Genomic DNA, 99,033 nt, shown 5'->3' with positions numbered 1-99,033 from the left:
CCTATCTTTGCAGTCCCTTAAACAAAGGGATTTACTTAAAAAAGTAAGTGGCCGACTCGGTAGCTCAGCTGGTAGAGCAATACACTTTTAATGTATGGGTCCTGGGTTCGAATCCCAGCCGGGTCACAATCCAAAAGATGTGAAAATGAAAATTTTCGAAAACATCAGAAAACAATAAAAAACCTGCAAATTATTTTTGCAGGTTTTTTATTTATAGGATAACTATAATGTTTCAAAATGGCTGATAATAACAAATTTTCATTACAGACCAGTTTGATTGTACTTGTTCTATTGCAGTTGAAATTTAGCAATATCTTTACTCTTCATTTTTCGGTTTAAAGTTTCTTCCGACTCCCTGACGGAGAAATGTAATTTTTCCCTGTACTTTTTTCGCTTTTTCAAGGACCTCCAATGCTTTTGTTCGCTCGTTAATTTTGCCAGCATGTGTTATATTATCCTGACGCTCATTTTTTTTCATATGTTAATATAGTAAATTTATTTGAAAAAAACAAATTATTGATTTTAAGATTGTTTTAAATTTAAGAAAATAAGATTGTTGTAGTAATAGATCAGGAGAAACAAGAGCTTCGTGAACTGCTCATTTTTTCATTGGAAGCTTTTTTGTTCATTGTTGAAGTTTAATTAAAAGACCTGCTCCGGAGCACGAAATTTTTGTCTCTGATTTTGTAAATGTTAGCAGAATTCAGTACGTAAAATGTTGCGGAAGTATTGTAAATAAAGAAAAAGTTTCTATCTTTGCAGTCCCTTAAACAAAGGGATTTACTTAAAAAAGTAAGTGGCCGACTCGGTAGCTCAGCTGGTAGAGCAATACACTTTTAATGTATGGGTCCTGGGTTCGAATCCCAGCCGGGTCACTAGTAGCAAATTATAATGCTGTCTGTACAAATTCATACAATTTAGCCACATCATATTTCCATATCTCTTGCACTGGAAGTTCGGATGGTGTTTTTAATCTTCCTTCAGTAATAGGTGGGATTAAAATAATACAAACTTTAACATTACCATAAATTCCACAGCTCCTGAAAATTTATACAAGAGGTTCTAAAAAATGATAGTAAATATCTTTATGATGGATACCTTATGAAAATATAAATAACGAAAACAACCTTAGCTGTATTCCAAATCTTTTATCTTCTTTTTCCATATAGTAAAAAGATTCATGCTCTTGATAATTTTGAAAGCTAATATAAATGTACAAAATGAAATAAGTGAAGAATAAATAGGATAACTTTTAAAAAAAATATATTGAATAACAAATGTTAGAATATTAATTAAAATAAAAGTGACACTTATTTTTTTATGGGAAAAGCCCAATAAAAGCAGATGGTGATGAATATGTGTCTTATCCGCTTTAAATGGTGATTTCCCTCTTGATACTCTATCAATGTATACTCGTATAGAATCAATTACAGGAATAGCAAATACAAAAAGTATAAAAAATACACCATAAGGAAATGTTGTTGTATTGTTATCAAACTTTGTGATATAAATTCCCAGACATATCAGCAGATATCCTAAAAATAAAGAACCTGAATTCCCTAAGAAAATTTTATTTTTCTGAGAAAGATTATATTTCAGGAAAGCTATAATACTTCCGACAAAAAGTATGGCTATTCTTGCCAGTCCTAAGTTGCCTTCTATTAACATGATAATAAAAAACAGAAAGAATCCTACTCCTGCTACACTGCCTGCCAGTCCATCCACACCGTCTATAAGATTAAAAGCATTAACTGCTGTTACAATAACCAGAATGGTAAGCAGATATTGGAAGTATGTGCTGATTTCGTAGATCCCAAAGAGTCCGTACAAAGATGAAATTCTTATTCCGGAAATTGCTATAATAATGCTTACACAAATTTGAATGATTAGTTTGTGAACTGCTTTAATATCAGTTTTGTCATCTAAGACTCCCACAATAAGTAATATATAAGATGTTACAATAATGGGAAGTATTGTTTTCCATCCATTGTCTCCGGAAATTTCAATTAATGGTAAAATAATCATTCCAATAGCCAAACCTCCAATTAATGGAATAGGAGTATAATGTACTTTTCTTGTATTGGGAACATCTACCAATCTGAATTTTTGGGCCATGATTCTCATTATGGGAATTATACAAATTGATAAAACGAATGCAAGAACTCCCGATATTAATAATTCAATAAAATTTTTCATAGTATTTTGTTTTAAGCTGTTTCACTGGAATTATTGAATAACTGTATGTTTTTCAGATGTTCTAAGTTGTACTTCTCAAGGATTTTTTTCTCCAGGTTACCAATTGCGGGATATACTTTTGTCTTGTTTTTTGCAGCAAAGGCTTCTTCAATAAGATTGTGGTATTTCCTTGCGATCTTTTTCCAGGTATATCTCCGTTCTGCTATTCTTTTCATCCTGATGGCACAGTTTTGAAGGTCTTCTTTCTTCAGTTGTGCTACAATTTTTTTCAGCTCTTCTGCATTTGAAAAATAGTAAGCCTGATTTTCTGTAGTGGTTCTGTTATAGGAAACACCGTTGCTGATAATAGGCAGTCCTAAAAACATGGCTTCTACTAAAGAAGGATTGGTACCACCAGCAGAATGGCCGTGAACATAAAGGGAAGCATTTCCTCGAATAAGATCTATGATTTCCTGTTCATAAATTGGGTCTAAGAGATAAATATTCTCAAAATCTGAATATTGCCGTTTCAATTCTACCCCATACTGACTGTTGTTCCAGTTACCCACCATTACCAGTTTACGTTCAGGAAATTCGCTGAACACCTCTAGAATAGTATGAACGTGATTCTCAGGCTCTATCCTGCAAACTTTTACGGCATATTCATCCTGTAAAAAGGGATATTCTTCAATATTTTCGGGGGTAGGCATCAGGTTTATTTTTGTGTGGTCTGCACCGTATTCTATGACCCGGCTTATGGTATTGTATCTTAAAGAAGTGTAATCCTGGATAGATTCGTTATCAGAAATATCAATATCAGAAAATTTTACAGCAAGTTTTTCTGCCCACCATAAATATAATTTTGCAGGTAAGGACCATTTATCTCTTTTCCATTCAATTCCATCTATAGAAATAATGACTTTTTTATTGGTAAACAGCTTTACAAAGGGCAGCAGCCATGCTCCTGCTACTCCCAAAATCAATAAAACATCACTAAAAAATAAAGAATGAATAATAGACCATGTATCATAAAGAATACTTTGAATTCCATTGGCATCTAAAGGGATATATTTCAGATGTGCTCCTTTCCAGCTTTTACACCTTTCTTTTCCAGAATATTTTTTTGACGAACAGTATACTGTAAAATCATACGTATTCGAAAGTTCTTCAACAAGATGAGCCGCCAAAGTTTCAAAGCCTCCATACTTTGCGGGTAAACCCACAGTTCCGATTATTGCTACTTTTGTTTTCATAATTATTTATATTTAAAAATAGTATAACTATTCATGTTCCAAAAGTAAATCGGTATTTAATTGTCTGATAATTAAATTTTTATAATTTTAAATAGGTTATGCGTAATTCCAGAAAATGGAAAATTTATTATAAACTGGAAATAATATTGATTGACTCTTTCTCAAAATATTCCTCTGAGAACATTAGACTTTTAGCATAAGATGCATTACTGAAAGATTGATAGACCATTTTATTTTCCAATATATAGTTTATTTTTTCAGATAGTTCATCTATATTTTTAGAATTAATCCAAAAACCATTTTCACCATTGGTCACAAGCTCTGTAACTCCCCCAATGGGCGGAACAATAGCAGGAAGTCTATATCGCATTCCTTCCAGAATAGTCAGCCCAAAAGTTTCAACCCACAGATCAGTATGAGACAGATTAACAATGAGACTGGCTTCACGGTAAAAAGGGTGTGTATTGGTTTGGGTAGAGTAGATTTTTAAATTTTCCGGTATTTTTCTCATTCCGAAATAATCCTTAATTTCCTTGTCAGAAGCATTGACAACCAGTTTGAAAATATAATGGGCATTTTTCTGAGCCAGCTGCAAAAATTCATTTACTCCTTTATAAATTTTCAAAGAACATATCATTAAAACTATAGGAACTGTCTTCTCCTGGTTTTGAAATTGATTTGCTTTTTCAACAAAATCTTTTTCCAATACATTGTAAAGAAGAACCTGATTTTTGATAAGGGATTCCTGTTTCATAAGAAATTCTGAAACATAAACAACTTTATGAGCGGTAAATTTTGCTATTCCAAAAAGTAAATTCTTAAAGATAGCAGGCTTGATTGAAGTTTCGTGGATATGATAGATTACTTTGCAGCCTTTTATTTTTCCGGCAACAGCCGCTCCAAAAGGCAGAACAGTATTGATATAGAGAATATCCTTTCTATTCAGAAAAAACAATAGCTTTATCATTAATAGGAACTGACAGACAAAGAAATTATATATTCTTATGATAGGATTGGACGAAAAACGATACCAAAAAGAATGATTTTTCACTTGAGAAATATCAGAAAGAAAGCCTTTTCTTCCGCCTGAAGTAAACAGGTGGGTTTCAATACCGTGTTGGGTCCAGGTTTTTAATAACTGCATCAATACCTTTGGACTTCCGCTGTAGTCATTTAATAAATGGATGGCAACAATTCTCTTCATTTCAGATCTGATTATAAATTGTATTAAGATGTTCACCTCTTTTTTCCCAGGAAAATTTTTCCAGATAATGATTTCTGGCTCCAATACTCATTTCTTTCTGCAGCTTTTCGTCCAGAAACAATCTGAGTAATGCGTTACTTAATCCGTCTATAGTTTGGTTATATTCCTGCTGGGGAATGGTAAAACCACAGGTATGATGAATAAACTCTCCCGGACCTTCATTTTCGAGGCATATCACAGGTAACCCGAAAGAAAGTGCTTCCGGAACTACCATCCCTGCTCCTTCATGTGATGGAAATAAAAATACGGATGACTGTTCATAGATTTTCATAAGTTCTTTTCTGTCAATCCATTCCCTGATTTCAATGAATTTATTCATTTCAAGACTGCTGATAAGGGTCTGGTAAAATTTTTTCTGTTCACCTGTTCCAATAAGAGTAAGCTTGCATAATGCTTTATCCTTTTCGGAAATCTGATCAATGAATTGGGCAAAAGATCTTATTGTTAAGTCAAATCCTTTTAACGGAACAAACCTTCCTGCACTGATCACCTTAAATTCTGATTTTGGAAGTAGTTCTTTTTTTGGGAAAAAGTCTTCTGATGCAACTGAAGGATAGATTGAATATTTCTTTTTATTAATCTTTAGTTTTTCGGGAACTTTACTATTCATACACCATATATGATCTGAATGCTCAACTGTATTTTTCAACGATACTGAAAACTTCCAGAAACAATTTTTAATCAGCCAGATAAGACGGTCTTTACTAAAGTATTTTATTGAATAGTCTTTGAGATATTGTTTTGGAATCAGGGGATGATGTCCTACCGGTCCCCAAACCATAGGTTTATGAAGTTTCCATAAAAAACTCGGAGTCCAGTCATTATGAAAATTGACATTATGAGCAATATCAAAATCCAGTTTTTGTTTTTTGATGAAAGAAACAACGTTCTTCTGCCACAGATAATAATAAAGCATAGCTCCGAAGTTTCCTTTTTTCCAGAAGCGCATCCAGTAGGGAAGATCAAAATATAGGAATTGGATATTCATATATACAGGATCAGGATTTTCTGCCATATATTTTTCAATATGGATTTTATTATTTTCCCTTGTAATGGCGATCACTTTTCGGAATCTGGCAATCTGATATACAAAATTCCAGCCCATGGCATCTTCCGAACCTTTAAATGGATTTACGGCATAGCAGGTCGCCAGTATAGTCTGATTGATAGTCATCATAAGTTCTCATTTTTATTAGTTTTGCAGGTACACCTCCTATAATACTGTTGTCTGGAAATGATTTTGTAATAACACTTCCTGCGGCTAAAATACAGCCGGAGCCAATTTCTACGCTGTCCAAAATTGTAACTTTACTTCCAATCCAACAGTTTTTGCCTATTTTAATGCCTTTTCGGTTTACTCCCTGATGGCGTATGGAAATATCAGGATCTTGATAATTGTGATTTTCCGGATGGCAGCTGAGGTATTGTCCTATAATACAGTCATCACCAATTTCAAGACCTCCGGAACCGCCCAGATAAGCAAATTCTCCAATACCCACATTATTTCCTATCTTTATTTTTTCTCCGATATTATTCAATGAGGTAGAAACTATAATTCTGCTGAAAGCCCCTATAGAAACATTATTTCCGAATTCTATTCCTTGTTTGGCCAGTGCAGAAATGTAAACATCATTTCCCAGCCTCAGAAATTTTCCCCATTGTATTTTTGAAATATTGAAGAGTCCTACACGTTTTCCCAAAAGCATTCCTTTCGGATTTCTTAAAAAGAATATCATCTTTAGTCCTCTGAACAGGCTCCAGAACTGAACCCAAATCAGCTGGAATACAGCTCCGGAGTTTAATGCTTTATCTAAAGTAAAATCCGGATTTCTGAGTTTAATGATTTTTTCAACAATTGTTTTCATTTTGCAGCAGTTATAGTGTTCATTATAGTGCTTAAAGTGGTGTCCAAATCATTATTTTCAATGGAAAGATATTTGATCTTAGGATCTTTTTTTTCCAGTTTTGAAAATAATCTGCCATATGATGCCGTCAGATCACATATTGAGTGATAGGAGAGTTCTTTTTTTCTGTCAAGAATTTTTTCCGGGTCAGCATAAAGGAAAAAATTGAATTTGGGCTTTAACAGCAGGTGGTATCCGTTTTCTGTGATACCTTCCGGAAGTTTGATATTGCTTCTTTTGCTATCTGCAATAAAATCAAAATAATATCTATCATACAATACAATTTTTCCTCTTAATACATATTTCAGATAAATAATAAATTGCCCGATGATATAATCTGTATAGTAATATGTAAATCTTAGCAATGAGGAGAAAAAATGATCATTTTTGCCCTGTCTTGGCAGAGAATTTACAATGTCCTGATGCGCTTTTTCTTTTCCTTTCGTAAATACACTCAATATCGGAAGGAGAGAAGGTCTGTGTCTGAGAACTTTTACAGGTCTTCGGTAACGTTTTTCAATAAGCTCTGAAACTTCAGAAATAACTGTTGATTTTCCAACACCATCTACACCGCTGAAAGTAATAATGAATCCTTTTTCTGAAAAAAAATCTTTAAAGTAGCAGCAGAGATTCTTAAGGAATAAAAATCCTCTGTTAGATCTTTTCCTTTTCATCATTGTAATACATTCTGTTTTACTTTTTCTCATTTTTTCTGAGGTATTCTCATATACGAAATTTTTATATGCATCAGGAATTTCACTATTATTAAGAGTATAAAAATAATAGATGTATTTTGCAGTATCCTGGGGGGATGATATTTTAACTCCATACCTGTTCATTTCTGCATGGTTTATCATTCCATTTGTTTCCATATACTCAAGACTTTTCCATTTTAGCTGGTAAATAAGGTCCAGATTAAGAATCTGAAGATCATGAGTTATAAGTCTTATCTTGTACATGAATGATTTTTTTACTATTTTCATTCTGTTGACCAGGCTGTTCTGTTTTAGAAATAAAGCCATTTTTGAAGCATCATTGCAGGAGATAACGATATCAATATCAGAGTTCAGAGGGAGATTTTCAGGTTCTTTATCATGAAATTTCAGGGTTGCATATTTCTCATGATACAGATAATCAAAAATATCCATAATAAGAAGCTCTCTTTCAGTTTTGATTTCAGTAAGATACATATTCAAAGCTTCTGACCATACTTTTAAAAGCCAATGAACCTGAAGATGCCATTGCTCTTGTTCAGAATACAGTTTCAGGTAATAAAGTACATTGGTAAGCAGATAGAATTTAAGATACTTTTTAAGATCATTGTCATCAAAATTAAATGCAATTTTATTATGTTTCCTGATCTGGACCAAGATTTCTTTCCAGGGAATATGCTGTACCAGTATACCGTTCTGTATAATAAAGTGAAAGAAATCAAACCCTTTGGGCTTTTCAAATGAAGCTAGTTCCCAATCATATATTCCAAGTATATCGTCTTTTACAAAGCAGTTCCAGGGAGTAAAATCGCCATGAGAAAAGGATAAGTGTATCATTTCATCTTTATCAATATTTTCCAGAATTATTTTCAATTTTCGTGTCAGATTGGGAGGAATCCGGTTATCATCAATGGTGCTAAAGTTTTCTATCAATGTGTCAAAATGCTTCCAATTGGAAATTTTAATCATAGTCTGATGTTTTTCTTTGATTCCATGAAGAGCTTTAGCATGAACTTCACTGAATTTTTTTTGCCTCTTTCCATTATTTGAAATATCAGAAAGTTTTAGTACACAATCATTAATTAAAGATGCAGAAGGTGCTGAATACAATGTGTTGATTCCGGAGTAGGTAATGATTTTATATTCTTTGTTGATGAGATTTTTTGCATTTTTTGTTGAAGCAATTTTGAAGAAGCAATTGTCTGCAAATAAAACGGCTTTGTTGTTAGGCCCTTGAGTTCCGGTAAATATGGCCCAGTCATTCATGATGTCAAATAAAGGGTTTTCTTCTGAAGTATAATATAAAATCTCTTTTTTGAATAATAGTCTCTGCAGACGCAGAAAGAATATCATACGTACAACGAAAGCAAATAATTTTCCTTTAATTGTTGTTATATTATAAAACTTTAGGAATAGAGGCTTTTTTGATCCGGAATTCCAAAACCATCGTACACTTCCATCCTGGTTGGGAATATAAGAAAACGAGATTCTTTTACTTCCTGACTGCTGTTTTAAATACAGCTTGTATCCTGTGTTTTTAAATAAGTTTCTCATGATGTACCATTTTATATTAACAAAGGATATAAACATCTTGCCATTTATGCAAATGATTGATAATAAGTAATTTATTGTGTTTGAAATAAATTGGGCTTTCCAGAAAATGGAAAAAAAACTAGAGAATGGAATTTTCTTCTATGAGATCCGGCCTTTTTCTCTTAAGAACAATTTTTTGCAGCCGGGTAAGATAGTTACTGTTTTTGAGGGTCACTGAAAAGATAATAATTTGGTAAAATAAAATTCCGTAGTTGCTTTCTCCAAATATTCCAAACTCAGTAAAAGAGTTGATTATGATGGGAATTAGAATTCCAATGAGCATAAGCTTCGTTTCTTTTGGTTGCGACAGTATTGATCTCAGGGTAAAAAATACCTGAAAAAGAACAATGGTGAGCCCGATAAAACCAAGGTTCATAAGAACCTGCATAAATGTGTTATGGGTCATTTTTCCCGGATAGGTGTGGGCACTCTGAAAAAACTCTTTATAGTCTATTCTCATAAATCCAAAGCCTAAAAGAGGTTCTCTTGGCAATCCTTCATTAATCAGAGCTTTCCAGAAAGGAAGTCTCCCTGTAAGGCTCATCACTTCCTCCAGACGAGATTGGTCTCCGCCTTTTAAGATTATGCTGTAAACAGCAAAAGGTGTAATTGCAGCCACCACCCCAATGATAGCAAATTTTAATGTCTTTTTTTTAGTCTGATTAATATGAAAAAAGATAATGAGTAGGATTCCGATCAGAGAAGATCTTGAACCGGTCATATAAAGGGCATACATAATGACCAGTATTTTTATAATCGTCCAGGCTTTATTTTTGAAGCGGTAAAGGTCAAAAATAAGACATGCACAGCCAACACCGGCGAGCATTCCTAGTTCATTGGGGTTCATTAATGTACCGCCAAGTCTGGCTTCTTCACCTCCGTCGGTGAGACGGAAAAAAACATCTGGTGCAATCCACATTCCGATAACAAAGACAAGTTGCAGCACAAAAACCGTGTTTCCTAAAAGATGATAAAGACGAATACTATGACCTTCAAAATACACATCCAGTATTTTTAAACTTTTTACAAAGAAGTAGGCAAAGACAAAACTCTGAAACGTCATAAACCACTGCAGGGCACTGAATCCCGGATTGGTACTCCATGAAAATGATATAAAGCCTAATGTAAGATAGGCCATGTATAGAATAGGAGAGAAGATATTTTTATAGGCTAAAGAATTGACACTTCCATAATTAATAATTTTCTGGTAGACGAGAATAGAAGAGATCATTACGCCCATTCTTCCCACTACTTTTATTCCCCGGGTGATGGCAACATTTTCACTCCAGGTAAAAAAACACGCTACCATCAGCAGCAGGATAATAAAAAGCTGATTATTCGTTTTTTTGAGAAAGTGCTGATGTTTATGCGCTAAGGATTCCATATCATCTGTTGTAGAGTTGGGTATTCATGTCTTCAAGAATTCTGTTCCAGTCAAAAGCTTCTTCCACCATTTTTATGGCATTTTCAGACATCTTCTTATATTCATCCTGATTTTCCCATATTTCAGACATCATAATAAAAGAATTGGTAAGCAGAGCAGAATCCGGGGCAGCGATACTGATGCCGGCATTGTATTTTTCTACCAGATGTCCGATATTCGTATTTTTGGTGACAATACAGGGTTTTCCAAAATCAGCTGCTTCAATGACTGACACAGGAAGGCCTTCATTTCTGGAAGGATGTACGAAGACATGCATTTTTTTGATCAGATCATTTTTTTCTTCTCCAAACTTACTTCCTAGCAATTCTACTTTATCACTTATATGATATGATTTCAGTAGATGGATGAGCTCATTTTTCTCAGCTCCGTCTCCTACAATCCAGAGTTTGGAATGAGGTTTTTTGCTGGAAAAAGAAGCGAAACTCTCAATGAGAATATCCAGACCTTTTGTATGAATATCCAATCTGCCAACAAATCCGAAAATGATAGGTTCTTTGAGATTGCCGGAATAAAAGCCTGTATTTATTCTATCATAGCCATAGGTAATCAGAACGCTTTTTGAGGTTGGAAAAACAGAATGGAGACCTTCTATTTCACTTTCTCCTATACAATGGATTTTACAAGCATTTTCAATGACTTTTTTCTCAAATATTTCAAAGTAGATCTTCTTTGTATATTTGCTTTTCTCCATGGCAATACTATTATATGCACCATGAGGAGTTATTACGTATCGGTAGTTATTTTTCTTCAATAATTTACTTAAAGAAGAAAATAAGGGAATCCATCCTCCATGAAAATGAAAAATTGTTGCCTGATCAGCGGCCAGAATTTCTTTTTTAAGATCATCAGGAATAGAAAAAGGATTTCTTTTTTTCTTAAAAATCCTGGTTACAAATATTCTTTCGGGATAGTTGATTTCTGTATTTTCAGAAATACCCCATACTTCTACGTTCTCTTTGTTTTGTGCCTGTTTTGTAGCGATATTATACACGACTTTATTAACGCCGTTCATTTTTTCGGGATTCGCTTTTCCTAATATTAAATGTACTATGCCCATACCGAAATTTGTTTTTTGTTGAGAATTATTTTCCAATACACAATCATGATAATCTGGTTCATAGCTAAGCCAGTTACAGCACCATATAGCTGCCCGTATTTTAACAAAAAATGGAAACTCAGAACCGAGAAAACAAAGGATATACAATATCCGATAAAGAATGCCTTATTTTGTTCTAAAACTCTGATGGAAATCCGGGTTGGATAACTGTATAGGATTACAATATATAATGCTGAAACCAGCTTAATGACAAATCCATATTGATGATATTTCTCTCCTCCGAGCATAATAATCAACGATTCTGAAAAAGTGAAAAAACCAATGATTATAATGGCTAATACGGCTATTGCTTTCATCATCTTGAGAAGAAGCTCCTTTTTCTCCTGGTTTTTATTTTGATAATAAAGCTGAGCTGTTTTAGGAAGGTAATAGTTTTCAATGGTTTGTAAGATAACATTGATAATTCCGAAGAAGGACTGAACAAGCCTTAATGCTCCCAAGGCATTGATCCCTAGGTATACCCCTGCAGCAAGAGTAAAAAAATTACCCGAAAGCCATTGAAGAACAGATGCACTTAAAAGCCATTTGCCTTCGGCAAAATAATAGTGTAAAAGTGAAGTGTTTTTAAGACCGAAGTCTGCATTTTTTATAAGGTATCCTATGCCGGGAATAGATGCTGCAATGTTTACAATACCGATAATATATAAACTTTTCCATAAGGTAAGGGATGTCTCAAATCCAAGTAAAGGAAAAATAATAATAAAGACAGTATCGATAAAAAGGACAATTTTAATATGATCTATGGTCAGTAATATTTTTCTGAGAAAGTCCTGTAAAATATAGGCTGAAATAAAAACTATTAGTGCAGAAAGATTGTTTTTTAAAAATGCTATGGCAGGAATAGGGAGAAGGGTAATAAAGAAAATAATGAGGCTGAATATGGAGATCAAAACCAATGAAGCCAGAAATGCAAAGCCCAGCGATTTTTTACTGAAATTCTTTGCTGATAAAATCTGAAAAGGCTGAACAATAAAAGAGTTAGAAATACCTACCAGAAAATAGGTTATTAAAAGGATAGATGAAAATATTCCAAATTCAGAAATACTTAATTTTCTCACCAGTAAAAAGGTCAGAAGAAAATTGCTCCCGCTGAATATAAGCTGATCTGTAAAAACCAAAACAGAGGCGCTTTTAAATATTTCATGGAATCTTTTCACGATTTGTATTTGTTTATAATTCCTTTAATGGTAGTTATCAGACTAGGGTTGTATCCTTCTTTATTCAGAACAAACCAAAGATTGGACAGTTTATATTCATCTTTTAAGAGTTCAATGTTTATTATATTTTTAACGGCAGTTTTCCGGCTGTCAAGTATGAACAGGTTCTGGTCTGAAATATTCATGAAAAGTAAAGGAAGCTTGCCCTGCTTTATTGCTTGATTATTGATGACACAGATATCACATTCTTTCATTTTTTCATCGATAAGATCTCTCACTTCCCTAGCTGTCAGCCGTAGATTTTCTTCGGCAGATAAATTGATATAATGATCACCCTCTGAATTGCTTAATACACCGGCGGCATCTACCAACAAAACCTTTCTGGATTGCAGTTGTAGTGCTCTGATGATATTTTTTGCATGAAATGCATGCTGTTGTGCCTTATCATATGAAGTAATACAAATCTGCTTTTTATCCTTTATTATCTCTTTAAGCTCCATCTCCAAGACATTTTCCAGAAAATGGTGCATTATTTTTTCTTTCTTTTTGATAAATGGGGTAGTGAATGCTATCGGTATGGAACTGTTTTTTTCTATGATGGAAATATCATTTACTTTGGCTTTGGCAAAATGTACTGCGTAAATCAGAAAAATAGAAGCAACCATACTCATAATGGCAGTAACAATAATAATGATAGAACGCATTGGTGATACAGGTTCCTGTGGCAGTTCCCCTCGGGAAATAATTTTATGGAATGAGATCTTGGCAGCTTTTGCAATCTCGGCATCTATTCTTTTTTCATTCAGAAAATTATAGTTTTTTTCATAGAGATTAAATTCCCTATTCATAATGTTCAATAGCTTTTCTTTTTCAGGAAGACCAATGAAAGCACTTTCTGCAGTCTGAATATCGCGCTCTATATCATTGTATTTTATCTGTAAATTTTTCTGAGTGTTTTTTATGCTTTCGGTTTGATAATCGGTAAGGTCTTTAATTTTTGTGTCAATGATTTTTACTTTTTCATGCTCAGGAGTGTAGGTAAGTAATAATTCTTTTTTTTCTGCCTGTAGCTGTTTCATGTTTTTTACAATTTCGGTAGAAAGAAGATCGTTGAATGCTTCAAAGTTTGTAGCCAGATCAAGATAATTATCTTTTCCTTCTGTAATATAGCTGTTAAGATTTTTGATGGCATCAAGATTCATTTTGAGATTACTTTGCTGGATTTTAAGCTGGGCTATCTTTCTCAGGTCCGTTTCTGTCTCTTGTGGAATATTGATAATATTTTCTTTATTTCTGTAATTTTCAATACGGTTTTCTGTTTCGGATAATTTATTGTTAGCCTGTCCTATTTCTCCTTTTAGAAAATCAACAGTAGTATTGGCTGCCCGGTATTTATTTTCAATATAATCTTCAATATATGTTTCAGCCAGAGTATTGACCAGGAGACTTGCCTTGGCAGGTACATTGCTTTTAAAATTGATTCTGATAACCGGTACATCTTTGTCTACGGCTACAATATCAAGATTTTTATTAACTTTTTCGAGAAGCTTTTCTCTGCTTAAAAATACCAGTTCGTAATGATCAATGATTTTTGCATTAGGTTTGGAAAGCAGATATTCTTCATTTTTTGTAATCAGGATTTTACCTCCTTCAATATTGGTGGGAATACCAAATACCCCTTTTAATTCTTTTGGGGAGTCTGAAGTAGTGAGGATATAGTTTGCAGAGGATAGGATATTTAAGGAGAATTTTTTATCAAAGTTTTTTTTGTCAGCAATTGTTGCTTCAGCTTTTATTGGAGAGTCGTTAAAAAGCTCTACTGACTGCATTTTTCCTTTGCGGTATATTTCTGTGGAAAAGGATAATTTTTTTAAAGTTTTTTCGATGAGAGAAGAGGATTTGAGAACTTCAATTTCTGTACTGATTTTGTTGGCTGATGCAAATACATCAAAGTCTTTGAAAAGATTTGCACTGGGAACTCCTTCTTGTGTATCCGCAAGTTTTAGTTTGGCCGTACTTTCATACATTGGTGTAACGTAATTAAGATATTTTTTTATGGCCAAAACAGAAATTATCATTGCAAGAACTATTATAGGCAGTCCTCTTAAAAGAGGTTTCAGGAATCGTACATTTTCGTTGTTCATGGTATAAGTTTTATAACAGACCTATTAAAATGGCAGCTGCAGAGGTAACGGTTGCAAAAGGAATAATGGTTGATATTCTTTTATCAAAATCTTTACTTTTCTTAGAGGGCACAATCACGTAATCTCCAGGATGAAGAACAATATTCTGATTGGGAACATCTTTCATTTTACTAAGGTCAATATTAGTAACCCTCACATTTTCTCCCTCCTGTCTTAAAATTTTTATTAACCTGAGGTTGGCGTACATTTCAAAACCTCCTGCTTTTGAAACCAGCTCAAGTAATGTATTCTGATCTTTATCTACCTGTATAACAGCCGGGTTTCTTACTTCACCCATTACCGTTATTTCTTTATTAAGGACTTTGACATCGATGACTGGATTTACAAGCCACTTTTTTAATCTGGTTTTAATTTCCTCTTTCAGTTCAGGAACCGATTTTCCAACGACAAAAGTGGTTCCCAGCCTGGGAATTTCAATATTGCCATTTTTATCAACCAGAAGCCATTTGCCATATACTTCGTTAGAATTATAAATTCCGTAGACTGAGCCTACGCTTAAATCATCCTGGCCCCACACAGACAGAGTAATTTTATCATCTTTCCGTATTTTGTATTCGTACTCCGGATTAAATTTGAAATCCTGCATATCTCTGGATGCCTGCTCTTCTTCCAGTACATTATATGTCTTACAAGAACTAAGCAGTAAGAGAAAGATAAATGATATGATGAGTTTTTTTGTCATAGATTATTAAAATATCATTGAAAAAAATTTGCGAAAGCCTTTTAATTTGCTTTGAGAGATTTCTTCTTTTATTTTTAAAATTTTTTCTATGGTTTTTACCATTTTTTCGCAGACGTTTGTATTTTTAGTTAAATAATCAAATGCCCCGTATTTAAGTGCATTTACTGCTGTATCTATATTTTCCTGCCCGGAAACCATGATAACGTAAATATTGGGATCAAAACGTTTTATTTTTTTTAAAACTTCAAACCCGTTCAGATCTTCCATATTATAGTCTAGAAAAATAATGTCCGGCTTCTGATAAAGTTCATCAAGACAATCTTCTCCACAGCTAAAGGAGGTAATGTCTTCATAATGATGGTTTTTCAGATACTGCTGATAAACATTTGAACAAAACCTGTCATCATCTACAATAAAAAGTTTTAAATTTTGATTATTTACTTCCATTTTATTTATTTTGAAAACAATATCTCTATTTCTATACCTTTTTTGTAATTTATTGTTTGTCAGTTGTTTATGTTTATGGTTTTTTCCAGAATATGGAATAGCTTCTTGATTTTGGATTAAATAGATTGGCTTATTTCATCTTTCAATTGAGTGACCACTGTTTCAAGGGTTTCCTTTATTTTTTCAAACAAGGAAGATAATTCCGGGAATTCTTTATTTTCCTCTATGGTAAGTAATTCAAGTTGCTTTACTTCATTTTCAATAGAATTTATTCCCATGGCTTGTATACTAGGTCTTATTTTATGCATCAGTCTTCCAATTTCAACATAGTTTTTTTCATCAAATGCCTTTTTCATTATTGGAAGTGTTGTTTCAGTCTGTCCAATAAATATTAATAGCATTTTCCGCATAAAATCTTTATCACCTCTGCTGAGAACCTGTATATTTTTGAGGCTGTAGAAAGTTTCACCTGCGTCCGACATTGTCTCTATTGTTTTTTCAGGGATTTTAACGTACTTGTAAATTATTTTGAGTAAATTTTCTTCATTAAAGGGTTTGGTGATATAATCATTCATTCCCGCATTAATACAGTTATCTATTTCTGTTTTAAAAGCGTTAGCGGTAAGTGCGATCACAGGGGCTTTAATTCCAAGTTCATTCCGTAATATTTTAGTTGCTTCAATACCATCCATTTCTGGCATTTGCAAATCCATCAGAATAATGTCAAATTGTTCTCTGCTTAATATTTCCAGGGCTATTTTACCATTTTCAGCTTTAACGACATTACATTCAAAATGTTTAAGAGATCTTTCTGCCACCAGCTGATTAAGTGCATTATCTTCTACCAGCAGAACTTTTGTACCTGCAATGGAAATATGTTGATTTTTCCAGGTGCTTTCTTTTAAGGCTTTTTCATCACCCCTGTCTAAAATCAGAATTATTGTAATACATGTTCCTGAGTTTTTTTCACTTTTTACATTAATTTCTCCTTTCATAAGGTGAACAAGTTCTTTGGTAATAGACATTCCAAGACCTGTACCTCCATACTTTCTTGAAATTGAACTGTCTTCCTGATTAAATTTATTGAATATATTACGTACATATTCTTCGCTCATTCCAATACCGGTATCAGTAATACTGATCGAAATGGTTTGCTGGTTTGAAAAACTTTTCAGCACATTAGATTCAACTTTGATATGCCCTTCGTTGGTGAATTTCAAAGAATTACCAATGATATTGTATAACACCTGTTCAAGTCTTAGAGAATCTCCTTTTAAAACCGGGAAAATATCCGCAGAGAAATCTGTAATAATTTTAAGGTTTTTTTCTTCTGCTTTTGGCTTAAGAACGGAAATGACTTTTTGAATGCTGTCTTTTAAAGAAAAACTCTTGTGCTCTAAAGACATTTCTCCAGATTCAATTTTAGAAATATCGAGTATGTTATTAATAATTGATAATAAGTGCTGTGAAGCGTTATAGCTGTTTTCTACAAATTGTTTCTGTTCATCAGGGAGGTCACTTCTTTTTAGCTCTCGCAGAAAACCAATGATACCGTTAAGAGGGGTTCGTATTTCATGGCTCATATTGGCAAGAAAAACCTCTTTAGCCTTGGACGCTTCCAATGCTTTTGCTTTTTCAAGTTTTAATTCTTCTTCCAATTTTTTTTGATCAGTGATATCAAGATGGATTCCTATGGAACCTAACAAATTTCCCAGGTCATCATAATTGGGAGCTCCGCTTACTGCCCACCATCTTATTTCTCCTCTCTTGTTTCTTACAGGAAGCTGATATACACTGGAAATTCCTTTTTTTCTCAGTTCTATCTGTTCTTGCAAAAACCGGAGGTGGTTTTCTCCGTACAAAAAGAGTGTACTTGGGTTTTTACCAATTACTTCATCCAGTTCAAACCCTGATACATTACAAAAGCTTTGGTTTGCATAGCGAATAATTTCATCATTATCTACTTCAATGAGTCCCAGGTTCATGTTAGCAATAATATTCCGATATTTTTCCTCTTGCTGCTTTATATAATCTTCTGCTCTTTTTCTTTTCCTTAGCTGTTCAGAAAGATACAGTGACAGTTCTTTAAGATCTTCCGATTTTTTTATTTCAATATCAGAATCAATAATTTTTAATGATTCATAGAGGTTGCTGATAGATTCATGTTTAAGTGTATTTTCATTTTTAAGATTTTGATACAGCTCCTGATATTCTTCTTCACTTTGTTTGAAAGCGTAGTCCATAAGTTCTTTATCCCTTTCAAATGATTTGTAAGATTCATTAACTGCATGAATAAAACGTTTAAATTGCGGATGATTTTTGCAGTCTTCCGTAAGATATTTATTGATCTGTCTCTCGAGTAAATTGTGAAATTTGATTTCCATAGTTATTCAATTTCATTAACTGTGGTGATGGTAATAGTCTGATTGTGCAGAGCACAGTCGCCAAACGGGCTTAAAGGAGATAGCTCTCCGTATGAGTAAAATCCCGTTAGCGCTGTATTTGATTTGAAAACATCCCGCACTATATCCACTTCTTCATAAACTCTGTCTCCCAATACCATTTTTCTTCCTACACAGCTTATAATGATTCCCAGTTTAGGGCTATGTGTATTCATTTTAAGACATTGATGGGCTGCATCATTAGCTGCATCAATTAGTCTGTCCATGTTGGCTTTCATAAATCTTACTTTACTTCCTTCCGGCAGGTCTCCTGCAAAAATCATCGTGTTATCTTTAATGGAGAGAATTGTTCTCACTACAGATAAAGAGTCCTGGTATAAGGTGAGAGATAATGGAAAAAGAAGGGCAGAGCCGGGAAGTTCTTCAGCGTATCTTCCCAAATATTTTTTATAAAGATCCAATGCATTTTTATTATCAATTTCATAAAGAATATTATCATGTGACTTGGTGACCACTCTTTCAAGCCCAAAGCTTTCCCAGCCGCCAATTGAAGAATGAGATAATTCCAGGTTCGCTCCATAAAATCCAATGGCCAGAATCTTATTAGGTTTCGGAACCTGGTTGAGTCCTACTACAGTTTTTTCAAATTTATCCCCATCCCCGGCCAGACCGCCTGAAATTAAAACTTCTTGGGGCCTACTGGCATTAAGCCCGCGAACTAATTGACTGCCGTTAACCTTACTGCCGTCAGATAAAATAAAAACCCATTTAAGATCTTCAGAAGGAAGGTTTTCAATTAATTTTTTTCCTGCATCATAGCTGCAGGAAAAATCTTCAATATCAATCTGTGAAGTCTTTATGTAAGATGTTGAAAAACTGATTATAGTTAAAGCTACCGTATCATCATACACTTCATTACAGAAAATTTCTCCCGAAGAAGAAGACAGGGCTATCTCTGCATTAGGAAACGTTTCCTTTAAAAGAAGATAAAAGCTATCCTCTTCAATAATACTTCTGGCTCCATATCCTATAATGATTTGAGCTTCCTCGTAGTTAAGCTTTTCATCATTTCTTTCTGATTTGAATGCTCCGTCTGTAAAAAGTAATTTAGCAACTTTCATCTAACTATTTTCAATTTCAAGGTTATTAATAAGATTATATATAGTTGATTTGCCTATATCTAATAGTTTTGCGGTTTTAATGACATCATTATTATTATTTTTCAGAAAATGTAAAATGATATCGGTAGTATATTGTTTTAGTGTTTTTTGTTCATTGAGAAAAGATTCTGATTTTTTTTCCAGATTAAAGAAATTAATATCTTCTGCTGTTATTTCGTGATTATCAGACATAACACAAGCCAGATCAACAACAGACTTTAATTCTCTTACATTTCCCGGAAAATGATAAGCTAAAAGTTTTTTCCTTGCATCCGAAGATAAAGACAAAGGTTTAACCTTGTTTTCTTTTGCGAAAAGCTCTATAAAATGTTTGGCCAGAATCAAAATATCCTGATCCCTTTCCCGTAAAGGAGGAAGTTCAATAGGAAGACCAATAATCCGGTAATAGAGATCTTCCCGGAAGTTGCCTTTTTTGACTTCCTGTACAAGATTTTTGTGCGTAGCTGTAATAATCCTGACATTGAGTTCAATTTTTTGCTTTCCGCCTACTCTTGTGATTTCTCTTTCCTGTAGGGCACGTAGTAATTTACTTTGAATATTAAGATCCAGTTCTGCAATTTCATCTAAAAAAATAGTTCCTCCATTAGCCTGCTCAAACTTTCCGATGGCTCTTTCTGTAGCCCCTGTAAAAGCACCTTTTTCATGGCCAAAAAACTCACTTTCCACTAATTCTTTAGGAATAGCAGCCATGTTTACCGCAATAAAAGGTTTGTTTTTTCTTGATGAATTATAATGGATTGCCTTAGCAACAACTTCTTTACCAGTACCTGTTTCACCGGTAATGGAAACATTGATGTTGGACGTAAGTGCTTTATTAATTTTAGAAAATATTTTTTTTATGGAATCGCTTTGCCCAATAATTGTTTTTTCAAACGTATATTTTTTTTCGAGCTCATCTTTAAGGTCTTCAACCTCCTGCTTTAGGTTGATGTTTTCTTTCAATCTCATGATAGAATTCCACAAAAGTTCTTTGGTATGCTCGTTTTTTACAATATAATCTTTTGCTCCCTGCTTTAGAAAATTGATGGCAACTTCAATATTTTCCTGTCCGCTTATAACAATAATCGGAAGTTCAGGATATAGGTTTTTAATCTGTTTAAAAAGTTCATCCCCCTGAATGTCTGGTAATCCAAAATCAATACATATGATATCAGGATTATGGTAAAGATTGGAAAGACAGTCTTTTGCATTGCTGAATAGCAGAACTTCATAATCAGGATTTAGTTGGAGATGATACTTTAACATTTCTCCTATGAAAATATCATCGTCAACTATAAATATTTTACACATTTGCGCAGGTTTTAGTTTTTATGTTTACTACTAAAATAATGAATTTTAATCATGTGATGAACTATTTTGTCATAAAGATTAATAATTTGAAATAATAATTTATTATTGTTGAATATTTTGTGTGGAGTTATTTAATCAAAATCTTCCTGATGAAACTCTTCCCGCACTGCAGTTGCTACCTTTGTAGGACACGGTTCTTATACTCTTTAACTTTAATGCTATGAAAGGAGTTAGAAAAAATTACCGTTTAGAATTTAAGATCCAAGCAGTTTCATTAAGTGAGCAAAGAGGTAATGTTTCTTCAGTAGCCAAGGAGCTTGGAATCTGTAAAGAAAGTTCGGTCACTTGGAGAAAACTTCACAGAGAGGCTAAACTTACAAAAGAAAAGCAAATTTTCTCTGACCCGATAAGGGAAAGGTTATTGAGGCTTCGCAATGAATTGGAAGAAACAAAGCTAGAGTGTGAAATTGCTTATTTAAAATCATTCTTAATGAAAAAAGCTATAATTTTGATAGAGTGAAAAAGCTGATTTCTATATTGTTATTAACATTGTATTTGGTTTCTACAACCGAACTGTATCAGCTTTTGAAAATGCCGCTGCTCATTGAGCATTATATTCAGCATAAAGACCTGAATCCTGAAATGTCACTTACCACATTTCTGAAAATCCATTATGATCATCCTGTGAAAGACAGTGACTATGATCAGGACCAGAGATTGCCTTTTGTATCACATGCAAGCCTGCTGTCTGTGGTTTTTACTGTTAATCCTTCATTAGATTTTCATTGTATAGAGAAGGTATTTACTCCTATTGAAATCAAGAAGACCTTCTACAAAAGTGCGCTTTACAATAAGGAAATTCTTAATTCTATCTGGCAGCCGCCAAGATTTCGTCAATCTTAATCTATTTTTCTCAGTCATTTTTTGATTGGGAAGGTATTCTGTATCTGTATATAATGCGGATGCATGGATCTATGCATCAGAATACCGGAAATTTTATCACGATAATTAAGATTAATTAATCATAATATGCTTACAAAAATCATTGAGTTTTCTGTAAAGAATAAACTCATAATTGCATTGTTGGTATTGGGACTCATTGGTGTGGGATCTTATCAGGTAACCCAGCTGCCAATAGATGCAGTACCCGATATTACCAACAATCAGGTACAGGTTATTACCACTGCACCATCTTTTGGTGCAACAGATATAGAACGGCTTGTTACTTTTCCTATAGAGCAGGCCAACAATAATATTTCAGGATTAAAAGAGATCAGAAGTTTCTCCAGGTTTGGGCTTTCCCTGGTTACCATTGTCTTTGAAGATGATGTAGATATCTATTGGGCAAGACAGCAGGTTGCCGAAAGACTTCAGCAGATACAGGCGGTTATTCCGCAGGGAATAGGAAATCCACAGCTTGGACCTATTTCCACGGGGCTCGGCGAAATTTTCCAGTATGTAGTGAGGCCTGAAAAAGGATATGAAAAAAAATACAATATCACAGAACTCCGCACCATTCAGGACTGGATTGTAAGAAGACAGCTTTTGGGAGTAAAGGGAGTGGCAGAGGTGAGCAGCTTCGGAGGCAAGCTGAAACAATATGAAATTGCTGTAAATCCAGACAGGCTTAATGCCTATGGAATAACAATCAATGACGTATTTGATGCATTGCAGGCCAACAATCAGAATACCGGAGGTGCTTATATTGAGAAAGGGCCTACTGTTCTATACATCAGGAGTGAAGGGTTAGTAGGAAGTATTGAAGAAATCAATAATATTTCTATTGCGACAAAAACAAACGATGTACCGCTGTTTATACGGGATATTGCTGAGGTAAAGCCGGGGTTTGCAACCCGTTATGGAGCGATGACCTTTAATGACCAGGGAGAAGTGTCAGGAGCTGTAGTAATGATGCTCAAAGGCGAGAACAGTAATCAGGTCATAAAAAATGTAAAGGAAAAAATTGCCCAGATTCAGAAATCGCTGCCGAAAGGAGTGGTGATAGAGCCTTTTCTGGACAGAACCAAAATGGTGAACAACGCCATCGGAACAGTAGAAAAAAACCTTACGGAAGGAGCTTTGATTGTAGTCTTTGTACTGGTTTTATTTCTGGGGAATATAAGAGCAGGTTTGCTGGTTGCCTCTGTTATTCCTTTGGCGATGCTTTTTGCAATATGTATGATGAACCTATTTGGAGTCAGTGGAAATCTGATGAGTCTTGGAGCCCTGGATTTCGGACTGATTATCGATGGAGCTGTGATTATTGTGGAATCTGTCTTACATCAGTTCAGTCATAATCCGAAGTTTAAAAAGATTTTCTCTGTTGGGAAATCAGAAATGGATACTGTGGTTATAGAATCTGCAGGAAAAATGATGAACAGCGCCGTTTTCGGACAGATTATCATTCTGATTGTCTATCTCCCGATCCTTACCCTGCAGGGAATCGAAGGGAAAATGTTCAAGCCTATGGCTCAGACTGTAGCTTTTGCACTGCTGGGAGCCTTTTTGCTTTCATTAACCTATATTCCGATGATGAGTGCCGTATTGCTGAGAAAAAGAAGTGATCAGCCTACTTTATCAGACAGAATGATGAAAAAGGTAGAGAAGATCTATCTTATAGTTTTGCTCAAACTACTCAGAATCCCCAAAATAGTTTTTGGTGCAGTGGCAGTCTTATTTATAACAGCTGTTTTCATTTTATCCAAAATGGGTGGTGAATTTATTCCTTCCCTTGAAGAAGGTGATTTTGCCGTAGATACCAGAGTTTTACCTGGAAGTAACCTGACAACAACTATCGAAAGTACCCAGAAAGCAGCACACATCCTCAAATCCAGATTTCCCGAAGTGGAAAAAGTGGTCACAAAAATTGGTAGCGGGGAAGTCCCTACCGATCCGATGCCGATGGATGCTTCTGATATGATGGTTATTTTAAAGGATAAAAAAGACTGGATCTCTGCATCCACTTTCCCGGAGCTTGCTGATAAGATGGGTAAACAGCTGCAGGATGTACCGGGTATTACTGCCAGTTTTCAATATCCTGTACAGATGCGTTTTAATGAATTAATGACCGGAGCAAGACAGGATGTCGTGATCAAAATTTTTGGAGAAGACCTTGATGTACTTTCCCAAAATGCCCAGAAGCTCGGGAAAATTATAGAAACAGTAGAAGGAACCCAGAACCTTTACATAGAACCTGTTTCTGGAATGCCACAGGTTATTATAGAATACAACCGTCCTCTGATTGCTCAGTATCATTTATCCGTTTCAGATATCAACCGGGTGGTGAATACTGCATTTGCGGGGCAAAGTACCGGACTGGTTTTTGAAGGTGAAAAACGCTTCGATATGGTCGTACGTCTGGACACCAAAGACCGGAAAAATGTGACCGATATTAAAAACCTTTTGGTTCCTACACCGTTTGGAAATCAGATTCCGCTGTCTCAGCTTGCCAGAGTGGAAGTGAAGAATGGTCCCAATCAGATTCAGAGGGAAAATGCCCAGCGAAGAATTGTTGTAGGTTTTAATATCAAAGAAAGGGATGTTCAGAGTATTGTAGAAGAACTTCAGCATAAGGTAGATCAGAAGATGAAACTTCCTACGGGATATTACATGACGTATGGAGGCTCGTTTGAAAATCTCAATAACGCCAAACAGCGCCTCATGATAGCAGTTCCCATTGCTCTGGCTCTTATTTTCGTCATGCTTTTCCTGGCCTTTAATTCTGTTAAAGAAAGTTTGCTTATTTACACTGCGATTCCTCTTTCTATTATTGGCGGTGTATTTCTGATGGCGCTTAGAGGAATGCCTTTCAGCATCAGTGCGGGAGTGGGGTTTATTGCGCTCTTCGGAGTAGCAGTGCTAAACGGCATTGTATTAATCTCAGAGTTTAACCGTCTTCACAAGAAAGGAATTAAAAATATTGTAAGAATCATTATTGATGGTGGAGAATCGAGGCTTCGGCCAGTGCTGATGACGGCCTTTGTCGCTTCGTTAGGCTTTATTCCGATGGCTGTCAGCAACGGAGCGGGAGCAGAAGTACAGCGGCCTCTTGCAACGGTGGTTATTGGAGGGCTGATGGTGGCAACTTTTCTTACCTTATTTGTTTTACCATTATTGTATGTAACTATTGAAAAAGGATTTAAAAATGAAAGAAATAAAAAATAAAAAACAGATTTCCGCTCTGGCTCTTTTTGTATTCTTCGGTTTTGCGGAGCTGGTCAACTCCCAGACTCCCGTTACATTGCAGGATGCTGTTGATATTGCTTTGAAAAATAACAGAAATCTTAAAAATGAAAAATTAAAATCAGAATATACAAAAGCGCTTATCAGATCATCATCTGATATTCCTCAGACGGGAGTCACAGTAGATTATGGGCAGATCAACAGTGCTCTGACGGATATGAAATTCGGAATATCCCAGAATATAGCATTTCCGACCGTATATAAAAAGCAGAAGAACGTATACACCGAAGAATGGAAAAAATCTCTGCTGAATGTTTCTCTTAAAGAATATGAACTGAAGAAAGCCGTGAGCCTTACCTTTTATAATATTCTGTATGGGAAACAAAAAGAAAAGCTTCTTCTGGAAACATTAAAGCTGTACACTGATTTTCTGGATAAGGCAAACATCCGTCTGAAAGCAGGAGAAAGTAATATTCTGGAAAAAACTACAGCTTCCAATCAGAAATCTTCCATTGAAATTCAGCTAAAGCAATTACGCCAGGAGCTTTCTGTGCTGGGATATCAGCTTCAGTGGCTTTTAAATGCAGAAACAGATTTTCTTCCTGAAGATCAGAAAATTTATCATGGAGGTCTTAAAGAGGAGCTTAGCTTACATCCGGCTATTAAAGTATTACAGCAACAGAAAAACATTTCAGAACAGCAGATTGCTCTTGAAAAGGCAAAAATGCTTCCCGGATTTCAGCTGGCCTACAACCTCAACAGTTTCAGAGGGATGGGTGCTGATGATAAAGTGTACAACGGGGCACCACAGTTTCATTCTGTACAGCTTGGGGTTTCGGTTCCTGTTTTTTCAGGCGGGCAGAAAGCCAGAATTCAGGCCGCAAAAATTGCTGAATCTGTTGTGGAAAGTGATATTGCCAACATGGAATTCAATCTGCAGAATCAGTACAGAAAGGCATCCGGGATTTATCAGGCTAACCTTGACATTGTTTCCCAATATGAGAGTTCGGAATTGAAAAACGCCGATATCATCACTGAAACAGCTAAAAAACAGTTTCTTGCAGGTGAGATCAATTATCTGGAATTTGTTATCCTGATCAATCAGGCAGTTACTTTAAAAAACAGCTACACCGATGCAGTCTGGAAACTGAATCAGAGTGCTATAGAGCTGGAATATCTTACTTTAAATCCATAACAATGAAACGTACATTTAAAATTATATCATATTCCCTGTCAATAATAGGATTGCTCATGTTTTATGAGTGTAAAGATCATGTAAAACAGGAACCGCCAGCTGCCAGTCCGAAAGATGAAAACGTTGTAACGCTTACCGATGCTCAACTGAAAAATGCACCTGTAGTAACAACAGTACTTTCTATACAGAAGATTTCCTCTGTTTTAAAACTTAACGGAATGATAGATGTACCGCCACAAAATCTGGTTTCTGTCAGTATTCCTTTAGGCGGATACCTGAAATCGAGCAGCCTGCTTCCGGGAAAGCCGGTGTCAAAAGGGCTGGTGATTGCTGTGATAGAAAATCCGCAGTTTATTCAGCTGCAGCAGGATTATTTAATGGCAAAGTCTAAAAATCATTTTGCCCAGTTGGATTATAACCGCCAGAAAACCCTCAACCAAAGTCAGGCTACCAGTGATAAGGTGATGCAGCAGGCTCAGTCTGAAATGAACAGCCAGAAAATCCTGATGAACTCCCTGGCTCAGCAGCTCCGTCTTATCAATATCAATCCTGGATCTCTGAATTCGGGAAATATTCAGAAAAGCGTACCTGTTTATAGTAGCATCAATGGTTTTGTAAGCAAGGTCAACGTGAATATCGGTAAATATGTGAATCCTTCTGATGTCCTTTTTGAACTCATTAATCCGGATGATATACATCTTAACCTGAAAGTATATGAAAAAGATCTGGCAAATCTGAAGAAAGGGCAGAGGTTTGCCGCCTATACCAATGCCGAACCTGATAAAAAATACTATGGTGAAATTCTCCTGATCAGCAAAGATGTAAACCCCGGCGGATGGGCTGAAGTACACTGTCATTTTGAAAAATATGATCAGAGCCTTGTACCGGGAATGTATATGAATGCCGAGATCGAGACCAGTACTTCTTTTTCCAATGCTGTTCCTGAAGAGAGTATTGTCAATTTTGAAGGAAAAGACTTTGTTTTTGTTGAAGAAAAAAAGCAGGTCTATCGGTTAACACCTGTAATAGTAGGTGAAACAGAAAACGGATTTGTACAGATCATGAATGCTAATGATTTTAAGAATAAAAAAGTTGTCATCAGGAATGCATATACACTTCTTATGAAACTTAAGAACACTGCAGATGAATAAAAATTATAGTAAAATAAAAGAATTTATAAATAAATACAAATTATGAAAACATCATCTTTAATAAAAACAGGAGCAGGTTTTATAGTCCTGCTTCTGATTGTGATTCAGTTTTTTGATACTGATAAAAATATAGCGGCGGTTCCTTCAGAAAATGCTATTGAAAAACATTACCAGGTTCCGGATCATGTACAGGGATTATTAAAAACAAGCTGTTATGACTGTCATTCTAACACTACAGCTTATCCGTGGTACAATAACATACAGCCTGTAAAATGGTGGCTGGCAGATCATGTGAACTCAGGAAAAAGGCATCTCAATTTTGATGAATTTAACTGCTATTCAAAAGAAAAAAAATTAAAGAAACTTGATGAAGTTGCAGAAACCATAAGAGAAGGTGAAATGCCTCTTACCTCTTATACCTTTGTTCATCAGAATGCAAAGTTATCTGATACCCAAAAGTCCGAAATAGAACAATGGGTGAAAGAGGTGAAAAATCAGATTGAATAGCAGGCTGTTAAAAAAACAGGAATAGTACCCTGATATAACAAAACAATCAGTAAATTTAATATTATATCCATTTCGTATGAATTACAATATACCGGAAGATTTGAAAGGGCTTACAGAAACTGAAGTAGCCACTTCCAGAAAAAAATACGGATATAACCGCCTTGAAGCGGTTAAGAAAGAATCATGGACAGACCTTCTTCTCAACATCCTTAAAGAGCCGATGCTGATTCTTCTTATATGTGTTTCCTTCATTTATGTGCTTACAGGAGATTATGGCGAGGCTTTATTTATGTTTGCTGCTATTGTTGGAGTTACCGCCATTTCTTTTTATCAGGATAACCGAAGCAAAAAGGCACTGGAAGAACTTGAAAAATTGAATGAACCCCTAAGCAAGGTGATCAGGGATTCAAAGATTGTAGATATTCCTACTTTTGAAATAGCTGTCGGAGATCTGTGCATTACCGAGGAGGGCAATCTTATTAATGCTGACGGAAGAATTGTTCACAGCAACGATTTTTCTGTCAACGAATCTTCCCTTACCGGAGAGAGCTTTTCTGTTTTCAAGGACAGCAAATCTGAAGATAATAAAGTCTATGGCGGAACAATTACGGTTTCCGGACTTGCGGTTTTTGAGGTTGAAAATATTGGAAAGGAAACTAAAGTAGGAAGAATTGGACAGTCTATTCTGGGTATAAAAACAGAAGCATCTCCGTTACAGATTCAGATCAGAAACTTTGTAAAGGGGATGGCTGTTATCGGGGTCATTATCTTTCTTGCGGTGTGCATTTTCAGTTTTGTTAAAACAGGAGATTTTGTGACCAGTTTACTCAGCGGACTTACATTGGCAATGTCTGTACTTCCCGAAGAAATTCCTGTAGCTTTTACCACTTTTATGGCTTTGGGGGCATGGAAGCTGATGAGGGAAGGAATCATCATTAAAAGAAGCAGTATTGTAGAAACCCTGGGAAGCGTTTCTGTGATCTGTACAGATAAAACCGGTACGATTACAGAAAACTCAATGCAGTTGAAGCATCTTTATGATTACCGTTCCGAGAGGATTTATGAAGAAGCAGAGTTTGGAGCAACAGCATTACATGAGCTTATTGATTATTCGATGTGGAGCAGTGAGCCTGTACCTTTTGATCCCATGGAAATAACGCTGCATAAGATCTATGAACAGACCCGGAAGCCAGATCAGAGAAAAGACTATCAATTGTTTCATGAATATCCGCTGGAAGGCAAACCACCTATGATGACCCATCTTTTTGAAAACGAACAGAAAAACCGGATTATTGCAGCTAAAGGAGCTCCGGAAGCTATCATCAGTGTTTCCAGTCTTTCAGAAGAAGAGAAAAACAAAATAAGAAAGTTAATTAAAGACTTTGGAGAGCAGGGATACAGGGTTCTTGGTGTTGCCAGATCTCAATTTGAAGGAAATGATTTTCCTGATAAGCAGCAGGATTTTAAATTTGACTTTTTAGGATTGACCGTATTTTATGACCCTCCTAAAAAAGGAATAAAAGAAGTATTTAAACATATCTACGATGCCGGTATTCAGGTAAAAGTCATTACAGGAGATAATGCAGATACTACAAAGGCTATTGCATTGCAGGCGGGAATTGAAAACAATGCTCCGGCTATTAACGGAAGTGAAATTACTACAAGTTCTGAAGAAGATTTATTAAAACTTTCTGAAAAAGCAACCCTGTTTACAAGAATGTTTCCGGAAGCGAAGCTTGAAGTTGTTAAAGCATTAAAAAAACAAGGTCATGTAGTGGCGATGCTTGGGGATGGCGTAAATGACGGACCTGCATTGAAAGCTGCTCATATCGGAGTGGCAATGGGAAATAAAGGAACTGAAATTGCCAAATCAGCCGCAGCTTTGGTCATTACCAATGATGATCTGGATAAACTTGTTACCGGTATAGCTGCCGGACGCAGAATCTATGCTAATATAAAGAAGGCCGTTCAGTATATCATTTCCATTCACATCCCAATTATACTTACTGTTTCCTTACCATTATTTCTGGGTTGGGTATTTCCACATATATTTACTCCGGTGCATGTAATCTTTCTTGAGCTGGTTATGGGACCTACATGTTCTATTGTATATGAGAATGAGCCTATGGAAAAAAATGCGATGCAAAGACCTCCGAGGGCATTAACAGATACATTTCTGAGCTGGAGAGAGCTTATGGTAAGTATTATCCAGGGATTGGTGATCACCGCAGGAATACTTTGGATATATCAATATTCTGCTGATCTCGGCAATGATGAGTTTAAAACAAGATCTTTGGTGTTCAGTACTTTGATATTTGCTAATATATTACTGAGTTTGGTAAACCGGTCTTTCTATTACAGTATTTTTGACAGTTTTAAAAATCGTAATTTTTTATTGGCAGGAATTTCTGTGCTGGTACTTGTATTATTGTTTGTTATTCTTTATGTAAAGCCGGTATCTGGATTCTTTAGTGTGAAAGCTCTTAGTATAAAAGAATTAGGAATGACATTGATTGTTGCTGTTATTTCGGTCTTGTGGTTCGAGGTTTATAAGTTGGTGAAGAGACATTTGGGAAGAAAATAAAAAAATCATTTGTAATAAAATATTTCATAATTTTGATTAGTGAAAAAGTTGATTTCCATATTGTTGTTATTTTTATATTTGGTTTCTACAACCGAATTGTATCAGCTTTTGAAAATCCCGGAACTGATTGAGCATTACATCGAGCATAAAGAATTGAACCCGGATATGACGCTTACAGCATTTCTGAGAACACACTATGATCATCCCGTTAAAGATGGTGATTATGGTAAAGATCAGAAATTACCCTTTATTATTCATACAACACCACTTGCATTGGTCTTTATCATTGGGAACATATTTCATTTTGAACTTAAGAATGATCAATTTAAACAAGTAAAGTCGAGGAAAATACCATCAAAAAATAACAACTTCTGTTATAAGGGGTTTCTAAGGACAGCCTGGGAACCACCAAGGTATTTATTTTCCTGATATTTTTTCAAAACCGGCTTTCATCTGTTGTCAGCCGTTATGTACTGTATGCCATGTTAGGTGTACATTATTCAACTTACTATAACAATCGTTATCCATTTTAAATAATGAAAACAATATTTTTAGCCATATTCATGGTTATAACTGCCGTTAGCATTAAGGCTCAGAACCGTTTAGATAATGCAAAAAAACAGGCCTTGGAAAATAAAGAACTTATTTTACTTAATTTTTCCGGTTCCGACTGGTGTATACCTTGTATAAAGCTCCATAAGAATATCATCGAAACCGATGAATTTAAAAAGCTGGAAACGGAAAATATTATCGTCTATGTCAATGCCGACTTTCCTAGAAATAAAAAAAATCAGCTTTCTGCCGATATGAAAAAGGAAAATGCAGGGCTTGCCGATCAATATAACCCAAAAGGACTTTTTCCTTATACTCTTCTGCTGGATCAGGATGGGAAAGTGCTGAAAAGCTGGGAAGGGCTGCCTGCTGAAAGCGCATTGGCTTTTAGTAAAGAAATAAGGGATATACAACAGCAAAGAAAATAAGAAAAAGATGCTTAGAGAATTCAGAAAGCCTCAAAGGCTGATGGGAAATGCTTTTGAAATTACTGTAGTAGACGAAAGTGAAAAAAATGCTTATTTGCATATAGATGCGGCGGTAGCAGAAATTCAAAGAATTGAAAACCTGCTGACTACTTTCAGTGAGAACAGCCAGACCAGCCTGATCAACAATAATGCAGGATTAGAACCTGTAAAGGTTGACAGGGAGGTTTTTGATCTGATTGAAAGAAGTGTTCGCATCAGCCGCATTACTGACGGATATTTTGATATTTCATACGGAGGAATAGATAAAGGTTTCTGGAATTTTGACCGTAATATGAAGCAGCTTCCTGATCCGAAGACTATTAAGGAGCATTTGAAACTGGTAAATTATGAGAATATTATTCTCAACTCCAGGGATCAGAGTGTTTTTCTTAAGGAGCAGGGGATGAGGATAGGTTTTGGTGGCATTGGAAAAGGGTATGCCGCTGAGATGGCGAAAAGAATGCTTCAAAAAAGAGGTGTGGAATCAGGAATTGTCAATGCTTCCGGTGATCTTACCGCATGGGGAGTGCAGAGTAACGGAAAGCCATGGACGATAGGAATTGCAGACCCGGATCATTCCGGACAACCTTTTTCTTACATGAATATTACAGATATGGCTGTGGCAACATCCGGTAATTATGAAAAATTTGTCATGATTGACGGCAAAAAGTATTCTCATACCATCAATCCCAAAACCGGAATGCCAGTTTCAGGAATTAAAAGCGTCACTATTTTCTGTCCTAATGCAGAAATAGCAGATGCCATAGCAACTCCTGTCGGTATTATGGGAATTAAAGCAGCATTGGATCTGGTGAATCAGATCCACCAGCTGGAATGTATCATTATAGATGATGACAATACTGTCTATTCGTCTCAAAACATTAATTTACAATGAAAAACAATATAAAAAAAATAAAAAAAGGTCTGGTAGCTGTTGCTATCATAAGCCTGATTAATTCCTGTACTGCTTTGAAAGAATATGAAAAAGGAAAGCTGAATGATGCTGAAATGGCATTGGGCAACAGGACTATAGAGAAAACAGAACTTAGTTTCCAATCTTACCGGGAAGGTTCTTCAGGAGCTAATTCCGGAAAAGTGGGAGGTGGATGTGGATGTAATTAATGAGTTGTTACAGTTTATAAAATTTAGAAGAATCTCACATGAAAAAAATTGTAATGAGTGTTTGGATCCTTTTTGGATTCATGACCTCTAAAGCTCAGGAAAATACCAATACAGCACTTTCAAAAAAATTAAGTTTTGATGAAGCCAATCTGGTATCCAGCTATTACCATCAGGACGGCAACAACTCTGCTGTGACAGGAGGTATAGGATCGGAAAAGCTTAGTGATTTTTCCAATACAATTGACGTTACGATGGTAAAATATGACAATAAGCAGAGAAAAAATAAATTCAATCTTAGTGTTGGAGTAGATCATTATACGTCAGCTTCTTCCGATATGATTGATCTTAAAGCCAATTCTTCGGCTTCTCATGCGGATACAAGAATATATCCTTCGTTTCAGTGGAGCCGGGAGAATGAAAGTAAAGGAAGTACCATCTTCGGAGGACTCTCATTTTCTACAGAATTTGATTATCAGTCTTACGGGGCCAATATTGGTTTTGCCCAGAAAACAGCCAACAGGATGGGGGAGTTTACCGCCAAGTTTCAGACCTATCTTGATCAGGTAAAGCTGGTAACTCCTATAGAACTTCGTACAGGAAATTCAACAGGCAGAGAGCATGAAAACTATGGAACGAGCGGAAGAAATACTTTTGCATTGTCTTTAGCCTATTCTCAGATCATCAGCCAGAATTTTCAGGTTGAATTTCTGACGGATGCTGTACAGCAGACCGGTTTTTTAAGTCTGCCTTTTCACAGGGTCTATTTCACAGATGGCTCTGTACATCAGGAAACACTTCCGGATAAGAGATTTAAACTTCCACTGGGAGTGCGTGCCAATTATTTTCTGGGAGACCGCTTTATCTTCAGAACCTATTACCGGTATTATGCAGACAGCTGGGGCATCAGGTCAAATACATTCAATATTGAGACTCCGGTAAAAATATCTCCTTTTATTTCAGTAAGTCCGTTCTATAGGTATTATTCACAGAAAGGGACAAAATATTTTGCGCCTTATGAACAGCATACAGCTTTTGATGATTTTTATACGAGCAATTATGACCTTTCTACTTTTAACAGTAATTTTTACGGAGCAGGAATACGGTTTAATCCTAAAAATGGATTGTTTGGAATAGAGCGTCTGAATATGTTGGAAATCAGGTATGGGCATTATACAAAATCTGTAGGAATGAGTTCAGATATTATTTCTCTGAATCTCAGATTCAAGTAGTAATAAAAATGTCTAAACTTTTTTAGAAAACTCTGGATCTTTGGATTAAAACGTGTAATCCTACCTATGTATATCGGATAAATATTTGATTATAAGTAAGTTGAGCGATTTCTATCAGATCTGCTATAAACGTGTTTGAAAACTGTATTTCTACGATTACATAAACGGACAAATCATTTTTTAATGGTCTGTCCGTTTTTATTTGCTTTAAATTTATTTTTTAGCGAATTAATTAGATCAGAATATCTGAAATATAAATTGTCAATTCTAAAAAATATTCATAATTGAGTACTTAAAGAAAAACTGTTTAATTTGTCCACCACATTCTCCCAAAGACTGTCTTTTATATTTTTTTGAAAAAGCCGAAATGCTCAGTTTTTTTAATCCTAATTCTGAAGGGATCAGTTTGGTGAAAGTAATCTCTTCTTAACTGCTTATGTGCTGCCAATAAGTTTCAGTTTTTTCTGGCCTGAAATGGTATCGTCTGTAGTCCAGAATAAATGAATGGGAAATGTATAATTCTTAAAATGCCCTGTAGTCTCAAACTTACTACAGATGCTTAGATCTCCTGAAATCCTGTCTTTCTGTATAAATTACTAAGATTTATCATTTCCGGATGCGACTTAAAAAAAAAATCAATATCATTAAATTGTCTGCCTCCACGGAAGTTTAAATAATTCATTAAAATTTTAAATCGATTTAATCCATTTGTAACAAATTTCAATTCAGATAGTCTTATTGTAAACACAACATATATTTTTTGATCAGAAAGCCTATAAAAGCAGTCTGCCGGATTTATAAATCTTTGTGTAAAGGGGGAAATATTACATTATTTATTTGAATGTTACATTTTTGCGAAATAATTTGTTTATTTCACAATGAACATGATAATTTATGTATATTTATAACACTAATTGGGGAATAATATTTAAATAACGGTAGAAAATTATCAACTTATTTTTTGAATAAGTGAATAGGTAGATATGTAGATACATAGGGAAAAGTGGGGCTGATTGGAAAAATTAATTTAATCATTATTAAAAATAAAACGATACACTCAAAGGCTATAAAAAATATAAGAGCCTTTACAACCTGCATGCTTCTGCTTCTGGTTATGTTTTCATGCCATAATGAATCTCATCATACGGACCAGGAAAATTTTGATCTATCTCTGCTGACTCAAAGTTCTGAGCTTCAGCTTTCCGGTGAATATGAGGCTTTTGTTAAGCTTAATAAGGAATATCTGAAGAAAGCAGCAAAAATAAAATATAAAGAGGGAAAAGGACTCTGCTATCTGAATATGGCAGGGGTAAATGTTTCTGCCGGAAATTATGAAAAAGCCCGTGTTTTTTTCAATAAAGCAGAAAAAGATCTGATCAATTCTGAAAATGCTTATCATAAAGCAGTCTTCTATGATGATTACAGTCTGTATTATTCTCATCTTGAAATAAATGATAAGGCTATAGAATGCAATAAAAAAGCGTTTTACTATTTAAAGCAGACAAAAAAAACGGAACTCACCCAAAAACTTCTGCCAAGACTGTATGTCAACAAAGGAATTTACTATGCATGGAAAGGATGGTTCGGAACTTCTTTAAAATGCTTTACAAAAGCAAATGTGCTGGAAAATTCGGCATATACCAATTGTATGGTAGCCCAATACTATTTATTTACCCATAAACCTGATTCTGCCGGAATATATATTGCCAGGGCAGATGAAAAAATGATCAACCAGAAAACAACAGATGTGGAATCTCTTTGGGTATATTATACAATGGGATATTACTATAATGAAATTGACAATAGTCAACAAGCTGAAATAGCACTTAAAAAAGCGCTGGAAATCAATATTAAAACAAGACGAACCTATTCTTCACATATAAAAGAAGTTTACAAAGCACTTGCGGAATTATACAAGAAAAAAAATGACGGAGGCAAGGCCTATTTTTATCTGAAGAAATATATGGAAGAGGAAGGAAGGTTTGATGCAGAACGATTTGCCGTTATGAATAAAGCTACCGAAGATTTTATTTCGGAAATGAAACAGGAATCGGACTGGCATAAAAATGATCTTCCGTTATTTATTGCATTGTCTATCACTCTACTTACGGTTTCAGGAGTATATGTCCGGAAGATAATAAATAGGTTACAAAAAAAGAAAAATACTTTAAAAGAGCAAACCGATACATTGAAAAACCATGTCCGGACAAAGCAGCGGAATGAAGTGATTGAGCTTGCTAAAAAGAATGACTCTTCTTTTTTGTTGAAATTCAAAGAATTCTATCCTGAATTTATTAAGTCGCTTCTGGAGATCAATCCGGATCTTGAGAATTCAGAGCTGGCTTTCTGTGCAATGCTGAAATTACGCTTTTCATCCAAAGAGATTGCGGATTATACTTTTGTACAACACAAATCTGTGCAACAGAAAAAATACAGGATCAGAAAAAGGCTGAATATTCCCGGAGAAACAGATATTTATGACTTTTTTGAAAACCTGGAAGAATAATTAAACAGATCACAATAAAAACAGCAGGATCTTGTTTTATGAAGAGATTTTATTGTTGATCTTATCAGAAATAACCAGTGAGGATTTTTAAATGATACAAAATTGTTATAGTAAGAAGATCATTGTGTAACCATAGATGTATATAGGAATTTAGCTTAATTAGAGAAACATATGATACGTATTTTTCTTTCTGTTGTACTTTTTCTTTTAGTTTCGTGCCATTCTCAAACACAGAAAGAGGATGAAAAAAAATTTGATACTGCTTTACTGAAACAGAATGAAAAGTTCAGACTTGGCGGAGAGTATGACTCGTTGATTAATCTTAATAAAAGATATTATAAACAAGCCGATAAGATGAATTATGAAGATGGAAAGGCATTGTGTTATATTAATCTGGCAGAACTCAATATATCACTGGAAAATTTTCAGAAGTCGCAGATTCTTTTTGATAACGCAAAAGAGATTCTGGATAATTCGGAAGACAATCTGCATAAAGCAAGGTTTTATAACGTTTACGGCCGCTTTAATGCGGATCTTCGAAGGCTTGATAAAGCTTTTCAATATAATAATGAAGCAATGAATTATATAAAGAAAAGCAACAATTCAGGACTTAAAAACGATATCCTTTTCAGTATTTATCTGAGACAGGGTATTTATCTCAGCCAAAAAAAAGAATATGAAAAAGCACTCGACTATTTCCATAAAGCAAAAAAATTAAATAATACCGGACTTGCAGATTGTGCGATAAGCGATTATGTCTATATGTATAAAAACAAAGATTCTGCATATAAGTACATAACGATGGCTTACAACAAAGCTAATATCAGTGGCAAAGAAGATGGAATAGCACTCTATGCCAATACTATTATGGGAGAATATTTCCTTAATTATAAACAGTATTATAAGGCAGAAATAGCTCTTAATAAAGCTTTGAAAATCAATGAGAAAACGAAGCGTATTTATGCGTATTATGCCAAGTATATTTATAATGATCTCAGATTTTTATATGAACGTACCGGAGATAAAGAGAAGGCTTATTTTTATTTGAAAGCATATTCAGATGCTTTTTATAGAACAAATACATCCTTACTGGCTACCATCAATCAGGATATGGAGTCTTTTATTACAGTAACTCAGCAGGATGCCCATCATCATAAAAATAAAATATACTGGATTGTTTCCCTTTCATTTATGGGTCTTTGCCTGCTGGGATTATATGCCTGGAGAATTATTCTTGGCTTGAAAAAACGGAAAAAAATTCTTGCTGTAGAAGCTGAAAATCTGAAAATAAGTATGAATGACAACAAGCAGGAAGAAATCATAGAACTCGGCAAAAAGAATGATCCTGAATTTTTGAACCGTTTTAAAGAAACCTATCCTGACTTTATAGCCCAGCTTTTGACGATTAATCCAGGTCTTGAAAATTCTGAACTGATTTTTTGTGCGATGCTTAAACTCCATTTTACTTCTAAAGAAATAGCAAGCTATACTATGGTTCAGCACAGGAGTATTCAGCAGAAAAAATACAGGATCAGAAAAAAATTGAATATTCCCGGAGAAACAGATATTTATCATTTTTTTGATACCTTAAAATAATCAAAAAAAAACTGTCTGATTTATCAGGTCAGACAGTACTCGAAAATATTCTCTTTTCACCACTCGGTTTTTTTTGTGGTCTCAGTACTCAAATATGAAAATTTTTAACGTAAACAGAAAAAAATACTCTACTACACGGGTACTACACCATGTGTTTGCTTTTTTAAGTTATTGATATGTAGTCAGTTGTTTCTATTTGGTGTTTTGGAAGTTTATTTATGAAAAAAAAAGACATAACGATTCGAAATTGCTTTATTTTGTAAGTCCATATATTTATAATTTATCTTTTTTCATGTACTTAAGTAACATATAAGTATTACTTTCTTTCTGATTTTCAATTTGTTTTTCCGGGGATATATTGATCAGAATATCTAAAGTATTTTATCATTAAAATTTTTGCTGATTAATGAATACAAAAGAAGCGAAATGTAAATTGTTGATATTTAGTTATTTAGAGTTAAAGTGTATCTGTGTAGTATATTCTTTTTTTGTTTTTTATTAAAAATATATAAGTTTTGTACTGCGTTTTATTGTGAATGTTTTATAATATTTTTTGTTTTGTTGAATTTATGATAATAATGTATTTGTCATTAAGATCTCTAAAAAAACAAAAGTTAAAACAGATTTTTGTATAATATTTTAAATTATATTCTCAAAATAACTTTAAATAAATCTATGAAAAAAAGAATTTTATTTGTTTGCGCATTAGCGTCTTGTTTTACGGTTTTCAATGCCCAGAGATGGGAGTCTGTCTCTCAGAAAACTTCACAGATAAGAGATGGAGTAGAAGTGCAGCATTCTTACAGAGTGGATTTGAAATCTCTGAGAGAAATGCTGAAAAATGCTGAAGAGACTGGAAAAAATGCACGTCCTGTTATTATTTCTTTACCAACAGCAGAAGGAAAGATTGAAAAATTTGCGGTCTATAGCAATCCTGTAATGGATCAATCACTTGCAGACAGATATCAGCTAGGCTCATATGTCGGGATTGGTGTGGATGATGCTTCTAAGTATTTAAGATTCAGTACATCCCCTACAGATATGCAGTCTATGATCATTAAAGACGGTATATTCCAGTTTATAGAGCCAATAAGTACTGATAAACAAACTTATGGTGTTTTTTATAAAACAAAGGAGAAAGGAGACATGCATGGGTTTGAATGTGATACGGAGCATGATCTTAAAGAGATTGGTAAATTGGAGGAAAACGGGAAAAAAATGCTTTCTAATGTAGGCATTACCAACAGACCTACCAATACCAAATACAGAACTTTCAGAATGGCTATGGCTGTTACCGGTGAATATACACAATTTCACGGGGGTACAGTTGCCGGAGCTGTCGCTGCTATCAATAACACAATGACAAGGATCAATGGGGTTTTTGAGAGAGATTTTGGAGCTCATTTTAATGTGTTGGATCTTCCTGGAATTATTTATACAGATCCTGCTAACGATTTTTACATACCTCAGGCGGCGGGTAATCCGTCATTAAATTTACAGCTTCAACAAAAGCTGACAAATGATGTTGGAAATGCCAATTATGATATTGGACACGTATTTCATTGCAATGCAGGGCAAAGCAGAAATGGAAATGCCGGAGGAATAGGAATTGTTTGTACAAATCCTGCCACTAATACTTCTTTAGGAAAAGGTGCCGCTTTTTCAATGAGCCCTGACCCTGTAGGAGAAGTATTTGATTTAATGGCCGCTCATGAAATGGGACACCAGCTGGGAGCCAACCATACCTTCTCTATGAGAACTGAAGCTTCAGGTGCCAATGTTGAGCCTTGGGGAGGAACAACGATCATGGGATATCCGGGAATTACTCAGGATAATATTCAGGCCAATATGGATGGATATTTCCATTATAAATCTATTTCTCAGGTATTGAATAACCTTGAAGCTAAAGTAGGATGTGGTGTTGCTGTTGATATCATCAACAATACCGCACCGGTGATTACCCCACTGGCTAATTATTCTATACCTAAAGGAACTGCCTATTATCTTGATGCTGTAGCAGCAGATGCAGAAAGTGACCCTTTTACTTATACATGGGAACAATACAACAGTGTAGGAGACAGAAATACCATTTCCGGAGATAGCGGATGGGGGTATAATGCAGAAGGTGCTATCGCAAGATCTTTACCGGGAACAGCTAACAGCAGAAGATATTTTCCTAAACTGGAAACCGTAATGAATGGTGTGCTGACAGACAAACAACTATGGGAAACCGTTTCCTATATCCCAAGAACACTGAACTATGCAGTAACCGTAAGAGATCAGAATGCATCAAGACCCATGACTTCTACTGCTGAGACAGTTGTAACGGTAGGTAATGACGGACCTTTCAAGTTCAGCGGACTTACAACAACATCTGTTTTATATAATGATGCATCCAACACCATTACATGGGATGCTGCAAACACCAATAACGCTCCTTATAATGTAGCGGCTGTAAAAATAGATTATACAACCAATAATGGAACTACATGGACAGATCTGGTAGCCTCTACACCTAATACGGGAAGCTATACTGTACAAATGCCGGCTAATCTAACAGGTGCTGTTAAATTAAGAATATCAGCCATAGGTAATATTTTCTATGCTGTATCTCCTGCTGTAACAGTAGGGGCAGCTCCTACTTCTACTACAGCTGCTCCAACAGGAGTTTCTGTAATAGACACAGAAGTTTTAAAAACAACGGCGAGAATATCATGGAATAAAGTACCGGGAGCTACTTACTCTGTCAATTACAGAAAAGTAGGAACCGCAAGCTGGTCGAATACAACAAGCGCTGTAAACTCTGTATTGCTGTCAAACCTCGAAGATGAAACCAATTATGAAGTACAGGTAGCTGCTGTTGTGAACACTGTTCCTGGTGCATTCTCAACTAATTATACTTTTAAAACAAAAGGGCTGAGAACTGGTACAGATTATTGTTTAATGACTACAGGAGGAAATGGCGGAAGCTTTAATAGCGGTCTTGTAAGATTGACATTATCTAACCTGGCTTATGTATTTACCGGATTGGATGTTTACAAAACATATCTTGACTTTAGTGAAGATGCAACCAAAGTTGTTAATTTAACAAAAGGAACTCAGTATACCGCAAGCTTTAGAAACCTTGCTGGAGGAAATTATAATGACTGGCTTGAAATCTGGATAGATTACAACAGGAACGGAGTATTTGAAAGCTCTGAAAAAGTAGCAACTGACGGAGCACTTCCTGCCTATGTTGCTGCAGCACAGGCTTATCTTCGTGATGGAAATGTAACATTTACAGTACCTGATACGGCATACTCTGGTGAAAAATTGCTGAGAATGAGAGTCGCAAGTACTTTCTTTAATGCAGCCAGCGGACCTTGTGGAAGCCCTACGGTACCTGTAAATGGTGGAGGAATTGTTTCTGTAGGGTCTTTCAGAGATTTTTCTGTTAGAATTTCGGAAAATGCTAACCTTGCTGTTAAAGATATAGTTGACACAAAATCATCCGAAGTATCTATTTATCCTAACCCTGCGGATACATTTATAGAAGTGAAGAACCTTAAAGGTAAAGCAGATTACAAAATCTACAGTGCAGACGGAAGATTAGTTCAGCAAGGTAAAATTGAAGGAAAGATCAACGTTGCTTCTCTGATAAAAGGAATGTATGTGATCACTATAAAAGATGATAAGAATACTTATAATACTAAATTGATCAAGAAATAACACAAATGAAACTCCGCACATCAGGATCTAAAAAAGCGGGGAGAAAAAAGATTTATTGAACTGAAAAAGGCTGTCTCATCAAGGGGCAGCCTTTTGTTCTTACTTATGAATTCAGGTGACTGTTAAAAAATTAAAGCATTGTCGTTATTGATTTTTCCGAATGCATCCGTTCTCTATTTTCCTGGGATTCCTGTTTGGTAGCGGCAGTTCTCTTTCTCATACGGTATTCCTGGAGTAGAAACCCTTTTACACAAGAAGTCTGTACTGAAATTAAAGAGAAATAAATTTTAGCTGAACCGAAAAAGAATCTAAATATAATAGGGCGCGCTTTAGCCCGCCCTCCATTGAAATTAAATATAAAAGATAGAAGTTTATTAAGCACTGTGCATGAATTTTTGTCTGTCCAATAGTACTTCTTCAGTTTCCCGATGATCCGGGTCATCCACACAGCAGTCTACAGGACAAACAGCTTTACATTGAGGTTCTTCATGAAAACCTTTACACTCTGTACATTTTCCGGATACAATATAATACACTTCATCTGAGACAGCCGGATGGTAGGCATCGGCATCACCTTCAGTACCATCAGGAAATGTTATATGTCCTGAAAGTTTTGTTTTGTCTTTCCAGCGCCAGTCGATAGCACCTTCGTAAATGGCTGAGTTGGGGCATTCAGGTTCGCAGGCTCCACAGTTGATACAGGCATCTGTTATTTTTATAGCCATATGGTTTGAATTTAAAGGGTTTAAAAAAGAGATTTCTTCAACCTTGAACGATTGGGAAATCCCCGCTAAACTTAATGACAGCAGTTTAACACTGTTCTTTGGAAATAGACAGCATAAAGTGTGCTGTTTTTATTTTAAATCTTTAATATGCAGTAATTTAGTTGATAATGGCAATTTTTTTAGAAGTTGCAATGCTGATAAGTTTATCAAACTTCCCGGAATAAAGTTCTGAAATTTGAGTGGATGGGTCAGCTGCAAATAATGATGATCTGACAATCGGAACGCTGAATGGCAATGGCCAGGCACGCAGTGATTTGGCTATAGAATCCATAGTGTTGATTCCCTGCATGGCCTGCAGCCCGTCTGCCCAGCACACCAGTCCTACGGTTTTATCTGTGAGATAAGGCTCGTACCTGTTGGCGGTTACCTCAAGCCAGTCCAGACAGTTTTTCATCACTCCCGGAATGCTTCCATGGTAAAGAGGAGCCAGCCAGATATGCAGATCAGCATCTGTGAACATCTGTATCATACGCTCTACTGCCAAAGGAGTTTTGGTGAGTGTAACATCGAATAAAGGAATGCCGGAATCAGCAAGGGTAAAAATATCAGTCTGAATTCCCAGCATTTTTATACGTTCTGAAAAATAGTCAGAAATCAGTCCGGAAGTAGATACAGTTCTTCTTTCCAGCGATCCGTTGAGTATAATAGCTTTCATTTTTTATTGTTTAAAAATTACTTTGGGTAAGCCAATCTCACCATACATCAGTGTTTTAACCAGAGGTTTCAATAATCCCGCTGCTAATAAATATAGAGAAGGATCATGAGAGGTACTTGCCCGTACAACCACTTTCTGATTTCTATACTGTTTCAGGTCTGCATAGATGAAACGTCGTTTCCAGAGATCCAGGAGAATAGTTTCTGCATTGTTTAGATCAACATAAGAAGCATATGGAGACAATTTTTCCATGATCAGCATATAGGCCCAGGGAGGAATGACAGCATCCGTAGAACAGATGATTGCTACTGCTTTTTCGTCATAAACAGAAAAGTCCACCGCAGCAATTGATTCTTTAAATTCTTTTTCCTTAACAATCATTCCCATGAAAAGGTGATCTTTGATATCCAGTTCTACAATTTCCGTAGTCGGTTTGTAATCTGAAAGGTCAAGAGCAATAATGCCTGAAGCCTTTGCTTTATTGATAAAATTTTCCTCAGTCATAGTTGGTTTACTTTCAGTGTTACTTATCTTACTTTCGACAAAGCTTCTTCATATTTTCTTTCAACAGCCGACCAATCAAGTACAGACCAGAAAGCATCCAGATAATCTGCACGTTTATTCTGATAATTCAGATAATAGGCATGTTCCCAAATGTCTATCCCAAGAATAGGGAAACCTCTGTTCATCGAAAGAATATCCATCATCGGATTATCCTGGTTAGGAGTAGAACTGATGGCCAGTGATCCGTTGAATTTTACAAATAACCACACCCATCCGGAACCGAACTGTGATAAACCTGTTTTCTTCATTTCTGCCTTAAGATTTTCAAGACTACCAAAAGTTGAAACAATAGCCTCATCAAGTATGCCCGCAGGATTCAGCTTAGGTTGTGGTGAAAGAATTTCCCAGAATAAAGAATGGTTATAATGACCTCCGCCATTATTCCTTACAGCAGGACTATACTCGCTTATTCTCTGCAGTAGAGAATCCAGATCAGGATTGGCTTCATTGGTTTGTGCCAGTGCAGCATTCAGGTTGTCTACATAAGCCTGGTGATGTTTTTGATGGTGAATGGTCATCGTTTGTTTATCTATAAAAGGAACCAAAGCATCATAAGCATAAGGTAACTGGGGTAACGAAAATGGAGTCATTGTATTTATTTTTTTGATTAATGTGGTACAAAGGTAAAAATATATTTCAATAAAACAACTTTTTTGTTGTTTTATTGATTTTGCATTTGAAATGAATAAAAGATTGTAAATCTTTGTTTTAAGCTTTAATTTTTGAGGTTATAGAAAATGACTATATTTGTTGTTGAAAAATAAAACAACCTAAATATTGTCAAATGAAGAAGCCGGCTGCGGATCGTATTCTGATGTTTTTAAAGATGAGGGGTGAGGCTACATCGCTTCTTATTGCTGAAGAATTGTCGATTACCAAGGAAGGGGCAAGGAAGCATTTGCTGAATCTTGCTCAGGAAGGATTGATCCGGTCTTCGGTAAAAAGCGAAGGCGTTGGCCGTCCATCTACTTACTATACTCTTACAGAAAAAGGATTGGCTCAGTTTCCTGATACCCATGCAGATGTAACAGTTCAGATTTTGAAATCAGTAAAAAATCTTTTGGGTGAAAATGCATTGGATCTATTAATCAGTGACCGTGAGAAGAATACTCATGAACGTTATGAAAAAGTACTTTCAAAGGCAAAATCACTGGAACAGCGCCTTGAATCTCTTTCAGAAGTGCGTAGTGAAGAAGGCTATATGGCAGAATGGAAAAAAGAAGGTGATGACTATTATCTGATTGAGAATCATTGCCCGATATGCGCTGCAGCAAAAGAATGTCAGGGTTTCTGCCGTGCAGAATTGTCCAATTTCCAATCGCTGATAGGAAAAGAGTATAAAGTGGAAAGAATAGACCATATTATTTCGGGAGGGCAGCGCTGTGTCTATAAAATCAGTCAGTAGTTCGCATGTATCAATTCATAAAGATTTGAAAATCAATTTGTTTATATTGATTGGGGTTTCGTATAAAAATAAAGAGGCTGTCCTGAAAGTTTGGACAACCACTTTATTTGCTGATTTTATTCGTACCCCTATACAGTAGGAGTATATTGATATTTGATTCTCAGAGGGTGTATCTGATTTTGAGGACACTCTCTTCATCGATAAGTAAATTAATAAAGCAGATTTTCTATTTCTTTATTAATTTTTTTGTAATTATAGTATGCTGAATGGTTATTATTTTTAAAATATATTCTCCCTGGCTAAGATTGTTTGACTGAATGGTGCTTTGAGAAAGATTTCCACTCTTAATCAGTTTTCCGGACATATCGTACAATTCATAGGATTCCAGATTATCTCCTTTAACTGTAAAGGATTCATTAAAAGGATTAGGATATACTTTAACATCTGAATTTCTTTCTTCGGCAGCAGCAGATGACATTTTATTTTTCGCTGCTTTCAGTATTTTATTGGTCATACCCATATTCGCTGCCATTTCTAAAACCTGACCGAATCTTGGTTCCTCTTTCACACATCTTACATTCATTGCATTCATAGGATGTCCGGTATAAGCATCACTTAAAGAGATAAGTTTGGAGGTAGTAGTATTTTGAGTATCAAATCCTAAATGGAATGCTGCTCCGTATGAATTTGCTGATCGTAAAGCAGCTGTCCATACTCCTGAGATTCCAAGTCTCATAGCAGAAGATATGGCTTCATTACTGTAGAAACCTCTGTATCCCGTTACAGGATAATTCCCGATCTTGTACTTAGAGTTAGGATTATTCGTATTGTCGGATCCCAGCTGATATCCCCATACTGTGTTAGCATTTTTTACTGTTTTACCGGTATAATAAGGAATACCTCCGTTATAGATGTCTGTAGGTTCTTTGATATCATAGCCTACATTCTGCAATACTCCCATACTGAAAATCCTATATTTGTCTACAGTTGCATTAGGAGCATAGAATCCATTGAACCAGGGAGAACTGCCTTTATCTCCTTTCCCGTTAGTGTCTGTAACGCCGTTTGAAATATCAGGAACTCTCCATCCACCGGGACATGGATCGAAAGGAGATTTGCTGGTAGCATGTCCCCATCTTTCCATCATCTGGTTAGGAACAGAATAAAGCCAATCCTGTCCATAGGCAGCATTAAATGATGACCTATTGGTATATTTCTGACCAGGAATCATAAATGCAAGTGGGTTTTCTGAAGAATATTTCAGGGTGTTTGTGATTTTTTCTGCTTTTGTACTTCCTGTTGTGCCATAATCAATATCCCGGCGTTTCGTGTAGGTACTCGTATAAGAAGTGCCTGTAATCTCGGTATAAGATGATGGAATAATATTTCCATTGGTATCAGGTCCTGAAGATTTCCATATACTGTATGTTCCGGTATTGGTGTAGCCGCCTGATACATTTACTCCCGGTTTTATGAAAGTAGGTATAGGATCTTTCCTTCCCCATTGGTATTGCATTCCTGCAGAGTTGCCGATCATTAAAAGTTCATTCCCTGTAGGAGCTGAAGGATTAATTACAACGGGAAAGACATCTGTTGCTCCTAAGTTTCTATCCATAAACGTACTCTTCATTGGCTGGGAGCCAGAATTGGTAAAGTTTACATAATTTGCATTAGATGGTAAAAGCACATCTTCTGTCTGATAAGCTATTTCTCCTATATCCGTATTGCTCACCCATATATGCCAGCTCCAGTAAACAGGATTTTCAACATTACCGTTATGTAAAGACACTAATGCATTACCTGACTGATTGGCCGGTATTTTTACAGAGATATATGCATTTTTTATAGCATTAACATCTGCAGGAGGGTTTACGATTTTAATATTGGAAACCAGAGCGGTATTGTCGGTCCAGTAAACATTCACCTTCAGATTACCAAAGTCTCTCATCCCATGATCAGAAAGATACTGATTATATACTGAAAATGCTTTACTTACAGGAACCTGAATTTCTTGTTCAGTTGCGGCTTTGGTCACTACATAAGAGTTAGGGGTATTAAGACCTTCTGTATAATTTACTATGGAAGGATTTACAAAAAACTCAGTAGGAAAGTCATAACCTGAAGCGTATTTGTCTTCCATACATCTGCAGGCTCCGGTTCCCATTGTACTGGTCGTTTCGAATGGATTAAGATAATATTTTCCTTTCATTCCGGGGAATGTTACTGAATCAGGACTTACGTCAATCCTTCCCGGATCAGCAAAGGCATAAAAGAAATAAGTCTGTACAGTGCTGAGATTAAGCATTGTTGAAGAATGTGCCACAATCTCATGCGGATCCTGATGATAAGTTCCTCCGGTACTTCCAACTACATATTTACCATTTCCAGGATATATTCCCATATTTCTGGAAAAATCACCCATGCTGTAAGCGGTAACGGTATTGGTAAAATCCATTCCCAGACCACCATATATTTTTATTCCGTTTAGATGAGGATGTACAGTAGTTGGCTTTATTAGATTGAATCCTGACTGTACATCACTACTGGCTCCTGTAAACCGGTATCTGTTTCTTCCCCATGGTGAAAAATGATTTGTTGTTCCTGCAGTATTGTTGATATGAGAAGGAATTCTCCATCCGTTAGGACAAGGATCGTATGGTGCCTTAGGCTTGAAGGTATTCACTGTTGATCCGGATGTTCCCATTGCATTTTCAGAATTATCTCCCCATAAATTTGCTTTTTTTCTTGAGGCGTTATCTGTATCTAATGTTTTCTGGAACCATGCGCTGCCTCCTGCTTTATTGTTATAAATAAGATCCAGAGGATTATTAATGGAGTACTTTACATTATTATTTATGTCATCAAAAGGTCTTTGTACGGATTTAATATCATCTGCCGTGCCTGCATCAGCATAGTCGTACAGATGCTTTTTCACTCCTGAGGTTCCGTTGATCTCATACATTGATCCATCTTTATATTCTAAAGGAGGAAACGGGTCTTTTCTTCCCCATTGATATACCAGACCTCCGGATTTATTCCAGTCATATCCTATAAAGTCTCTATTGGTAGCTCCCATATTTCTGTCCATCCATTTGGGAACAAAAGATTGGGTTACGCCATTCACTGTAAATTTGGCATTAGGACTGCCCGCAGTTGTATTATTGTCAGAAACAAATCCATAGGTAATTCCGTTAGTAGGATCATCAGTAACCCAGACATGCCAGCTCCAGACAACCTTATTGTTTATCTTTAAAGCAATAACAGCATTTCCTTTTCCTTTTGATTTATCTACTTCCACTTTTATTTTTGCAGCATCTCCTGAGCCTTCAACCGGCAGAATATAATTGGAAGAACGAATTAACCCCGGAACATCTTCCCAATATACTTCGGCCTGCAAAGATCCGTTTAGCGTTGAAGGATCATTAAGCAAACCATTGACGTCACTCCACATCGCATATGCTTTTTTTACCGGGATATATAAGCCATTATTATTCTGTCCGGAGTCAAAAATATAGCTGTTGGGAGCTTTAGTCCAGTCTCTGCAGTCTGCAGCATTAATAATAGCATTTGTATTTGAAGTGCATCCATTAGTGTTTTTTACGACAATCTGATAGATTCCCGGCTGTAATCCGGTTTTAGTATTACTCTGCTGGTAGGTAGCACCTCCGTCAAAACTGTATAGAAGGTTAGTATCCGTAGTGTTTACTGTAATACTCCCTGTATTTACAGTACATGTAGGATTTGTAATAGCAGCTGAAAAAGCAGCAGGTATTAATGGAGCAGATTCTATAATAGCGGAAACAGCTTCCGAAACAGCTCCTGAAGAATTTTTAATCCTTACCTTATAAGTGCCTTGCGGTAAGCCTGAGATGGTATTGGAAGCCTGGAATGTGACTCCGTTATCAAAACTATATGTTACTCCATCAAGTGGAGAAGTTACAGTAATAGAACCAGACAGGATACTGCATGTAGGCTGTGTTACAGATAAAGTGGGTATATCTACCTGTGCGATTTGAATATAGTTGTCAATTTTCAGGGATGAGGTAAGATTATCCGCATAATCTGCCTCTAATTCTGCATAGTGATTTCCTGCTGTAGTGAAGGTTATTCCCGGATTGTTTTCTGTTGAATGGATCAATCCTGCTCCGTCATCAAATTTCCACTGTACAGATAAAGGACTTCCTTGAGACAGATTGGTAAATTGTATATTGCTGCCTATATATGAAGAGGTAGGAACTGCAGAAAACTCTACAGCAGGAGATATGGAAACAGAGTTTCCAAAATTTACACTGGCATTTACGTCTATTGCCTGCCTTTGTCCTGCGGTATTAGTATAGGCTTTCACCCGGATATAATATTTTCCGGGAGTTAATGGATAGTTCAGAACTTCCGGGCTACGGCTGTTTAGCCATCCTCTAGCTCCATCACTCATCCATGCCGTAGCTGTAATGAGGGTTTCCGTTTCACTGCCGTCTGTGTTTTTTTTAACAAGGTAGGTCCAGTTTCTGACAAAAGATAATGATCTCAGATTTAAGACTGCTGTTGTAACTCCTACAGGGATTTCAAATTCTTTGCTTACATAAAAATGATAGCCTGTAATCACATTATTACCTGTTATCCATCTTGTAATTCCTGCCCCAGTCCCTATTGTTGAAGCTGAAGACCATCCTGCTGCAGTAGCTGTATAACGTGTTACAGGTACACTTACAGCTCCGTTAGGATCTGTGTATGTCCAATCCGGATCTGGGATGCCGGCATCAGACATCATGGTTCCGTCATCATTTCTTCCCGATCCCAGATCTACTATGCTTCCGGATGTAATCTTGATGGTTCTTACAGAAGCTGAAGTTCCTGATGCATTACTTACAGTGAGCTTAGCTTTATAAATCCCGGGCGTGTTGTATGTAACGCTGGGATTTGGAACGGATGAAACTGAAGGATTGCCTCCGGTGAACTCCCACGAAAAAGCGGCTGGTGATCCGGTACTTTCATCCAGAAAATTAACCGTATTACTGCCGGCAACTGTGACTGAAAATTTGGATAGCGGGCTTTGAGCATAAATATGCATTGCCAGTATGAATCCAAATAAAGAGATAATTTTTTTCATTGCTGATGATTTTTTATCAAACATATATAGATTCATCGGGAAGTGAAATAAATAGTTGACCAAATTTATAAAAATGATATTTGGATTTATAAATTAAAAATAATTTAATTAGTTGATATATATATTATTGTGTTCTTTTTTTTCTGTGGGGTTCCATATAAAAAGCAGGGGATATTTTTAAAATATCTTAACTTTATAATGATGAATTAGGTAAGTATTTGGAAATAAAATTGATGATTTGTTATAACACATACTTTTGTTTTATTGCTGTTTATTTATTATAAGTCTCAATTTTGATTATTTTTTTGAATTCTGCATAGATTTGTAAAAATAAAACACACAATGATCGTATTAAAAAAAGTATTTATTTTATTTTTCCTCTTGTCTATAAAAGTATACTGCCAGATTTCGGATAGAAGTTCAAGGGAAATAGACAGCCTGATACAAAAAGACCAATGGGATCTTGCACATTATAAGCTGACTGATGAGAATACCCAATTCAAAAGGCTTTCCAGATATCCGCTTCATTATCACCTGCTGATTAAGCTTGATTCTGTAACAGTTTTATACAAAAAAGGAAAATATCCTCAATCCGGAGAAGCTTTGCTTCGTATCATTAAAGAAATACACGATAATAAGAAAGAGCTTAAATCATATTATTCACCATTGAATCATATTGCTGTAACAAGACTTTTCTATATAGAAAAAAGACTTGGAAATGTTTCGCAGGGACTCAAATATCTATCTTTCTTTTCATCTGAAATGGAACCTGTTTACAGGAAAAAGCAAAAGCTTCTTTTTGGAGTGGCTCATATAGAGCTGGGAAATTATAAAAAGGGAATCGAAATCTTGAACAGCCGTTTGAAAGATATAAAAGAAGATTACAATCATCTTCTGTTCAGTAAATTTTTGCATGATAAAGAAACTGCGGCAACTTATAATACTAAAGGAGATGCTTTTATAAAATGGTATAAAAGCACAGGAGAAAAAAAATATCTTGATTCTTCCAGATACAGCTATAATATGGCGTTTAATATAATGAAGGATTCACCCTATTTTTCAAACTATTCCAAAGCGCTGCATCTTTACAGACAGGCCAATACTGCTTTACTGCAAAAGAAGTATCATGATGCAGGTACACTTTTCACTAGGTGTGAGAAAAATCCCGAACTTATGAATAAGAATTTATCCAGAGAATGTGTATGGGTTGGAAAGGCTGAAACCTGCACCTATCTTAAAAAGACGGATTCTGCTTTTTATTATATCAATAAAATAGATAATGAGAAAAATTCGGAATGCAGCTATGAAAATAAGCTTAAAATACTTCATTTGCTAAGTCTTAATTATGAGAACATCGGAGATAATAAAAATGCATATAAATATGCCAAAATAAGCTTGTCTGAGATTGATAGAATAAATCAGCAAAACCATGTTGGAAATTACTTTTTAGGAAAATATGAACAGCAGGAAATAATATTATCCTCAAAAAAGATGATTGAAGAAAATGAAAAGAAAAGTTTTATACTGATTACTGTCATTATATTTATTTCAACACTTACTATTGTGTTGTTTATTTATCATTATAAAAGAAAAAGCAATACATATTCCGGAACTGCGTATCAGGAGAGAAAGCATGATGCAATTCCCTTCACAGAAGGTATACCGCTTATCATAGATAATGAGCTGGTAAATCAGATATTAAAAAAGCTTGAAGATCTTGAGTCGGGAAAAAAATTTCTATCCAATAATTTTAAGCTTTCAAATCTTGCCAAGCAGCTCAATACCAACACTGCTTATTTGTCACAGATTATTAATCAGCATAAAGGAATGAGCTTTTCTGAATACGTAAATGATCTGAGAATAGATTATATTGTGAGTGAACTTCAGAATAATTCGGTTCTCCGTAAATATACCATACAGACAATGTCGAAAGAAGCGGGTTATAAAAGTACAACAACTTTTATCAGTGCATTTAAAAAGAAAACCATGACGACTCCTTCAGAGTATATCAGAAAACTCAAAAATATTGATTGATATAAAACTGGGAATCAATATGTTATCATGATTTCCATCAGCAAGAGTATGGATGCCATTTTTTTAGAAGACTGATACTCAGGATTCAGCTGTTCACGGATTTCTCCCAAAGCTTTGCTTAATTTATTACTCACTGTCTTGTTACTGATGCCCAGAGCTTCTGCTGTTTCATTAACTGACATGTTTTTCCGGATTCTCATATCATAGACCTGCTGTTCCGTTGAGGAAAGCTGGGAAACTACTTCATCAATCATGGTTAATAAAGCACTGATCTCATTTTCCTCAAGGATTTCAAAATACTCTGAATCTGCAATTTCTATTTCATTAGGAATATCAAACTCGTCAATACTCAGAGTTGGAGGCGCTTTTTTATAGCTGTTATAAAAATCAAGAATCCGATAATGAAGATGGCGGAGAAGGTAGCCTTTGGCACTTTCTGTATCATCGGTCTGTATGGCATCCGTATTCTCTAGAATCTTCATCCATAAGTTCTGAAGAATTTCTTCAGAGGCTTCCTTATCCCGTGTCCGTATAAAAACAAAACGATACAGACTATTCCAATACCGGTCATACAGCAGCATAAATGCAGGACGGTCGCCTGATTTTATTTTCTTTAATAATGTATAATCTGTTGGGTTCATATTGTGATACAAAATTACCTAAAGGAAAATTAACTTTTTGTGAACTTTGGGTGTGATAAGATTAAATATTTCTGAAAAACAGCACTTAAATAGGGTGCTAATCTTGGGTAAATGTGAAAATTGATGAAAATTATTAACAATTTGGTTGTAATGTGAATATAACGTTAAGGATGCCCCGGGGAAGTTTTTCATTTTCACGGTCTTATAGATAGAAGTATCAGTGAATACATGACAAGACCTTATGAAAAAACGTTTAACCTATAAAAATATTGAAGCCTTTGTTTTCAGACTTTGGGAACGGGAAGTTACGGAAGACTCAATTTCTGAAAAAGAAAACGAACTTTTAAAGCAATGGAAAAATCTTGCAGAAAAAGATCTGGATATTGTTCATCTTAAAGAATCCAAAGAAAGAGTATTGTCCGGACTGGAGTATTACTTTCCTCAAACAGATATTATTTCTATCCGATCTGCAAAAAGCTTTACCACACATCTGTATAAAATAGCTGCGGTTATTATCCTGCTTTTATCATTGGGCGGAGTTTTTACCTACACCATGTTCATTAAGCCGGATGTTTATATTGCAGAATCCGGCAGCCGAATTGTTCATCTTGAAGACGGATCTGTAGTTACTCTTTTGCCTGGCGCTGAACTGACTGTAGAAAAATCTTTTCCTGCTTCTACAAGAGTGGTGGATTTAAAAGGAGATGCTATATTCTCTGTGGCAAAATCTAAAACGCATCCTTTCATCGTTCGTGCGGATGGTTTCAGTACTAAAGTATTGGGAACAGTATTTAAAATTTCACAGTCAGGCAAGAAAAAAGCGGTTGATCTTTATGAAGGGAAGGTAGCTGTTTCTTCCCCGGGTGTTCCGGTTTCTTTCCTTAAGCCTAATCAGAAATGGACCAATTTCGGAATTGCTCATACTACAGCAATTATTTCATTGAAACCTGTGAAAAGCCCAGTAAACAAAGCTCCTGCAATATTGTCTTTGAGCTTTAACGATGTTCCTTTAAAAGAAGTAGCAGCCGTCCTGGAAAGCAATTATGATACAAAGGTTCAGTATCCTAAGGAAGCTGAAGATAAGAAGATCACTGCAGATTTCACTGGTGGTACTGTGGGTGAGAATATTGAGTCATTAGCCTTCATCCTGGGATTAGAAGTACATAAAAAAGAAAATACCTATATCCTTAAGAAATAAATCATTATTCAAAAAAAATAATCATAATCAAGAGAACACTATTAAGTATGAAAAGTTTGAAATGTGGGATTACCATAGCAGCCTTATTTTTTACTGTAGCCGCAGAAGCTCAGGAGCTGGTTCAGAAAGTAACATTTTCTGTACCTGCCAACAGACCGCTGATTGAAGTTTTAGAAGAGTTTGCCGGAAAAACAGGGATGAGACTGGCTTATTCCAAAGTAGATATTAAAGAGCTGAAGGTAAGAGGGATAAAATGTGAAAATACTTCCGTCAATAACTGTCTTAAAGATATTACCAAAGGACTTCCTGTTGTGTACCGGCTGCATGGTGACCTTATTTCGGTAAAATATGAAAGTTCTACTATTTCCGTATTGGGAAACGGACGAATTTCCGGTAAAATAGTGGATGAGGTGGGAAATCCCATTACAGGAGCAGAAGTTATTGCAGCTCAAAGGACGGTTGTGACTGACAATAACGGAGATTTTACCATAGAGCTTCCTTCGGGATCTCATAATCTGATCATAAAAGCTCCTAAATATAATACGCTGAGGGTTGAAAAGCTTTCTGTTAGCAATAAAGAAACAATCTTGGTTTCATTTGCTTTAAACAAAGCTTCTGATAAAATTACAGATATCAAAGAAGTTGTGATTACAGCAGCCCGTAAAGCAGATACCCAGGCGGGACTTCTTGCCCAGCAGAAGAAAGCAGCCCAGATGAGTGATGGTATTTCGGCAGAACAGATTTCCAAAACACCAGACAGCGATGTGGGAGGAACTTTGAAAAGGGTGACGGGAATTACCACCATTGATAATAAATATGTAGTAGTACGATCTATGGGAGAACGCTGGAACACTGCTGCCATGGACGGAATCAACCTGCCAAGTACAGAAGCTTATAACCAGAACTTTTCATTTGATATCATTCCTACTGCCATGGTAGAAAGTGTGGTGGTAAGCAAATCTGCAACCCCGGATATGAATGCCAGTTTTGCAGGAGGTTATGTAGAAGTAAGAACCAAGGATATTCCCAACGAAAACTTTACAACCGTAACATTGGGAACTTCATATAATGATCAGTCGGCCTTCAAAGAATTTCTGACCCGTCAGCGCGGAAAGTATGACTATTTCGGGTATGATGACGGAACAAGGGATTTTCCCAAAGGATTAGAACCGATGAACTGGACAGACCCAAGATTTTTTGAACAGTCCAGACAGTTTACCCATGATAATTTCAGCACCTATAAAACAAAAGGTGACATGGGATCTAATATACAGCTGGCATTAGGAAGAACGTATGCGCTTAAAAACAATAATAAATGGGGTTTTGCCGGAGCATTTGTCATCAGAAATGAGCAAAACAAACTGGACATTGACCACACAGGAAGGGGAAACTGGCTGGATACCACCGGACCTTATATTGCTGACTGGGAAACAAAAGGAGTAGCTCCTATACCATTTTATAATTTTAAAAATCAGGGGGCTTCCTACAATTATAACTCTACGTTGGCAGGAATGCTAAATTTTGGACTGCAGCTGGGCAAGAACAGAATTTCATTCCGTAATTCCTACACCCATATTTTTGATAATACCCTGACAAGAGTTACCGGCTGGAATGAATATACTACCGGAAGTGCCATGGCTTCCAATGCAGAATTAGCCTACAATTATTTTTATAACGGAATCATCCCCAATAATGATCCTGCTCAGATCAAAAACTTAGACAGACCATATACTGATAACACCAATTACCCGATTTTTCAAACCCTTTTGCAGAATAAACTGGAAGGGAACCACAAAATAGGCAATACAGAAGTCAGCTGGTTTGCAGCAAGAACCGGGATAACCTCTGATACGAAAGATTATACACAATACTTGACTCTTTATGATTTTATTGGAAGTGAAATTCTAACCTATCATAAAATCTATAATACCGGAGGAAATTTTTACAGAGGATATATCGCCAATAAAGAAACAGATTACAATTACGGAGCTTCAGTGAAGTGGGATCTGGATTTCGGAAACTTAAAAAATACGGTGAAGACAGGATACGCAGGTACATTGAAGAATAATACCAACCAACAACAAAAATTCTTTCTGCGAGTGGATGAGAACAGAAATGTTCCGAATAGTGAAAAAAATCACCTGACGATGTATGGAACTCTTTCAGATTGGTTCAATGGATCTCACTATGCACCGGGAGGTATAGGGTGGGAAACCAAAGCATTGTATAAAAACGATAAATATGAAGGAGAAGTGAAACAACACGCTCTTTATGTGATGTTTGATAACCGTTGGAAGAAATTAAGATTGGTATGGGGAGTTCGTGCAGAATATTTTAAGTATGATCTTATTTCCCAACAACTGGACTCAAGTGATACAAAGAATGTTGAAAGGGCGGCCATTGAGGATAAACCGTGGCAATGGATGCCTTCTGCGAATTTTACTTACAGCCCTACGAATAAAATCAATTTCAGACTTGCCTATAATAAATCTGTCATCCGTCCGCAGTTTAATGAACGAACAGGACTTCCTTATTTTGATCCGGTTGCCAATGGTTTGATTTATAATACAGAAATGACCTCTTCTGTTATTAATAATTATGATTTCAAATTTGAATGGTTTCCCGGCCTTGGAGAAATATTTTCAGCAGGATTGTATTATAAAAATATAGACAGGCCTATAGAACGTGAAGGGCATATCTCCAGTGAAGGGAATCTATATCTCTATAACGGTAATTCAAAAAATGCAAAATTGGCAGGAGTTGAGGCAGAAGTCAGAAAGAACTTAGGATTTATTGCGGGAGGAACTTTTCTGGAAAAACTTTTCATAAGCGGAAACTTTACCTATAATCACACGAAGGTAGTAGCTTTTAAAGACCTGTACAAAACAGGTGACAATGATGAAACCTATGAAGTAAAACGTCCTTTGTTCGGGCAGACTCCTTATGCTTATAATCTTGGATTGACGTATGATGGCGATCGCTTGGGACTGAGCTTTTTATACAATGCAAAGGGTGACCAGTACATTACCGTTGGATATGCTTACAAAGGAGAAGAAATACAGCGCCCTTACGCCGTAGCAGATGCACAGATCTCGTATAAATTTTTACGCAATAAAAACCTTGAATTAAAACTCAATGCAAGAAACTTATTCAACAGGGTGAAGGAATACTATAATAATTACAATTCCTATGTGATACCACTGGGACTTGGGAGTGCTATCGGAACGGAACGGGAAGCATGGGGACTTTTACCGGGTGCAACCGACAGGTATGACAAGAATATTGATAAGATTATGTTCAGGGCCTACAGTGGCAGAATGTTCAGCCTGAGTGTAAACTATATGTTTTAGAAAGCAATAGATCAAATACCAATACAGAAAGATATCTTCATGATAGCAGCGTACAGGTTTCGGTAACCTGGTCAAAAACTAAGAATACTGATGATGCGCACAGCAGTAAAGTTCTGAAAAAACCGGACGTTAACAGCTTTTCCCACGCTTTAACGGTTTCCATGGGAACTCCCGCAATGCAGTTCCTCCTGCAGCGATGGGATGAACACCAAAAAACAAATCGAAGGAATAGAGAGGAAGATATTCCTGAATAAAAAACTGATCTGGTATAAAACAACACAACCGGATTTATTAAAAATTATAACAATGAAAAGACTAACTCTAATTGCAGTGGCAGCATTATCTCTTACAGCTTGTCAAAACGATCAACTGGCAGATGCATCTTCTCCATTCGAAATGAAATCTACTTCTGCTGAGTACCTTACAGCTTCTGCTCTTCCGGTAACTACCGTAAGTGGTGCTATTACTTCAAATACTACATGGAGCGGAGTAGTTGAATTAGATGGAATTGTAACCGTAAAAAATGGTGCTACATTAACAATTCAGCCGGGTACATTCATTAAAGCCAAGCCAAGCGCAAACAATACAGCTACAGGAGTTTTGGTTATTGCTAAAACAGGAAAAATCAACGCAGCAGGTACAGAAGCTCAGCCTATTATTTTCACCAGCTACAAATTGTTAGACGGAAACGAAGATACAACAGCCGCTCCTGGTGATTTCGGAGGGGTTGTTATATTAGGTGATGCGCCTACAAACACCCCATTCACAAAAACAATTGAAGGATTATCAGGTCCTGATTTCTATTACGGAGGTACCAATGCTTCTCATAACGGGGGAACATTGAAATATGTACGTATCGAGTTTGCAGGATATGATCTTTTAGCTCCGAATTCAGGTAACGAAATCAACGGTCTTACGTTAGGAGGAGTAGGAAACGGAACTACTCTGGATCATATTCAGGTATCTTTCGGAAAAGATGATTCTTTTGAATTCTTCGGAGGAACGGTAAACGCTTCAAACCTGGTTTCTTTTGCAGCTGATGATGATAACTTCGACTTCGATAACGGATATACAGGAACCATTACTTGTGCATTAGCTTTGGCAGATTACAACTCTACACACAGTCTTAGCGGAGCAAGCCCGGATTCTAACGGTATCGAGCTTGATAATAATGCAGACGGTTCTTCTACAACATTGCTGACTCATCCGGTGATCAACAACCTTACTATTATCGGTGCTAAGAATTCTTCTAAAGGCGTTTTATATGAAAACGGTATCCATATCAGAAGACACGGAAGATTAACATTAAATAACGCTGTGGTAACAGGTTATCCTGTGGGAATCAAAGTAGAAGGTACAGGTTCTGAACTTTCTTCAGCTTCAGCATACAGCACCATCCAGATCCACGGATTTACTACTTCAGTTACAGGTACAGGTACGGCAGGAATCCCTGCAGCTAATCTGGCGACTGGTACTCCTGCATCTCTTTGGGGGATGAGCCAGCCTTTCTTCAACGAAGGTGGTTGGAATGTATCTCCAAGAAACTGTGGAAACTTCCAGGGACTTTGGACAAAATACAATTTCTCCATTGTAGAATAATAAAAACTTTTAAAAAGCAGGGAACAGCACACGCTGATTCCTTGCTTTTATCTCAAAAATTTTAATCATCAGCATTATGAAAAAAATAATTTTATCATCTGTTCTGTTTTTATCCCAACTGGCTGCAGCACAGTCTCTGGTATGGGGTAATTCTTTTGATACTCCTGCCGATCTGCAGGGATGGACCTTTCATGACCTGAACAACAATGGCAACGGATGGGTACAGGGACAGAATATCTATCATAACGGAACTACCCTGGCCTATGGAACTGCCGGAGTTCTCCGCCATTCTATCAATTCGGTTCCCACTGGAAATGCTAACGGATTTACTACAGAAAATGACTGGATTATTTCTCCTCAGATTGATCTTACCAATACTACCGGGACTATTACCCTGGCGGCAAATATCGGAAGACAGAGATCTACTCATACTATTGTTGCCAGAGAGCTTTTTATCTATGTAAGCACACCGCAGAAAGAAGTTCCTACGCTATCGGATTTCCAGGCGATGACAGTAGATGCAGATGGAAATGACGTTCAGAGTATTTACAAAATACAGGTAGGTGATTCAGCCAATCCTTTTCCGGCGGATCTTACCCAGTTTGTACAGTCCCTTGTAGATCTTTCTGCTTTTGCCGGGAAAAAGATCTATATCGGAATGTGGTCAAACAGAAAAACAAGCGGAAATAACGTTCAGAACATTAATATTGATGAAATAGGAATTTATGCTACTTCATTTTTGGGAACTAAGGATGTAAAAAGAAACAAAATTGTAACACAAATAGCAGAAAACCCGGTAAAAGAATCTTTACACCTGCAGCTTAATCCGGCATTGAAAGAAAATACAACTGCAGTGAATATTTATAATGCAGCAGGGCAGAAAGTACTTACCACTCAGTATTCCGGGGTTATCCATGTGGCAGGGCTTACTGCAGGGCATTATATTGCAGAAATTACAGACGGAAAGACTACGGAAAGACTGAAGTTTATTAAAAAATAATTTTTCTGGCCTTAGAAACTGATTCTAGAAACACCAGAAATTTAAAATACAATAATGGATAGGAGTTGAAAAAATACTATCCAGAACATATCCAACTAGTTTTTTTATAATTATATATTGCCCGGCTCACGGGTTGGGCAATATTTTTAAGTTTTACAATGAAATAATTAAAGAAAGATGAATAAAATCTTCGCATTGCTACTATTTTTCACCGTACTTTTTTCATGTACAGACAACAATACAATGGAGTTGTATGATAAAGTACAGAAACCCGGAGAGGTTAATATCAAAGGATTTTCCAAACCTGATGTTCTTCAGCTGAGGTTCAACGGACAACCTGTATCTATAGATGGTAAAACTTCTTATACCAACAAAATTGAAACCCAGCTTCAGTTTGTTCTGGATCAGGGAGAAACCAATAAACTATCTGTCTATAACAATGAAACAGGTACTGAAATTGCAAAATACAATATTACATATGACAATATAAATGATTATAAAGACCTCTACTTTTTTAATCTTCCGGGAATTTATCTGCAGACCTATGCTGTAAAACCGCAGGTGAACTTCGGGAAAGTAGGTTTTGAATTTATTTTTCCCAATCTTGGCGAATTTTCCGGAACCTCACTTAAAGATGTAAAAGGTGTTCTGAAAAGAGAAAACGGAGTAGTGCTTGCTGAGTTTGACAGCATTGGGAAAGACAATTTTACTGCAGTGAAAATCTATAGTTTTTTCAGTTCAACAGCTCCTGTATACCTTGAGTTATACAAGCCGGGAACTACAGAGCCTTACGCAGGATCTAAAATGATTCAGGTGAAAATAAAACAACACACAGGTGCCAATATGATTGTTCTTCAGGAAAAAATGGAAAATGGAGAATGGGTGGTAAAAGGAGATATCGATGTAGTAGAATATCTGTAATTACGTATGAAAAATTTTTTAAAACTTCAATGTATTGCTATTGCTGTCTTTCTCATTTCGTGTACGAATACTAATGAAGAAAGCGTACCTGTTTTTCCTGAGGGAAGTACAGAATCTGTGAATCTATGGGTTCAGGACAGTATGAAAAGATACTATTACTGGGCAGATCAGATGCCAGCAAAGCCGGATTATAAGCTTCCCGTAAAAGATTTTTTCAAAACTCTGCTGTCTTCCGAGGATCGGTTTTCTTTCATGGTAAATACTGAAGATTCTTCTTCCTATCCACGATCTATAAGGAATATGTACGGTTTTGATTACACGGTTGTTCAGCTTGCCAATAATGAAGTGGTTACTGTAATTAAGCTGGTGCTTCAAAATTCTCCGGCTTTTAATTCCGGGCTGGAAAGAGGAATGATCATTACCAAAGTGAATGGAAAAGCAATGACTGCCGCGAATGCTGAAGCAATGGCTTCATCCATTAAAGATCAGACCGTTGTAGAACTTACCGTTGGAAAGTGGCAAAACGGAGGCATTGCAGAGGAAAAAAACATTACTGTTTACTATGGTTTCTCTTTTGAACAACCTGTTTTATCTAAAATTTTTGAAAAAAACGGTAAAAAAGTGGGCTATCTGTACATCTATGATTTTCCGGACGGAATGACGCAGACTTTGTACCAAAAGTTTGGGGAATTGAAAGCTGCCGGAGTAAAGGAATTAATTCTGGATCTCCGGTACAATTACGGAGGTTCAGTATCCTCTGCCGCAGCACTCTGCTCACTTATTCCTTCAGGATTATCCTCCGGCTCATCATTCATCATTTTTAAAGGAAATAAAAACGGAGGCGAAGTAAAAAGAACATTTGCCCAACAGATTACTTATGATCCCAAAGCTTTGGACTTTGCAACCTTACGCGCCAATGCATTAGGATTACAGAAAGTATTCATCCTCACATCAAACAGTACAGCCTCTGCAGCCGAAATTGTGGTGAACAATCTGAAACCATACATGCAGGTAATTCAAATAGGAGATACTACACTGGGGAAAGATATGGCAGGATTTGTAGTGGAAGACAGGCGTAAACCCAGAAAAATTTCCTGGCAGATTCATCCGGTGATTTATAAAGTATTTAATGCCAGCGGAGAAGGCGAATACAGCAGTGGAATTTCCCCGCAGATCAGTATCAATGAATTTGCCGGTCTGCCATTATTACCTTTGGGAGATCCCAATGAAACTCTTATCTCTTCTGTTCTGAACGGAGGATATTTCAAATTGCCAGCTCACGAAAAGAATGGAAATATCAAAATTTTATTTCAGAGTGATGTGCCTCCGGTTATGATGCAGCAGTAATGCGGATAGAAAGGGCAGAAAAAGAAAATTTTAACCAAACTCAAAAGTAAAATAATATATCGAATAGTAAAAGTATAAATTTTTTTACCCTTTTACCTATTCAGAAACACAATAAAATCATAAAATCATGCAGGGAATAGAACCAAAACTTCACATGAACCTGACCAGCCGTATTGAATATTACCGTCTGCTGATAGAAGCAGCGGAAGACCCTGAAAGCCAGCCTTCGGAGGTGATTACACAGATTTCAGAGCTGGGTCATCTGTATGAAGAATATCTGCTTAACAAAAAAAATCTGGAAAACAGCATTAAAAATTACCGCGCCTATCATAACGATTTGAGAAAAAAACTCACGTCAAGACTGCGGGAGCTCAGAAGAAAAGCAAGACAGAAATAAGATCAGAAATGTACTTTATCGGATGATTTTACGGTGAAATTCATACCTTTATATCATCAAGCAGAAGGATGAAGGACTTATGAATTTTATCCAGGCAGAACTTTCCGTTTATTTACAGATATTTTGGCAGTTTTCATGGCGGGAATGGATCATATTCAGTCTGATGGCTAATATTCTCCTTTACCTGTTTTCCATAGGTTTGTATGTTTTTATCGAAAAGACCTGCCGGAAAAGTCAGTTAAAGAAAAAAAACATCCTGTTACAAGATCCGATTTTTATCTTAGTCTGCTTACTGCAGCACATTTACCTTTTATCTACAAAGTTTTGCATTGAAAACATCAAGAACATGTTTTTGAGCCTTTTTGTTCTTTATCCTTTTGAAACGATAGGATTCTGAGTGATGATACTGGTTTTATTCGTTGGAAATCCTGGCGTCTGGCAGAGCGATTTTTGAGTGGTCATTGATATTTCCGGACAAAGAACCGGTTTGGGCATATAAAAAAACAGAGGCACAAAATAAAGCAGATGTAAAAATTTTCTTTACTTTTAATATTTTACATAAAAATCACAACAAAATTAGACCTCTGTTTGGTGAATGTGTTGAAGAGAAAATTAAGGTTTTCTTAAGAATTGTTAATATAGAAAAGCAATACTGAAGGGTAGTAGAGCTGTCATTTATTTTTCGGATCCTAAATCCTTTTCAGTATGATTTCCTTCTACAAGTAAAGTCAATTCATCACATCGTATAATCTGATGATTTTGGATGGTAAATTCCGCCAATACTTTATGTACCACCTTACTTCCGTCTTTTAGTGTGGATTTTGCGATGTGGTTGGTAAATATTACAGTACCGTTTTCCGCATAGTTAATGATCTCAAGTTTTTGTTCAGTTACTTTTTCTTTGAGTTTTTTGATGTGCAGAACAAATTCTTCATAGTTCAGTTGAGAATGGTCTACAAGCTGAATGTATTCCTTTGAAAAATATTTTTCAATTAATAATTCATCAAATACAGGGTTTTCTAATACTTCTTTAAATACCTGCCGGATAAAATGTTTCATAACTTTATTATTTTTAAGCAAAATTACCTTACAGATGAATGACTGAACGATAACAATTGTAAAGAAATTATCTGCGGTTGCGTATTCTGCTTAATGAAACACTTGTAATGCCAAGATAAGAGGCAATATAATGTTGTGGAAAGCGCAGAAGAAGCTCCGGTCTGTTTTTGAGAAGCTGTTGATACCTTTTCTGGGGAGAATCTCTGATAAAAGAGATCAGCCGTTTATTGATTTCACTGAAACGTTGGTAAAAAAGCGGCTGAAAAGTATGCTGGAATTCCTGATTTTCCATGAGCCTGTGAAAGTTTTCAGTGTGTAATTCGTAAACGGTAGTTGATTCCAGAGTTTCAATTACAAAATCAGATGGAATGCCATTCAGGAAGCTGTCAAAAGATGAAACAGCCTGGTTTTCTGTTATAAAATCCAAGGTAAGTTCTTTTCCGTCCTGATAGAAAAATACTCTTAACGCTCCGTTTTTTACTAGGAACATTTTTTCTGAAACTTTTCCTTCTTCAAGCAGGATTGTTTTAGCAGGATAAGTAACCTCAACCAATAAATGAAGGTCAGTTTTCAAGAAAAAGTGAAGATCCGGAATGTGCATATATGAAGGATTAATGGGAGGCGTTCAGTAAATCCTGTACAATTATTTTACATTTTTTATCAATTCATTCGATCTGTAAAGCTGGCTGTTCATTTTTAGATTTAAAATACTGGTAGAAACTGGCCTTGGATACATTAGCTTTGTCAATAATTTGATTAATCCCCGTATTGTTGTAACCTTGTCTATGGAAGAACACCATAGCATTGCTTACTATTCTTTCGCGAGGTTTGGGCATGTTATAAACTTTTTACAAATGTAGAAATAAACAGACTGGTATGTTTGAAAATACATTAATTTTAAATAAATACCATGGTATAATAAAGCTGAACGACGAAGAAAAGTACTGTAAAAAACCATAGAATATAAGGGTGGTAGCTGAAATTATTCTTGAGGATATAGTGTAAAGCTTTGAAAAGCTTGAAAATCCCGATAATTGCAATGATGATAAAAACCAGAAAAGCCGTAAAAAATATATAATCTCTTGTTCCATGGTTTTTTATCTTACCCAGGTTGTCAACATAAGCATCTACATTCATAGTTTGTCCCAGAAACATAGCCGAGCTGATTAATATAAAAAGAGGGGTAGATGTATACACCGTTGTATAAATAAAAGAAAATAATAACGTCCGGAAGGTGACTGTATTCACTTTTTCTTTTTTATACCATAATATAACAACAGTAAATACTACCGCAGTAATATTATTCATCAAAAATATAAAGAGCGCTTTTTCTACCATGCTTAGCCCTTTGATTTTGGAAATAATATTGTGCTGACCACCATAATCCATTAAAAGTACCGAAACAATCACAGAGGTATAAACAGAAAGTTTGATAGGAGAGAGGAAGTCGTGAAAGCGTTCAGTCTCTTCTTTTTCCATCTCGTGAACAGACAAATCATAGCAGCGACGGGGATCGTGAAACAATTTGAAGATGGTTACGGGAACCAGCAATATTTCAATAATAATCTGCAGGCACAGCTTTTCAAAACTATCAATCAACTTTTCAAACATATAGAAGGATATTAAGGGAACGTTTTTGCAATTTAACTAATTTTTGTATTACATCTTAAAACATAATAAAAAAGTGGATGACTCATGTTAAATCATCCACTCATTTATTATCTAAAAAAGCGTATCACTATTTCGGAAGTCCTTTTTTTAAAGCAATATGGGCCTTTTCTACGGCTTTTCTTTCTTTCCAGTCCATATACCTTTTTTTGTATCGACCTTTCATAAAATTATCAAAATTACGCTGAACGGCAAGATTCCAAAGAGAATGTGCCTTTACAGCCCAGCTTTTATCCCATGCACGCAGTGAAATAGAGAAAGATCCATCCAGATATTTCATCCAGTGCCACCAACCTGTAGGCATGAATAAAGTATCTCCATGCTCCAGGAAACACTCAATTCCTTCTATACCATCCAATGCCGGGAATTTCTCAAAATCAGGATTGGAAATATCATAATCTTCCAGTGCATAGGTGGCATAAGGAAGCTTATACAGACGTGTTTTCCATTTGTATTCAAACAGAAGGACATGTTTTCTTCCATTGAAGTGAGTGTGGAAAATATGTGGCATGTCGATATCGTAATGAAGGAAAGTTACAGAACCTTTACCTCCGAAAAACATACTTGGATATTTATCTAAAAATCCACCCATAAGGTTTTTTGGCGGAACATAGTCGTCCAAGAGTTTGGGGGCAAATTTTATAGGATCAAAGAAGAAAATTCTCAGATCAGTAGGCTCTCTCTGAATAAGGTCCACATAATCACGGAAGGGCATTTTCGTAGTCGGAGTATTGATAGGGGCGGCAGGATCTGCTTTGGCACTGTCATAAAGGGGAACTTCAACGTCGCCTACTACTTCTTTCATGTAATCCATCGTCCATTTTTGATAGGCGGGCCACTTTCTTGCCATATTTCTGATTACCACTGGCTTACATGGCTTTAGATATTTTTCACGGAAATCTTCTTGTGAAATGTCATCTACAATATCAATTGGTTTAAGGATTATTCCCATTCGTTCAAATTATTAAGCTAAAGTATTAAATATTTATGACAAAAAAATGGAAAGAATTAAAATTATTTGGAATTAATATAAATAAATGATAAGGCACCAATTTTAGCTCCGTTTTTTTGAGTTATTATGATATGATTTTATCTTCAGTTCTTTTAAAATCTATAGTGTTTATAAGGTAAAAGATATTTGTAAAATACAATAATTGTATGTATAATTGCTGTATTAAAATAACCATGAAACGTTTTACTACCATTATTTTTTCACTCGTATTTGCAACTGCTTTTTCACAAAAATCAACCAGGATTTTTACTTCAGATATTGATAACTTTTGGGTGGCTTATGACAGCATCCAAAAAACAAATGATTACTCCGGAAAGCTGGATCTTATGAATAGCAGGGATGGAAAACAATAATAAAACTTTGCTGGTATTAGTAGATCTTAAACCCAATAAAGAGTATGAGTTTATACTTACCAATAAAGGCTTTATTTCTAAAGAAGGGTATCTCCTGAAAGATGAGAAGTTTCTTATCAGGTTTAAAACCGGCAATAAGTAGTTTTTTCGTAAGTGGATATTTAATAATTGGGATGTGAGAATGAATTTCGTTTATCTTTGGTTTTATTGTTTTTAATGTCTTAAAGTTTTATTGATTTTCTGGTTTTTTAGACTTTTCATGAGATTTTAGTGATAGAAGAAAATTCACTCTTTTTCAAAAAAAAAGTATATTCGGCTTCGTAAAAATAATGATATGCAAGTATATGAAGGGATTTCTGTGGGGTTGTATCTGTTACTAATGATAGGTATAGGCATATATTCTTATAGAAAATCAACAAGTAATTCAGAAGAATTTCTAATTGGCGGCCGAAAAATGGGAGCTGCCGTAACAGCATTGTCTGCGGGAGCGGCTGATATGAGCGGCTGGCTTTTGATGGGAGTTCCGGGAGCAATGTATCTGTCCGGAATTTCAAGCTCCTGGATTGCGATAGGGCTAACCATTGGTGCTTATCTCAATTATATTATTGTAGCACCAAGACTCAGAATTTATACGGAGGTGGCACAGAATGCCATTACGTTACCTGTATTTTTTGAAAACAGATTTAAAAATAAAAATCAGCTTCTGAAGATCACGTCGTCTGTTTTCATTCTGGTATTTTTTACCCTGTACACTTCTGCAGGAATGGTATCCGGAGGAAAACTATTCGAATCCGCTTTCGGAATGGATTATACGGCAGGCTTACTCCTGACAAGTCTGGTCGTAGTACTGTATACATTTCTAGGCGGATTTCTGGCAGTAAGTCTTACTGATTTTGTACAAGGCACCATCATGGTACTGGCATTGGTGATTGTTCCGATTGTAGCGATTACCCAGATCGGAAGCGTGGGAGAGACATTCTCTCTGATTGAAGCAAAAAATCCAAAATATCTGGATTTGTTCAGAGGAACAACAACCGTAAGTATTGTTTCTTTATTGGCATGGGGATTAGGATACTGTGGGCAGCCCCATATTCTGGTACGTTTTATGGCCATTGATAAACCAAAAGATCTGATCAAAGCAAGACGTATAGGAATTACATGGATGGTCTTTACTGTTGCCGGAGCCTTGGCCATAGGATTGGTAGGAATCGCTTATCTGCAAAAGTTCGACATGACTATGATGTTGAAATTTGACGGATCAAAGACGGAAGCAGAAACTATTTTCATTTATTTCTCCCGTATATTATTCCATCCGTTTATTGCGGGGTTTTTACTTACAGCAATTCTGGCAGCGGTAATGAGTACTATTTCTTCTCAGTTATTGGTAACTTCAAGCTCATTAACAGAAGATATTTATAAAGCTTTTCTGAATAAAAAAGCAACTTCTAAGCAATTATTAATGGCGAGCAGACTTTCTGTTTTACTTGTAGCGGTCATTGCGGTACTTTTATCCCTCAACCCTAAGGATAGTATTCTTAATCTTGTTGGAAATGCATGGGCTGGCTTTGGTTCTGCATTCGGACCATTGATCCTGCTGTCTCTTTTATGGAAAAAGGCAACATGGCAGGGAGGTTTTGCCGGAATGATGGTAGGAGGAATTACTGTATTAGCCTGGGTCTATCTTCAGCATCCACTGAAAGACTGGTACGAAATCATTCCCGGGTTTACACTTTCTTTATTAACCAATGTGATCGTTTCTTTATTCACTTATAAGCCAGATGATGTGATTGAAAAAGAGTTTAATGAAGTTCAAAAGATTATGCAGGAGTAATATAGAAAGCTTTGCAATGACATAACAATGATATACCCTTACCAAACGGCAAGGGTTTTCGTTTTTCTGAGGCTATTATATTGTTATATGATAATTTAGCTTTTGTATACTTACTTTTAATAATAAACATAATAAGTGCCGGGATAAAATCTATAATGCTCGGTTATATTATATTTTCAATACCATGATGAGCAATCCGGCCTCTTCCAGACACACATCATAAACATCATGGATATAAAATGACTTCTCGTCACAAAATTCTGCATTATTTTTTGTATTATTTTAGGACAAGCATTCTTCCTTTTGCATAGGCAATCTGGTCTTTTTCCTTTTCCTGGTCAGGATTATTTTTGAGGTACATCTGATAGTATATTGCTGCATTCTTAGGCTGTTTCAGGTTGAGATCATACAGAAGTCCTAAACGGTAATAAATAATATTGCTGATCCCAAAAGTCAATCCCTTTTTATAAGCGGTTAAAGCCTCATTATACTGGTTTTTAGCTTCATAAATGCCTGCCAGCGCAGCATAGTAAAGATTGGTATGGTCTGAAATAGCTTCATCAATAGTCTTTTGCGCATAGATTGCAGCATTGTTATAATCTTTCAGTTCACGATAGCTCAGTGCCATAAAATATAATGTGCCTTCATTTTGTACTCCCATATCTTCCAGCATTTTGTAAAGCATAATGCATTTCTGATAATCTTTTATATAAAAATAAGCCTGTCCCATATCGTTCATTACATTAACATCAGCATGATTTTTCAGGAGCTTTTCACCAATTTCAATTACTTCCGGATACTTGGTTAACTGATTGGCAACAGGTAGCAGAGCCTGCTGTAAAGTGAAATTTTCAGTATCGGCAGCAATCGCTGTTTTCAATACATCATAAGCAGGCAGATATTGTTTGAGACCGCTGTAGGTAATGGAAAGATCATAAGCCACATCAGGGTCGGTAGAATTAAGGGCATTGGCTTTTTTGAGATAATTAAGTTTAGATTCAGGCGTTTCTGCATAGATAGCAAGCTGTTTATAAGCATTGAAATTAAGACTGTCAATTTGAATGATCTGCTGAAGATAATTCCTGGCATTAGAAGCATTTCCCCGTCTGGAATTAATACTGGCCAAACTGAATAAAGTAGGGAGATTATTGGGTTGAAGAGTGTTTATTTTCAGATAACTTTTCTCAGCTTCCGGAAGTTTTCCGGCCATCATATGACAATAAGCTATTTGTGAAAGAGCCTTTATATCCTGTGTATCTCCGGAATATATGGTCTGAAGATATTGGGCAGCATCAGCATAACGTTGTGTTTCATAATATTCAAGAAGCTTTTCAGTATCAATTTTTGCAGATTGAGCCGTGATATTGTTAAATGCTGACATAATAATACACAAACATATTCCTATTTTCATCATGGTTATTTTTTAACTAAAATATTGCTTATTTAATAAGCTTCCAAATTATGGACTCACATATTGGGGATTTTTTTAACCTTAAACCAGATATTATTAGATTTCTTACACTCACTTTACAGAAGAAGCTAAAGCGGGAGATATGGAAATAAAAATTGTCCGGTCATTCCTTGATTATTATGGGGAAAATAAGAGAAATAACCATATTTACTGAAACCATTGATGATCAGATGAGACTTTAGCCATAATAAAATATGAAATCCATCACAGAGCAGAATTATATATCTGTCTGAATCTTATAAAATTATTTAAAAAAAATTAGTGAAGTAGAAATGTTTCATGTGTGTATCTAAATGTTTGATGTTGAGTTCTTAATATTCATATTTTCTTTTGCTGGGAACAGAACTGTCTCTTTAAAACTCCGGAAATCCGAATTTTATTGAAGAAATATTTTGTCAGTAATAAAAAACTTTCTATATTTGCACCACTGAAAACAACGGTATTACCGGAGTTAAAGGAGAGTTGGCAGAGTGGTCGATTGCGGCAGTCTTGAAAACTGTTGACTGTAACAGGTCCGGGGGTTCGAATCCCTCACTCTCCGCTAAAAAACCCTTAAATCAATTGATTTAAGGGTTTTTTTACATTAGTAACTAGCAATAAAAAGCCCTGCAATTCGCAAAATTACAGGGCTTAGTATGAGAATAGATTCTTCTCTTAGCTTAAAATCTCACATGGCGCTACACAATACACCCAAGGGCATCTTTTGATTTCCGGGGGTGGGCAACACGCTTCAGAGCAGGTTGCTGCTCCGCCATTAATACTTTTCAATTGGTCTCTTGAAATTTTTTTAGAATTTTTCATAGTCAAGTAATTGCGTTAAACTTAAAATTAAGGCTGGTTTCCGCCACCACATCCGTCGTAAGGCATACATTGCCACTTACCACCAATTAAACATAGCTGACCGCCTCTGCAGTCAATTCCCCCCTTAATTGTTTTCAGTTCCTGTCTTTCGATTTTCTTTAAATTTTTCATAATAATTTTTACGTTTAGCTTAATTCGAAATTAATGAAATTTTATCAACTATCGTAGAATTATTAAAAAAAATATTTATTTTATTTTTTCAATTGCAGTATTTTTTATGTTTATTTCATAAAACTAAGTAAAATTATTTTTTTTGCGTAAGCTTTGAAACGGCTTCCCAAAGAGTTCTCTCATTTTCATAAAATCTTGTCCTGTGACAAGTCCGTTTTCCGATCGGATTGGTAACTTTGACTTAATATTAATCCTCTAAATCTTATATGATGAAAAGTTTATTTAGATTCTCAGCAGTATTGTTCTTCATTATTATTCTTGCCAACTCTCAGGTATATGGACAAAAAATAAAACCTGCTGAAAGCGGTTATGCACCTGTTAATGGCATCAAAGTCTACTACGAAGTCTATGGCGAAGGAAAACCTCTTGTTTTGCTACATGGTGCCTTTATGACAATCGATATGAATTGGGGGGAGCTGATCCCGGAATTGTCTAAAAACAGAAAAGTAATTGCACTTGAATTACAGGGACATGGACATACTCCTTTTTCCGAAAGGAAATTATCACATGCTACTTTGGCCAGTGATGTAACAAAGGTAATGGACTATCTGAAAATTGATAAAGCAGATGTTGCAGGCTACAGTTTTGGAGGAGAAGTGGCCTATCAGATGGCTATACAAAGTCCGGAAAAACTTAGCAAACTGGTTATTATCTCATCAACCTATAAAACCCAAGGCTGGCTGCCTGAAGTGAATAAAGCCCTGGAAGGAATGAAGCCTGAACTCTTTACAAACAGTCCCATGCATACCGCCTACAATGCTGTAGCACCTGATAAAACAAAATGGCCTAAATTTCTGGAGCAGATGATGGCTTCTGCCGGACAGCTTTTCGACCTTGGCGATGATAATGTTTCTAAAATTCCGGTACCGGTTTTAATTATAGCCGGTGATAATGATGGACTGGATAAAACAGAACTTACAAAAACCTATAAATTATTGGGAGGTGACGTTTTTGCAGACATGGGTGCAATGCCAAAATCTCAGTTGGCTATTGCTCCGGGGCAAACCCATGTAAGTCTGATGATGCAGACGGCAATGATTCTAAACTATCTGAATGGCTTTTTGAAATAATTAAGGCCATTAGAGGGTTGAAATCTATTTATAACGTTCAAAATCTACAAAATGAATACAAAATTTGAAGCAGGAATTAATATTGCTATAAAAATTCCCAAAAATAAATACGAAAAAACAGTTGCTTTTTACCGGGATATTTTAAAATTGGAGGTTGAGGAAAAACCAATACAAAATCCCACTGTTTCCAGAACACATGAAGTAAAATTTGGACATAATATGATATGGCTGGATTGTGTAGACAATTACACTCATTCTGAAACATGGCTTCAGCTCACCGTACCCGATGTAGAAGCCGCTACACAATATCTGCTGTCAAACGGTATGGAAACCTGTGACGAAATTGAAGAACTTCCTGAAAATATGCACTGGATTACCGATCCTGCCGGCACCGTATTCAATTTGCAGGAAAGAAAATAGTAAAAAACAGAAATACAATGTGTAAGAATTGCTTAAAATGAGGCTGTATCCAAAATTTTAATACCTTTAACCATCAAATCCTTAAAATTTTATAATATTCTCATGCAGAAAAAACCATTCAATTTTATTGCAACCATACTTTTTCTGGTAGTAAGTGTGACTGTATTTTCACAAAAAACAGCCGCTTTGGGTTCTTTATTGGATAGAAATTCAGAATTTATATTCCCGCAAGCTCCTGATAAAATCTCAAAAGCGTTGAACGTAAAAGCCATCTTTTATGAAGATGCCAATGAAGAAAAATATGCCAAATGGCCCATTAAAACAGGGCTGGAACTTTATTGCAGCTTGGGAAAAGATAATACTGTGAATGAGATGTTTTTTGTTGCTTCAGATAATAAACCTGTAATTGTTGAGGGACTTCCTTTTGGTCTTGTTCTGAATAAAAGTACATTACAGGACAGTAAAACGAAGTTCAGGAAGTACAATGCCAAAACACAGAAATTAGCAGCAGACAGTGAATTTCCAGATGGATCAAAACTGGTTTTTAAAAAAGGAAAACATTATGCAACATTATTTTTCGACAGCAAAAACCTTTTAAAATCATTAGGACTTACAGAAGAAATGATTGATCCGGCAGCTAATTAACCTAAGGGAGGCTTCAAAACAATATAAGACCTGTCATTATCTGGCGGTGTTTTATTCTTATAATGAAGCCCTAATATAAATTTAATTATATTGTTAATCCATAGTTGTTTTTTACCTCAGCCATCACAAAAGTACTGTGAGTGCTGCCTATAGAATCTACAGATCCCAGCTTGTTAAATACAAAATCCTGATAATGTTTCATATCTCTTACCTGAACTTTCAGAAGGAAATCAAAATCTCCGGAAATATTGTAACATTCGGCAACTTCTTCAATTTCTAAAATTTCTTTTACAAAATCATAGCCTACAGACCGGTCGTGAATTTTGAGCTTGATCTGGCAGAAAACCGTAAATCCGCGGTTCAGTTTTTCAGCATCGAGAATGGCTGCATACCTTTTGACAAAACCTTCCTGTTCAAGCCTTTTTACCCTTTCAAAAACCGGAGAGGTAGAAAGGTTCACTTCTTTTGCAAGTTCCTTAACGGTCAATTTTGCATTTTTCTGGAGCAGCCTGAGCAGCTGTAAATCCTTATTATCGAGTTGTTCCACAGAATATTATTCTTTTAAATGATTAAAACAGTCAAATCTACAGAATTATATGCTCTTAATTTTATTTTTAAAAGTTTAATTTGCTTAATTATTTATTGTGAATTGTATTTTTATTCGGTATTCCTAATTTTACACAAAATTAAAAACTTTTACTGATAATCTTTGTTAGAGGTAAAAGTACAGTTCTTTGCAGATACTTCATCAAACAGGAAAGGTTTTACTTAAGGTAGATTAATAGGGAATCGTGTGCAAATCACGAGCTGTCGCGCAACTGTAAGTAACATGCCAAAAGTTTCTGTCCTTGCATATCCACTGCCAAAAACGGGAAGGATGACGGAAACTGTTACAAGTCAGGAGACCTGCCTTTACTGAATTGACAATGCTTTCGCGGGCTGAAGCTTTTGGGTCATACAGATGATATATCAGATATGTATTTTCTCTCAATTGGAAATGCATTGCCTGCTATATCATTATTTCCTGAAATTTCCTCCGCAAAAACATAACGAAGCATTTTAAAGGACTTTCACAATAAGTTTAATTAAAAAGTTTAAAAAAATGCAAACTCACATCCTTGGCTATCCGCGTATTGGTAGCAAAAGAGAACTCAAAAAAGCCTGCGAGCAGTATTGGTCAGGTAAAATCCTTCTGGAAGAACTTTTGAACACCGGAAGAACTATCTGTACCCAAAACTGGAATATCCAGAAAGAAGCAGGGATAGATCTTATCCCATGCAATGATTTTTCATACTATGATCAGGTATTGGATATGAGCCTTGTGGTAGGAGCAATTCCTGCACGGTATCATGAAGTAGTGCTTAAAAAAAACAATACTGAGCTTGATCTTTATTTTGCCATGGCAAGAGGCTATCAGAAAGACGGATTGGATATTACTGCCATGGAAATGACCAAATGGTTCGATACCAACTATCATTACATCGTTCCGGAATTTTATAAAAACCAACAGTTTAAGCTGAGTTCAGATAAAATTTTCAATGAATTTGCAGGAGCAAAACAAGCTGGAATCAATGCGAAACCGGTTATTATCGGGCTGGTTTCTTATCTGCTATTAGGAAAAGAAAAAGAAGAAGGATTTGATAAGCTGGATCTGGCCGCAAATATTCTTCCAGTCTATATAGAGATTTTAACCAAGCTTCAGGAGCAGGGTGCAGAATGGATTCAGTTTGATGAACCTTTTCTGGCATTAGATTTAACTGAAAAAGCCAAAGAGACCTATCATTCTGTGTATGCCGAAATCAGAAAACGATTTCCAAAACTGAAATTTATTGTAGCCACTTATTTCGACGGATTAAAAGATAATGCATCACTTGCCGTTTCACTTCCTGTGAATATATTGCATGTTGATCTGGTGAGAAATCCTGAACAGCTGGATGATATTCTGAATAATATTCCGGAAAATTTAAGCCTTTCATTAGGGGTAATTGATGGTCGGAATATATGGAAAAATGATTATGAAAATTCGCTGTCTTTCATTACAAAAGCTGTTGAAAAATTAGGATCTGAAAGGATTTTGATCGCTCCATCATGTTCATTGCTTCATTCACCTTGTGATCTGGATTTTGAAACCCATCTTAACCCGGAAATTAAAAGCTGGCTGGCTTTTGCTAAACAAAAAGTAAAAGAAGTAGTAACACTTAAAGAACTTGTTTCCAGAAAAGAAAATGAACAGATTCTTGAAGCATTCGCAGAAAATAAAAAAGCAATTGAAAGCAGAAGAACTTCTTCTCTTATTCATAATCACCAGGTAAAGCAAAGAGCAAATGCTGTTTCTGAAAAAGATGCTCAGAGAATAAACCCTTTCAAAATCCGTAAAAAAGAACAGCAGGAAGTATTGCAGCTTCCTTTATTCCCAACCACTACAATAGGGTCATTCCCGCAAACCACAGAGGTAAGAAGCTGGAGAGCGAAATTCAAAAAAGGGGAACTGACCGCAGAACAGTATGATACTTTACTGAAAGAAGAAACTCATAGAACAATCGGCTGGCAGGAAGAAATTGGTATCGATGTACTGGTTCACGGAGAATTTGAGCGTAACGACATGGTAGAATACTTCGGAGAACAGTTGGAAGGATTTGTATTCACTAAAAACGGATGGGTACAAAGCTACGGAAGCCGCTGTGTAAAACCTCCGGTGATCTTCGGCGACGTTTCCCGCCCGGCTCCGATGACGGTTTATTGGTCCCAATATGCCCAATCCCGGACTGAAAAATGGGTAAAAGGAATGTTGACAGGCCCGGTTACCATTTTGCAGTGGTCTTTTGTCCGTGATGACCAGCCCCGTTCAGAAACGTGTAAGCAGATTGCTTTGGCTATTCGTGACGAGGTGGTAGATCTGGAAAAAGCAGGAATCAGAATTATTCAGATTGATGAGCCTGCCATAAGAGAAGGTCTTCCATTAAGAAAAACCGACTGGCAGGACTATCTGAAATGGGCTGTAGAAGCTTTCAGAATTTCAGCAAGCGGAGTGGAAGATGCTACCCAGATCCATACGCATATGTGCTATTCAGAATTCAATGATATTATTGAAAATATTGCCGATATGGATGCCGACGTGATTACGATAGAGTGTTCCCGCTCTCAGATGGAACTGCTGAACGCTTTTGCAGACTTTAAATATCCGAATGAAATTGGTCCGGGAGTATATGACATCCATTCACCAAGAGTACCATCGAAAGAAGAAATGATTGAACTGCTGAGAAAAGCTCAGAATGTAATTCCTGCCAATCAGCTTTGGGTAAATCCGGACTGCGGACTGAAGACCAGACACTGGGACGAAACTGAAAAAGCTTTAATAGCAATGGTTGCCGCCGCTAAAGAAGCCTCAGTAGAATATGCGGTCTAGAAAAATTTAAAATAATTAGATTCAATAATTCAGATCGTGTTATGATTTTCATAGCACGATCTGTTATTTTAATAATTAAAGTATAGTTAAGAACCATTCTGACTTAAAATTTAAGCAAACTGTCTTCATAATCTTAACATCTTAATAGTTAAAAAAAAGTTGGAACGTCTTCATTTTTAAAAGTTATATTTTACAAATGCCCCGATATTTTCCAGGGTCTTTTTTCCGTTATTAAACTGATCAAAATTGGAAGCAAGTCCGTACATCATTTTATCCTGTTTTACTCCCAGTCTTATAAACTGAAGGCCTCTGGGATATCCGCTGTTATCCAGGTTTCCAATAGCCAGAACACTGAAATATCCCTTGAAATTTTCTGTCAGATAAGGTGTGTACTCAAAAGATACAGACTGTTCCAGAGAAAATCCTTTCTGATAAGTGGTTCCTATAGAGTAGGACAGATAATAGGAAGGACGGATAATTTTGTACTGTAGATAAGCACTGAAAAATGCTCCGGGATTTTTCATTCCAAATGCCGCATTGGCACTCAGCCTTTTGGTAAGATGATACGAAAGGGTATTTCTGATGAAGAATATGTTTTCTTTATCCTTGGTATATTCTGTATCAAACAGGGTAAGATTGTTTAATTTCAACCGCTCATTCAGCTGATAATTGACATTGTGCATATAAGTATAGGAACGGTTTCCCAAAACCAGATCAGGAGTATAGGAAATCTTCTGTGCATTCAGGCACATAGAAGCTGATGCAAGAGCTGTTATGGCGATAAATTTAGCCTTCATATTTCACTCATTAAAATTCTGTGAGCAAAATTATTCAGGCCGGAACGGAATAAACTTAAGAAATCTTAAGAAACGTCAGACAGGTGTTTTTTTCTCAGATAGCTCAGATATTCTACAGTTATTCCAAGGTAGGAAGCGATCATGTATTGAGGAAAACGCTGCTCGATATTACGGTAAGTAGTGACAAATGTTCTGTATTTGGTGTAGGCATCAACACGGGAATGTTCAAAGGTTCTTTCCTGTAAAGTAACATAGGCAGACTGCATTTTCAGACGCCAGAATTCTGAAACAGCAGCAACTTCTTTATATAATAGTTCCAGATTATTTTTACTGATCTGTATGATAATGCTATCCTCATTAGCCTGAATAAACATTCTTGAAGGCAGCCCGCTAAGATAGCTGTAAAGATCATTTACCCACCAGTTTTCAATCCCCAGCTGAGTGGTATTTTCTTTTCCCTTTTCATCAATATGATAAGCAGACAGGCTTCCCTTTGCAATGAATCTCATATGCCTGGAAACCTGCCCCTCACGAAGCAGAAAATCTTTCTTTTTAAGCTGTATTATTTCCAATTTGGAAGTAATACAGTCAATATCTTTATCTTCTAAGGTAACTATTTCTTTAAAATGTTCTATCAGCTGTAAAAGGATTGGATCTGTATTTATCATTAGATTTTGTACGTATAGCGGCAGGTACAAATTTACGTAAATATTAAATTAAGGGATTGTATGAATCGATTGTATATAAGAAGACCACAATTTACAATATAAATTGTGGTCTTCAACAGCTAAGGACTATTTAACTACGATTCTGTTTTCAAATAACCATAATGCAAAGATGTTTCTTTTCCGAATAAACTTGAGAAAATATTCTGAAATTCATGAATGTATTTACATTTTATAGCATTTCCATATATTTTAAGTCCTTCCATTATTTTTCTGGAACTCAAGTCTATATCATATTTTATAAAGGCTTCCGGTCTTTCATACCGTATACTCTGGTCTGAACTGTCTGTCCTTGAAAATCCGAGCTTTTCAAGCCATTCTTCCGTTATTTTAATCGGTTTGATTGCTGCTGCCGGTACTGAAATACTTTGAATATCATTTTCAATTTTAACAAAATAAGCCTGTTCGACATTTTGAAAGATCTCAGTAATGGTATAAATCTGATTTTTATACTCAACCAAGTTCTTGATTTTTAGATCTGCTACGTTCATAATATTTTGACTTTAAATGGTGATATGGTCTCTGGTAAAATAGCAAATAGTATGCCCGACATTGTATTGTTATGCCGTGTTTTGGGAAAGATTAGGTTAAATTTTCGATATGAAAATTTAATAATACGTTAAAATAGTACGTTTATTAGCGAATTATCACATGAATATGAAATATAGAGTGTGGTATGTATGTGGTACTAGTTTTTTATTCCTGCTTTTGGAGCTGTATTAAAATTGGTCAGAAGAAGGGCGGTTATAACAGATATCATAAGAACTGCTATGAAAACGGTCCATGAATAGGCATGAAGCAGATAACCGGTACCACTTCCCAGAATGCTTGAGCCAAAATAATAAAACAGCCAGTAGATAGATGTGGCTGAAGATTTCCCACGTTTGGAATACAAAGCTGTCATCTGGCTGGCCATGGTATGTGCAGCGAAAAATGAAAGGGTAAAAAGCCCAAGTCCGAAAATAAGGATATAAATATTTTCAGATAATAGTAGGGAGGTTCCGGTAAGCATGGACAGAATAGAAGCCTTCAGAATGCTATTCATAGGAAATTTTCTTGAAAGACGGCCTACAATCATCGTTCCGAAAACTCCAAAAATATACATCAGAAAGATAAAAGCAATGATAAAGTGGCTTAATGAAAAAGGGCTTGCTTCCAGTCTGAATGTAAGGTAATTATAAGCGCTTACAAAAACTCCCATCAGTAATGCTGCGGTACAATATAAGCGAAGCATATAAGGATTGGTAAGGAAAAACTTCATCTGTTTTACCTTAAGATAATAATCCGTTTTCTGTGGATTGAAAAATTTTGACTCCGGAAACAGTTTCCAGAATACAACACCGAGAATAAAACTTTCTATGCCAATCAGAAGAACAGCATTCCGCCAACCAAATTCCCCTGCAAACAAGGTAGCCATTATCCTTCCGCTCATTCCTCCAATTGTATTGCCACTGAGATACATGCTGATGGCGGCTGGTACTACCAACGCATCCACTTCTTCTGTAAGATAAGCGAGAGCAACTGCAGAAACCCCGGAAACAACGAAGCCTTTCAGAACTCCGATAGCAATAAGGAGGCTTAAGTCTGGAATCCAGGTAGAAACAATAGTTAAGGTTGCAGATGAAATTAACGAGAAAACCATGAGATTTTTTCTGGAATAACTGTCGGCTTTAAAAGCAAAAAACAGTAATCCCAATGCCATACCTATTGTAGATGATGATACCAGCAGGGAAGTATCACCTACAGATACCCCAAACTGTTCTGCAGCCATAGGCAGCATCGGCTGGAAAAGATAAAGCTGTGCAAAAACCGAGAGTCCTGAAAAAAAAATACAAAGTTTTATAGATTGGAAACGTGAGCTTCCCTTAAGAGCTTTTTCAGATGAATTCATGATTTTTTGCAATTAAAATGCAGTGGTTTGACAGAAAATTAAGTTCTGTAAATTTCCTGATTATTTTCGGAATTTAAAAATCATTATCGCAATGATATTGATTGGTGAAACAAATCATTAAAGCTGCAAACTGCTGATGTATTCTGAAGGAGTAATATTTTCCATCTGCTTGAATACCCGGTTGAAGGTAGACTGATTGGAGAATCCTGCATCAGTATAAATATACATGAGGGTTACTTTTTCAAGATCATTTTCCTTGAGAAGTCTTTTTACACATTCAATCCTGTGCATATTTAGATAATTATTGAAGTTGGGATATCCTTTAGCACGAATTGATTTTGAGATATAACTACTGTTGATTTCTATTTCCGCGGAAAGCTTGGAAATATTAAAATTAACGTCTTTATAAAGCTGTTTTTCTCTCATCACAGATTCAATTTTTTCAAACAGTTCATCTGCAAAAGGAGCTTTCTCTGCCACAGAAACCGGTTGAATTACAGCACTAGCATTCTTTTCTTCAATTTCATGGTAAATTTCAACTCGTTTTATTTTATCCTTAAAATAGAGCAGGAGTGATATTACGGCTACATTGGAAATCATAAGGATGGTGTCGGTAATTCTCACATCTTCAGGCCGGTGTATCGGAAATTTAAAACTGAAGGTTTTGGAAATAAGATATCCTATAATAATATTCAGCAAAACAAACATACTGTAAATAAATACATACTTTCTTGAAAAAAAGACATAGGCTGCCAGAGGAATGGGAATAAGCCATACAAAACTTGCTATAGAATTGTTCCAGAAAGCCAGCATGATGTAAAAATTATAAAGTGTTGCAATAATAATGTAAGAATGCACCATTACATTAACCGAATAGGTTTTACGAACAATCAGATAAGTATAAACCAGTAAAAAAAGTCCTCCAAAAAGATACCATGCCATTATTTTATCCGGAATGATAAAGGTAAATATCAATCCAAATAGGGCAAGAATCACAGACATCAGAATATTATAATAATACACCAGCTGTCTTTTGTACTGTTCAATTTTTATGTCTTTTTCGGTAATCATTTGTGGCGGTAGGTAATTTAAATCATTTCAATATGTTTTATAAAAGTCAAATATCAAAAGATGACTGATTTAATATGTTGGTTATTAGTTGTTTGTGTTTTGTAAAACTGTTTCCGGTTTTTCATTGATTATTCGTGAATTTGATTTATTAATGTAGATAACTTTGCACCAGCTAGCTCAACATAGGCTGATTGATGATAGATTAATTGGTCTGCATGATTTATTCAATTCTTAAATAAATCAAATAATTTTTAAACAAATATACTAAAATGAAAAAAATAAAATTACCTTTTGCCAGCATAATGATGTGTTTTTCAGCAGCTGTATTTTCCCAGGTAGGGATTAATACAGACTCTCCTAAAGTAACGCTACATGTAGAGGGGAAACCAGATGTTGCTACTGCGGCAGACGGAGTGATTGCTCCAAGAATGACAGGAGATCAGTTAAGAGCTAAAGATAATGTGTATCTGGCAGATCAGACCGGAGCGTTGGTCTATGTAACGCAGGCTGTAACTGCCCCTTCTGTAAAAACAGCAAAAGTAGATAAAGCCGGCTATTATATGTTCAACGGGACTACCTGGAAGTTTGCTTTCGGAGGAAAAGATGACGACATTACCATTGGAGACCTGATCTACTATCATGGAAGTATTCCTGCAGGCCCTTCCGGAGCCAGCACATTAGCCAGTACCTATCTTACTGATCTTCCTGTTCTGGGAGGTTTCCTGAGACTTGATGCCCAATTTAACAGCAGTTCAGCAGGAACAGGAGCGGCTACCACTTTTAATCCCAGACTTTATAATGTAGGAACTTCAGATGTGAAAATCTGGGTTTCGGAAATGTCTACCCATACCGGTGATTCTGACAACGGAAATATTAAATTATCACCGGGAGCTTACAGGCAGTTTGATGATGGAGTTTATCTTACTCAGACTCATAATGAGACCGTAACATTTGATATTACAATACAAGAGCCGGAACCAAGATGGTACAGAGTGTATTATGCATTTCGTGTAGACAATAAATCTGCAGCGGGAAGCAGCGATGCTACCACCACAGATTCCAATACTTCTGATAACACAAGGGAGCTGTTTCTCTCTGTACAGAGGCTGTACTAATAAGTTGTCCGAAGATTCTAAAAATGCAGTGATTATATAAAACTATATAAAATCAAAGGGTTAGCTGTTTAAAAATCTAATGAGATTTGTGTTTTTTCCGGGGCTGGAATGATAAGAAATTCAGCCCCATTTTCTTAATGCATCATTTCATAGACTTTAATCAGCTCTGCAATATTTCCGACATTAAGCTTTTGAAAAATTCTTTTTTTATAAGTGCTTACCGTAGACATCTGAATATTAAGCCTGTTGGCAATTTCCAGATTGCCGTTGCCGTCTGCCAGAAGTTTGAAAATTTCGTATTCTCTGGACGATAACTTTTCTACGGGATTATCTCTTTTGTTTTGAATAATAAGGCCAATCAGTTCTGCAGGGTAGAAATATCCCTTCTCAATTACTGTTTTCACAGCGTTCTTAATTTCTTCTTCACTACTTTGTTTATTCAGATAGCCTTCAGCACCTTCTCTGATATATTGAATCGCAACATCTTTGTCATATCCTGAGAATATAAGAATTTTAAGGTCATTCTGTATATCTTTAAGCTCCGGAACCATCTTCTTATACTGAGTTCCCGGCATATCAATATCTAAAATAATAAGGTCATACCGTTGATCTTCCAGCTTCTTTTTCACCTGTTCATAATTTTCCGCAAAATCTATATTCAGTAACGGATAAGCTGTTTCAAGAACCAAAGAGGTTCCCGCCCTTACCACATAATGATCATCAGCGATTAGAATTCTTTCATTCATAAAGATTAGTTTTTATTGAGTGTTATTTCCACAATTGTTCCTTTAGGTTGGTTTTGTCTGAAGTTCATTTCAGCATTGATCTTTTTTACCAGATGGATAACCATATGCAGACCCAATCCTTTTCCTTTAAAACTAGGTGTTTCCAATGTAGGATTTCTGAACAGGTTCATGTAAACAGAAATCTGCTCTTCAGACATCCCTGTTCCTGTATCAGTAATTATTATTGTGGTTTTTTGTAAATTTTCTGTAACCGTAAGGGTTATATTTCCTTCAAAGGTATTTTTTACAGCATTATCAAGAATATTATGAATAATGGCTGTTAAAATACTTTCATTTACTTTAGAATATACGATTTCTTTGGTAAGATTGGTAATGACAGTCCCTTTTTCTTTTGCAATTTCACAGAATAATTTATTCTTGATTTCCAGAATTCTGTTGATTGGATATTCATTTTCTTCAAAAATATTTTCAGCTTTATAAAGTTCAGTATATTCTTTCAAATTCAGGGTAAACTGATACAGCTGTTCGGAAGATTTATAAATACTGTCAAAGTATTTTTTCTGAAGCTCCACATCATCAGATTCATGAAGTTTCTGAGAAAGCATAGCAATAAATCTGATCGGAGTGGTGATATCGTGGCTGATGGTTTCCACCAGTTTTTTCTGATATTCGGTTTCTTTTTGCAGGTTGTTTTTAACAACCTCCAGGTGAAGTGAGGTTTCTCTCAGTTCAGAATTTTTATTATGAACAATCTGTTTTAAAGCTTTATTTTTTATTCTTAGAAAGTTGGTGGTTAACTGAACGATGATGATAATCAAAATAAGAATAACAATGGAAGCAGATACTCTGAATAACAAGGTCTGATAGAAAAGTGGCTGAATTTTGAAGCGTACAGTCTTTTCTTCATATCTTCCATCTGCAGAAATCAATACCCTTACACTCAGAGTATAATCACCGGGAGAAAGGTTGCTGATCGTGTATTTTAATTCTTTTCCTGTTGCAATCTTTTCCCATTCAGTATTTTCTTTTCCTGATATCTTTGCTTCAATATAAAGATTTTCAGGATTGGAAAAATAAGGAATATCAATAAAGATATCTGCAGTTTTGTAATTATTTTTCAAATTAAGAATCTGGTGAAAATACTGAGGCTCAGAATTTCCTATTTTTACCCGTTCAATGTAAATCTTATTTCTTCCCGGATAATAAGTCTGAATACTTTCCGGGTTAAAAAACACAAAACCGTCCATTGAAGGAAATACAAAATCCCCATTCTCAAGAGCGTAGGCATTGGGTTCTGAACTTCCATTAAATTCATTGGTCAGGAAGCCGTCTTTTTTAGTGAAGCGATAATAAAAAACCGCAGTTTTTTTGTTTTCTGCATACTGTAGCAATTGTTTTTTAGAGACCTTAAACATCCCATTATTTGAAGAAATCCAATAATATCCCTTTTGGTCTTCAAGAATATAATGAGCCGACTGGAGATAGTCATTGATGTCGTTGGGCATCTTGATAAGTTGGTGATTCCTGAAAAGATAAAATCCGTCTTTGTTGGTAGTAATCCATATCAGATTATCCTTTGTTCTGATAATACTTTTGACATTGATGTTTTTAATTAATGGAGTTATAGTATTGCTTGCCAATGCTATGGAATAAAGTCCGTCACTGTTTCCTGTCAGAATTTCATTCTCATTGTATTGATAAAAAGTATTGATAAAACTTTTAAAAGTATAGGTGAAATCCGGTTGGCTAAATATATCTTTTCTGTAAAGATGAAGCTTTGTTCCTGAAAGATCTGTAAAGGTTGTTCCATAAAGGTTTCCGCTTTTCATAAATGTTTCGAGTCCTTTTTTTACAAAAGATGAATCCTTCTTTTTATATCCAGAATTTTTATAAAACCTGATAATACGGTTTCGTTTCCTGATCAGAATGTTTCCGGAATTATCATACATCATCACATAGTTGTCATTGTTTCCGAAAAAATGGTTGTTTACAATCCCATTTCTTCCGAATTCTGTACCATCCTCAGCAATAATTGTATTTTGACTGAAAGGGAGAGATGCAAAATATACATTACTTGAGAAATCAGCATTTTTCCTTGAAACATTGAAATTGGAAAGTTGAAGTACGTTCAGTCCGTTATTGAGAGTTCCCAGATACAATTTATTGAAACTCTCATCATAATACATAGAGCAATAAGAGTGATTGCCGATTTCTTCAAAATTGACAAGAAATTTCAAACGGAGATCCTTTTCATCTCCTTCCAAAAGGTAAATATTATCATGGTTGATAATAAATGTCTGATTGGTAATCTGTTGCCAATATATTTTAGTGTCTGGGTGATTAAAAAGTGTAGGTTGATCAGAAACAGAAAGACGTCCCTTGTAGATGGAGTAGGTTTTTCTTTTTTTCAGATCATTGATGAACAGGTGATTATTCAGTACAAAAATATAATTCAGATCTTCATTGGTAAAAGGAAGGACAATTTTTATTTCCTTTTTTCCTTCCTTATAGATGATGGCATTCTTTTCTGTAAAATGATAAACAGAATTTTTAAGCTGAATAAAATATTGGATGTCATTATAGAAATCCGAGGTAATGATATTATTGGCAATGCGGTGGAGAATATCATTACCGCTGCAGTAGGTCATTTTATCACCGGCAGTAAGATCTGCCAGTTTGGGAAACCTGTTTTTAATAATAATTTTATTTTTCTGGAAATTATTAAGAACTGTTATGCTGTCAAGACACGGATCTCCTATAAATTCACCAAAATGTAGATTATTTACCTTGAAGTTATTAAAGGTAATAAATGAACTTCCGTCAAACCGTACGAGTCCGTTTTCAGTAGAAATCCAAATGAAGCCATATTTGTCTTTTACAATGGCCTTTGCACTGCTTTGCGGCAGTCCGTTGTCTATGTTGTACCACATAGAGGTGTAGTGCTGCCCGGAAATATTTAGATAAATACAAGCAAAAATAAATACCCAAACTCTCATATATGTGCAAAACTGATCTATATCTGCTGCTAATGCAGAAGACGGTTAATAATAGTATTTGTACAAGTCAATGTTTTTTTTAAGGGTAGGAACGATTGAGAATAAATTTTTATCATTGAAGTTTTCTGGTCTTTTGTGTTTTATATTTTTTGATCGTGTAAAAATAGTGAAATTATGGAGATAAATTGGTATTGAGTATCCTGTTTTCTGTAAGTTTTATCATGTATTGCAGACAATAAGAGATTCAAAATTTTTTTCAATCTTGTCGTATTTCAATAATATGTGATAAATTTATGCCGTATTCATTGTAAGTTTTCGTCTAAAGATCTTAGTATTGTACTGGATTTGTGGCTTTTTTTAGAATTTTATGAACAAAAATTATTGTTGTGTTTGAATAATTTTATCAATTTTTGATTAACAGTTGAAGTTTTGTTTAAATGATTTTGTAGTAAAAATTCGACAAAAAAAAGACGGTTTATTCTACATGATAGCTTTGTCAGGGCTTATGGATATTCATATTTTTGCAAAAATATTCTCGCAGCAATTAAGAAGATTTATTGTCAAAATAATGATTCTAAGAACACAAACGGTTTTTATCTCAAAAACAAAAGAGACTGTACAAAAGTAAACAGTCTCTTTTTTGTTATTAAACACTCAGGATATCTTTTTAATCAAAAAAAGATACATTGGAAACGCAGGAACGGACGGGATATAGTGTCGTTTCAAAAATCAGAATGAAAGATAAAAATCATGCATACAGATGGGTAAAACATCATATGTTTTATATTTATTCACCTGATAACGGACGATTGAGGTTTGCTCTCTGTCTTTATCATATGGCTCTGATTTCATCTAATGTTCCCGATTTCATGATTGTTAATATAATAAAAGGGAAAGTGGTGGTGAAAAATAAACTTGATTATAAGAATATTTTAAGCCCAGGAGAACTGGAAGTTTTAAAATTTTTAGGAGAGGGATATGCCAGTAAAGAAATTGCAGGTCTTCTTTCTATAAGCATCAATACCGTAAACAGGCGCCGTCAGAATATCCTGGAAAAGTTGAAAGTGAAAAATTCTACCCAGGCTTTTAAAGATAGTTTTTTTTAAATATTCAGCTTGAAACATCCGAAAAGTTTACCATATTATTTTGTATCTTATATTTAATTTTATATCTTGAATACACATTAGCAAGAACCATACATGATGAAAAGAAGTGAAGAAATTACCCATCAGTATTTTACCTTTTTAGACCAACATATCCATGAGGTTATTTCGGGAACAGCCCCTGAATTTCTGGAACTGAATGAAATTGCCGGAAAACTTGCTGTCTCTCACAAACATCTTACCGATACCATTAAAAAAGAAACCGGAAAGCATCCCTGTTTTTTTTATGATGAAAAAATTATCGGGGAAGCCAAACATATGCTTATTGTTACGGATAAATCTGTAGCAGAAATTGCCCGTATTTTTACTTACGATCCATCCAATTTTTCAAAATTTTTCAAAAAAATGACTGGTTACACTCCTGGAAAATTCAGAGATTCCCATACCGTCTGAACTGACTGTTTTTATTCTTTAAAATTCCTGCCACAGGAGTTTCGATGCCCTTTTCGTCTCTGGGTAGGGATTTAATCGTGCTGAATTCCTGCTGTAAAAGGCAATTTAGTGAATTATAATGTTAAAATTACCGGAAAATAATCTTTTATAAATGAGATGGTTGTGAAAAATAACTGTCTTTTTTTATTATTTATTTATTAATATTTCTTTATTGTTTACTTTTTTTATTAAATTTAGGTAAGAAAAAACTAATTAATTCAAAAAGATAAATGTTAAAAAGAAACATGTATATACAATTGAGTTTGGTTTCCAGAGTATAAGAATAAATTATTGTGTCTTTAATAATATTTAATCTTAGTAAGGGAGCTTAACCCCTTTAAATAGTTATATATTTGTTTTTTAAAACCACAACAAACAAGATTAAGGATGAGCATCAATTTCACAACAGCAACTATCAAAGACTTTGAGAATATACCAGACAATAATATGGCTCAAAGGGCTGAAATTTTTTATGAATATTTAGACTATGTAAAGTCTAATGGACACATGAATTACCGACTGAAGAATACTTCAGGAACCAATGCAATACTGAATGTAAATATTGCAAACCATAACAGAGAATTTGTTAGTTTTGTATCAAGTGATTATTTGGGATTTACACAGCACCCGAAAGTAAAACAAGCTGCCATTGAGGGAATAGAAAAATATGGTACCGGTACTGGGGCAACCCCTCTTATCGGCGGTTATTTTGATTACCACAATGCGTTAGAAAAGAAAATTTCAGGTTTCTTTAAAAGAACAGAAGATGAAGCCGTAGTATTTACAACAGGTTATACTGCTAATAGTGCGAGTTTACAATGTTTAATGCAAAAGGAAGATCTGGCTATTTTAGATATGGCTGTACATGCCAGCGTGCACGAAGGATGTGCTTTTACTAATAAAAAAACATTTCCGCACAATAATTTGGAATCTTTGGAACACATTTTGAAGGTATCTGAAAATCTGTACCGTACGAAACTCGTTATTGTGGATGGAGTGTATTCCCAGGATGGTGATACCTCCCGTATTAATGAGATCTATGACCTTGTGAAAAAGTATAATGCCTTTCTGATGGTAGACGACGTACATGGGGTCGGCATCCTTGGAGAAACCGGAAGAGGTACTTTGGAACAGGCTGGTTTATTGGATAAAGTAGACATCATCACAGGTACATTCAGCAAAACATTCGGAAACCTTGGAGGATATGTCATTGCAGATAAAAAAATAGCTGCATTCATCAGATTCCATTCACGACAGCAGATCTTCTCAGCTACAGCTCCACCATCATCCGCAGGAATTGTTAAAGCCATTGATTTAATTGACGAAGAACCTATCTGGAGAGAAAAACTCTGGGATAACATCAATTATTTCAAAAAAGGACTTGACGATTTAGGATTAGATACCGGTGTTACCTGCTCTGCCATTATCCCCGTAAAAATTGGAGATCCCTATGTAACAGGAGAAGCCGGAAAACTACTAATAGAAAAAGGAATCTATACCAATCCGATTCTTTATCCGGCTGTACCAAGAAAAGATGCGCGTATCAGGATGAGTGTAACGGCAAGGCACGAAAAAGAACATCTCGACAAAACGCTTAATGCGTTTGATGATATAAATAAAAAATTGCATATTGCGAAAAAATAATAATTATGCCTAGAAAAGTAGTGCAGGGCCCCATTAGGGACAAAGAAAAAACAAAACAGAAACTGCTTGCTGCAGTTGGTAAAATTTTAAGAGTAAAAGGATACTCCGGACTGAAAGTAAGTAAAATTGCCGCAGTAGCCGGATTTGATAAAAAATTAATCTATGAGTACTTTGGAAGTACTGATAAGCTGATTGATGAGTATATCAAATCTCAGGATTACTGGAGCCAGGTCAACCAGGATGTTGATATGGATTTCTCTGATGGTGGACACGAACTTACCAAAATGGTGGTACTTAATCAGTTCGAAAACCTGAAGAAAAATAAAGAACTTCAGAAAATTATCCTTTGGGAGCTTTCAGAAAGTAAGCCTATTCTTAAGAAACTGGTTGAGCAGCGTGAAGAAGTAGGAGAAGTCTTATTTGGAAACATCTCAGATCCTTATTTCGGAGAAGGGGTAGCAACAAGGCATAGAGCAATTATGGCTTTAATAGTTTCCGGTGCTTACTATCTTAATCTTTATACAGGATACAACGCCAATAAGTTCTGCGGTATTGACCTGAAGACCGAAGAAGGAAGAAAAGAGATTGAAGGCGCTATTGTTGAGTTGATCGACTTTGCATACAGCAAAAAAAAGTAGAAATTAAAAGTTTTCCGATTTGAGCAAAAATACGTTTTTGTTGATATTTGAAAACTTTTAATTTTCAAATTAAAACTATATTTCTTACTTTTGGCCAATGGAAAATTTTATAGTATCTGCAAGAAAATATCGTCCTCAGGAGTTTGATACGGTTGTAGGGCAATCCCATATTACGGATACTTTAGAACATGCAATTGAAGAAAGCCAATTAGCTCAGGCATTGCTTTTTTGCGGTCCTCGTGGTGTGGGTAAAACTACTTGCGCAAGAATTCTGGCAAGAAAGATCAATGAGAAAGATGGCTCGGTTTCAGAAGATGGCTTTGCTTATAATATCTATGAGCTGGATGCAGCATCCAATAACTCTGTAGATGATATCAGAGAACTTATAGATCAGGTACGTTTTGCACCTCAGGTGGGTAAATACAAAGTATATATCATAGATGAGGTTCATATGCTGTCTTCTGCCGCTTTCAATGCTTTCCTTAAAACGCTGGAAGAGCCGCCTGCTCATGCCATTTTTATTTTGGCTACTACGGAAAAACATAAAATTATACCAACAATTTTATCCCGCTGTCAGATCTATGACTTCAAAAGAATTGTCATTGAAGACATTCAGAATCATCTGAGAAACATAGCCCAAAAAGAAAATATCCGGTATGAAGATGATGCATTGTATCTGATTGCTCAGAAAGCCGACGGCGCATTAAGAGATGCACTTTCCATCTTCGACAGACTTTCTACTTTCTCCCAGAAAAATATTACACTGGCCAAAGCCGCCGAGGTATTGAATATTCTGGATTATGATCAATATCTCAATATCGTGGATCTCGCCAGGGAAAATAAAATTCCTGAAGTGCTTTTCGCATTTAATGAAATTGTAAAAAAAGGTTTTGATCCTCATATTTTTATTGCCGGATTAGGAAATCATTTCAGAGATCTGATGATGGCACAGAATGCTTCCACAATGGAACTCATAGAAGTAGGAGAGAAAACCAAGGCCAGATTTGTAGAGCAGGGACAGAAATGGGCCGCCCAGCAGCTTATTGATGGTATTGAAATCTGCAATCATGCAGATATTAATTATAAAAATTCCAAAAACCCTAGACTTACGGTTGAAATTGCATTAATGCAGCTGGCTTCACTGACAGCTAATTTAGGCGATACTAAAAAAAAAAATTCCTGATACTAGCTCCGTTTCTCAGTGAGAAACAGGAGGTGAAGATGCCGGAAAAAACTCCGGAGAAGAAAGACGTTAAAGCAGAACAACAATCTGCTGCTTCTCAGGAAGTTCAGGCAAAAACAACCAAACCATTATCAAGACAAGGAATTTCTTCTGGTTTTAGTATCAGTTCTTTCCTGAATAAGGAGGATAAAGTTGAAACAGCAGAGAATGTTGTGGTGAAAACTGAAAACCTTCCCCAAAACCATTTTACAGATACTGATCTGCAGATGGAATGGAAAATTATGCTTAAACAGCTCCAGGTAAAAAATAACTTTGTTTTCAATGCAGTAAAAACCTTCAAGCTGGAAAAAGCCGGAGAGCATAAAATCAAAGTTTTATTCCCTTCAGATTCTGCAAAAGTAGAATTTGATAAAATAAGTGGAGAATTTTTTAATCATTTTAAAAGAAAAATTCAGAATCATATTATTGAAGTAGAATACTTCAGAGACGTTGATAATCTGAAGATTGAGGTAGTGACGAAGAGAAAACTATTTGAAAAATTTATAGAAAAAAATCCGCTTTTGAAAGATCTTGATGATTTAATGAAGTTTGATTTGACATAATTTTTATATATTTGTCAAATATTTCTGTCAGAAATAAGTTTTTGACAAAAACAAATTACAACCAGAAACGCTGAAACAAGACATTTCCAGAATAGAATGGAAAAATTGATTAACACATATCAGTCTTTTTTTGCACCCGCTAATTACTTTTTTAGCGGTTATTTTAGTTTTTCTGCTTCTTATTATAGAAATTTCAGAACGTATTACCGATTTTATTGGTACTGTTAACTGAATTTCTTTCCAAAAAATACAGGAGAAGTAGAGCCCTATTATTTTCCTGATTCCTTTAAACAGTTTTGAACGGCATTTTTTGAAAAGAATTATAAATTAAATTTTATAATCCAAAGGGCTATTGCTGTCAATGAATAAATAATATAAAAAAACAACAAAAATTTAGAATAATGAATTTAAATGATTTAAAAAATGAGTGGATCGATGGGCTTACACAGCCTCTAATGATTGCAGGACCATGTAGTGCGGAAAGTGAAGCTCAAATGCTTGAAACGGCCAGGAGAATTAAGGAATCCAATGCTAATGTATCCGTTTTCCGTGCAGGAATCTGGAAGCCCCGTACCAAACCAAACGGTTTTGAAGGAGTAGGAGTGATTGGTTTAAACTGGCTGAAAAAAGTAAAAGAAGAGTATGGTTTTAAAACAGCAACTGAAGTAGCCAACGCACACCACGTGTTTGCAGCTCTGGAAGCAGATGTAGATGTTCTTTGGATTGGAGCACGTTCTACAGTGAACCCTTTTACAGTACAGGAAATAGCAATGGCTTTAAGAGGAACAGATAAGCCTGTGTTTGTGAAAAACCCTGTGAATCCGGATCTAGCATTATGGATCGGAGCTTTGGAGAGACTTTTAGGACAGGATATAAAAAACCTGGGCGTAATCCACAGAGGGTTTTCAACATACCAGAAAACAAAATACAGAAATAACCCGAACTGGCAGATTGCCCTTGATTTCAAGAGCCAGTTTCCCAACATTCCAATGTTAATCGACCCTTCTCACATCTGCGGAAACAGAACAGGTCTTGCGGATATCACCCAGGAAGCACTTAACGTAGGATACCAGGGAGCAATCATTGAATCACACTGTAATCCTGATGAAGCGTGGAGCGATGCTTCCCAGCAGATTACTCCTGAAGTTCTTGCAGAGCTTATCGGAAATCTGAAAGTGAGAAGCTCTAATCTTGCAGGTTTTGAAGGAGAGATGGGAAGACACAGAACTTTGATCTCTGATCTTGATTTCCAGTTAATTGAACTTCTTTCTCAAAGAATGAAAATTTCTGAAAAGATCGGTAAGCTTAAAAAAGAAAATGACATTGCGATCTTCCAGCCTGAACGTTGGAAAGTAATCACAGAATACGCTACTCAAAAAGCAAAAGAAACAGGAATGTCTCAGGAATTCATTGAAAAAGTATTCAAAGCTATTCACGAAGAGTCTATTGAAGTTCAGAATAATATTATGATCGACAAAAGATAAATTGCAGCGCGTTTTAAAGATTGGGATTTTGATTTAATTCCTGAAAATTAAAACCAAAATTTTAGAAAAAATACAAATTAGGGCTTATGCATTGGTATTTAGGGCAATTGAAACATGTGTTTTTAAACCTATTTCCTGAATGCTAAGCCCTAATTGCGTATATTTGCACCAGCATTATCTATGAAAGGAAAAATCATTAAATCTACAGGCAGTTGGTACCAGGTTTTGGAATTGGAAACTAATAAAATTTTCGAGGCCAGAATCCGGGGAAAATTCAAATTGATAAAAACCAGGCTTACCAATCCACTTGCTGTAGGAGATTTTGTTGAGTTTCAACTGGAACAGGATGATATCGCATGGATCACAAAAATTGAACCGCGCTCCAATTATCTTATCAGAAAATCAGTAAACCTTTCAAAAGAAGCCCATATTATTGCGTCCAATATTGATTTGGCTTGCTTTATCTTTACCCTGAAACATCCTGAAACATCATTAGGATTTCTGGACAGGTTTCTGGCATGTTGTGAAGCTTATAATATTACTCCACTCATTCTTTTTAATAAGATCGATGTTTTACACGAAGAAGAAATTGAAATTGTAAAGGACATTGAATTCCTATACCAGGAAATTGGATATAATACTTTGGAAATTTCGTCCTATTCAAAATTGAATCTGGATCAGCTTCAGGAGATTCTTAAAGATAAAACCTCTGTATTCTTCGGTCACTCAGGCTGTGGAAAATCTACATTGGTGAATGCTCTGCAGCCAGGACTGAATTTAAAAACATCTGAAATTTCAGACACTCACCTGAAAGGAAAGCACACAACAACTTTTGCACAGATGCACTTTTGGCATTTTGGCGGAAACGTTATTGATACTCCCGGCGTTCGTGAATTTGCAATGATTGATATTGAAAAAGAAGAAGTACAGCATTACTTTCCCGAGATTTTCAAGAAGAGAGAAGAGTGCAAGTTTCACAATTGTCTTCACATCAATGAACCGAAATGTGCCGTTATTGATGCTCTTGAGACAGGGGAGATTCAGCATTCCCGCTACGCTACTTATATTAAACTGATGGATGAGGCAGAAGAAGCTTCTCAAAAATAATCAATAAAATCTTTTATTTTAACCGTTACAGACTGATTAGATAAATGACGAACTTCCTCTGGCTGCAGAAATGATTTTGATGTATTCGTTATAAATAAAATATACAGAGACTCTCATTGGATGGTCTCTTTTTTTGTTTTAAAAATTATTTTACTGAAATAAACCCTTGTTAAGATTTCAAACCTTCTTGCTTTTAAAGGATATTATTTACTGCGAATATTTTTTTATTTAAGACCAAAAAATATTCGTTTTTAAATAACTCTACTTTTCAGGTTTACAATTTTGGCAGATAACTCCACTTTTGTCATATTTTTGCCAATTCTGAAATTGTATTTTCAAAAAATGAAATTATTTTGCTAATTGAAATAAAATGTAGAAAATCATTAAATATAATCCGATTTTAGATATAAAATTAAATAATTAATAAAAAAAAACTACTATTTTTTGAAAATAAAAAACCCAGCCGAAGCTGGGTAAAAACTAATAACCATGAAAACTCAAATTAAACATGAGAATCGAAAAATAATAAACAATTACTGTGCCAAAGTTTGTGTTACAATTTCTTAATAAAAGTTATTTTTATGTTAAAAAAAAATTAAAATAAAAATAAAAGATATTTTTTGTAATTTTGCGCCATTAAAAAAATATACATTTATGTCTAACATTACATTCACTATGATTAAGCCTGATGCTGTTGCAGACGGACATATCGGTGCTATATTGGGTAAGATTGCTGAAGGAGGTTTTAAAATCAAAGCTTTAAAATTAACTCAGCTTACAGTTGCTGATGCAAAAAAATTCTATGAAGTACACGCTGAAAGACCATTTTATGGAGAATTAGTAGAATTCATGAGCTCTGGTCCTATCGTTGCAGCAGTTTTAGAAAAAGACAATGCAGTTGAAGACTTCAGAACATTAATCGGTGCTACTAACCCTGCAGAAGCTGCAGAAGGTACTATCAGAAAAATGTTTGCAAGAAGCATCGGAGAAAATGCGGTTCATGGTTCTGATTCTGATGAGAATGCATTAATCGAAGCTCAGTTTCATTTTTCAGGAAGAGAGATTTTCTAAGAAAATCATCTTACAAAATAAAAAATCCGGAGATTTCTCCGGATTTTGTTTTGATATGAATGGGTGTTTCATTTATTAAAGGTTGTTTTCAATAGCTCCCACATTTTCTCTGTAGAGTTCCATAGGTTTATTCAGTAAAACAGCAATGACAGTCATTTGTTTATCAAGTTTTTCCTTTGGAACATCAATATAAATAATTCCCGGTCTGTCGCTCCAGTACAGTTTATTGTAGATGGTATGAGGCAGCATAGTGCCTTCACCAACCACTCTTATTCTGGCAATCTCATTTTTTATTCCTTTCAGAGCAATAGGGCCGGTAGGCACTCCTTCCACAAAAAGATAAAGAGTCTGTTTGTCTTTTGACAGAGCGCTCATTCCTGAGTAATGACCAGCAGGAAGTCCTTTTCCTGTCTCAAATAAAGTTTCAGCATGTTTGCTTATCCATTCTGTGGTTTCTGGATTTGTTTTAGGTGTTTTTTTAATTTTCATGTCGAGACCATCATGGGTAAGACCTTTTTGCGTTAGTAAATTTTGATCATAGTTCAGAGCATTGGCGATATCATAGGCTGCTTCCCGGGTATTTTTGTTTTCCAGTATTTCGGAAAGAGGATGATCTTCTTTCTTAAAATCTTTCAGAAATGCAGGAGGTGTTTCAAAAGTAATTTCTGCCACGGTGACATCTTTGTCAAATTTTACATTGGAGAAATTCAGTGTCAGTGTTTTTTCAGCATTATAAGCCATTGTGATAACAGCAGATGGATCTCCCAGGATTTTTGCGGAAATAGGTTTTGTTGTCACTCCATAGATTTTTGTAAAGTTTTTGGCTTCTTCCAGATAAAGGAATAAAGATTTTTTGGAGATTGATAAAGAAGATTTTCCTTTATAATTGTCAAAAGGAATACCTCGGGTGGTTTCATAAATGGCATGCTGATTTTTGGAAGTCCATCGCCCCAGATTTTTAAGAATTTCAATTTGCTCTTCCGGAATGGTTCCGTCCGACCTGGGTCCTATATCAAGCAGAAGATTCCCTCCCATGCTGATCACATCTGCAAGTGTTCTTACAATCATGTTGGGTGTCTTATAATTTTTGTCAAAAGGCTGATATCCCCAGGAATCATTCATAGTGTAACAAAGCTCCCAGTATGGATTTTGTGGTGGGACAACAGGAATACCCTGTTCAGGAGTATCGTAATCTCCGTGATTGTTAAGCCTCGAATTAATGATGATATTGGAATTGTATTTCTTGAGTAAATCCAGGGTTTGAGAAGCTTTCCATTCTTCGGAAGTATGTTCCCAGTCTCCATCGAACCAAAGAAGATCCGGAGAATATTGTCTAGAAAGCTCATTAAGCTGATCCTGATAATAGCTTATAAAATTCTGCCAGCGTGCCGGATCACTTTTAAATTCGTAACGTTTTTTTGTCCGGGTATTGATATCATAATATGGATGAGTCCAATCCGGCAACGAAAAATAAAGTCCTGTTTTTAATCCTGATTTTTTCAGAGCTGAAACAAATGGGGTTAAAACATCCTTTTTTGCCAGAGCGTTTTGAGGGATGCTTGTCGCTTTTTCTGCTCTGGAGTTCCACAGTGAAACTCCGTCATGATGTTTTGTTGTAATGACAGCATATTTTGCTCCGGATTCCTTAATAAGATTTACCCATTGTTCGGGTTGGTATTTTGAAGCTGAAAAACCATTCAGCTGTTTCATGTAATTCTCGTGATTAATATAATTATTGAAGAAGGACCATGATTCGGATATTCCATTGACAGAGTAGATTCCCCAATGAATAAAAATACCCAGTTTTGCATTGTTGAACCATTCCATTTTTTTGCTGTTGTCCACTGCCTGAACCTGTGCGTCGATACTGTGTGCAGATAACATCAATCCAAGGAAAACAGCTTTAATCAGACTATTTTTCATATCCAGATTTATTTTAGCATTAAATATAGATAAAGAAATTATTATAGTATAAAATAGTTTCTGATAATTGTTATCAAAACGTTTCTTATTATTGTATTTTTATAAATGGAACGTTTATTGTAAAATTGATTTGAAAAGAAATTATGAAAATTCCAGCAATATTAATGGCAAGTTTATTAGCGGTGAGTGTATCTGCGCAGACTACTAAACCGGAAGGTAAAACAAAAAAGTCCGTTAAAAAAGCAAAGAAAGCCACTTCTACAGATACGGTTGAAAAGAAAAAACCAGGAACACCCAAGCCGGTTGTTAAAAAAGATACACTTGTGCTCCGTGGACATGGCTGCCCGGCTTGCGGAATGGGGTAGAAGATGAAAAAACCAATGTTAGGAGTATCAATGATGGCAGAAGCGGATTTTATTTCTGCTGTTTTGCCATTGTTGCAGAACAATTCCATCGACGTGATGGAGTGGTCTTTTGACACCCTTTATTATGCCAATGAACCGGATTGGCTTAGGGATCTGTTGAATTTTTACGCTGAAAATAACCGCTTGATAGGACATGGGGTTTACTACTCTTTATTTGATGCCAGGTGGACGGAAAGACAGGAAGAATGGCTGAAAAAACTAAAAGAAGAAGTTAATCTGCGGAAATACAATCATATCACGGAACATTTTGGTTTTATGAATACCGAAAATTTTCATCAGGGAGTACCGTTGCCGGTATCTTTACACCCCAAAACTTTACAAATAGGAAAAGACAGATTATACAGGCTGCAGGAAGCCGTAAATATTCCCGTGGGGATAGAAAATCTGGCATTTTCATTTTCCATTGATGATGTGAAAGAACAAGGTGTTTTTCTTGACAAGCTCACGGAAGGTACTAATGGATTTCTAATTCTTGATCTTCATAATATTTACTGTCAATCCTGTAATTTTGAATTAGAGATGCAGAAGATCATTGATTTGTACCCGCTGGATAAAGTTAAGGAAATTCATCTTTCGGGAGGAAGCTGGCAGGATAGTGTATATGGAAAAAAACAGGTGAGAAGAGATACTCATGATGATGTTATTCCTCGGGATATTCTTTTTGTACTGCCATCTGTACTTACACAATGCGAAAATCTTGAATATATAATCATTGAAAGACTCGGCAATACTTTAAAAACAGACGAAGAAAGAGATCACTTCCTGGATGATTTTAGTAAAGTTAAGACCATTATTGAAACTTCAGAGTTGAATGGGAAAGAAAAAAGTAACTGGAGCAAGATGAAAGTGGAACTTTCGGAGAAACCTTTGGAAGACCCGGTTTTATATGAAGAACAATCAAGGCTTACCCAACTTCTTTATGATAATGCAGATGTTGAAACCATTAAAGACCTGGATTTTTATTATTTTAAAACTGAAAGCTGGGATGCTGAAATGATTCTTACTGCCCAGAATATCATTAAAAAATGGAATCCCTATTAATTTCATTCTCTGGCGAAAAAAATCAAATGATATGAAAATGACAATATTGGTATTGATCATTACTGCTGCTGTTCTCACTGCTCTGACAGGATGATTTTCAGTCAGATGCGGGAGAGCTTTGAAAACAAATGGAATTTTCTGAATAATATCAGAACAGTCTTTTCAGTTATTTCTATCATTTTTGTGGTCTGTGCCTGTATCTGGAACAAAGAATTTTGAAAAATATGGTTTAATAGTCAAAAATAGTTGGCAAAATTCTTTGTAACGCCTATTGTTACTGATGTTACAGAAAGTTTATTGAATTTTGTTTCAATAAACTTTTTTTATGGCTGAAAATTCAAAAAAAATCGTTGTTGGGGTTGCAAAAGTTTGGATGTGATTTCC

80 protein-coding genes, 3 tRNA genes, 1 pseudogene and 1 riboswitch are annotated in these 99,033 nt (G+C 35.7%); of the genes and pseudogenes, 45 read left to right on the top strand and 39 right to left on the bottom strand.

Annotated features, from left to right (window positions below; all coding sequences use genetic code 11):
• The first annotated feature begins 53 nt into the window (after positions 1 to 53).
• Positions 54 to 126 (top strand) — tRNA-Lys (locus C8D70_RS17935).
• A gap of 190 nt (positions 127 to 316) precedes the next feature.
• Here the strand turns inward: C8D70_RS17935 and C8D70_RS20915 are convergent.
• Entirely contained in the window at positions 317 to 478 is a 162-nt protein-coding gene (locus C8D70_RS20915) for a hypothetical protein (RefSeq protein ID WP_156106559.1), read from the bottom strand.
• A gap of 324 nt (positions 479 to 802) precedes the next feature.
• Between C8D70_RS20915 and C8D70_RS17930 the strand changes: the two genes are divergently transcribed.
• Positions 803 to 875 (top strand) — tRNA-Lys (locus tag C8D70_RS17930).
• 253 nt (positions 876 to 1,128) lie between these two features.
• Here the strand turns inward: C8D70_RS17930 and C8D70_RS17925 are convergent.
• From C8D70_RS17925 to C8D70_RS17855, 15 genes are all read right to left on the bottom strand, one after another.
• Positions 1,129 to 2,115: an MraY family glycosyltransferase gene (locus tag C8D70_RS17925; RefSeq protein ID WP_228408063.1), complete on the bottom strand. Its 987-nt coding sequence runs from the start codon at positions 2,113 to 2,115 to the stop codon at positions 1,129 to 1,131.
• 92 nt (positions 2,116 to 2,207) lie between these two features.
• Entirely contained in the window at positions 2,208 to 3,428 is a 1,221-nt protein-coding gene (locus tag C8D70_RS17920; RefSeq protein ID WP_228408062.1) for a DUF1972 domain-containing protein, read from the bottom strand.
• A gap of 127 nt (positions 3,429 to 3,555) precedes the next feature.
• A complete protein-coding gene (locus tag C8D70_RS17915; protein ID WP_110368208.1) occupies positions 3,556 to 4,632 on the bottom strand; it encodes a glycosyltransferase family 4 protein in 1,077 nt (358 codons plus the stop codon).
• Position 4,633: 1 nt separating this feature from the next.
• A complete protein-coding gene (locus C8D70_RS17910; RefSeq protein WP_110368207.1) occupies positions 4,634 to 5,869 on the bottom strand; it encodes a glycosyltransferase family 4 protein in 1,236 nt (411 codons plus the stop codon).
• On the bottom strand, positions 5,814 to 6,557 hold the full coding sequence (locus C8D70_RS17905; RefSeq protein ID WP_110368206.1) for an acyltransferase: 744 nt from the start codon (positions 6,555 to 6,557) through the stop codon (positions 5,814 to 5,816). Before C8D70_RS17905 ends, C8D70_RS17910 begins: the two co-directional genes overlap by 56 nt.
• A complete protein-coding gene (locus C8D70_RS17900) occupies positions 6,554 to 8,863 on the bottom strand; it encodes a hypothetical protein (RefSeq protein ID WP_110368205.1) in 2,310 nt (769 codons plus the stop codon). Before C8D70_RS17900 ends, C8D70_RS17905 begins: the two co-directional genes overlap by 4 nt.
• A 118-nt stretch (positions 8,864 to 8,981) precedes the next feature.
• Positions 8,982 to 10,286: an O-antigen ligase family protein gene (locus tag C8D70_RS17895; RefSeq protein ID WP_110368204.1), complete on the bottom strand. Its 1,305-nt coding sequence runs from the start codon at positions 10,284 to 10,286 to the stop codon at positions 8,982 to 8,984.
• Between the two features lies 1 nt (position 10,287).
• Positions 10,288 to 11,403 carry a glycosyltransferase family 4 protein gene (locus C8D70_RS17890; protein ID WP_146212902.1) on the bottom strand — a complete coding sequence of 372 codons (1,116 nt, stop codon included), beginning with the start codon at positions 11,401 to 11,403 and terminating at the stop codon, positions 10,288 to 10,290.
• Entirely contained in the window at positions 11,394 to 12,620 is a 1,227-nt protein-coding gene (locus C8D70_RS17885) for a lipopolysaccharide biosynthesis protein (RefSeq protein ID WP_110368202.1), read from the bottom strand. The genes C8D70_RS17890 and C8D70_RS17885 overlap by 10 nt, the downstream gene beginning before the upstream one ends.
• A complete protein-coding gene (locus C8D70_RS17880) occupies positions 12,617 to 14,764 on the bottom strand; it encodes a GumC family protein (RefSeq protein ID WP_076594399.1) in 2,148 nt (715 codons plus the stop codon). The genes C8D70_RS17885 and C8D70_RS17880 overlap by 4 nt, the downstream gene beginning before the upstream one ends.
• Positions 14,765 to 14,774: 10 nt before the next feature.
• Positions 14,775 to 15,506 carry a polysaccharide biosynthesis/export family protein gene (locus C8D70_RS17875; protein WP_076594400.1) on the bottom strand — a complete coding sequence of 244 codons (732 nt, stop codon included), beginning with the start codon at positions 15,504 to 15,506 and terminating at the stop codon, positions 14,775 to 14,777.
• A 6-nt stretch (positions 15,507 to 15,512) separates the two neighbouring features.
• Complete coding sequence (locus tag C8D70_RS17870) at positions 15,513 to 15,953, bottom strand: response regulator (RefSeq protein WP_076594401.1); 441 nt, start codon at positions 15,951 to 15,953, stop codon at positions 15,513 to 15,515.
• Between the two features lie 116 nt (positions 15,954 to 16,069).
• Entirely contained in the window at positions 16,070 to 18,337 is a 2,268-nt protein-coding gene (locus C8D70_RS17865; protein ID WP_110368201.1) for a PAS domain-containing hybrid sensor histidine kinase/response regulator, read from the bottom strand.
• 2 nt (positions 18,338 to 18,339) lie between these two features.
• The gene (locus C8D70_RS17860) at positions 18,340 to 19,476 is read right to left on the bottom strand and encodes an FIST signal transduction protein (protein ID WP_076594403.1); all 1,137 of its coding nucleotides are present in this window, start codon (positions 19,474 to 19,476) and stop codon (positions 18,340 to 18,342) included.
• Entirely contained in the window at positions 19,477 to 20,826 is a 1,350-nt protein-coding gene (locus C8D70_RS17855) for a sigma-54-dependent transcriptional regulator (protein ID WP_076594404.1), read from the bottom strand.
• 220 nt (positions 20,827 to 21,046) lie between these two features.
• On the opposite strand from C8D70_RS17855, the gene C8D70_RS17850 reads away from it, so the two are divergent.
• The 14 genes and pseudogenes from C8D70_RS17850 to C8D70_RS17785 all read left to right on the top strand — a co-directional run bounded on the left by C8D70_RS17850 (position 21,047) and on the right by C8D70_RS17785 (position 41,625).
• Complete coding sequence (locus C8D70_RS17850; protein ID WP_110368200.1) at positions 21,047 to 21,346, top strand: transposase; 300 nt, start codon at positions 21,047 to 21,049, stop codon at positions 21,344 to 21,346.
• Positions 21,343 to 21,729: a hypothetical protein gene (locus tag C8D70_RS17845; protein WP_181416161.1), complete on the top strand. Its 387-nt coding sequence runs from the start codon at positions 21,343 to 21,345 to the stop codon at positions 21,727 to 21,729. Before C8D70_RS17850 ends, C8D70_RS17845 begins: the two co-directional genes overlap by 4 nt.
• 126 nt (positions 21,730 to 21,855) lie before the next feature.
• A pseudogene (locus tag C8D70_RS17840) lies at positions 21,856 to 26,203 on the top strand (CusA/CzcA family heavy metal efflux RND transporter).
• Positions 26,204 to 26,205: 2 nt separating this feature from the next.
• Positions 26,206 to 27,354 carry an efflux RND transporter periplasmic adaptor subunit gene (locus tag C8D70_RS17835; protein WP_110368198.1) on the top strand — a complete coding sequence of 383 codons (1,149 nt, stop codon included), beginning with the start codon at positions 26,206 to 26,208 and terminating at the stop codon, positions 27,352 to 27,354.
• Between the two features lie 42 nt (positions 27,355 to 27,396).
• Entirely contained in the window at positions 27,397 to 27,861 is a 465-nt protein-coding gene (locus C8D70_RS17830; protein WP_110368197.1) for a heme-binding domain-containing protein, read from the top strand.
• 76 nt (positions 27,862 to 27,937) lie between these two features.
• Complete coding sequence (locus C8D70_RS17825) at positions 27,938 to 30,445, top strand: cation-translocating P-type ATPase (RefSeq protein ID WP_110368196.1); 2,508 nt, start codon at positions 27,938 to 27,940, stop codon at positions 30,443 to 30,445.
• Positions 30,446 to 30,484: 39 nt separating this feature from the next.
• Complete coding sequence (locus tag C8D70_RS17820) at positions 30,485 to 30,874, top strand: hypothetical protein (RefSeq protein WP_110368195.1); 390 nt, start codon at positions 30,485 to 30,487, stop codon at positions 30,872 to 30,874.
• Positions 30,875 to 30,981: 107 nt separating this feature from the next.
• Complete coding sequence (locus tag C8D70_RS17815) at positions 30,982 to 31,425, top strand: thioredoxin family protein (protein WP_076594410.1); 444 nt, start codon at positions 30,982 to 30,984, stop codon at positions 31,423 to 31,425.
• A gap of 7 nt (positions 31,426 to 31,432) precedes the next feature.
• Positions 31,433 to 32,359, top strand: a complete 927-nt coding sequence (locus tag C8D70_RS17810; RefSeq protein WP_076594411.1) for an FAD:protein FMN transferase — start codon at positions 31,433 to 31,435, stop codon at positions 32,357 to 32,359.
• Positions 32,356 to 32,586, top strand: coding sequence for a DUF4266 domain-containing protein (locus tag C8D70_RS17805; RefSeq protein ID WP_076594412.1), 231 nt, complete (start codon positions 32,356 to 32,358; stop codon positions 32,584 to 32,586). Before C8D70_RS17810 ends, C8D70_RS17805 begins: the two co-directional genes overlap by 4 nt.
• Positions 32,587 to 32,639: 53 nt before the next feature.
• Positions 32,640 to 33,815, top strand: a complete 1,176-nt coding sequence (locus tag C8D70_RS17800; protein WP_228408061.1) for a DUF3570 domain-containing protein — start codon at positions 32,640 to 32,642, stop codon at positions 33,813 to 33,815.
• Positions 33,816 to 34,911: 1,096 nt separating this feature from the next.
• Complete coding sequence (locus C8D70_RS17795; RefSeq protein WP_110368193.1) at positions 34,912 to 36,321, top strand: tetratricopeptide repeat protein; 1,410 nt, start codon at positions 34,912 to 34,914, stop codon at positions 36,319 to 36,321.
• Positions 36,322 to 36,492: 171 nt separating this feature from the next.
• Positions 36,493 to 37,917, top strand: a complete 1,425-nt coding sequence (locus C8D70_RS17790) for a tetratricopeptide repeat protein (protein WP_110368192.1) — start codon at positions 36,493 to 36,495, stop codon at positions 37,915 to 37,917.
• A 675-nt stretch (positions 37,918 to 38,592) separates the two neighbouring features.
• Positions 38,593 to 41,625, top strand: coding sequence for a reprolysin-like metallopeptidase (locus C8D70_RS17785; RefSeq protein ID WP_110368191.1), 3,033 nt, complete (start codon positions 38,593 to 38,595; stop codon positions 41,623 to 41,625).
• Between the two features lie 374 nt (positions 41,626 to 41,999).
• On the opposite strand, the gene C8D70_RS17780 is transcribed toward C8D70_RS17785, so the two are convergent.
• The 4 genes from C8D70_RS17780 to C8D70_RS17765 form a co-directional block, all read right to left on the bottom strand.
• Positions 42,000 to 42,350, bottom strand: a complete 351-nt coding sequence (locus C8D70_RS17780; protein ID WP_076594417.1) for a 4Fe-4S dicluster domain-containing protein — start codon at positions 42,348 to 42,350, stop codon at positions 42,000 to 42,002.
• Positions 42,351 to 42,507: 157 nt separating this feature from the next.
• A complete protein-coding gene (locus C8D70_RS17775) occupies positions 42,508 to 43,065 on the bottom strand; it encodes an NADPH-dependent FMN reductase (RefSeq protein WP_076594418.1) in 558 nt (185 codons plus the stop codon).
• Positions 43,066 to 43,068: 3 nt separating this feature from the next.
• Entirely contained in the window at positions 43,069 to 43,569 is a 501-nt protein-coding gene (locus C8D70_RS17770; protein WP_110368190.1) for a DUF2480 family protein, read from the bottom strand.
• A 23-nt stretch (positions 43,570 to 43,592) separates the two neighbouring features.
• The gene (locus C8D70_RS17765) at positions 43,593 to 44,219 is read right to left on the bottom strand and encodes a superoxide dismutase (RefSeq protein ID WP_076594420.1); all 627 of its coding nucleotides are present in this window, start codon (positions 44,217 to 44,219) and stop codon (positions 43,593 to 43,595) included.
• Positions 44,220 to 44,413: 194 nt separating this feature from the next.
• On the opposite strand from C8D70_RS17765, the gene C8D70_RS17760 reads away from it, so the two are divergent.
• Positions 44,414 to 45,034 (top strand): helix-turn-helix transcriptional regulator, encoded by a 621-nt coding sequence (locus C8D70_RS17760; RefSeq protein WP_076594421.1) that lies wholly within the window; start codon positions 44,414 to 44,416, stop codon positions 45,032 to 45,034.
• Between the two features lie 226 nt (positions 45,035 to 45,260).
• On the opposite strand, the gene C8D70_RS17755 is transcribed toward C8D70_RS17760, so the two are convergent.
• Positions 45,261 to 50,141: a PKD domain-containing protein gene (locus C8D70_RS17755; RefSeq protein ID WP_181416158.1), complete on the bottom strand. Its 4,881-nt coding sequence runs from the start codon at positions 50,139 to 50,141 to the stop codon at positions 45,261 to 45,263.
• Between the two features lie 342 nt (positions 50,142 to 50,483).
• Between C8D70_RS17755 and C8D70_RS17750 the strand changes: the two genes are divergently transcribed.
• Positions 50,484 to 52,175 (top strand): helix-turn-helix domain-containing protein, encoded by a 1,692-nt coding sequence (locus C8D70_RS17750; RefSeq protein WP_110368188.1) that lies wholly within the window; start codon positions 50,484 to 50,486, stop codon positions 52,173 to 52,175.
• A gap of 14 nt (positions 52,176 to 52,189) precedes the next feature.
• Here the strand turns inward: C8D70_RS17750 and C8D70_RS17745 are convergent, their stop codons facing one another.
• Complete coding sequence (locus tag C8D70_RS17745) at positions 52,190 to 52,816, bottom strand: RNA polymerase sigma factor (protein WP_110368187.1); 627 nt, start codon at positions 52,814 to 52,816, stop codon at positions 52,190 to 52,192.
• Between the two features lie 241 nt (positions 52,817 to 53,057).
• On the opposite strand from C8D70_RS17745, the gene C8D70_RS17740 reads away from it, so the two are divergent.
• The 7 genes from C8D70_RS17740 to C8D70_RS17710 all read left to right on the top strand — a co-directional run bounded on the left by C8D70_RS17740 (position 53,058) and on the right by C8D70_RS17710 (position 62,628).
• Positions 53,058 to 54,014 carry a FecR family protein gene (locus tag C8D70_RS17740; RefSeq protein ID WP_110368186.1) on the top strand — a complete coding sequence of 319 codons (957 nt, stop codon included), beginning with the start codon at positions 53,058 to 53,060 and terminating at the stop codon, positions 54,012 to 54,014.
• A 47-nt stretch (positions 54,015 to 54,061) separates the two neighbouring features.
• Complete coding sequence (locus tag C8D70_RS17735) at positions 54,062 to 57,364, top strand: TonB-dependent receptor (protein ID WP_110368185.1); 3,303 nt, start codon at positions 54,062 to 54,064, stop codon at positions 57,362 to 57,364.
• Positions 57,365 to 57,670: 306 nt separating this feature from the next.
• Positions 57,671 to 58,963: a hypothetical protein gene (locus C8D70_RS17730; RefSeq protein WP_110368231.1), complete on the top strand. Its 1,293-nt coding sequence runs from the start codon at positions 57,671 to 57,673 to the stop codon at positions 58,961 to 58,963.
• 76 nt (positions 58,964 to 59,039) lie between these two features.
• A complete protein-coding gene (locus tag C8D70_RS17725) occupies positions 59,040 to 59,963 on the top strand; it encodes a T9SS-dependent choice-of-anchor J family protein (RefSeq protein WP_110368184.1) in 924 nt (307 codons plus the stop codon).
• A gap of 177 nt (positions 59,964 to 60,140) precedes the next feature.
• Positions 60,141 to 60,884, top strand: coding sequence for a hypothetical protein (locus tag C8D70_RS17720; RefSeq protein ID WP_228402402.1), 744 nt, complete (start codon positions 60,141 to 60,143; stop codon positions 60,882 to 60,884).
• A 6-nt stretch (positions 60,885 to 60,890) separates the two neighbouring features.
• The gene (locus tag C8D70_RS17715) at positions 60,891 to 62,231 is read left to right on the top strand and encodes a S41 family peptidase (RefSeq protein ID WP_110368183.1); all 1,341 of its coding nucleotides are present in this window, start codon (positions 60,891 to 60,893) and stop codon (positions 62,229 to 62,231) included.
• A 127-nt stretch (positions 62,232 to 62,358) separates the two neighbouring features.
• On the top strand, positions 62,359 to 62,628 hold the full coding sequence (locus tag C8D70_RS17710) for a hypothetical protein (protein ID WP_062670440.1): 270 nt from the start codon (positions 62,359 to 62,361) through the stop codon (positions 62,626 to 62,628).
• 675 nt (positions 62,629 to 63,303) lie between these two features.
• Here C8D70_RS17710 and C8D70_RS17695 read toward each other — a convergent pair.
• From C8D70_RS17695 to C8D70_RS17675, 5 genes are all read right to left on the bottom strand, one after another.
• Entirely contained in the window at positions 63,304 to 63,687 is a 384-nt protein-coding gene (locus tag C8D70_RS17695) for a hypothetical protein (protein WP_110368181.1), read from the bottom strand.
• Between the two features lie 67 nt (positions 63,688 to 63,754).
• The gene (locus C8D70_RS17690; RefSeq protein WP_076594433.1) at positions 63,755 to 64,288 is read right to left on the bottom strand and encodes a Crp/Fnr family transcriptional regulator; all 534 of its coding nucleotides are present in this window, start codon (positions 64,286 to 64,288) and stop codon (positions 63,755 to 63,757) included.
• 64 nt (positions 64,289 to 64,352) lie between these two features.
• Complete coding sequence (locus tag C8D70_RS17685; protein WP_228402404.1) at positions 64,353 to 64,523, bottom strand: TetR/AcrR family transcriptional regulator; 171 nt, start codon at positions 64,521 to 64,523, stop codon at positions 64,353 to 64,355.
• Between the two features lie 61 nt (positions 64,524 to 64,584).
• Positions 64,585 to 65,298 carry a hypothetical protein gene (locus tag C8D70_RS17680; RefSeq protein ID WP_110368180.1) on the bottom strand — a complete coding sequence of 238 codons (714 nt, stop codon included), beginning with the start codon at positions 65,296 to 65,298 and terminating at the stop codon, positions 64,585 to 64,587.
• Between the two features lie 127 nt (positions 65,299 to 65,425).
• Positions 65,426 to 66,307, bottom strand: a complete 882-nt coding sequence (locus C8D70_RS17675; protein ID WP_076594435.1) for a cupin-like domain-containing protein — start codon at positions 66,305 to 66,307, stop codon at positions 65,426 to 65,428.
• Positions 66,308 to 66,540: 233 nt separating this feature from the next.
• Here C8D70_RS17675 and C8D70_RS17670 point away from each other — a divergent pair, with 233 nt between their 5' ends.
• The 3 genes from C8D70_RS17670 to putP all read left to right on the top strand — a co-directional run bounded on the left by C8D70_RS17670 (position 66,541) and on the right by putP (position 68,551).
• Positions 66,541 to 66,720, top strand: coding sequence for a hypothetical protein (locus tag C8D70_RS17670; protein ID WP_146212900.1), 180 nt, complete (start codon positions 66,541 to 66,543; stop codon positions 66,718 to 66,720).
• Complete coding sequence (locus C8D70_RS20905) at positions 66,707 to 66,862, top strand: hypothetical protein (protein ID WP_181416157.1); 156 nt, start codon at positions 66,707 to 66,709, stop codon at positions 66,860 to 66,862. Before C8D70_RS17670 ends, C8D70_RS20905 begins: the two co-directional genes overlap by 14 nt.
• Positions 66,863 to 67,054: 192 nt before the next feature.
• On the top strand, positions 67,055 to 68,551 hold the full coding sequence (gene putP, locus C8D70_RS17665) for a sodium/proline symporter PutP (RefSeq protein WP_110368178.1): 1,497 nt from the start codon (positions 67,055 to 67,057) through the stop codon (positions 68,549 to 68,551).
• Between the two features lie 277 nt (positions 68,552 to 68,828).
• Here putP and C8D70_RS17660 read toward each other — a convergent pair whose 3' ends face one another.
• Positions 68,829 to 69,965 carry a tetratricopeptide repeat protein gene (locus C8D70_RS17660; protein WP_110368177.1) on the bottom strand — a complete coding sequence of 379 codons (1,137 nt, stop codon included), beginning with the start codon at positions 69,963 to 69,965 and terminating at the stop codon, positions 68,829 to 68,831.
• 513 nt (positions 69,966 to 70,478) lie between these two features.
• On the opposite strand from C8D70_RS17660, the gene C8D70_RS17655 reads away from it, so the two are divergent.
• Positions 70,479 to 70,563: transfer RNA gene (locus tag C8D70_RS17655), tRNA-Ser, on the top strand.
• A 113-nt stretch (positions 70,564 to 70,676) separates the two neighbouring features.
• Here C8D70_RS17655 and C8D70_RS21340 read toward each other — a convergent pair.
• Entirely contained in the window at positions 70,677 to 70,823 is a 147-nt protein-coding gene (locus tag C8D70_RS21340) for a bacteriocin-like protein (protein WP_410493433.1), read from the bottom strand.
• A 27-nt stretch (positions 70,824 to 70,850) separates the two neighbouring features.
• Positions 70,851 to 70,994, bottom strand: a complete 144-nt coding sequence (locus C8D70_RS20900) for a bacteriocin-like protein (protein ID WP_002980068.1) — start codon at positions 70,992 to 70,994, stop codon at positions 70,851 to 70,853.
• A gap of 269 nt (positions 70,995 to 71,263) precedes the next feature.
• On the opposite strand from C8D70_RS20900, the gene C8D70_RS17650 reads away from it, so the two are divergent.
• From C8D70_RS17650 to C8D70_RS17640, 3 genes are all read left to right on the top strand, one after another.
• Positions 71,264 to 72,124 carry an alpha/beta fold hydrolase gene (locus C8D70_RS17650; RefSeq protein ID WP_110368230.1) on the top strand — a complete coding sequence of 287 codons (861 nt, stop codon included), beginning with the start codon at positions 71,264 to 71,266 and terminating at the stop codon, positions 72,122 to 72,124.
• 51 nt (positions 72,125 to 72,175) lie between these two features.
• Complete coding sequence (locus C8D70_RS17645) at positions 72,176 to 72,544, top strand: VOC family protein (protein ID WP_076594439.1); 369 nt, start codon at positions 72,176 to 72,178, stop codon at positions 72,542 to 72,544.
• A 102-nt stretch (positions 72,545 to 72,646) separates the two neighbouring features.
• The gene (locus tag C8D70_RS17640) at positions 72,647 to 73,189 is read left to right on the top strand and encodes a hypothetical protein (protein ID WP_110368176.1); all 543 of its coding nucleotides are present in this window, start codon (positions 72,647 to 72,649) and stop codon (positions 73,187 to 73,189) included.
• Between the two features lie 85 nt (positions 73,190 to 73,274).
• Here C8D70_RS17640 and C8D70_RS17635 read toward each other — a convergent pair whose 3' ends face one another.
• Complete coding sequence (locus C8D70_RS17635) at positions 73,275 to 73,736, bottom strand: Lrp/AsnC family transcriptional regulator (RefSeq protein WP_076594441.1); 462 nt, start codon at positions 73,734 to 73,736, stop codon at positions 73,275 to 73,277.
• 195 nt (positions 73,737 to 73,931) lie between these two features.
• Positions 73,932 to 74,118, top strand: a riboswitch (cobalamin riboswitch).
• 173 nt (positions 74,119 to 74,291) lie between these two features.
• On the opposite strand from C8D70_RS17635, the gene metE reads away from it, so the two are divergent.
• Positions 74,292 to 76,595, top strand: a complete 2,304-nt coding sequence (gene metE / locus C8D70_RS17630; protein ID WP_110368175.1) for a 5-methyltetrahydropteroyltriglutamate--homocysteine S-methyltransferase — start codon at positions 74,292 to 74,294, stop codon at positions 76,593 to 76,595.
• A gap of 176 nt (positions 76,596 to 76,771) precedes the next feature.
• Here the strand turns inward: metE and C8D70_RS17625 are convergent, their stop codons facing one another.
• From C8D70_RS17625 to C8D70_RS17605, 5 genes are all read right to left on the bottom strand, one after another.
• The gene (locus C8D70_RS17625; RefSeq protein ID WP_110368174.1) at positions 76,772 to 77,392 is read right to left on the bottom strand and encodes a hypothetical protein; all 621 of its coding nucleotides are present in this window, start codon (positions 77,390 to 77,392) and stop codon (positions 76,772 to 76,774) included.
• A 65-nt stretch (positions 77,393 to 77,457) separates the two neighbouring features.
• Positions 77,458 to 78,060, bottom strand: coding sequence for a Crp/Fnr family transcriptional regulator (locus tag C8D70_RS17620; protein ID WP_181416155.1), 603 nt, complete (start codon positions 78,058 to 78,060; stop codon positions 77,458 to 77,460).
• A 134-nt stretch (positions 78,061 to 78,194) separates the two neighbouring features.
• A complete protein-coding gene (locus C8D70_RS17615) occupies positions 78,195 to 78,608 on the bottom strand; it encodes a hypothetical protein (RefSeq protein ID WP_110368173.1) in 414 nt (137 codons plus the stop codon).
• A 197-nt stretch (positions 78,609 to 78,805) separates the two neighbouring features.
• Positions 78,806 to 80,008, bottom strand: coding sequence for an MFS transporter (locus C8D70_RS17610; protein WP_110368172.1), 1,203 nt, complete (start codon positions 80,006 to 80,008; stop codon positions 78,806 to 78,808).
• Positions 80,009 to 80,125: 117 nt separating this feature from the next.
• Complete coding sequence (locus tag C8D70_RS17605) at positions 80,126 to 81,079, bottom strand: helix-turn-helix domain-containing protein (protein WP_076594447.1); 954 nt, start codon at positions 81,077 to 81,079, stop codon at positions 80,126 to 80,128.
• 269 nt (positions 81,080 to 81,348) lie between these two features.
• Between C8D70_RS17605 and C8D70_RS17600 the strand changes: the two genes are divergently transcribed.
• Positions 81,349 to 82,194 carry a hypothetical protein gene (locus tag C8D70_RS17600; RefSeq protein ID WP_110368171.1) on the top strand — a complete coding sequence of 282 codons (846 nt, stop codon included), beginning with the start codon at positions 81,349 to 81,351 and terminating at the stop codon, positions 82,192 to 82,194.
• 134 nt (positions 82,195 to 82,328) lie between these two features.
• Here the strand turns inward: C8D70_RS17600 and C8D70_RS17595 are convergent, their stop codons facing one another.
• Positions 82,329 to 82,940: a response regulator gene (locus C8D70_RS17595; RefSeq protein WP_076594449.1), complete on the bottom strand. Its 612-nt coding sequence runs from the start codon at positions 82,938 to 82,940 to the stop codon at positions 82,329 to 82,331.
• Between the two features lie 5 nt (positions 82,941 to 82,945).
• The gene (locus tag C8D70_RS17590) at positions 82,946 to 85,870 is read right to left on the bottom strand and encodes an ATP-binding protein (RefSeq protein WP_181416154.1); all 2,925 of its coding nucleotides are present in this window, start codon (positions 85,868 to 85,870) and stop codon (positions 82,946 to 82,948) included.
• Between the two features lie 752 nt (positions 85,871 to 86,622).
• Between C8D70_RS17590 and C8D70_RS17580 the strand changes: the two genes are divergently transcribed.
• The 9 genes from C8D70_RS17580 (at position 86,623) to C8D70_RS17540 (ending at position 95,260) form a co-directional block, all read left to right on the top strand.
• Entirely contained in the window at positions 86,623 to 87,042 is a 420-nt protein-coding gene (locus tag C8D70_RS17580; protein WP_228408060.1) for a response regulator transcription factor, read from the top strand.
• Positions 87,043 to 87,135: 93 nt separating this feature from the next.
• Positions 87,136 to 87,492: a helix-turn-helix domain-containing protein gene (locus tag C8D70_RS17575; RefSeq protein WP_110368169.1), complete on the top strand. Its 357-nt coding sequence runs from the start codon at positions 87,136 to 87,138 to the stop codon at positions 87,490 to 87,492.
• Between the two features lie 426 nt (positions 87,493 to 87,918).
• On the top strand, positions 87,919 to 89,175 hold the full coding sequence (locus C8D70_RS17570) for an aminotransferase class I/II-fold pyridoxal phosphate-dependent enzyme (protein ID WP_110368168.1): 1,257 nt from the start codon (positions 87,919 to 87,921) through the stop codon (positions 89,173 to 89,175).
• A gap of 5 nt (positions 89,176 to 89,180) precedes the next feature.
• Positions 89,181 to 89,813, top strand: coding sequence for a TetR/AcrR family transcriptional regulator (locus C8D70_RS17565; protein ID WP_047375406.1), 633 nt, complete (start codon positions 89,181 to 89,183; stop codon positions 89,811 to 89,813).
• 97 nt (positions 89,814 to 89,910) lie between these two features.
• Positions 89,911 to 90,996: a DNA polymerase III subunit gamma/tau gene (gene dnaX / locus C8D70_RS17560; protein WP_076594454.1), complete on the top strand. Its 1,086-nt coding sequence runs from the start codon at positions 89,911 to 89,913 to the stop codon at positions 90,994 to 90,996.
• A gap of 38 nt (positions 90,997 to 91,034) precedes the next feature.
• Positions 91,035 to 91,598: a hypothetical protein gene (locus tag C8D70_RS21130; protein ID WP_228408059.1), complete on the top strand. Its 564-nt coding sequence runs from the start codon at positions 91,035 to 91,037 to the stop codon at positions 91,596 to 91,598.
• A gap of 401 nt (positions 91,599 to 91,999) precedes the next feature.
• The gene (locus C8D70_RS17550) at positions 92,000 to 93,082 is read left to right on the top strand and encodes a chorismate mutase (RefSeq protein WP_076594455.1); all 1,083 of its coding nucleotides are present in this window, start codon (positions 92,000 to 92,002) and stop codon (positions 93,080 to 93,082) included.
• 180 nt (positions 93,083 to 93,262) lie between these two features.
• Positions 93,263 to 94,189: a ribosome small subunit-dependent GTPase A gene (gene rsgA, locus C8D70_RS17545; RefSeq protein WP_110368167.1), complete on the top strand. Its 927-nt coding sequence runs from the start codon at positions 93,263 to 93,265 to the stop codon at positions 94,187 to 94,189.
• 654 nt (positions 94,190 to 94,843) lie between these two features.
• Positions 94,844 to 95,260, top strand: a complete 417-nt coding sequence (locus C8D70_RS17540; RefSeq protein ID WP_034687444.1) for a nucleoside-diphosphate kinase — start codon at positions 94,844 to 94,846, stop codon at positions 95,258 to 95,260.
• Positions 95,261 to 95,335: 75 nt separating this feature from the next.
• On the opposite strand, the gene C8D70_RS17535 is transcribed toward C8D70_RS17540, so the two are convergent.
• Complete coding sequence (locus C8D70_RS17535; RefSeq protein ID WP_110368166.1) at positions 95,336 to 97,183, bottom strand: alpha-L-fucosidase; 1,848 nt, start codon at positions 97,181 to 97,183, stop codon at positions 95,336 to 95,338.
• 143 nt (positions 97,184 to 97,326) lie between these two features.
• Between C8D70_RS17535 and C8D70_RS17530 the strand changes: the two genes are divergently transcribed.
• Together C8D70_RS17530 and C8D70_RS17525 are read left to right on the top strand one after the other, a co-directional pair.
• Positions 97,327 to 97,548: a hypothetical protein gene (locus C8D70_RS17530; protein WP_076594458.1), complete on the top strand. Its 222-nt coding sequence runs from the start codon at positions 97,327 to 97,329 to the stop codon at positions 97,546 to 97,548.
• A 15-nt stretch (positions 97,549 to 97,563) separates the two neighbouring features.
• Complete coding sequence (locus tag C8D70_RS17525) at positions 97,564 to 98,649, top strand: DUF692 family multinuclear iron-containing protein (protein WP_181416153.1); 1,086 nt, start codon at positions 97,564 to 97,566, stop codon at positions 98,647 to 98,649.
• Positions 98,650 to 99,033 lie beyond the last annotated feature (384 nt).

It is taken from the genome of Chryseobacterium sp. CBTAP 102 (genome assembly GCF_003201365.1).
In the GTDB taxonomy this organism is placed as follows: Bacteria; Bacteroidota; Bacteroidia; order Flavobacteriales; family Weeksellaceae; genus Chryseobacterium; species Chryseobacterium candidae.
This window is presented reverse-complemented; position numbering and strand designations above follow the sequence as displayed.

Excerpts from the sequence above, each read along its gene's own strand:
- C8D70_RS17670 (WP_146212900.1), top strand. The coding sequence starts at position 66,541 with ATGAAACGTTTTACTACCATTATTTTTTCACTCGTATTTGCAACTGCT.
- C8D70_RS17550 (WP_076594455.1), top strand. The coding sequence starts at position 92,000 with ATGAATTTAAATGATTTAAAAAATGAGTGGATCGATGGGCTTACACAG.
- C8D70_RS17765 (WP_076594420.1), bottom strand. The coding sequence starts at position 44,219 with ATGACTCCATTTTCGTTACCCCAGTTACCTTATGCTTATGATGCTTTG.
- C8D70_RS17595 (WP_076594449.1), bottom strand. The coding sequence starts at position 82,940 with ATGAATGAAAGAATTCTAATCGCTGATGATCATTATGTGGTAAGGGCG.
- C8D70_RS17870 (WP_076594401.1), bottom strand. The coding sequence starts at position 15,953 with ATGGAAGTAAATAATCAAAATTTAAAACTTTTTATTGTAGATGATGAC.
- C8D70_RS17725 (WP_110368184.1), top strand. The coding sequence starts at position 59,040 with ATGAAAAAAATAATTTTATCATCTGTTCTGTTTTTATCCCAACTGGCT.
- C8D70_RS17735 (WP_110368185.1), top strand. The coding sequence starts at position 54,062 with ATGAAAAGTTTGAAATGTGGGATTACCATAGCAGCCTTATTTTTTACT.
- C8D70_RS17690 (WP_076594433.1), bottom strand. The coding sequence starts at position 64,288 with ATGCACATTCCGGATCTTCACTTTTTCTTGAAAACTGACCTTCATTTA.
- C8D70_RS17875 (WP_076594400.1), bottom strand. The coding sequence starts at position 15,506 with ATGACAAAAAAACTCATCATATCATTTATCTTTCTCTTACTGCTTAGT.
- C8D70_RS17800 (WP_228408061.1), top strand. The coding sequence starts at position 32,640 with ATGAGTGTTTGGATCCTTTTTGGATTCATGACCTCTAAAGCTCAGGAA.
- C8D70_RS17710 (WP_062670440.1), top strand. The coding sequence starts at position 62,359 with ATGCAGGGAATAGAACCAAAACTTCACATGAACCTGACCAGCCGTATT.
- C8D70_RS20905 (WP_181416157.1), top strand. The coding sequence starts at position 66,707 with ATGGAAAACAATAATAAAACTTTGCTGGTATTAGTAGATCTTAAACCC.
- C8D70_RS17575 (WP_110368169.1), top strand. The coding sequence starts at position 87,136 with ATGATGAAAAGAAGTGAAGAAATTACCCATCAGTATTTTACCTTTTTA.
- C8D70_RS17525 (WP_181416153.1), top strand. The coding sequence starts at position 97,564 with ATGTTAGGAGTATCAATGATGGCAGAAGCGGATTTTATTTCTGCTGTT.
- C8D70_RS17600 (WP_110368171.1), top strand. The coding sequence starts at position 81,349 with ATGAAAAAAATAAAATTACCTTTTGCCAGCATAATGATGTGTTTTTCA.
- C8D70_RS17740 (WP_110368186.1), top strand. The coding sequence starts at position 53,058 with ATGAAAAAACGTTTAACCTATAAAAATATTGAAGCCTTTGTTTTCAGA.
- C8D70_RS17905 (WP_110368206.1), bottom strand. The coding sequence starts at position 6,557 with ATGAAAACAATTGTTGAAAAAATCATTAAACTCAGAAATCCGGATTTT.
- C8D70_RS17695 (WP_110368181.1), bottom strand. The coding sequence starts at position 63,687 with ATGAAACATTTTATCCGGCAGGTATTTAAAGAAGTATTAGAAAACCCT.
- C8D70_RS17850 (WP_110368200.1), top strand. The coding sequence starts at position 21,047 with ATGAAAGGAGTTAGAAAAAATTACCGTTTAGAATTTAAGATCCAAGCA.
- dnaX (WP_076594454.1), top strand. The coding sequence starts at position 89,911 with ATGGAAAATTTTATAGTATCTGCAAGAAAATATCGTCCTCAGGAGTTT.
- rsgA (WP_110368167.1), top strand. The coding sequence starts at position 93,263 with ATGAAAGGAAAAATCATTAAATCTACAGGCAGTTGGTACCAGGTTTTG.
- C8D70_RS17920 (WP_228408062.1), bottom strand. The coding sequence starts at position 3,428 with ATGAAAACAAAAGTAGCAATAATCGGAACTGTGGGTTTACCCGCAAAG.
- C8D70_RS17855 (WP_076594404.1), bottom strand. The coding sequence starts at position 20,826 with ATGTGTAAAATATTTATAGTTGACGATGATATTTTCATAGGAGAAATG.
- C8D70_RS17790 (WP_110368192.1), top strand. The coding sequence starts at position 36,493 with ATGATACGTATTTTTCTTTCTGTTGTACTTTTTCTTTTAGTTTCGTGC.
- C8D70_RS17915 (WP_110368208.1), bottom strand. The coding sequence starts at position 4,632 with ATGAAGAGAATTGTTGCCATCCATTTATTAAATGACTACAGCGGAAGT.
- C8D70_RS17540 (WP_034687444.1), top strand. The coding sequence starts at position 94,844 with ATGTCTAACATTACATTCACTATGATTAAGCCTGATGCTGTTGCAGAC.
- C8D70_RS17660 (WP_110368177.1), bottom strand. The coding sequence starts at position 69,965 with ATGATGAAAATAGGAATATGTTTGTGTATTATTATGTCAGCATTTAAC.
- C8D70_RS17590 (WP_181416154.1), bottom strand. The coding sequence starts at position 85,870 with ATGTGGTACAACATAGACAACGGACTGCCGCAAAGCAGTGCAAAGGCC.
- C8D70_RS17760 (WP_076594421.1), top strand. The coding sequence starts at position 44,414 with ATGAAGAAGCCGGCTGCGGATCGTATTCTGATGTTTTTAAAGATGAGG.
- C8D70_RS17780 (WP_076594417.1), bottom strand. The coding sequence starts at position 42,350 with ATGGCTATAAAAATAACAGATGCCTGTATCAACTGTGGAGCCTGCGAA.
- C8D70_RS21130 (WP_228408059.1), top strand. The coding sequence starts at position 91,035 with ATGCCGGAAAAAACTCCGGAGAAGAAAGACGTTAAAGCAGAACAACAA.
- C8D70_RS17810 (WP_076594411.1), top strand. The coding sequence starts at position 31,433 with ATGCTTAGAGAATTCAGAAAGCCTCAAAGGCTGATGGGAAATGCTTTT.
- C8D70_RS17680 (WP_110368180.1), bottom strand. The coding sequence starts at position 65,298 with ATGTTTGAAAAGTTGATTGATAGTTTTGAAAAGCTGTGCCTGCAGATT.
- C8D70_RS17570 (WP_110368168.1), top strand. The coding sequence starts at position 87,919 with ATGAGCATCAATTTCACAACAGCAACTATCAAAGACTTTGAGAATATA.
- C8D70_RS17900 (WP_110368205.1), bottom strand. The coding sequence starts at position 8,863 with ATGAGAAACTTATTTAAAAACACAGGATACAAGCTGTATTTAAAACAG.
- C8D70_RS17720 (WP_228402402.1), top strand. The coding sequence starts at position 60,141 with ATGAATAAAATCTTCGCATTGCTACTATTTTTCACCGTACTTTTTTCA.
- C8D70_RS20915 (WP_156106559.1), bottom strand. The coding sequence starts at position 478 with ATGAAAAAAAATGAGCGTCAGGATAATATAACACATGCTGGCAAAATT.
- C8D70_RS17530 (WP_076594458.1), top strand. The coding sequence starts at position 97,327 with ATGAAAATTCCAGCAATATTAATGGCAAGTTTATTAGCGGTGAGTGTA.
- C8D70_RS17625 (WP_110368174.1), bottom strand. The coding sequence starts at position 77,392 with ATGAAGGCTAAATTTATCGCCATAACAGCTCTTGCATCAGCTTCTATG.
- C8D70_RS17750 (WP_110368188.1), top strand. The coding sequence starts at position 50,484 with ATGATCGTATTAAAAAAAGTATTTATTTTATTTTTCCTCTTGTCTATA.
- C8D70_RS17860 (WP_076594403.1), bottom strand. The coding sequence starts at position 19,476 with ATGAAAGTTGCTAAATTACTTTTTACAGACGGAGCATTCAAATCAGAA.
- C8D70_RS17805 (WP_076594412.1), top strand. The coding sequence starts at position 32,356 with ATGAAAAACAATATAAAAAAAATAAAAAAAGGTCTGGTAGCTGTTGCT.
- C8D70_RS17610 (WP_110368172.1), bottom strand. The coding sequence starts at position 80,008 with ATGAATTCATCTGAAAAAGCTCTTAAGGGAAGCTCACGTTTCCAATCT.
- C8D70_RS20900 (WP_002980068.1), bottom strand. The coding sequence starts at position 70,994 with ATGAAAAATTTAAAGAAAATCGAAAGACAGGAACTGAAAACAATTAAG.
- C8D70_RS17645 (WP_076594439.1), top strand. The coding sequence starts at position 72,176 with ATGAATACAAAATTTGAAGCAGGAATTAATATTGCTATAAAAATTCCC.
- C8D70_RS17685 (WP_228402404.1), bottom strand. The coding sequence starts at position 64,523 with ATGCCCAAACCTCGCGAAAGAATAGTAAGCAATGCTATGGTGTTCTTC.
- C8D70_RS17615 (WP_110368173.1), bottom strand. The coding sequence starts at position 78,608 with ATGAACGTAGCAGATCTAAAAATCAAGAACTTGGTTGAGTATAAAAAT.
- C8D70_RS17890 (WP_146212902.1), bottom strand. The coding sequence starts at position 11,403 with ATGGGCATAGTACATTTAATATTAGGAAAAGCGAATCCCGAAAAAATG.
- C8D70_RS17880 (WP_076594399.1), bottom strand. The coding sequence starts at position 14,764 with ATGAACAACGAAAATGTACGATTCCTGAAACCTCTTTTAAGAGGACTG.
- C8D70_RS17830 (WP_110368197.1), top strand. The coding sequence starts at position 27,397 with ATGAAAACATCATCTTTAATAAAAACAGGAGCAGGTTTTATAGTCCTG.
- C8D70_RS17895 (WP_110368204.1), bottom strand. The coding sequence starts at position 10,286 with ATGGAATCCTTAGCGCATAAACATCAGCACTTTCTCAAAAAAACGAAT.
- C8D70_RS17925 (WP_228408063.1), bottom strand. The coding sequence starts at position 2,115 with ATGGCCCAAAAATTCAGATTGGTAGATGTTCCCAATACAAGAAAAGTA.
- C8D70_RS17605 (WP_076594447.1), bottom strand. The coding sequence starts at position 81,079 with ATGATTACCGAAAAAGACATAAAAATTGAACAGTACAAAAGACAGCTG.
- C8D70_RS17565 (WP_047375406.1), top strand. The coding sequence starts at position 89,181 with ATGCCTAGAAAAGTAGTGCAGGGCCCCATTAGGGACAAAGAAAAAACA.
- C8D70_RS17650 (WP_110368230.1), top strand. The coding sequence starts at position 71,264 with ATGAAAAGTTTATTTAGATTCTCAGCAGTATTGTTCTTCATTATTATT.
- C8D70_RS17815 (WP_076594410.1), top strand. The coding sequence starts at position 30,982 with ATGAAAACAATATTTTTAGCCATATTCATGGTTATAACTGCCGTTAGC.
- C8D70_RS21340 (WP_410493433.1), bottom strand. The coding sequence starts at position 70,823 with ATGAAAAATTCTAAAAAAATTTCAAGAGACCAATTGAAAAGTATTAAT.
- C8D70_RS17825 (WP_110368196.1), top strand. The coding sequence starts at position 27,938 with ATGAATTACAATATACCGGAAGATTTGAAAGGGCTTACAGAAACTGAA.
- putP (WP_110368178.1), top strand. The coding sequence starts at position 67,055 with ATGCAAGTATATGAAGGGATTTCTGTGGGGTTGTATCTGTTACTAATG.
- C8D70_RS17535 (WP_110368166.1), bottom strand. The coding sequence starts at position 97,183 with ATGAAAAATAGTCTGATTAAAGCTGTTTTCCTTGGATTGATGTTATCT.
- C8D70_RS17620 (WP_181416155.1), bottom strand. The coding sequence starts at position 78,060 with ATGATAAATACAGATCCAATCCTTTTACAGCTGATAGAACATTTTAAA.
- C8D70_RS17730 (WP_110368231.1), top strand. The coding sequence starts at position 57,671 with ATGAAAAGACTAACTCTAATTGCAGTGGCAGCATTATCTCTTACAGCT.
- C8D70_RS17675 (WP_076594435.1), bottom strand. The coding sequence starts at position 66,307 with ATGGGAATAATCCTTAAACCAATTGATATTGTAGATGACATTTCACAA.
- metE (WP_110368175.1), top strand. The coding sequence starts at position 74,292 with ATGCAAACTCACATCCTTGGCTATCCGCGTATTGGTAGCAAAAGAGAA.
- C8D70_RS17865 (WP_110368201.1), bottom strand. The coding sequence starts at position 18,337 with ATGGAAATCAAATTTCACAATTTACTCGAGAGACAGATCAATAAATAT.
- C8D70_RS17770 (WP_110368190.1), bottom strand. The coding sequence starts at position 43,569 with ATGACTGAGGAAAATTTTATCAATAAAGCAAAGGCTTCAGGCATTATT.
- C8D70_RS17640 (WP_110368176.1), top strand. The coding sequence starts at position 72,647 with ATGCAGAAAAAACCATTCAATTTTATTGCAACCATACTTTTTCTGGTA.
- C8D70_RS17715 (WP_110368183.1), top strand. The coding sequence starts at position 60,891 with ATGAAAAATTTTTTAAAACTTCAATGTATTGCTATTGCTGTCTTTCTC.
- C8D70_RS17835 (WP_110368198.1), top strand. The coding sequence starts at position 26,206 with ATGAAACGTACATTTAAAATTATATCATATTCCCTGTCAATAATAGGA.
- C8D70_RS17755 (WP_181416158.1), bottom strand. The coding sequence starts at position 50,141 with ATGAAAAAAATTATCTCTTTATTTGGATTCATACTGGCAATGCATATT.
- C8D70_RS17795 (WP_110368193.1), top strand. The coding sequence starts at position 34,912 with ATGCTTCTGCTTCTGGTTATGTTTTCATGCCATAATGAATCTCATCAT.
- C8D70_RS17785 (WP_110368191.1), top strand. The coding sequence starts at position 38,593 with ATGAAAAAAAGAATTTTATTTGTTTGCGCATTAGCGTCTTGTTTTACG.
- C8D70_RS17745 (WP_110368187.1), bottom strand. The coding sequence starts at position 52,816 with ATGAACCCAACAGATTATACATTATTAAAGAAAATAAAATCAGGCGAC.
- C8D70_RS17775 (WP_076594418.1), bottom strand. The coding sequence starts at position 43,065 with ATGAAAGCTATTATACTCAACGGATCGCTGGAAAGAAGAACTGTATCT.
- C8D70_RS17910 (WP_110368207.1), bottom strand. The coding sequence starts at position 5,869 with ATGATGACTATCAATCAGACTATACTGGCGACCTGCTATGCCGTAAAT.